Annotated in this window: 108 protein-coding genes (1 of these 108 only partly in view); 23 read left to right on the top strand and 85 right to left on the bottom strand. The window is 32.0% G+C overall.

Annotated features, from left to right (window positions below; all coding sequences use genetic code 11):
- The 6 genes from ACFVR2_RS06870 to azlC all read right to left on the bottom strand — a co-directional run.
- Positions 1-409, bottom strand: the beginning of a protein-coding gene (locus tag ACFVR2_RS06870; RefSeq protein ID WP_387360087.1) for a Ger(x)C family spore germination protein. Its footprint begins 710 nt before the window's first position; the window shows 409 of its 1,119 coding nt (coding positions 1-409); it begins with the start codon at positions 407-409; its stop codon lies off the left edge, out of view.
- Positions 406-1,503 carry a GerAB/ArcD/ProY family transporter gene (locus ACFVR2_RS06865; RefSeq protein WP_387360085.1) on the bottom strand — a complete coding sequence of 366 codons (1,098 nt, stop codon included), beginning with the start codon at positions 1,501-1,503 and terminating at the stop codon, positions 406-408. The genes ACFVR2_RS06870 and ACFVR2_RS06865 overlap by 4 nt, the downstream gene beginning before the upstream one ends.
- A 42-nt stretch (positions 1,504-1,545) precedes the next feature.
- Positions 1,546-2,985, bottom strand: a complete 1,440-nt coding sequence (locus ACFVR2_RS06860; protein WP_387360083.1) for a spore germination protein — start codon at positions 2,983-2,985, stop codon at positions 1,546-1,548.
- Positions 2,986-3,386: 401 nt separating this feature from the next.
- Positions 3,387-5,144 carry an adenine deaminase C-terminal domain-containing protein gene (locus ACFVR2_RS06855; protein ID WP_387360081.1) on the bottom strand — a complete coding sequence of 586 codons (1,758 nt, stop codon included), beginning with the start codon at positions 5,142-5,144 and terminating at the stop codon, positions 3,387-3,389.
- Positions 5,145-5,162: 18 nt separating this feature from the next.
- Positions 5,163-5,495: a branched-chain amino acid transporter permease gene (locus tag ACFVR2_RS06850; protein ID WP_387360079.1), complete on the bottom strand. Its 333-nt coding sequence runs from the start codon at positions 5,493-5,495 to the stop codon at positions 5,163-5,165.
- Positions 5,492-6,211, bottom strand: a complete 720-nt coding sequence (gene azlC, locus ACFVR2_RS06845; RefSeq protein ID WP_387360077.1) for an azaleucine resistance protein AzlC — start codon at positions 6,209-6,211, stop codon at positions 5,492-5,494. The genes ACFVR2_RS06850 and azlC overlap by 4 nt, the downstream gene beginning before the upstream one ends.
- Positions 6,212-6,437: 226 nt before the next feature.
- Between azlC and ACFVR2_RS06840 the strand changes: the two genes are divergently transcribed.
- Positions 6,438-7,835 carry an aminotransferase-like domain-containing protein gene (locus ACFVR2_RS06840; RefSeq protein WP_387360075.1) on the top strand — a complete coding sequence of 466 codons (1,398 nt, stop codon included), beginning with the start codon at positions 6,438-6,440 and terminating at the stop codon, positions 7,833-7,835.
- Between the two features lie 84 nt (positions 7,836-7,919).
- Here the strand turns inward: ACFVR2_RS06840 and ACFVR2_RS06835 are convergent, their stop codons facing one another.
- The 3 genes from ACFVR2_RS06835 to ACFVR2_RS06825 form a co-directional block, all read right to left on the bottom strand.
- The gene (locus tag ACFVR2_RS06835; protein WP_387360073.1) at positions 7,920-8,396 is read right to left on the bottom strand and encodes a GNAT family N-acetyltransferase; all 477 of its coding nucleotides are present in this window, start codon (positions 8,394-8,396) and stop codon (positions 7,920-7,922) included.
- Between the two features lie 261 nt (positions 8,397-8,657).
- Positions 8,658-8,837, bottom strand: a complete 180-nt coding sequence (locus tag ACFVR2_RS06830) for a hypothetical protein (RefSeq protein ID WP_387360071.1) — start codon at positions 8,835-8,837, stop codon at positions 8,658-8,660.
- 363 nt (positions 8,838-9,200) lie between these two features.
- Complete coding sequence (locus ACFVR2_RS06825) at positions 9,201-9,440, bottom strand: ATP-binding protein (protein WP_387360472.1); 240 nt, start codon at positions 9,438-9,440, stop codon at positions 9,201-9,203.
- Between ACFVR2_RS06825 and ACFVR2_RS06820 the strand changes: the two genes are divergently transcribed.
- On the top strand, positions 9,441-9,794 hold the full coding sequence (locus tag ACFVR2_RS06820; protein ID WP_387360469.1) for an IS3 family transposase: 354 nt from the start codon (positions 9,441-9,443) through the stop codon (positions 9,792-9,794).
- A 115-nt stretch (positions 9,795-9,909) separates the two neighbouring features.
- On the opposite strand, the gene ACFVR2_RS06815 is transcribed toward ACFVR2_RS06820, so the two are convergent.
- Complete coding sequence (locus ACFVR2_RS06815; RefSeq protein WP_387360069.1) at positions 9,910-11,130, bottom strand: sugar efflux transporter; 1,221 nt, start codon at positions 11,128-11,130, stop codon at positions 9,910-9,912.
- Positions 11,131-11,271: 141 nt separating this feature from the next.
- Positions 11,272-12,141 carry a Cof-type HAD-IIB family hydrolase gene (locus tag ACFVR2_RS06810; protein WP_387360067.1) on the bottom strand — a complete coding sequence of 290 codons (870 nt, stop codon included), beginning with the start codon at positions 12,139-12,141 and terminating at the stop codon, positions 11,272-11,274.
- A gap of 200 nt (positions 12,142-12,341) precedes the next feature.
- Here ACFVR2_RS06810 and ACFVR2_RS06805 point away from each other — a divergent pair, with 200 nt between their 5' ends.
- Together ACFVR2_RS06805 and ACFVR2_RS06800 are read left to right on the top strand one after the other, a co-directional pair.
- On the top strand, positions 12,342-13,238 hold the full coding sequence (locus ACFVR2_RS06805) for an AraC family transcriptional regulator (protein ID WP_387360065.1): 897 nt from the start codon (positions 12,342-12,344) through the stop codon (positions 13,236-13,238).
- 328 nt (positions 13,239-13,566) lie between these two features.
- Positions 13,567-13,794 carry a hypothetical protein gene (locus tag ACFVR2_RS06800; RefSeq protein ID WP_387360063.1) on the top strand — a complete coding sequence of 76 codons (228 nt, stop codon included), beginning with the start codon at positions 13,567-13,569 and terminating at the stop codon, positions 13,792-13,794.
- Positions 13,795-13,970: 176 nt separating this feature from the next.
- Here the strand turns inward: ACFVR2_RS06800 and ACFVR2_RS06795 are convergent, their stop codons facing one another.
- The 10 genes from ACFVR2_RS06795 to ACFVR2_RS06750 all read right to left on the bottom strand — a co-directional run bounded on the left by ACFVR2_RS06795 (position 13,971) and on the right by ACFVR2_RS06750 (position 26,132).
- Positions 13,971-14,447, bottom strand: coding sequence for a (2Fe-2S)-binding protein (locus tag ACFVR2_RS06795; protein ID WP_097977088.1), 477 nt, complete (start codon positions 14,445-14,447; stop codon positions 13,971-13,973).
- Positions 14,444-15,283, bottom strand: coding sequence for an FAD binding domain-containing protein (locus ACFVR2_RS06790; RefSeq protein WP_387360061.1), 840 nt, complete (start codon positions 15,281-15,283; stop codon positions 14,444-14,446). Before ACFVR2_RS06790 ends, ACFVR2_RS06795 begins: the two co-directional genes overlap by 4 nt.
- Entirely contained in the window at positions 15,283-17,649 is a 2,367-nt protein-coding gene (locus tag ACFVR2_RS06785) for a xanthine dehydrogenase family protein molybdopterin-binding subunit (RefSeq protein WP_387360059.1), read from the bottom strand. The genes ACFVR2_RS06790 and ACFVR2_RS06785 overlap by 1 nt, the downstream gene beginning before the upstream one ends.
- Positions 17,650-17,790: 141 nt before the next feature.
- Entirely contained in the window at positions 17,791-18,939 is a 1,149-nt protein-coding gene (locus ACFVR2_RS06780) for a toxic anion resistance protein (RefSeq protein WP_387360057.1), read from the bottom strand.
- A gap of 19 nt (positions 18,940-18,958) precedes the next feature.
- Positions 18,959-20,641: a vWA domain-containing protein gene (locus ACFVR2_RS06775; protein WP_387360055.1), complete on the bottom strand. Its 1,683-nt coding sequence runs from the start codon at positions 20,639-20,641 to the stop codon at positions 18,959-18,961.
- A gap of 8 nt (positions 20,642-20,649) precedes the next feature.
- Positions 20,650-21,384 (bottom strand): hypothetical protein, encoded by a 735-nt coding sequence (locus tag ACFVR2_RS06770; RefSeq protein ID WP_387360052.1) that lies wholly within the window; start codon positions 21,382-21,384, stop codon positions 20,650-20,652.
- Between the two features lie 177 nt (positions 21,385-21,561).
- Positions 21,562-22,983 (bottom strand): glycosyltransferase family 2 protein, encoded by a 1,422-nt coding sequence (locus ACFVR2_RS06765; RefSeq protein ID WP_387360050.1) that lies wholly within the window; start codon positions 22,981-22,983, stop codon positions 21,562-21,564.
- Positions 22,976-24,049 (bottom strand): hypothetical protein, encoded by a 1,074-nt coding sequence (locus ACFVR2_RS06760; protein ID WP_387360048.1) that lies wholly within the window; start codon positions 24,047-24,049, stop codon positions 22,976-22,978. Before ACFVR2_RS06760 ends, ACFVR2_RS06765 begins: the two co-directional genes overlap by 8 nt.
- The gene (locus tag ACFVR2_RS06755) at positions 24,046-25,326 is read right to left on the bottom strand and encodes a GGDEF domain-containing response regulator (RefSeq protein WP_387360046.1); all 1,281 of its coding nucleotides are present in this window, start codon (positions 25,324-25,326) and stop codon (positions 24,046-24,048) included. The genes ACFVR2_RS06760 and ACFVR2_RS06755 overlap by 4 nt, the downstream gene beginning before the upstream one ends.
- 344 nt (positions 25,327-25,670) lie before the next feature.
- On the bottom strand, positions 25,671-26,132 hold the full coding sequence (locus tag ACFVR2_RS06750) for a hypothetical protein (protein WP_387360044.1): 462 nt from the start codon (positions 26,130-26,132) through the stop codon (positions 25,671-25,673).
- Between the two features lie 260 nt (positions 26,133-26,392).
- On the opposite strand from ACFVR2_RS06750, the gene ACFVR2_RS06745 reads away from it, so the two are divergent.
- Positions 26,393-28,687: a glycoside hydrolase family 113 protein gene (locus ACFVR2_RS06745; RefSeq protein ID WP_387360042.1), complete on the top strand. Its 2,295-nt coding sequence runs from the start codon at positions 26,393-26,395 to the stop codon at positions 28,685-28,687.
- Positions 28,688-28,732: 45 nt separating this feature from the next.
- On the opposite strand, the gene ACFVR2_RS06740 is transcribed toward ACFVR2_RS06745, so the two are convergent.
- The 13 genes from ACFVR2_RS06740 to ACFVR2_RS06680 form a co-directional block, all read right to left on the bottom strand.
- On the bottom strand, positions 28,733-29,209 hold the full coding sequence (locus ACFVR2_RS06740; RefSeq protein ID WP_387360040.1) for a hypothetical protein: 477 nt from the start codon (positions 29,207-29,209) through the stop codon (positions 28,733-28,735).
- 73 nt (positions 29,210-29,282) lie between these two features.
- Complete coding sequence (locus ACFVR2_RS06735) at positions 29,283-31,769, bottom strand: transglycosylase domain-containing protein (protein ID WP_387360038.1); 2,487 nt, start codon at positions 31,767-31,769, stop codon at positions 29,283-29,285.
- A gap of 192 nt (positions 31,770-31,961) precedes the next feature.
- Entirely contained in the window at positions 31,962-32,879 is a 918-nt protein-coding gene (locus tag ACFVR2_RS06730) for an alpha/beta hydrolase (protein ID WP_387360036.1), read from the bottom strand.
- An 805-nt stretch (positions 32,880-33,684) separates the two neighbouring features.
- On the bottom strand, positions 33,685-34,737 hold the full coding sequence (locus ACFVR2_RS06725; RefSeq protein WP_387360034.1) for an ATP-binding protein: 1,053 nt from the start codon (positions 34,735-34,737) through the stop codon (positions 33,685-33,687).
- 451 nt (positions 34,738-35,188) lie between these two features.
- Entirely contained in the window at positions 35,189-35,698 is a 510-nt protein-coding gene (locus ACFVR2_RS06720; RefSeq protein ID WP_387360032.1) for a (2Fe-2S)-binding protein, read from the bottom strand.
- A gap of 4 nt (positions 35,699-35,702) precedes the next feature.
- On the bottom strand, positions 35,703-37,976 hold the full coding sequence (gene pucD, locus ACFVR2_RS06715; RefSeq protein WP_387360029.1) for a xanthine dehydrogenase subunit D: 2,274 nt from the start codon (positions 37,974-37,976) through the stop codon (positions 35,703-35,705).
- Between the two features lie 10 nt (positions 37,977-37,986).
- Entirely contained in the window at positions 37,987-38,871 is an 885-nt protein-coding gene (locus ACFVR2_RS06710; protein WP_387360027.1) for an FAD binding domain-containing protein, read from the bottom strand.
- Positions 38,868-39,512, bottom strand: a complete 645-nt coding sequence (locus ACFVR2_RS06705; RefSeq protein ID WP_387360025.1) for an NTP transferase domain-containing protein — start codon at positions 39,510-39,512, stop codon at positions 38,868-38,870. Before ACFVR2_RS06705 ends, ACFVR2_RS06710 begins: the two co-directional genes overlap by 4 nt.
- Positions 39,502-40,542, bottom strand: a complete 1,041-nt coding sequence (locus ACFVR2_RS06700) for an XdhC family protein (RefSeq protein WP_387360023.1) — start codon at positions 40,540-40,542, stop codon at positions 39,502-39,504. The genes ACFVR2_RS06705 and ACFVR2_RS06700 overlap by 11 nt, the downstream gene beginning before the upstream one ends.
- 217 nt (positions 40,543-40,759) lie before the next feature.
- Positions 40,760-41,512, bottom strand: a complete 753-nt coding sequence (locus tag ACFVR2_RS06695; RefSeq protein WP_387360020.1) for a GDSL-type esterase/lipase family protein — start codon at positions 41,510-41,512, stop codon at positions 40,760-40,762.
- Positions 41,513-42,273: 761 nt separating this feature from the next.
- Positions 42,274-43,011, bottom strand: a complete 738-nt coding sequence (locus tag ACFVR2_RS06690; protein ID WP_387360018.1) for a hypothetical protein — start codon at positions 43,009-43,011, stop codon at positions 42,274-42,276.
- 307 nt (positions 43,012-43,318) lie between these two features.
- Positions 43,319-43,840, bottom strand: coding sequence for a DUF4362 domain-containing protein (locus tag ACFVR2_RS06685; RefSeq protein WP_387360016.1), 522 nt, complete (start codon positions 43,838-43,840; stop codon positions 43,319-43,321).
- Between the two features lie 106 nt (positions 43,841-43,946).
- Positions 43,947-44,561, bottom strand: coding sequence for a hypothetical protein (locus tag ACFVR2_RS06680; RefSeq protein WP_387360014.1), 615 nt, complete (start codon positions 44,559-44,561; stop codon positions 43,947-43,949).
- Between the two features lie 259 nt (positions 44,562-44,820).
- Between ACFVR2_RS06680 and ACFVR2_RS06675 the strand changes: the two genes are divergently transcribed.
- The 4 genes from ACFVR2_RS06675 (at position 44,821) to ACFVR2_RS06660 (ending at position 49,229) form a co-directional block, all read left to right on the top strand.
- Positions 44,821-44,976, top strand: a complete 156-nt coding sequence (locus tag ACFVR2_RS06675; RefSeq protein ID WP_025671048.1) for a XapX domain-containing protein — start codon at positions 44,821-44,823, stop codon at positions 44,974-44,976.
- 100 nt (positions 44,977-45,076) lie between these two features.
- Positions 45,077-46,255, top strand: coding sequence for a NupC/NupG family nucleoside CNT transporter (locus tag ACFVR2_RS06670; protein WP_387360011.1), 1,179 nt, complete (start codon positions 45,077-45,079; stop codon positions 46,253-46,255).
- A 756-nt stretch (positions 46,256-47,011) separates the two neighbouring features.
- Positions 47,012-48,382, top strand: a complete 1,371-nt coding sequence (locus ACFVR2_RS06665; protein WP_387360009.1) for a glycosyltransferase family 2 protein — start codon at positions 47,012-47,014, stop codon at positions 48,380-48,382.
- Complete coding sequence (locus ACFVR2_RS06660) at positions 48,375-49,229, top strand: polysaccharide deacetylase family protein (RefSeq protein WP_387360007.1); 855 nt, start codon at positions 48,375-48,377, stop codon at positions 49,227-49,229. Before ACFVR2_RS06665 ends, ACFVR2_RS06660 begins: the two co-directional genes overlap by 8 nt.
- A 143-nt stretch (positions 49,230-49,372) precedes the next feature.
- Here ACFVR2_RS06660 and ACFVR2_RS06655 read toward each other — a convergent pair whose 3' ends face one another.
- The 12 genes from ACFVR2_RS06655 to ACFVR2_RS06600 all read right to left on the bottom strand — a co-directional run bounded on the left by ACFVR2_RS06655 (position 49,373) and on the right by ACFVR2_RS06600 (position 58,584).
- Positions 49,373-50,275, bottom strand: coding sequence for a COG4705 family protein (locus ACFVR2_RS06655; protein WP_387360005.1), 903 nt, complete (start codon positions 50,273-50,275; stop codon positions 49,373-49,375).
- A gap of 273 nt (positions 50,276-50,548) precedes the next feature.
- Entirely contained in the window at positions 50,549-50,791 is a 243-nt protein-coding gene (locus ACFVR2_RS06650) for a hypothetical protein (protein ID WP_387360003.1), read from the bottom strand.
- 79 nt (positions 50,792-50,870) lie between these two features.
- The gene (locus tag ACFVR2_RS06645; protein ID WP_387360001.1) at positions 50,871-51,377 is read right to left on the bottom strand and encodes a GNAT family N-acetyltransferase; all 507 of its coding nucleotides are present in this window, start codon (positions 51,375-51,377) and stop codon (positions 50,871-50,873) included.
- A gap of 175 nt (positions 51,378-51,552) precedes the next feature.
- Positions 51,553-52,035 carry a heme-degrading domain-containing protein gene (locus tag ACFVR2_RS06640; protein ID WP_387359999.1) on the bottom strand — a complete coding sequence of 161 codons (483 nt, stop codon included), beginning with the start codon at positions 52,033-52,035 and terminating at the stop codon, positions 51,553-51,555.
- A 15-nt stretch (positions 52,036-52,050) separates the two neighbouring features.
- Complete coding sequence (locus ACFVR2_RS06635; RefSeq protein ID WP_387359997.1) at positions 52,051-53,091, bottom strand: oxidoreductase; 1,041 nt, start codon at positions 53,089-53,091, stop codon at positions 52,051-52,053.
- Positions 53,078-53,866, bottom strand: coding sequence for a DeoR/GlpR family DNA-binding transcription regulator (locus tag ACFVR2_RS06630; RefSeq protein WP_387359995.1), 789 nt, complete (start codon positions 53,864-53,866; stop codon positions 53,078-53,080). The genes ACFVR2_RS06635 and ACFVR2_RS06630 overlap by 14 nt, the downstream gene beginning before the upstream one ends.
- Before the next feature lie 191 nt (positions 53,867-54,057).
- Positions 54,058-54,468: a hypothetical protein gene (locus tag ACFVR2_RS06625; RefSeq protein ID WP_387359992.1), complete on the bottom strand. Its 411-nt coding sequence runs from the start codon at positions 54,466-54,468 to the stop codon at positions 54,058-54,060.
- A gap of 181 nt (positions 54,469-54,649) precedes the next feature.
- Positions 54,650-54,859: a hypothetical protein gene (locus ACFVR2_RS06620; protein WP_387359990.1), complete on the bottom strand. Its 210-nt coding sequence runs from the start codon at positions 54,857-54,859 to the stop codon at positions 54,650-54,652.
- 563 nt (positions 54,860-55,422) lie between these two features.
- On the bottom strand, positions 55,423-56,541 hold the full coding sequence (locus tag ACFVR2_RS06615; RefSeq protein ID WP_387359988.1) for an RtcB family protein: 1,119 nt from the start codon (positions 56,539-56,541) through the stop codon (positions 55,423-55,425).
- A gap of 263 nt (positions 56,542-56,804) precedes the next feature.
- The gene (locus ACFVR2_RS06610) at positions 56,805-57,356 is read right to left on the bottom strand and encodes a histidine phosphatase family protein (RefSeq protein ID WP_387360467.1); all 552 of its coding nucleotides are present in this window, start codon (positions 57,354-57,356) and stop codon (positions 56,805-56,807) included.
- A 185-nt stretch (positions 57,357-57,541) separates the two neighbouring features.
- The gene (locus ACFVR2_RS06605) at positions 57,542-57,703 is read right to left on the bottom strand and encodes a hypothetical protein (RefSeq protein ID WP_387359986.1); all 162 of its coding nucleotides are present in this window, start codon (positions 57,701-57,703) and stop codon (positions 57,542-57,544) included.
- Between the two features lie 611 nt (positions 57,704-58,314).
- Positions 58,315-58,584: a hypothetical protein gene (locus ACFVR2_RS06600; protein WP_387359984.1), complete on the bottom strand. Its 270-nt coding sequence runs from the start codon at positions 58,582-58,584 to the stop codon at positions 58,315-58,317.
- A gap of 132 nt (positions 58,585-58,716) precedes the next feature.
- Here ACFVR2_RS06600 and ACFVR2_RS06595 point away from each other — a divergent pair, with 132 nt between their 5' ends.
- A complete protein-coding gene (locus ACFVR2_RS06595; RefSeq protein WP_387359982.1) occupies positions 58,717-59,292 on the top strand; it encodes a hypothetical protein in 576 nt (191 codons plus the stop codon).
- A gap of 104 nt (positions 59,293-59,396) precedes the next feature.
- Here ACFVR2_RS06595 and ACFVR2_RS06590 read toward each other — a convergent pair whose 3' ends face one another.
- Positions 59,397-60,095 carry a Dph6-related ATP pyrophosphatase gene (locus ACFVR2_RS06590; RefSeq protein WP_387359980.1) on the bottom strand — a complete coding sequence of 233 codons (699 nt, stop codon included), beginning with the start codon at positions 60,093-60,095 and terminating at the stop codon, positions 59,397-59,399.
- 290 nt (positions 60,096-60,385) lie between these two features.
- Here ACFVR2_RS06590 and ACFVR2_RS06585 point away from each other — a divergent pair, with 290 nt between their 5' ends.
- Positions 60,386-60,622 carry a hypothetical protein gene (locus ACFVR2_RS06585; RefSeq protein WP_069032177.1) on the top strand — a complete coding sequence of 79 codons (237 nt, stop codon included), beginning with the start codon at positions 60,386-60,388 and terminating at the stop codon, positions 60,620-60,622.
- 122 nt (positions 60,623-60,744) lie between these two features.
- Here the strand turns inward: ACFVR2_RS06585 and ACFVR2_RS06580 are convergent, their stop codons facing one another.
- Together ACFVR2_RS06580 and ACFVR2_RS06575 are read right to left on the bottom strand one after the other, a co-directional pair.
- Positions 60,745-61,071 (bottom strand): hypothetical protein, encoded by a 327-nt coding sequence (locus tag ACFVR2_RS06580; protein WP_387359978.1) that lies wholly within the window; start codon positions 61,069-61,071, stop codon positions 60,745-60,747.
- A gap of 193 nt (positions 61,072-61,264) precedes the next feature.
- Entirely contained in the window at positions 61,265-61,738 is a 474-nt protein-coding gene (locus ACFVR2_RS06575) for an NUDIX hydrolase (protein WP_387359976.1), read from the bottom strand.
- A 166-nt stretch (positions 61,739-61,904) separates the two neighbouring features.
- Between ACFVR2_RS06575 and ACFVR2_RS06570 the strand changes: the two genes are divergently transcribed.
- From ACFVR2_RS06570 to ACFVR2_RS06560, 3 genes are read left to right on the top strand one after another with little or no spacing between them, the layout of a single operon-like run.
- A complete protein-coding gene (locus ACFVR2_RS06570; protein ID WP_387359974.1) occupies positions 61,905-62,033 on the top strand; it encodes a cytochrome c oxidase subunit 2A in 129 nt (42 codons plus the stop codon).
- Positions 62,034-62,047: 14 nt separating this feature from the next.
- Positions 62,048-62,518, top strand: coding sequence for a cytochrome c oxidase subunit II (locus ACFVR2_RS06565; RefSeq protein ID WP_387359972.1), 471 nt, complete (start codon positions 62,048-62,050; stop codon positions 62,516-62,518).
- 8 nt (positions 62,519-62,526) lie between these two features.
- On the top strand, positions 62,527-64,182 hold the full coding sequence (locus ACFVR2_RS06560; RefSeq protein WP_387360465.1) for a b(o/a)3-type cytochrome-c oxidase subunit 1: 1,656 nt from the start codon (positions 62,527-62,529) through the stop codon (positions 64,180-64,182).
- Positions 64,183-64,371: 189 nt separating this feature from the next.
- Here the strand turns inward: ACFVR2_RS06560 and ACFVR2_RS06555 are convergent, their stop codons facing one another.
- The 10 genes from ACFVR2_RS06555 to ACFVR2_RS06510 all read right to left on the bottom strand — a co-directional run bounded on the left by ACFVR2_RS06555 (position 64,372) and on the right by ACFVR2_RS06510 (position 74,681).
- Entirely contained in the window at positions 64,372-64,518 is a 147-nt protein-coding gene (locus ACFVR2_RS06555; protein WP_387359970.1) for a hypothetical protein, read from the bottom strand.
- A 32-nt stretch (positions 64,519-64,550) separates the two neighbouring features.
- Positions 64,551-64,862: a formate/nitrite transporter family protein gene (locus ACFVR2_RS06550; RefSeq protein ID WP_387359968.1), complete on the bottom strand. Its 312-nt coding sequence runs from the start codon at positions 64,860-64,862 to the stop codon at positions 64,551-64,553.
- Positions 64,863-64,878: 16 nt separating this feature from the next.
- On the bottom strand, positions 64,879-65,595 hold the full coding sequence (locus ACFVR2_RS06545) for a sirohydrochlorin chelatase (protein WP_387359967.1): 717 nt from the start codon (positions 65,593-65,595) through the stop codon (positions 64,879-64,881).
- Positions 65,596-65,599: 4 nt separating this feature from the next.
- Positions 65,600-67,024, bottom strand: a complete 1,425-nt coding sequence (cobA, locus tag ACFVR2_RS06540; protein WP_387359966.1) for a uroporphyrinogen-III C-methyltransferase — start codon at positions 67,022-67,024, stop codon at positions 65,600-65,602.
- 3 nt (positions 67,025-67,027) lie between these two features.
- Complete coding sequence (gene nirD / locus ACFVR2_RS06535; RefSeq protein ID WP_387359964.1) at positions 67,028-67,345, bottom strand: nitrite reductase small subunit NirD; 318 nt, start codon at positions 67,343-67,345, stop codon at positions 67,028-67,030.
- Positions 67,346-67,370: 25 nt separating this feature from the next.
- The gene (gene nirB / locus ACFVR2_RS06530) at positions 67,371-69,770 is read right to left on the bottom strand and encodes a nitrite reductase large subunit NirB (RefSeq protein WP_387359962.1); all 2,400 of its coding nucleotides are present in this window, start codon (positions 69,768-69,770) and stop codon (positions 67,371-67,373) included.
- Positions 69,771-69,993: 223 nt separating this feature from the next.
- The gene (locus tag ACFVR2_RS06525; RefSeq protein WP_387359960.1) at positions 69,994-70,383 is read right to left on the bottom strand and encodes an iron chaperone; all 390 of its coding nucleotides are present in this window, start codon (positions 70,381-70,383) and stop codon (positions 69,994-69,996) included.
- An 18-nt stretch (positions 70,384-70,401) separates the two neighbouring features.
- On the bottom strand, positions 70,402-71,640 hold the full coding sequence (locus tag ACFVR2_RS06520) for an MFS transporter (protein WP_387359958.1): 1,239 nt from the start codon (positions 71,638-71,640) through the stop codon (positions 70,402-70,404).
- Positions 71,641-72,053: 413 nt separating this feature from the next.
- Positions 72,054-73,676 carry a flavin-containing monooxygenase gene (locus ACFVR2_RS06515; RefSeq protein ID WP_387359956.1) on the bottom strand — a complete coding sequence of 541 codons (1,623 nt, stop codon included), beginning with the start codon at positions 73,674-73,676 and terminating at the stop codon, positions 72,054-72,056.
- A 54-nt stretch (positions 73,677-73,730) separates the two neighbouring features.
- Positions 73,731-74,681, bottom strand: a complete 951-nt coding sequence (locus ACFVR2_RS06510) for an alpha/beta hydrolase (RefSeq protein ID WP_387359954.1) — start codon at positions 74,679-74,681, stop codon at positions 73,731-73,733.
- 143 nt (positions 74,682-74,824) lie between these two features.
- Here ACFVR2_RS06510 and ACFVR2_RS06505 point away from each other — a divergent pair, with 143 nt between their 5' ends.
- Positions 74,825-75,520: a response regulator transcription factor gene (locus ACFVR2_RS06505; protein WP_387359952.1), complete on the top strand. Its 696-nt coding sequence runs from the start codon at positions 74,825-74,827 to the stop codon at positions 75,518-75,520.
- Between the two features lie 534 nt (positions 75,521-76,054).
- Here the strand turns inward: ACFVR2_RS06505 and ACFVR2_RS06500 are convergent.
- Positions 76,055-76,732, bottom strand: a complete 678-nt coding sequence (locus ACFVR2_RS06500) for a response regulator transcription factor (protein ID WP_387359950.1) — start codon at positions 76,730-76,732, stop codon at positions 76,055-76,057.
- 221 nt (positions 76,733-76,953) lie between these two features.
- Between ACFVR2_RS06500 and ACFVR2_RS06495 the strand changes: the two genes are divergently transcribed.
- Positions 76,954-77,850 (top strand): LysR family transcriptional regulator, encoded by an 897-nt coding sequence (locus ACFVR2_RS06495; protein ID WP_387359948.1) that lies wholly within the window; start codon positions 76,954-76,956, stop codon positions 77,848-77,850.
- A 53-nt stretch (positions 77,851-77,903) separates the two neighbouring features.
- Here the strand turns inward: ACFVR2_RS06495 and ACFVR2_RS06490 are convergent, their stop codons facing one another.
- From ACFVR2_RS06490 to ACFVR2_RS06460, 7 genes are all read right to left on the bottom strand, one after another.
- Entirely contained in the window at positions 77,904-78,332 is a 429-nt protein-coding gene (locus ACFVR2_RS06490) for a protein-tyrosine phosphatase family protein (RefSeq protein ID WP_387359945.1), read from the bottom strand.
- 32 nt (positions 78,333-78,364) lie between these two features.
- Positions 78,365-79,111, bottom strand: coding sequence for an MBL fold metallo-hydrolase (locus ACFVR2_RS06485; protein WP_387359943.1), 747 nt, complete (start codon positions 79,109-79,111; stop codon positions 78,365-78,367).
- 303 nt (positions 79,112-79,414) lie between these two features.
- Positions 79,415-80,965 carry an acyl-CoA carboxylase subunit beta gene (locus tag ACFVR2_RS06480; protein WP_387360462.1) on the bottom strand — a complete coding sequence of 517 codons (1,551 nt, stop codon included), beginning with the start codon at positions 80,963-80,965 and terminating at the stop codon, positions 79,415-79,417.
- 8 nt (positions 80,966-80,973) lie between these two features.
- On the bottom strand, positions 80,974-81,411 hold the full coding sequence (mce, locus tag ACFVR2_RS06475) for a methylmalonyl-CoA epimerase (protein ID WP_387359941.1): 438 nt from the start codon (positions 81,409-81,411) through the stop codon (positions 80,974-80,976).
- Positions 81,411-82,430 (bottom strand): methylmalonyl Co-A mutase-associated GTPase MeaB, encoded by a 1,020-nt coding sequence (meaB, locus tag ACFVR2_RS06470; RefSeq protein ID WP_387359939.1) that lies wholly within the window; start codon positions 82,428-82,430, stop codon positions 81,411-81,413. Before meaB ends, mce begins: the two co-directional genes overlap by 1 nt.
- The gene (gene scpA, locus ACFVR2_RS06465) at positions 82,431-84,596 is read right to left on the bottom strand and encodes a methylmalonyl-CoA mutase (RefSeq protein WP_387359937.1); all 2,166 of its coding nucleotides are present in this window, start codon (positions 84,594-84,596) and stop codon (positions 82,431-82,433) included.
- Positions 84,593-86,692, bottom strand: a complete 2,100-nt coding sequence (locus tag ACFVR2_RS06460; protein ID WP_387359935.1) for a methylmalonyl-CoA mutase family protein — start codon at positions 86,690-86,692, stop codon at positions 84,593-84,595. Before ACFVR2_RS06460 ends, scpA begins: the two co-directional genes overlap by 4 nt.
- Positions 86,693-87,564: 872 nt before the next feature.
- Between ACFVR2_RS06460 and ACFVR2_RS06455 the strand changes: the two genes are divergently transcribed.
- Positions 87,565-88,266 carry a GNAT family N-acetyltransferase gene (locus ACFVR2_RS06455; RefSeq protein WP_387359933.1) on the top strand — a complete coding sequence of 234 codons (702 nt, stop codon included), beginning with the start codon at positions 87,565-87,567 and terminating at the stop codon, positions 88,264-88,266.
- On the opposite strand, the gene ACFVR2_RS06450 is transcribed toward ACFVR2_RS06455, so the two are convergent.
- From ACFVR2_RS06450 to ACFVR2_RS06405, 10 genes are all read right to left on the bottom strand, one after another.
- Positions 88,233-88,460: a hypothetical protein gene (locus ACFVR2_RS06450; protein WP_387359930.1), complete on the bottom strand. Its 228-nt coding sequence runs from the start codon at positions 88,458-88,460 to the stop codon at positions 88,233-88,235. The genes ACFVR2_RS06455 and ACFVR2_RS06450 overlap by 34 nt on opposite strands.
- A gap of 154 nt (positions 88,461-88,614) precedes the next feature.
- The gene (locus tag ACFVR2_RS06445; RefSeq protein ID WP_387359928.1) at positions 88,615-89,583 is read right to left on the bottom strand and encodes a PDR/VanB family oxidoreductase; all 969 of its coding nucleotides are present in this window, start codon (positions 89,581-89,583) and stop codon (positions 88,615-88,617) included.
- A gap of 6 nt (positions 89,584-89,589) precedes the next feature.
- On the bottom strand, positions 89,590-90,078 hold the full coding sequence (locus ACFVR2_RS06440) for a hypothetical protein (protein WP_387359926.1): 489 nt from the start codon (positions 90,076-90,078) through the stop codon (positions 89,590-89,592).
- Positions 90,079-90,084: 6 nt separating this feature from the next.
- Entirely contained in the window at positions 90,085-91,035 is a 951-nt protein-coding gene (locus ACFVR2_RS06435; protein WP_387359924.1) for a heme-dependent oxidative N-demethylase family protein, read from the bottom strand.
- A gap of 727 nt (positions 91,036-91,762) precedes the next feature.
- Positions 91,763-92,059, bottom strand: coding sequence for a rhodanese-like domain-containing protein (locus ACFVR2_RS06430; protein ID WP_098862752.1), 297 nt, complete (start codon positions 92,057-92,059; stop codon positions 91,763-91,765).
- A 16-nt stretch (positions 92,060-92,075) separates the two neighbouring features.
- Positions 92,076-92,435, bottom strand: coding sequence for a rhodanese-like domain-containing protein (locus tag ACFVR2_RS06425; RefSeq protein WP_387359922.1), 360 nt, complete (start codon positions 92,433-92,435; stop codon positions 92,076-92,078).
- A 69-nt stretch (positions 92,436-92,504) separates the two neighbouring features.
- The gene (locus ACFVR2_RS06420) at positions 92,505-92,765 is read right to left on the bottom strand and encodes a metal-sensitive transcriptional regulator (protein ID WP_387359920.1); all 261 of its coding nucleotides are present in this window, start codon (positions 92,763-92,765) and stop codon (positions 92,505-92,507) included.
- Between the two features lie 525 nt (positions 92,766-93,290).
- Positions 93,291-93,827: a signal peptidase I gene (gene lepB, locus ACFVR2_RS06415; RefSeq protein WP_387359918.1), complete on the bottom strand. Its 537-nt coding sequence runs from the start codon at positions 93,825-93,827 to the stop codon at positions 93,291-93,293.
- A 143-nt stretch (positions 93,828-93,970) separates the two neighbouring features.
- On the bottom strand, positions 93,971-95,614 hold the full coding sequence (locus ACFVR2_RS06410; protein WP_387359916.1) for an AMP-binding protein: 1,644 nt from the start codon (positions 95,612-95,614) through the stop codon (positions 93,971-93,973).
- Between the two features lie 213 nt (positions 95,615-95,827).
- Positions 95,828-97,084, bottom strand: coding sequence for a cation:dicarboxylate symporter family transporter (locus ACFVR2_RS06405; RefSeq protein ID WP_387359914.1), 1,257 nt, complete (start codon positions 97,082-97,084; stop codon positions 95,828-95,830).
- Between the two features lie 645 nt (positions 97,085-97,729).
- Here ACFVR2_RS06405 and zwf point away from each other — a divergent pair.
- Positions 97,730-99,229 (top strand): glucose-6-phosphate dehydrogenase, encoded by a 1,500-nt coding sequence (zwf, locus tag ACFVR2_RS06400; protein WP_387359912.1) that lies wholly within the window; start codon positions 97,730-97,732, stop codon positions 99,227-99,229.
- Between the two features lie 76 nt (positions 99,230-99,305).
- Here the strand turns inward: zwf and gndA are convergent, their stop codons facing one another.
- The gene (gndA, locus tag ACFVR2_RS06395) at positions 99,306-100,712 is read right to left on the bottom strand and encodes an NADP-dependent phosphogluconate dehydrogenase (RefSeq protein ID WP_387359910.1); all 1,407 of its coding nucleotides are present in this window, start codon (positions 100,710-100,712) and stop codon (positions 99,306-99,308) included.
- Between the two features lie 247 nt (positions 100,713-100,959).
- On the opposite strand from gndA, the gene ACFVR2_RS06390 reads away from it, so the two are divergent.
- Positions 100,960-102,069, top strand: coding sequence for an AbrB family transcriptional regulator (locus ACFVR2_RS06390; RefSeq protein ID WP_387359908.1), 1,110 nt, complete (start codon positions 100,960-100,962; stop codon positions 102,067-102,069).
- A 33-nt stretch (positions 102,070-102,102) separates the two neighbouring features.
- On the opposite strand, the gene ACFVR2_RS06385 is transcribed toward ACFVR2_RS06390, so the two are convergent.
- From ACFVR2_RS06385 to ACFVR2_RS06370, 4 genes are all read right to left on the bottom strand, one after another.
- Positions 102,103-102,849 (bottom strand): SDR family NAD(P)-dependent oxidoreductase, encoded by a 747-nt coding sequence (locus tag ACFVR2_RS06385; protein ID WP_387359906.1) that lies wholly within the window; start codon positions 102,847-102,849, stop codon positions 102,103-102,105.
- Positions 102,850-102,957: 108 nt separating this feature from the next.
- A complete protein-coding gene (locus ACFVR2_RS06380; protein ID WP_387359904.1) occupies positions 102,958-103,407 on the bottom strand; it encodes a MarR family winged helix-turn-helix transcriptional regulator in 450 nt (149 codons plus the stop codon).
- Positions 103,408-103,896: 489 nt separating this feature from the next.
- Complete coding sequence (locus ACFVR2_RS06375) at positions 103,897-105,297, bottom strand: MFS transporter (protein WP_387359902.1); 1,401 nt, start codon at positions 105,295-105,297, stop codon at positions 103,897-103,899.
- 25 nt (positions 105,298-105,322) lie between these two features.
- Complete coding sequence (locus tag ACFVR2_RS06370; RefSeq protein ID WP_387359900.1) at positions 105,323-106,915, bottom strand: beta-N-acetylhexosaminidase; 1,593 nt, start codon at positions 106,913-106,915, stop codon at positions 105,323-105,325.
- Between the two features lie 165 nt (positions 106,916-107,080).
- Here ACFVR2_RS06370 and ACFVR2_RS06365 point away from each other — a divergent pair, with 165 nt between their 5' ends.
- From ACFVR2_RS06365 to ACFVR2_RS06355, 3 genes are all read left to right on the top strand, one after another.
- Complete coding sequence (locus ACFVR2_RS06365; RefSeq protein WP_387359898.1) at positions 107,081-108,268, top strand: helix-turn-helix transcriptional regulator; 1,188 nt, start codon at positions 107,081-107,083, stop codon at positions 108,266-108,268.
- 290 nt (positions 108,269-108,558) lie between these two features.
- Complete coding sequence (locus tag ACFVR2_RS06360; protein WP_387359896.1) at positions 108,559-110,106, top strand: GNAT family N-acetyltransferase; 1,548 nt, start codon at positions 108,559-108,561, stop codon at positions 110,104-110,106.
- 486 nt (positions 110,107-110,592) lie between these two features.
- Entirely contained in the window at positions 110,593-111,372 is a 780-nt protein-coding gene (locus tag ACFVR2_RS06355) for a nitroreductase family protein (RefSeq protein ID WP_056465933.1), read from the top strand.
- Positions 111,373-111,488: 116 nt separating this feature from the next.
- Here the strand turns inward: ACFVR2_RS06355 and ACFVR2_RS06350 are convergent, their stop codons facing one another.
- On the bottom strand, positions 111,489-112,148 hold the full coding sequence (locus tag ACFVR2_RS06350; RefSeq protein ID WP_387359894.1) for a class I SAM-dependent methyltransferase: 660 nt from the start codon (positions 112,146-112,148) through the stop codon (positions 111,489-111,491).
- A 231-nt stretch (positions 112,149-112,379) separates the two neighbouring features.
- On the opposite strand from ACFVR2_RS06350, the gene ACFVR2_RS06345 reads away from it, so the two are divergent.
- The gene (locus tag ACFVR2_RS06345) at positions 112,380-112,961 is read left to right on the top strand and encodes a TetR/AcrR family transcriptional regulator C-terminal domain-containing protein (protein ID WP_387359892.1); all 582 of its coding nucleotides are present in this window, start codon (positions 112,380-112,382) and stop codon (positions 112,959-112,961) included.
- A 124-nt stretch (positions 112,962-113,085) separates the two neighbouring features.
- Here the strand turns inward: ACFVR2_RS06345 and ACFVR2_RS06335 are convergent, their stop codons facing one another.
- A complete protein-coding gene (locus ACFVR2_RS06335) occupies positions 113,086-113,271 on the bottom strand; it encodes a hypothetical protein (protein ID WP_387360492.1) in 186 nt (61 codons plus the stop codon).
- Between the two features lie 69 nt (positions 113,272-113,340).
- A partial coding sequence (locus ACFVR2_RS06330; RefSeq protein WP_387359888.1) for a toxin Cry1Ac domain D-VI-related protein occupies positions 113,341-115,343 on the bottom strand: 2,003 nt, incomplete at its 5' end.

The following is a 115,343-nucleotide window of genomic DNA, read 5'->3' as shown; positions in this document are numbered from 1 at the left end:
TTACATCTGAAACAGGACCATTAACAAATACGATATCAGCATTAAGACGCATTTTTGGATCACGGTAAAATAAATCTAAAATAGAATACCAGTCTTTATATTCAATTACTTTTCTACTGATTAATACAGTTTGTACTTTTCCACCTGCTGTAATTCCTGTTGCTCTTGAATCTATAAAATCACTAGCTTCTTTTATTGACAAACTTTTTACTTTAAATTGTTCATTTTTTTCTTTCACTTCTTTACTAAAAACAGGGCTTGCCATATAAATATTAACTTCACCTTGCTCATCTATATCGATCCCATATAAAAGTGCCATTGTAATGTCTTCAATATTAATTTTATCTTTACAACCTGTTAATCCAGTTAATAACATAACAATTAATAAACATTGAGCAATCTTTTTCACTTTATCGTCACCCTATACTTATCTTTCTTTACTATTCCACCTAACCATAACAATAGAGGTAAACCTAAAATAACAAAAAGACCAATGTAAAATAAAATTTTCAATTGTATATGAATTAAGTTAAAAGATGGAATGAAAACATAAGAACAAATGAAGATTATGCTAAAAAAAGTTATAACAAAAAGTGGAAGTCTTTTTATTTTATATAACTCAAAAAATCCGTCCAATCCTGCCCAAAAATATGTAACCCATGTTTTTGAAATTACCATACATAGTAATGATAATAGAATCACATCCATTCGCTCTAAAAATTGTAATTCGATAATACTTAACATATCAATAACAGGTGAAAAAACAGATAATATTTCATAAGGTCCATAATTCACAAAACAAATAATAGTTACAAATAAATATGTAAACGTACTCATCAAATTAGCAATAATTACGGCATTAACTGCTTTTTCCTTTTTATCTAAATATGGATAGATAACGAATATTATTTCGAGTCCTAAAAATGACATTGTCGTTGTAGGAATAGATTTTAAAATAGGCATCCAGCCTTCTTTAATAATAGGAAATAGATTTTTAAAGTTCGGCTCTTTTAGTGTTAAAAATAACATAAGTAAGAAAAAAATAACTATCGGAAAGATCGTTTCAACATATTTCGCAATTAAATGAATACCACCTGTGATTAATTGGTATGTCGGGATCAGAAATAAGAACAATATAACATATGCACCAGTATGTTGAAGTAAATATCCTTGAACAAATAATACAGATAACATTAATACTAAATAACCAGCATATAAAAAATAGATTGACAGTAATAATAAACATGCTTTCCCAATAATTTTACCTAAATAAATAGTCAGTAAAGAAGAAAAATTTTCGTGTGGAACTTTTTGGCTTAATTTTATATAAAAAATACTAAGTATTGTAGAGATTAAACCTCCTACTAAGATTGAAATCCAACCGCTAGTACCTGATTTTTCAGCTAAATCATGAGGTAGAGCTACCATTCCAATTCCTATTTGTACTCCAAAAATTGTAAGAACAAATTGGTAGTATGAAATGTTCAATTTGGTGACATTCATTTGCTAATCACATCCAATATTCTCTTATCCTTTTTTATGGCTTTATTTTGTTTTTTTCCAAAGATAGTTTAATGGCATTCGTATAAATGTATCCTTTAATTGATTAAAAATAATTGGTGATAGTGGTGAAGAATACGAGGAATTGAAGCTCTTTAATGATAATCCGTGTACGATTAAGATCATCGTGCTTATAACAAGTCCGAATATACCAAAGAATGATGCCATCACCATTATAGGAAATCTTAAAATACGTAAACTTGATGCCATTTCATATTTTGGGATGATAAAAGATGAAATAGCAGTCAATGCAACTACAATAACCATAATATTACTTACAATTCCTGCTTGAACTGCAGCTTGACCAATTACAATCCCTCCTACAACTCCTACAGTTGTACTAATTGGTGCAGGTAATCTAATAGCAGCTTCTCTCAGCATTTCTAATGTAATTTCCATAATAATTGCTTCAAATAGAGGATCAAAAGGGACCTGCGCACGTGATTCACCAATTGAAAAAAGTAATTTTAATGGTACAACTTCAAAGTTGAACGAAACGATCGCAATATAAATTCCAGGTAAATAGAGTGTAATAAAGAATGCTACAATTCTAAGTAGACGATTAAAGGAGGCTACTAAAGTTCTAGACGAATAATCATCAATACTTGTAAAAAAAGATAGAAACTCCGAAGGTAAAATAATTACTTCAGATGAACGATCTAAAATTAGAACAACTTTTCCTTTTAAGATAGCTGAAGCCGCTTCATCTGGTCTTTCAGTCGTTAATATTTGTGGGAATGGTGAGAATTGATTTCTCTCCATTAATTGAGCCAATTGATTTGCATTTAGTACTGAATCTACTTTTATTTCTGAAATTCTATTTTCTACAGATAAAAGGAGTTTCTCGTCAACTACACCATCTAAATAAGCAATTGACACTATGCTTCTATTATCTTTACCAATTTCTGTTTGCTTTGTTCGAAAATCTCGATTTTGAATAAATCTACGGAGTAATGCAATGTTATCTTTATATGTTTCAACAAAAGAAATTCTTGAACCTTTCAGCGAATTATCGATATTTGGTGGCAAGAATGTCCTATGAGGTGGATTCTCTGTAGAATAAATAAAAGCAGTTGAGACGCCGTCTAAAAATAAAATACTCTTACCATCTAAAATAGATTTTTCAATTTTAGTAATTCGAATAGTACTTTCCGTATTATTATTAAGGAATAGTTCGATATCTTCTTTTTGTGAAGTAATGTTTTGCACAAATGAATCTATTTTCCGTTCATCAATTAGTCCAGTTAGATAAATTAAAAGAGCAGGCTTTTTATCAATAATTAGAATTTTTTTTACAAGGTCAGAAGTTGGAAATATTGATTCTATGATTTCTAAGTTTTCATTAATATTTCCTTCAGGATTAATAGTAAAAGTATGGATATTATATTTCTTATTATTTTCTTTTCTTCCATTTGAATATTCCACTTTTCAAATCCCTTCACTAAATGCTAAGAATTCCCTTACCGAGTCTACTTAATAAAATATCTCAATTAGTATGTGCTTATTTTTTCCATTTATAATTACGACCATAAAAAATAAATAGCAATAAAAAGAGATAAATATTTAATTATTTAAGCCAGTTAGTTTTATTAAACTATTCACTAATATATCCGAAGAGTTCAATAGTTTGGCGCATTGGAAATTAGTATTAGACAATTAACCTCAACAAAAAGGCATGAATCAGATAAATGATCGGATTCATGCCTTTGATGCAGCAAAATATTTATGATTTATTTTTTAGGTTAAGAACTAACAATTTGTTTCCAATTTTTATATTCTTAAATTTTGATATGTATAAGACAATTATCTTTGTGAGAATTTTTGACTTATTTCATTTTGTATGGAGTTTCCCTTTTTGTTGGAGAAACTAGAATTTCTTTATTTTTCACATCATATAATCCACTCGGAGTTAATCGAATAAATGGTAAATGGGTTGCAGAAAAGAATAATAGCGTAAAAGCAGGATCATCGTATTTATATCCTTTTTCTTTTAACAATTCGATCATTTTTTTCTCAATTTGAATTAAACTGTCCATTTCTAATTCAGACATGCTACCTTTTAAAGCTAAAGCTATTTCGTGAACAACTTTGTTCTCTTCTACGAGTACCATTCCACCACCTATTTCTTTCATTCTTTCAAAAGCTTTCAACATATCTGATTTTCTTTTGCCTAAAATTAAAATATCTCCAGTACCAGAATAAGAACTTGCAAATCCACCCATATGCCTAGCAAATCCTTTCACTAGCGAGTTTAATCTCCAAGAACCATCTCTTCCAACCATTAAAAGAAAACATTCATCATGTTCGTATGATAATTCATCACTTTCTACATCAATCGTACTTTCATATGGTTTTGTAATAACATTATTTATCAAGTTTATACCATATGAGTTTGAAAGACTCAGATCCTCTTTTTGTAAAGTCCACTTTAAATCTAGTTTAGAGAATTGATATTTCTCCCAATCGATCGGCAAATATCGATTGTTAGGGTTCCCTTCTTTCTTGATCCATTGACCTTTTGCTAAAACACTTCGAGGTGTTGGGTTTTCTTTACTTTCTAGAAGATTAATATTCGCGATTCTTCCTGTGGCGATTGAACCATGTAAATGTTCCAAATTATAATAACAAGCTACATTATAACTTGCCATATTATATGCATCAATTAATGGTATATCGTGACGGATTGCTATTTTTATTAATTCATCCGTCATTCCTTTTTCATAAAAATAAGGATGTGAACCGTCAGTCGTAAAGAAAAAACGATCAAATTTTTGAATGCCGAGCTCTTTAATTTCCTTTAAAAGCACTTCTAAATCAGGTCGTATCGAAGAATGTCTTAATGAAACCATATAGCCCTGCATTAACCGCGAAATTACTTCTTTTCCTGTCATTGCTTCATGATCGCAATCTGCACCTAGTAACATTAATTTAGCTAAAGTGCGTTCTGAAGCTCCAGGAAAATGCCCTTCGACTTTCTTATTTAATTTTTTAGTTTCCTGTATCCAGGTAAGCATCTGATCGTCACCATTTAGGAGCTTTGGCCACGCAGTTAGTTCTCCACCTTGTAAAACTAATTCATTTTCGAGCCAAGACAAAACATCTTTCGAATTAAATAGCTCATCATTATTCGGTAATTCAGTTTGTGCGTCGAAACGGCACCACCAATACATGCTTGATGGTATATTTTTAAAATCATTCAATAAGTCAAAAGCAGCATGACTAGGCAATTCTAGGAAAAATTTTAAATTATCGTTTATTAATGTTGTTGTACCGAATTGTCCAGCATGTTTTGCTAATGTTAGAGGATTATAGAGTTGATAGGGATGAGCATGAGGTTCAATATATCCTGGTACTAAATATTGCCCTTCACACTCTACCACTTCAACTTCATTTAAATTTTCCGGAAGATTTTCTCCAACATAAACAATCCGATCTTGATAAACCCATATATTCGCATGTAACCATTGGTTCAAATATGAATTTAAATACGTTGCATTTTTTAAGACGATATGCGGATTAATTACTCCATCAAGAACATTTACTTGGTTTCTAATTTGCTCATTACTCCATCTATAATTTTTCATTATTTCACCTCGATTTTATTAAAAAACTAATTGCACAAGAATCATATAAACAATCGTACCACCTGCTATCGAAAGAAGCATCATTCTCTTCCATAAATGGAGAATCGCAACAACAAATACTGAAATAAACTCTGGAATACCGTGTGTACCAGAAAGTATATTTACATTTTTAAAACAATAGATGACCAATAGTCCAATTACTGCAGACGGTAGAACTTTACCTAGATACTGCACATACTTCGGTGTAGCTTTCCCCGGTGGAAAAATGATAAATGGAAGAAATCTTGTAAGCATTGTACCTAAAACAACCATTGATACTGTGATTATTTGCTGTGTTACATTCATCGTCATACTGATACCTCGACTTTCTTAGATGGTTTAGATGGTTTTCTAAGCACGCTAAGTGTAATAAGAATTGAAAGCATCGCAGGAATAATGAAGTTATTTCCACCAAAAATAATAAGACAAATGGTTGAAAGACCAACCCCTGTTATTGCACTTATGTGTTTTGTCTCCTTTTTCCACTGCTCAATGAATATAACAACAAAAAGGGCAGTCATTACGAATTCAAGCCCTTTAGTATTGAATTTTACAAGTGATCCAAAAATCCCTCCTATTGCTGCGCCAATTACCCAATACAAATGATTAAGGAATGTAACAAAAAACATAAACCAATTCTTATCCACGTTATCTGGTATATCAGCGCTATAATTTATCGAAAAAGTCTCATCACATAGTCCGAAAATTAAGTAGATTTTTTTCTTACCAGTTCCTTTATATTTATCTAACATTGAGATTCCGTAAAACAAATGACGCGCGTTCACCATTAAAGTTAGTAATAGTGCGTTAAGTGGATTAAAGCTGATCAGTAATAAGTTTGCTGCAATAAATTCCATGGATCCTGCAAAAATTGTTAGCCCCATCAGGATCGGATAAATGGCACTAAATCCTAATGAATTCATAAAAATCCCATATGCGATACCTAAAAATAAAAATCCTGCAAAAATGGGAATAGTGTGTGGAAAAGCAGAGCGAAATGCCATCCAAAGTTTGTTTCCTTTTTTCATACTTTCACATCCTGTATCGTTAAATTTATTATAATTTAACATACAGAATCCATACAAAAAATGAAATAATTGTATGGATTACAATTTTCTAAAAATTAAATCAAGTACAACTTTAAGAGTGTTTACCAACTATCTGCTCAATTATGAATAAATTTGTATTTTTAGATTTCCATACAAAAATGATATAATTGTATGGAATTAAAGATTAGAGGTGAACTATGCTAGCATGCCAGTAAATTCATTTGATAATTATCCGATGTCTTGGAAACCCGATAAAAAGACTCTAAAACGTCCTTTTTATAATTCCATTGCGCTACAACTTGAACTAGATATTACTAATGGTTTTTTAGCACCCGGTACAAAGTTACCACCGCAGCGAGAATTAGCCGATTTTCTTGACTTAAATTTTACGACAATCACTAGGGCCTACAAAATATGTGAAATAAAAGGTTTAATCTATGCGATTACTGGAAGTGGAACTTTTGTTGCTCCAAATGCAGCTCATTCAATCACCATTTCAACAGATAAAACAGCAAATAGTATTGATCTTGGCTTTGTGGCTTCCTTTGAACAAACGAATAGTATTGTGACTGAAGCAATCCAGAAAGTAGTCAGTAAAAGTTATTTAGATCAATTATTAAATTACAATGATCCAACCGGAATCCCACATCACAAGGCAGCTGCACTAAACTGGATGGAAGCTTTCGGTATTAAAGCTGCTCAAGATAATTTAGCGATTGTATCTGGTACTCAAAACGCTTTGGTCATAGCTTTAGCTAGTTTATTTGAGCCAGGTAACCGTATTGCAACAGACTTTTACACCTTTTCGAATTTTATAGAGTTAGCAAAAACGCTTCACATTCAATTAATCCCTATTCATTCCGACCAATTTGGCATGTTGCCAGACGAACTTGAAAAGCAATGTAGCCAATTAAATATACATGGCATATTCCTAATGCCTTCGTGTAGTAACCCAACCACTATTATGATATCTGACTTTCGAAAAATTGAATTAGCTTCCGTAATAAGGAAGCATCGTTTAATTTTAATCGAAGATGATATACATGCATTTATAACTGCGGGAGTAATTTCTGATTACAAACAACCTATGTATAACCTACTTCCAGAACAAAGCGTATATATTTGTGGCACATCAAAGTCCATCTGTTCTGGATTGAGAGTTGCTTACATCGTTTTTGGGGATACATTACGTGAAAAAATTCTAAAAGCTATTTTTAATCTTAACGTAAAAACATCATCTCTTGATGTTGAAGTAATTACTGAATTGATATTATCAGGAAAAGCGCATGAAATCGTTCAACAAAAGAAACAATTAGCTGAAACTGTAAACAAAATTTATACATCCTATTTCCCTGCAAATAAGTTTGGTCATCCGCTTAGTTTTTACCGTTGGCTTTCTATTCATGGACATAGTAATGGGGTAAACTTAGAAGCGGATTTGAAAAAACTAGGTGTACGTGTGTTTCATTCTGATCGTTTTCTAAGTGGACAATCTTCTTCTGAAAAATTTTTACGTATTGCACTTTCTTCTACTCATTCACTAAATGATTTAGATTCTGGATTGAATGTTCTAGCTCAATATCTCGACAAACAGATAAAATAATTGCGATACAACAAATGTATTTGAAAAAAGGAGCTGAATGATGATCAGCTCCTTTCAGACTATTAATTTATTCTTTTAAATTTATTAAAAACGAGAAGAACTAACCTTTAAGTTATAATCAGTAATCTCAAATCCAAGTTGTTGATAGAGATTCAATGCACCTTGATTATGACCAAAAACGTGTAGGCATACGTCATCTACTCCTAATTCATTAATTTCTTTTATACACATTCTCATCGATTCTTTACCGAATCCCTGACCTCTATATTCTGGATAAATTAGAATTTCATATAAATAAGCATAATTTGGCTCTTGTTTTATGTTAATAGAATACCAGATATAACCAATCTTTTCTTCATTTAAAACGATGTTTTTCAAATAGTTATTTTCAGTATTTATACCTTCTGGCAATAAAGATTGAAAAGCTGCCTTAGATTGTTCTAAAGCTGTTTCTTCTTTCCAACTTCCATTTTTCACTTTATCATTCGCAAAATTCACGGTTGCTATTTCTAGGAACCTCTGAAAATCTTGATTATTCATCAGTGTTAAATTTAAAGTCAAATTAGATCATCCTTTTCATTAATTTTTAAGCTTAAAGTCCCATTTAAATATTCAATTTTATATTCGAAATATCCTTTTATAATAGATAAACTTTGACTGAAAATAGAAAAAAGATGAAAAATAGTTGGGTCTACTCGATATAGATTTAGATAGATTTATTTTGAACAAAATAAAAAGACCCTATATTAGGGACTTTTTATTTAAAATATATATAGAAATCCCCGCTCAAACTATACAGTTTCTAAATAAAGATATTCTTTTTCATTCATAAATAAGAAACTGCTCGATTTCTTTTTCAGTTAGATCTTCGGGTTCCTTATCCTTTTCTTCACAATATTTTAACTTTGCTCTACCATTTAATGCAGGTTCTTTCTTAGCACTTGGGTCCACATAAACTCCATCGGGAAATCCTTTTTCAAACTTACTAACCTTTTTAAGCATAGCATCAATTCGCTTTCTAATTTCATATTAAAATTAGATCATAGAATATGAACTTAGAATGTGAATAAATAGCGACAAAGATTACCTCTAAGACGCTTAAAGTCTGTATTTTTTAAAAGCAATTTTAATTTTTGTTCATATGAATTTCCACTTACTTAATGACCAAATCCAGATTCTTCAATCTAAAAACTGATTTGTTCGTAAAGTTAGAAAAGAATATACCAGCTAGAATATATTCCTACGAAACTTAATGAAATACAATTCAATTTCACTATTATGATATTAAATCCACCTTCATATGGGACTTAACCTCTAATCTAATATATATTGTACCTTAATCTTTACCTAAATTTCACTCTACCTCTAAAACCATTCACATTTCATATATAATCGATTCTCTTTATACTCTGCAGTAATATTTCCATTCATTTTTCCCATTAAACTTTTAGCAATCGGTAAACCAAGGCCAGTACCTTTTCCTGTTCGAGTTTGATCTGCTTTATAAAAACGATCAAACATACGGTGTAAATCAGATTCATTAAACTCGTTAACTGAATTACTAATTGATAATTGAATAGATTTACATAATTTTTCGAGGCGAATATTTATATAGTTTTAAATACAGTAAAAGCCGCCACTAAAAATACAGATGTAAATGGAATCCTTCTTCATAGTGATCAGGGACATCAATATACCTCTCGTGCTTACAACACTTTTTTAAGAAGTAAAAATACCCAACCAAATATATCTAGGAAAGGTAACTGTTTGGATAATGCTTGTATTGAAAACTTCTTTGGACACTTAAAATCTGAACTAATGTATTTAAATAACTTTATAACTAAAAAAGAAGTAATTCAAGCTGTAAACGAATATATGTATTTTTATAATAACGAAAGGTTTCAAGCTAAATTAGAAAACCGCAGTCCGATTGAATATCGAACTACGGTCTGTGCTTAGCTTTTTTTGAGCTCTTTTGAAACTACGGTCTACTTGACAGGGGTATGTTCAAGTAATAGCTCGTTTTTGCAAGCAGTTAATAAACAATTTTTTATTTATTTTGTGAACTCATCAACTACACAGACTGACTATGATTTGTCGATATTTCCATTTCCACATTGTTTTTTGATTTCCATAATATAAAGAGTGAACAAATTACAAACAATATACAAAGTAAATAAACATTTCGAAACCCTGCTAATTGTGCAAACAGACCTCCGCCTAAATTTCCTACTAAACTTCCGATCGTCGAGCAATTCGCATAAATTGACGCAGAAAAGCCGGGTGAATCAGGTAGTAGGTCGTTAAAATAGCTTATCCCATTACCCATAACGATCGCGATGTATGTTGCCTGTAGTAACTGTGCAACGATTAACTCCCATGTATGGGTTGATATGCTTAAGATTAAATAATAGAGCAAACCAATAAAGCAACCGTAAATCATCAATGCATGATTCGAGATTTTTTTAGAAAGTACTCCCAACACAAGCATGATTGGAATTTCCAAGCCTGCACATATACTTACGACTAATCCAACGTCAGTATTAGTACCATGTAACTCATTGACGATAAAAAGAGGTGTGTTGATCCAATTAATCGTACTAACTGCAAATAATAAGATAAAAGCAATGACTGGTAGTCTAAGCTGTTTTCGTTTATCTGATGTGACTTTTGTCTTACTTTTCTTATTTATATTGTTCTGAACTGGCTTTCTCTTTTCTAAAAAGAAGAATACTAGAATTGTAATCATTACATAAATGCTAGATGTTCCCCAAAAAAGTCCATGATAACCTTTTGCTCTTAAAATTAAAGTACCTATTAAAGGTCCAATTAAAAATCCTAAAGAAACAAGCGAACGTAAAGTTGATAAGGCTAAAGTCTTATCCTTAGATAAACTTGCATTTGCTGATTCCTGTGCGGATGCAAAAATTTGTGGCATGGCCGCGGCACCTAATCCATTAAATAAAGCAACGAACACTAATAATAAAAAGTAGTTATGAAATATTAAATAAGATGCATAACCTATTGCCGATGAAATCATCGCAATCATAATAATCCATTTTCTGTCAATCCCGCGATCAGAACGTTCAGCAATAAATGTATTAACTAAAACACCACTTAATGAAATCACTGCCATGAAGATACCAAATGCTCCAGAACTCATCCCTATATATATTGTACTATACAGTGATAAATAAGGAGTTGTAATTGAAAGTCCGATTCCTACAAATAATAAACATATGACAAATAAACTATACCCTTTAATGGCAAATAGATCTTTTATCCTTCTAACCAATATTCACTCCCCCTTACCATTCTATATTTTAATTGATTAGATAAAATAGACAAATAAAAACACCCTTGGATAAATTAAGATGACCACTAATTTAACCAAGGAAAACGTTGCTTATTTAGATGTATTAAGATTTCTTTACTATTATAGTACATTCGACTTATTAAAAATATATTTTTCGAATGCATATGCAACACCATTTTCATCATTACTTAATGTGACAAGATCACATGAGAGCTTTACTTCTTCTTCAGCATTCCCCATGGCTATTGATAATCCGGCTATATTAAACATCGGTAGATCATTTTTTTCATCTCCAATAGCTACTGTATTTTCTAATGGTAAATGAAAGTAGGATGCCATTGCTTTTAACCCATACCCTTTATTTCCATTCATATGTGTAATCTCGAGATTAAAAGGAGAAGAACTAGTAACAAAAGTCTCATCTATGAATCTTAGTTTTTTTTCAAGTCGCTCCATTTGTTTTGGATCAAGGGTTAAAATAAGAAACTTTTGAATCGTATAATCCTCATTATCAATTATTTCTTGAACTTTGTTAAAAAACGAATGCCCATATACATTTGGAGATGTAGTAAACATTTTGAAGTGTCTGTTTCCAAAGTATTCTTTAGGAACTCGCCCAGATGAAACAACCTGTTCAAATCGTTTATCCCAATTACTTGGGGCAAATATTCCCTTATTTGTAGAAATATTGTACGGTAAGTCTTCGTTCTCAACTTCTAAGGCGATTTTTTGTATTTGAGGTAGCCCTATTGAATTTAGTTCAATTAATTTTCCGTTCACATATAATGCCGTACCGTTATGGCCTCCAACTGGACAATTTAAACCATACTTTAAAAGTTCATCATATACTGAACTTGGTGAACGCCCGGATAAAATCATAACGATATGCCCTGCTGCCTGAGCTTTTTTAATCGAGTATAACGTTTCTTCACTTATTATCTTATTTGAGTTGAGTGTAGTACCATCCAAATCTAAAGCAATTAGTTTCATACGAATCTCTCCCTTTATGGGTTTTAAATTTTGATAATATTATAGTTTTGAAGTTATGTTTGTTATACTTAAGTATGCATTAAAATAAGCAGAGTTCGTTAATCTATTCCTCCTAAATAATTGCCTAATCCTCTCACTTTTACATATTCTATGAAAAATTTTTATGTTTCTCTTAATATAAAGAAAGCAAGGAGGACTATATGTCTGAAATTAACGTTTCTTATCTAAGCGAACTAATCCAAATTATTGATCTCAATACTAGTCATGAAGGTGTTAACGAGACCTCCATTAACTCGTTATTTTTCATACGAGAGTCAAATATTACTGATCCAAAATACAGGGTCTATAAGCCATCTTTATGTATTGTTGTTTCTGGTGTAAAGGAATTATTACTAGGAAATGAACGTTTTAAGTATGGCCCTGGAAATTTTTTAGTTGCATCCGTTGATTTACCTGTTACAGGCCAAGTTATTGAAGCTACACCAAACACTCCATATCTAGCTTTAAAACTTGAATTTAATCCAAATCAAATTTTAGAAATTTTAACTGATACTGAAATTTCCACTAATTCAAAGGAAAATGCAAAACGAGCGATTTATGTCAATGAATTAGAGCGTTCGATACTAGATGCAGTGATTAGATTGGTCCGTTTATTAGATTCGCCTGAAGATATTCCAATTCTTGCACCTATTTTTATAAAAGAAATTCTCTACAGAGTATTACGTGGACAGAATGGGAGTATATTGCAACAAATCGCCATCGAAGGTAGCACTACTAATCGAATAAGGGAAGTTATTGAACAAATTAAAGCGAATTTTTACAAGTCTTTACGAATTGAAGAACTTGCAGAAATAGCAAATATGAGTGTTTCTTCCCTACATAGACACTTTAAAGATGTAACTGCAATGAGCCCTCTACAATTTCAGAAACATTTAAGATTGCAGGAAGCACGGCTTTTATTACTGTCCGAGTCTTCAGATGCAGCAGAAGTAGCATTCCGAGTAGGGTACGAAAGTCCATCCCAGTTCAGTAGAGAATACTCTCGTTTATTTGGTTTTCCACCAAAAGAAGATCTTAAACGAATGAGAGCGAAATAATAGCGTGATTCATATTTTTACAATTTAACATAATGAGGCAAGAAGTCTCCTTCCTCAAGCGTGTGAAGGACTTTAGTCCAACGGTAGGTGGGAGATGAATCACTTCAAGCGTTAGCTAAGTGGTGGGAGTGGTTCACTAAAACCAAGATTATTAGAGGGTATATCCCCCCAACTTTAAATAGATTACTAAAGAGGTTAAACGTTTCGTAAATTAATTGTTTATCAAAATTAATTCAATTAAAGATGTACTCCTAACGTGCCCATTCATTAATCCTAAATTTGTATATATTAGGTATACATACGAAAGTTTGAATTTAGGAGTGATAACATGGCTTATAATAAGTTTGATGATTTTTTATTTGGTCGGAATGATAAGAGAAATATTCATAAAAATGAATCAAATAGTGAACATGCAAAAGTAAGTGTTAGCGGTTCTCGTCATAAGAATCGAAAAAGTGTTTATGCCAATCTGCCACCAGTACCAGTCGTTTTAAACCCTATTCCGTACCAAATTACGCCAATTGGTACGATTCCAATTTATTTCAAAAAATGTTAAATACCCAAAGAGTACCTAACTTTCTTTTTTTACTGTAATTCTAAAAAAATGTAAAAGCCTGCGTTTTTAACGTAGGCTTTTTTGATTCACCAAGTATCTTTTATAATATGAAACCTAGTTCATTATTCTTTAAATACCAAATAAAGCAAGCAATATTTTAAGAAAAATGTATTTTACTAGCGTCTATTTCTTGGTCTACCCCGTTGTTCGTTTAAAACCGATAATACGGCTTCTTTTATTTCCTGGTAACTAGTGCAACGACATATATTTGAACTAAGCCATTCTTCGATAACCTCTTCAGTTGCGTCAGGATGCTCGGTTACGAGTGCATGAGCGTTTAGGATAAAACCCGAAGTACAATACCCGCATTGAAAAGCCCATTTTTCTACAAAAGCACGCTGCATTGGATCATCATGTAAGCCTTCAATTGTAGTAAGTTTCTTTCCAACAGCATCAACCGCTAACATCATACATGTTTTTACTGGTAAACCGTCCGCTATAACCGTACAAGCCCCGCAATCACCGTTTTCACAGCCACGTTTTGCTCCTGTTAGATCGAGTTTTTCCCTTAAAACATCTAAAAGCGTATCAGCCATTCTAATCGTCGCCGTTCGTTGTTCTCCGTTTATATCAAGATTCAATTTCTGTATCATGCTCTAACTCCTCCCAAATAAACTAATCCATCTAGAAGTAAGTTCCTTAAGACAAAAATACGATAATCCCTAGAACCTCGTATATCACTTATGACCGGAGCTGGTATTGCAAGAATGGCCTGATTAATCCGCTCCTCAACTGATAAATTCGTGTTATTTAAAGCTTGCTCCATCTCATATGAACGAAATGGATACGCACATAATCCACTAATTGCTAACCGGTATGCGCGATTAACTTTTAATAATTCAAGTGTAATAAGAGGATAATCAACCTTTTCACTTTTCCTTTTTTTATCTATAAAGAAAGGAAACTTTCTATACATTCCATCAGATTTGGTTTGAACTAAAAATTCTCCACGCTTTAAGCGTAATTTTTCATTAAAAACTTCTTCTACAGGGTACTCTTTAACTCCATCACAACCTGCAATCACTAATGTACTATTAGAAAGTAGCAATGGAAGAATTGCTTCACGATAGATGATGTCACTAGCAAGATTACCACCAAAAGTAATTTGATTCCTCGAAGTTCGATCAGCGATTCGTACACACGCCTCACCAAGTAGAGGGAAAATTTTTGATTCAAATACTCTTGTTAATGTATGGGCTGCACCAACGACCACGGAATTCTCCTTAATTTCTAAGGCATTACATTCAGGAATTCCTTTTACATCGATTACTGCCTTCGTATGAATCAAATTTAATCTTCCTAAAGTAGTAACCTCCGTTCCACCGCTAAAATAAATAGGTTTCTTTCCTTTCTTATCGAGTTTAACAAATAAATCTACTGCTTCTTTGATTGAAGAAGGTCGATAATAATCAAAATTGAAGTGGAGCATTAATGCACCTCCCCAGCTTCTAGCCTTGATCTCCATATAAACTCTGGAGTTAGGGGCAACTTTTGTAGTGAAACATTAGCAGCAAGAGATAAACTATTTGCGACAGCTGAAGGCATACCCATTAACCCGTGCTCTCCAAGACCTCGGGCCCCAAATGGAGCACCTTTTACTGGGTTTTCAACGAATCGAACGATATACTCTGGTTGCTCTCCAAAATGCATAACTTTATAAGAACGAAATTGTGTCGTTAAGACTTTCCCTTCGTCATCAAAAATAAATCCTTCTCTCGTCGCAAAGCTAAGTCCCATATTCATCGCGCCTGTTATTTGTGTCTCCGCGCCTTTATAATTTAAAATTTGACCTGCATCTGAAACAGTTACTGCTCTTAATAACTTAAATGTATTATCCCTTTTGTCAAATTCAACCTCTACACCTTGTGCTACCACACCCCACTCAGGTCCTTGAACACCTTTTCCAGTAACCGGATTCATTTCTGTTAATCCTGGTATCATATATGTCCCTCTTCCAACAACTTGATTACCAGCTACTTTACCATTTGGATAAATATATCCAAGCGCAATTTCAGAAAAATCGATTGAAACAGTTGGGTCCGTTCTTTTAAATACTTTTTTATTAGCCACATCTAATTCATCTTTTGGAACTTTAAGTACAGTTGATGCAGTCCTTTTTAATTGTCTAATGGCATCATCACATGCTTTAAGCACAGCATTTCCAGACATGTATGTTGTACGACTGGCAGCAGTTTCCCAATTATCAGGAGAATCCTGGGTCTTTACTTCCATTTGAATAAACACTTCGTCTTCGTCCATATTCATTTTTTCAGCAACCATTTGAGTTAAAACAGTTTTAGTACCTTGCCCAATTTCTACAGCAGCGCTAATTATATTAATACTTCCATCTTTGTTAAAAGTTAAAATTGTCCCCGCTCCAACACCAGGAGGTGGATCCCCATTCTTCCAAGCACAACTAATTCCTTTTGTACGAACAAACCGATCTGAAATTTCAATACGTTGTCCTTTATCCCAATTCATCAGTTCCTTTAACTGCAACAAGCATTCCTTAATATCACCTAGATTACTTCTGTTCAAAAGTACTTGCGTAGGTGATGTATCACCTGGCTGAATCGCATTTAATAGACGAAATTCTAAAGGATCCATCCCGAGTTTTTTTGCCATTATATCCATCGTTCGTTCTACACCAAAAGCAGCTTCTGTACGTCCAAATCCACGAAAATCAGTTACATACGGATGATTTGTATACATACATAATGAATCACACCAAACGTTATCTATTTTATATGGTCCAGTACTGTCAAATGCTGCTGCCTTCGTAATAGGAACAGACCTTTCAGCATAAGCACCACCGTCAAATAAAAAAAAGAGTTTTAGAGCTTGTAATTTACCGTCATTTGTACATCCCATCTTAACCGTTGCATGTAATCCGATATGAACTGGAGATGTAACAATATCTTCCTCACGACTATTACGAAGCCTAACTCTTCTTCCACCAACTGCCTTAGAGGCTACATATGCTAGCGGTTCTAATTGCACACTTGTTTTAGCACCAAACGAACCTCCGACTAACGGGATATTTACAAGTACTTTCCCATCTTCAATATTGAATGTTTCACTAATTAATTCTTTCATTTCAAATGGTTCTTGTGAAGCAGAGTGAATAATAACCTCTCCGGTCTTTTTAATTTCTACATCCGCACATCTCGTTTCGATTGCTGTATGATCAGATTGATTAAATGAAAATTCTTCTTCTACAATAATGTCACAATTAGCAAAGCCCCGATCAATATTCCCTTTTCGGATTCCTTGTATGTTTGCTATATTTGTACCAGGTATAGGCTGAATCCCTCCAGAGGTACCTGTTAATCCAGATGACTCATCAATTAAATATTGTTCAACATTTTCATGTACGAGGGGAGCATCCTTTTCATATGCAGCTTCAGGTGAATTAACGACAGGAAGGGGTTCGTATTGAACACAGATTAGAGTAGATGCTTTAATAGCAATAGCTTCCGTATCTGCTATGACCATAGCAATTGGCTCTCCATAGTAACGTACTTTTTCAAATGCAAGCAATGGTCGATCTTTTATTGTTGTACCTAAAAGCAGCGGATAGTCCTTTCCAGTAATGATCATACGTACTCCTTTGACCTTCCACGCTTCCTTTGTATCAATATCACCTAAAATTGCATGAGCATGGGTACTCGTTACGAGTTTTGCATGTAGTGTACCAACTTCTTGAACATCATCAATATACTTAACTCTCCCAGATACCTTATCCCAGCTTTCTTTTTTAGGAACACTTTTCCCAATAACTCTATAATGCTTCACACTTTCCCCCTCCTTTTTACCACTATAGAATCCTATTAATCGTTGTACATAAATAGAACTAATTACATGTAGTGTGAATGGTAGAGAAAGGCTAATTGAAAAAAGATATGTCACTTACTACATATCTTTTTACAGTATCCTCTATAATCCGATTCGATCCCCTTTTTCAAGTCTTTGAATCTGCCTAGAACCAACTTCGGCTAATTCTTGAAATTGTAGGATTGTTTGACGCATTTTTGGCAAAGCTTCTTGTTTAAATGTACTAATCGATTCAAACGCGGATATGACGTTTGTGAAAGAGGTTTTTAGTGTTTCAACAGATACCGCTGACTGCATTGCTTGCTTTTGGATTGCAACGCCTTGCTCCTTTAATAATCGAGAAGTACCCTCAATAATAGTATTTGTTGTTTGATTTAAAGCAGTGATTTTTTGTAAAACAATTTTTTGATTATATAGAGCACTTGCTACAGTTACTGCTGTATTTAGTGCTGAAATCGTTACCGTTTTTGCACGTTCCACACCTCGAATTAATTCACGATTATTCCGAATCACTACCTCATAAGACATATCTCCTTGGTGATTGACAACTAACATTTGTTGTAGGTCCATGACTCGTTGTCGTAACGGATAAAGTACTTCCTCTGAGATGAATTTAATTTTTTCTTGATCTTCCCCTTCGATTTTTGCTTTTTCAATTTGATTTTCAATTGACTCATCCATTAATGTTCCAAGTTGGATTTCCTTTTCTAGCGTTTTTGAAAGCATACGAAGTGATAGTTGTTCATGCTCTAATGTCGTGTTATCATTTTCAAGAATATTTTTCCCTTTATCAAGAGACTTTACGATATCTGCGATTGCTACATCTGCTTTTTCAAATCTCTGAAAATATGAACGAATAGGATTAAATAACTTACCTAAAAAACCAGACTTTGCAAAATTAATGACACTTGGATCTAAATCCTTTAATTGAACTTGAAGGTCTGCTAAGCCTTTTGCAACTTGCCCACCTTCGTCTCCACTTTTAGCAAGTTGACCAAGTGAAACCTTTAGAAGCGAATTTTTATTTGAAGAAGATTTCATCGTCTGTAGTCCAAATGATTCAATTGATTGAAGAATTTCCTTTCGTTTTTCGTACGTTTCCTTTGAAACAGTGTCTAACTCCATAATCATCGCTACATTTGCATCCGCTGTTGCCTTTAATTTGATTAATTCCTCAGGTACCGGCTTTACTTGCTCTTCTATTACCGCCTTAATTTCCTCTTCATTTACAACTTGCATAGAAAATGACATTCTTAAATCCTCCTACTAATTAAAGTTGAACATTAAAGAGATTACGAATTTTATAGATTACGTCGTCTGAATCTGCATTAATATTTGCAGCTTCGTTAATATTTGAGATACTTTCGAGCGCTTTAATATTAGCGTTATAACCAATCGTATAAATTGGAATTTTATATGCTTTTATGATTCCTTTTACATTCTTCAATGAATTCCCATGATTGGTCTCGCCATCGGTAAGGACAAAAATGAGCGGTCTTACATTTGGATTTTTTTTCATTTCATCTTTCAGCATATTAATTGCAACTAGGATTCCATCATTTGTTGCTGTATCTCCGCTTGCATCGAGGCTAGATACTGAACCAACAAATTTTGACTGTTGATTTGCATCATATTTTGCAATTGGAAGATTGATCGTAACATCCGCAGAGTATGAAATTAAGCCAATACTATTGTCTCTTCCTAAATACTTTTGACCTTTAAGTAATGATTCTTTTAGCTCATTTAATGGTTTACCATCCATACTACCTGAAACATCTGCTACAAAAACCGCAGCAATAGGATTTGAAGTATTTTTCTTTCCTTTCCAAAGTTTCTGTGCAGCACTTAAAGTATTTCCATCAATCGTTTTAAGCTCTGATTTGTAATTGTTCAACCCATTAAACCCATCTTGTTTCGCAAGTGTTTGAAGGTTATTTTGACTAGTAAATTCAGCAAATTTTTTCAAAATATCTATTTTCTCTTTTGGTAAATTCCCTAATGCATAAAGTGGACTGTCGTGACGCACTCCAAATGGAATAAATTCGTAACTATTTTTTAAATCAGGTGAATTAACAAAGGTTTGATATTCTAGGACAAAGGCATCTAGAACGCCCGATTCCGCTGCATCACTCATTTGTAAAGTCGTAGAAGCTGTGAACGGGACATTTGCTTGAAAGCTTTCAAACCCTTTTACAGCAGTATCACTAAGTACATCATTTGAATCGAATGAATGTAAAGTCGTTACTAAAAAATTTAATCCAGTTGAACTCGTAAATGGGTCAGTATATCCCATTGATAGTTCATTTTTAGTCATTGCTTCAATTACGGTTTTCGGATCGACTTTACTATACTTTTTCATTAACTCATTATATTTTGACCGTGAAATGACAATTCCAGGAACATTCCCAACTAATCGCGACGATACCGTTTCTGTTTTAACACCACTTGCTGTAATCATTTGACCCCAAAGTTCATTTGAAGGTGTAAAGGCATCAGGAACATATTTACCAGATTTAATAAAATCTGTTGCAGTACCAGATGCAATGTTTCTAATTTTTACAGATACTTGCTGACCATTTAGATTGAATTTTGCATCATTAAACTCATTTGCAACTTCGTTTAACCAACCATTTTTCCCGTCACTTGATTTTTCAGTAGATGAAAAAATTTCAACAAAACTATCAGTCGTATTGTCTACAGATACAGGAAATTTAGAAATATCAGGGAGTTCACTTGCGACATCAGCTGTACTTAAGTCAATTTGACCTTTAATTGGTTTTGCTTTCGATATATTTATTTTTGAAATCATTTTAGCTAATTGCTGATTTTTATTTTTATCAGTAATTTTCACAACTTTATTCCCTGAAGTCATATTGATTCCAATATAGACAAGAAGAAAAACTACAACGATCACTGCAATAGATGCAAAAAGAAACTTCCTCATTTTCATCATCCTTTCATTCATTGCCTATAATATTTTGTTTGTTGAATTAACGTATCGATTTCTTTCATACATTCCATTTTTTCAATATCATCGATTCCTATTTCATCTAGTCTTGAAATTTCTAAAATTAATTTATCAATATTAACAAGAATCTCTTCATTCATTTCAATTGCTCTTTTTACGAATTTGAAATATTCATTATAAAGATTAGTTTTCTCTTGAATTAATGACTTAGAGTATCGTAATCCGTCTTTCCCCTTTATTTTTTTATAATCAAATTCATCAAAAGTACTGATTTTGTTTATGATGTTTCTTATTCTTAAATAAAATAATGTTTCAACCTCGTCCACAACAGATGCAAACTTGTTGTATGTAATTTCTGTTGGAGAAAATCGCTCTGTTAATAAGTTATAAAATACACCTTTTTTCTTTTTCATTCGTTCGATTTGCTCAATTGAAGTAATAATATCTTCTTTTAGTACTTTACTATTTTTATATCGACTTAAAGCAAGAACGAAATCTTCATTTGTTTTTAGCTGCTTAATTGACTTTTCTTTAACAGGCTTGAAATAAAGTTGAAACAGATTAAATAGAAGTACTAACAAATTCGCTATTATGAACGATACCCCAAATGCAGTTTGAAATGCACTCGCATTAATTAATTGGATTCCAATTAAACCTGGAGAGAATACAATCACATTCAAAATCGTAATGAGAGCGACTAGCCCCATTAACTTTAATCCTTTTGTCATCCTTCACTCCTCCGCTATACTCTATTTATGCTCTATTACTCATTTATATTTATCATTCTGAGTTTTTAGTTTATAAAATTGCAGAAATAATGACCTGGCTTAATATTTTTACTTTTGATAGTTTTCAACAAACAAAAAAAAAGACCGCTAAACGGTCTTTTTGATCGATTAATAAAGTTAAACACCTTTTCTCTTCATTTCTCCCCAACCTTTTTTTTGTCCTAGGAAAATGCTGATTGTTGCTACTACACGCCAATATGTTAGCATTGGGCGGTACCATATCGCTTCTGTTAATGAATAGAAAAATAAACGATTTAATTCACTTACCTTTTTATATTTTTCTAATCTCCATTCTTCTAGTAGTACTGCACTAACTGAGAAAAATGAGCCGTATATAATCATAAGAAATAAAAATGCAAATGAATATAAAATATTTATATTGTGTAAAGTAACGTTTATTATTAAAGACACATAACCAAAAAACTCAATAATCGGGCCTAAAAATTCAACAAAGAAAAAATATGGCATCGCAATAAAACCAATTGAGCGATAATTTTTATTGAAAATCATTTTACGATGAGCCCACAAACTCTCAAATAAACCGCGGTGCCATCTTGTTCTTTGATTTTTTAAATATTTTATACTATCTGGAGCTTCCGTATAACAAACTGGATCAGCTACGTACTCAATTTTTGCTCCCCAATTTTCTTCTATATTTTTCCGGTGAAGACGAACAACGAGTTCCATATCCTCACCAATTGTATCCGTTAAATAGCCTCCTACTTGAATGACCCTTGACTTTTTAAATACGCCAAATGCTCCTGAAATTATTAGTAATAAATTCTTATTACTAAGCCCAATTCTTCCTATAAGAAAAGCACGCATATATTCGATAACCTGCATCACAACAAGTGGATTTTTAGAGAGAAGCATTTCATTTACTTTGCCAAGCGAGGTTTTACTACCATTTGCAATTAATACATTTCCTCCAGTAGCGAGTACTTCGTTATCTGTATTTTCAATAATTGGCTTCATAATTTTAAGGAATGAATCAGAATCAAGGATTGTATCGCCATCAATAGAAGCAAAGTAAGGATATTTACTAAAATTTATTCCGGCATTTAATGCATCAGCTTTTCCACCATTTTCTTTATCAATTAGAAATAGAACAGGATAAATTGCAGATTGATACACATTCTTAATAGGTTTGGTCTCAATACCATAATGTTTATGAAATACCTTGTTTTTTAACAATCTCATCTCAAATCGGTCAATAGTTTTTTGGAGTGTAGAATCTTTTGAACCATCATTTATGACGATTACTTCAAATTCAGGGTAATCTAACCTGCCACTTCCAGTCACTAAAGATAAGATCGTATTAATTACACCTACTTCCTCATTATATGCAGGTACAAGTATTGATAGAGGTGCTGTAAAGGCAGACTCTTTTAATCTTTTATATTGTTCAATTTGATGTAGACCTTTTTCTCTCTTTAATCGAATAAATGCTAATAAAAATAAGATTAAATAAGTTGTACAAAGGACAACCACGTAAATGATAATCACTTTATTGAGAATTAAAAAAAATAAATTAATCATAATCCCCAGTCCTCTCCAACCATTCTTTTGCTATATTTCTTGCATATGCATCGGTATGCTCTTCAATAATTTGATTAAGAATTACACTTCCATTCTTATACTTTTTAATTGATTTTGCAGCTTCCGATCTTACTATATAAGCTTTGTCAGATATAAACTGAATTAGATAAGGCAAAAATAAATCTTGGCGAATGTTTCCCATTAATCGTACAATCATTAGATTTTCCTCATTACTTAGTGGAACTTGAAGTTGTCCACCATTTTCATTAGACTCCACAAGTTGGATAATTATGCTCGGGGTAGATATATACCCAATGGATGCGATTGTTTTTAATGAACGTATTTTTAATTCAATATTTTCTGATGTAATTAATTTCTCAAGAAATAAATGAATTTTCTCAGAACGCAAATTTTTAATTCGGATTAAATCTAAAATCGGGTTTTTATAGTCCTCTGGCAAATCATAAAAGTTTTTTATCAATTCCTGAATATTCTCCTCATTAACATGTTGATACAATATTTCAGTAAGTAAAAATGAGGGTATTTTTTTCTGGCTTATTAACAATTCCATTAATTTCTCATATTTAAAACTCGCCAATATTAAAAAAATATTAAATTTTTCTTCAACAGAGCATTTTTTATTTGATAAATGTTGAATTAAATCGTCTTGCATCATTTTTATTTTAAATTGATTGATAAATAATAAAGAATTAATCCGTTCGCTCCAATTACCATGTTTAAGTTTATATTTATATCTAGGGATAAAATACAAATTTACAATTGGCCTAATTGGATCAAATCCTTCTTCAAATTTGATAATACTCATAAAACTGCTGAATATATTTTCTAACGCTTCAAACTCAATTTCCTTTCTTGGAAGAAACGAAGCAGATAATTTTCCTTTTATTAAATAATTTTCAATAGATAAGATATTTTTATTTAGCCATTCTTCTTTTTGCTTATTTTTTTGTTGTCTAATGATTTTCCTCAAAACTAAATAAATATAAATAAAAAGTATTAATAGAAAAAATATTCCTGTTATATAAAAGATAATGAATATGTTCATTTTGGAGTAATTCCTAACATACGATTTAAACGAAGACGAAGTTCTTTTAAGCTAAACGGTTTTTCCAAGTAATCATTCGCTCCGCTTTGTAAAGCGATTGCAACGTCATTCTCAGAGCTTTTACTACCAATCATTAAGCATAAATATTTTCTACGATCGTAGCTAGTCCGCATTTTTCGTATTATTTCAAAGCCGCCCATTTGAGGTAAAATACGGTCGATTATTAATAGATATCTTTCATTCTGCTTGTGCCAAGGATCATTTAAAAATTCTTCTCCATCTACAAACACTTTTATTTCAACGTCATATAATTTTCCACCTAAATCTGACAATTGATGTTTTAACATCTCACGTATAAGGCGATCTTCATTGATTATCGCTACTTTTAGCCTACGAATCATATTTTCATTCTTACTAGCAGAAGAATCAAATTGATTCATTGAATCCATTTCATTAGAAGTGAGTAGTGTTAAACATTCGTCAGCGCTTATACTTGGATCAGGAAATTCAAACACATTAAAATTAAATGACATATAGTGAATTCGATTATCAAAAGAGATCGGTACCTCCGAAAATGATTGTGATAAACGATTCATTAATTTAATGCCATCTTCTTTAACAGTTTTTGGTAGCAATAATACAAATCCTTTATTCTTATAATGTGCTAGCAAATCGGACGATCTTAAACTTCTTTTTAAAAATTGAATAAAACTTTTTTCGGTTAAATTATTCAAAGAATAGTCTTGTTTTTGGTCAATTTTTACGTATACCATCGAAAATGATTCGTAGCTACGTTTTAAATCCTCTAATTGTTTTTTTACCTCATTTTTTAAAAATCTAAAATTGTAAACACCACTTATTGTGTCAATTAAAACTTGTTCCTGTATTTGATTTCTACGCTGAACGAATTTGTTAATATATTTTTGAAGTTCACTACCAGCAACTGATTCACTAAGAACTGCATCAGGCATTAGTGCACTCATCGTCATTTGATCAGTCGTATTACATATACAAATTGTTGAAATATATCTTCTTTCACAAAAGTCTCTCAATTGATGGAAGCTCTCTATATTAAATGCGTTTATTATTTCTTCGATAAAAATAATTAGTACATCAGGATTAAATAAATCTATTTTTTCAAACAAACCTAAAATATTCTGATTGAGCTTACCTAATTTATATTGATAGTTATTTACATCACAAAAGTTTTGATAATTAAATTTCTCTTCACTTCCTATAAACATTACAATTGGATATTCAGTTTGAATATCAATCACGTCTATCACCCGCTCGCTTAATCTAGTTGGTTTTAATCAGTGAACTTTAAAATACTCTTCTATGAACTTCAAACTAAACGTTAAAAACTAAAATAAACTCCAAAATCAAGTTTACTTTATCTAATATTAACTTTGAATTAACATACAATCAACGGTATCTTTATTGGTAATTTAAGACATCATTTCCAATATCAAATAATGGCCAAATATAAAACAAAAACCGCAATTCGGCTATTTTCGAATTGCGGTTTAATATTTTTAAATTTAACCATAAACAAACCATTCTTAACTCCAACAAAATATTCCTAAATAAATCAAAAAAATCGTCATCTTTAAGTAAATTATTACATCTTTTCAATTAATTTATCTACGATTGTGTTTATTCTCTTATTTTGTTCCTCAATCATTGTTTGTTGTTTATTTAAAGTTTCTCTATTCTCGTCAATTTTCTTTCTATTTTCATCTATTTTTTCTAGTGCATGATTCAAAAGCTCGGTTCTTAGATCTAAAATTTCAAATAAACGATCCAAACTAGTTTTGATATCATGTAGTAATTGTACTTCAACTGGCTGTGATAAAGCGCTACCTTCATTCATTCCTCTGCTTTTTTGGAATTTATAAATCGAAGCAGACACATTTACTTCTTTGTTTACTTCAATTACATTGCTTTCTAACCATTGAAGTTTAATCATGATTACACCATCTTTTAAATAGCGATCTAATACCTTAAATTTACCGCTAGCAGTCTCATGTACAGTACCATTAGCATATTTCCGTGAAGGTTTGATTCCATCATTACTATTCATAATTTTTTCCTCTCATTATTAAAAAGATAACGATTTTTAATTAAGTTACTTTTCTTAACGTTAATTTAACCGCGTTTTACTTTTTTTAACCAGCATTTGCAATAAAATACATAGTTTATTTTTAATAATAATTTTGTTCTTAATTTGAACTATTCAATCATTCTAACGGAGATGAACTTAATTCACTCCTAACGAATATAGGAAATTACCTTACAGCATACTAAAATAAGTAAGTTTTTAATGTTTTGGAGGATCTAATGATGAAGGAAAATAAAAAAATGATAATTTTACTGATGCTTTGTCTAATGATTGGTGTGGCATTTATAATGTTCCATCAGACAAAGACTAGTAAAGTAATTAGGAAAGTTAACACTTACACATATAAAACAAATAACATTACAATTCCCGCTCAAATCGGTAAAAATTATTTTCAACTTTTTGATAAAACAAAAACTCCACACAATCTCCTACTAAAAGGTGTAAATCTTGGAATTGCAAATCCAGGACACTTTCCAGGAGAAACAGCTATAACAAAAGCCGAATATTTAAGGTGGTTTAAAGCGATTGGAAAAATGCACGCAAATGTTATTCGAGTATATACCCTTCATCCTCCTGCATTTTATGATGCACTATTTGAGTACAATCAAAAAACTAAACACCCACTCTATTTAATACACGGTGTTTGGATTAATGAGGAAAAGATGAATTCATTAGGGGATATTTACAACGAGAGCCTTACAAAAGAGTTTCAACATGATATTCGTCAAGCTGTTGATGTAATTCATGGGAAAGCACAAATCCCTCAAAAATTAGGTCACGCTTCGGGTAAATATCATTCAAATATTTCAAAATACGTTATTGGATGGATTTTAGGTATAGAGTGGGATCCAAATATGATGAAAACAACAAATGATAAGCATAAAGCTAATGTTGAATTTAATGGTCATTACTTTCAAACAAACAATGCAACTCCATTTGAAACTTGGCTTGCAGGTATATTAGACAATACCGTGAAATATGAAACAAAAAAATATGCTTGGCAGCGTCCAATTAGCTTTGCAAATTGGGTAACTACTGATCCAATTCACCATCTAAATGAACCGATGGAAAAAGAAGATATGGTTTCATTAGATCCGAATCATGTCAAACCAAAGTCAACATTATATCCAGGGTATTTTGCTTCCTATCATGTATACCCATATTACCCGGAATTTTTAAATTATGAACTAACTTATACGAATTATACTGATTCCCGAGGTAAGAAGAATAGTTATGCTGGATATTTACATGCTCTAAGGAAAGTACATAATATGCCAGTTCTAATTTCAGAATTTGGCGTACCCTCATCTAGAGGTATGACTCATCGGAATCGTTATGGATGGAATCAAGGGTTTCATAATGAAACTGAGCAAGGACAAATTAATGCTAATCTTTTTGAAGACATTCAAATGGAGCAAATGGCAGGAGGAATTGTATTTTCATGGCAAGATGAATGGTTTAAACGAACATGGAATAATATGCAATTAGATGATCCTGAACGCCGACCATTTTGGTCAAATGTACAAACGAGTGAACAGCAATTTGGTTTATTATCATTTGATCCTAATCTTTCAAAAGATGTCATTTCTGTAGATGGGAATCCAAGTGATTGGAAAAAAAATAAAATAAAATCAGTAAATATGAAAAATGCTAATTTTATTAATTCTCTTGATCAAAACGACAACGAACGGAAATTAAAGGATTGGTCAATGTCTAGCGACGAGCGCTCAATTAATTTCCTCTTAAATTTTGAAAAAACTAAACAACCTTTTGATTGGTCTAAAACAGGAGTTATGCTATTATTTGATACTATTCCAGGTCAAGGACAGCATCAACTTCCAAATAACAAGTCGGTTAAAACTGAAAGTGGAATTGATTTTGTAATTGACTTAAATGGACCTAATGATTCTCATGTTCTTGTGGATAGCTATTATGATCCATTTTATTATGAATACGCCAATCTTTTACATTACGCGCCAATTGAACCGAATGTAAATATGAAAGATAATGGCATCTATCATAAAATCATGCTTGGATTAAATCGACCACTTGTTATTCCAAATTTAAACGGGAAATCTTTAAATTTACCTTTGGAGTCTTATGAAACAGGTAAACTAATGTTAGGAGATGGAAATCCATATAATAAAGATTTTAACTCTTTAACTGATGTATCCCTCAACAAGAAAGATCATGTGTTAGAAATCCGTATCCCTTGGCAATTATTAAATGTGAGAGATCCAAGTACACGTGAAATTATGGGGGATATGTGGAAAGGTGGATTAGAAAGCAAGAAAAATATAAAAAAAATTCAAGTAGCTGTTGTTACTTATCGTCCAACTGAATCAAATAAGGAACTATCCTATTCAACTGTTAGACAAAAAAATGGAAAACTTTTAATGGATGATTTTTATTCTTATACTTGGAAAAAATGGGATCAGCCTAGATATCATGAACGTCTAAAAAAATCATACTACATCTTGAAAGATACTTTTCAAAAAGCAGATCCAATTAAATAACCAAATCAAATTAATGCCCCCGATTTTCCGGGGGCTTTAGCATTCTCATTTTTTGTAAATATTTGCATGAAGAATATTCTTACATTTTTTAATCTTTTGTTTGATTTGCAAGTTTTCAAAGAAATATACTTCCGTACCTGACCAAATAAAAACCCAACATACAATGCTTAATATGCCTCCGATATAGGCATGACTTTTTTGAAGCTTTAAGTAGAACAAGCCAATGATAATACCAAACACAAATAAAATAATGGACTTTTTAATATTTCTAGCATAAATTCGTTCATCAGTTTTCACAAGATTTGTAAAAGAGTTCACAGTCGCTGTTTTTAATGAATTTTCATCAAATTCAGTTTGACCATCAAAAAGTAGCTCTATATTTTTTCTTTTAGCACTATGTAATTTAGATAATATAAAATCTTCTAATTCAGCGCTTAAGTGTAAATTGTCATGGCTATAAAAACTTGCAAATGGATTATCCGACTCTTTTAAAAAAATATTAATACTTATTTTATCTTCCATTTTAAAACTCCTTTAACACTATTCACTTGAAAAAACGCATTGATAACATTCTCAATGCGTTTTAAATTTATATTTAATGTGGATTAGTAGGATTAGGGACGATTGGATTTACAGTATTATCTCCATTTTCGTTTCCTGTACCCGGTGTTTGTTCACCAGGCTTCGTACCTTCTCCTGTCCCGTTTCCATTCCCTTGCTCATTTCCAGTTCCCTGTCCATTTCCTCCTGTTCCAGTTCCTTGTCCACCTTCATTTGCTGGTGGTGTAGTTGGTTGCTCAGTTGAAGATAAATCAACGGTAACTGTAACAGGTCCACTCTTACCTTCAGCATTCGTAGCAATAATGGTTATTTTCACAATATCTCCAGGGACAATTCCATTAATACTTGTTGCTGTTCCCTGAATTTTTTGAGTTTGTCCCGCTGCACCATTTACAGTATAACTTACTTCAAAAGACGTTTTTTGAAGCAGATTTGCTGGATACGTCCAATTTAATGAAATATTACTTGTAACCGGGTCATAGTTTGCCTTAACATTTTTTGCTGACTCAATCACAATATCTTTAGGAATATCATCTACTTTTTCTCCTCGAATGTATAATTCATTTCGAATTTCTTCGACTGATGAAGGTTTTCTAAAGATTGCGTTTCGATCTCCATTGGCAGCTAACATATCTCTTGCAATGAATTTTGCAATATTCGTTGAGCCTTTACCAAGAAAATTATTTTTTTCATTTTTTTCATACCCTGTCCAAACGGCCATTGTAACATCAGAAGAATATCCTATAAACCAACTATCACGAGTTGCGTTATTCGGAAATCCGTATTTTTGTTTTACTTCATCAGAGTAGTTTGTCGTACCTGTTTTACCTGCCATATCGAGTCCTGGTACATTTGCTCTTTTACCAGTACCAAGTGGTGTTTTTACTACATCTCGAAGCATATCTGTTATCATATATGCAGTATAATCACTCATTACTTGTTTAGGTTCAGTTGCAAATACTTTTTCAGTATTATCAGGATAAATAATTTTTTTAACGGAGTGAGGCTTATTATAGATTCCACCATTTCCAAAGGCAGCATATGCCCCTGCCATCTCCATTGCTGATACACCCGTGAATCCTCCTATGGAATAAGATTCATAATATGTATTTTTCGAAAAATTAAATCCTAATCCATTCCCAAATTCTCTAGAACGATCTGCGCCTACTGCCTGGAAAGTCTTTAATGCAGGAATATTTCGTGAATCAACTAATGCTAAACGGATTGAAATATCCCCCTTATATTTTCGATCCCAGTTTCTAATAGGTGTACCATTGGAATAAGAATAAGGCTCGTCAAGAATTTGATGATAAGTCGACCATTTTAAATACTGAATAGCTGGACCGTAATCAAGTATAGGTTTAATTGAAGATCCCGGCTGTCTTTTAATATCAGTAGCGAAGTTTAAACCACCAGTACTTGTATTTCTACCAGCGCCTACTGCTCGAATTTCACCCGTTTTCGTATCTAATAATACAAATCCAGTTTGAAATTCATCACTAGGATAGAAGCTTTTTCCTCTACTTAATATTTCATCTGCTGTATCTTGAGCTTTAGGATCCAATGTTGTTTGAATTGTTAGACCATCGGTATAAACATTTGCATCACTGTTTTTTTCAACTTCATTTACGACTACATCGATAAATGAATTGTATTTTGTACCACCAGATTCATGAACTTTTACTAATGATTTCATTGAAATTGCTTTTGCATTTGTATATTGTTCCTCAGTAATATAACCATATTTTTTCATTTGACTTAAAACTGTATTTCTACGGTTTTGTGACTCAACAGGGTGCCTTGCAGGATTATAGTTATTTGGACTTTTCACCATACCTGCTAAAGTTGCTGCTTCTGGTAGTGTAATTTTAGATAAATCTTTACTAAAATAAGTTTCACAAGCTTTGGCTACACCATAAACTCCTCGCCCTTTAAGACCATTCGAAAAGTATACTTTATTTAAATACATTTCTAATATTTGATGTTTTGAGTATCTTTGTTCTAATTTAAAAGCTAAGTACATTTCTTGAACTTTCCGCTTAATCGTTTTTTGAGAAGATAAAAATGAGTTTTTTACTACTTGCTGTGTGATTGTACTTCCGCCTTGTGAACCGAAACCTCCAGTTATATTCGCTAAAACTGCACCGAATACCCGTCGAATGTCTACGCCTTTATGTTTATAAAATCGCACATCTTCAGTAGCAATAAATGCGTCTTCTACAACCTTAGGAATTTCATTATAGGACACTTTTGTTCGTTGTTCTCTTCCTAATTCGGCTACAACTTTACCATCTTTATCAACAATAGTAGAAGATAGCGGTACTTTGAGTTTTGATTCATCTAGTGCGGGTGCTCCACTAACTAAATATGAAAATATTCCAACACCAATCAGTATGAAAACAATTACGATTGATAATAATGTTACAGTAATTTTTTTCCATAAGCCTTCAGACTTATCGGAAATTTTTGAAGGCTTTTCCAGCCGTTTACGTTCCTCTCGCGAACGGTATTCATTTGCCATCTTAGTTCGCCTGCCTTTTTAGTAAAATAGAGCTTTTTAGGGCAAAAATTATACTTTTTATTTAAACCAATTTATAAATAGTAGTATTTTCTACACGCTCTACTTTCATGTACTGAAGAATATCTTTCTCAATAAAAAAACAGATAACCCCTTCCTTAAGGTTCATCTGTTTCACAAAATCTAATTAATTATTCAATTTGCATTAGACGAAAACGTCTTTTCAATAAAATCAATCACTTTCTTAGTATATGGTTCCGGTTCTTCAATAAATGTTGTAATATGTCCATGTTCTGTCAGCCATAATGTTTTTTCGTTTTCATTAGGGATTTGATCATAGATCATTTCACTACTACTGAATGGTACTTTCAAATCATTCTTTCCATGAATTAATAAATAATTTGTTGAATTTCCTTTTTGAACTGATATGACCGGAGACACTTCTTTTGGGTCAATCTTTAATAAATGTTTCATCGAACGTAAAATGATTGAAGTAAAAGGTTTTTTAGGTAATTTTGACCAAACACTTAAATTATCTTCCAAATAAGTTTGTAAATCATGAAATGGACTGTCTGCTATAACTCCTTTAATTTGCGCATGAAGACTACCAACTAGTAAACATGTCGCCCCACCCATACTCCATCCAAACAAAACAATTTCTTGTTGATTTCGTTCGTTAATCACATATTCTACTGCCGACGATAAATCATGCTGCTCATAATAGCCAATTCCAGTTGTTCGTCCACCTGATTTCCCACTATTACGGAAGTCAAACATCAATACATTATACCCACGTTCATGGATTGATTGCACAATTCGAAGACCATTAATCTTTTTTTGACTTCGTTCATCTGTGTACCCGTGTGCAGTAATGACTGTTTTTGCTGTAGAATTTTTTGCTGGAATCCACCATCCTCTTAGCACAACTTGATCATGATTACTCTTAAATTCAACCTCTTCAAATTGCAAATTGTAATCAGTAGGAGTTTGTTCGGTTTTTCGTCTAAATGGATGAGTTAAGATTAAACCGACTAGTATCGGTATTAGAAAGAATAAAACTGGAGACAAAATTACCATCCAAAGTAAAAGCTTATTTATTTTTTTCCGTTCCATCATGCACACTCCTTTTGTCTGTTAGCCAAATAGAAGTTCTTCTATTTAAATTATGAAATATGTTAGACTTTGTTAGTCTTAATGAACTTTTATTTATGTATTAATTGTATCTTTTTAAGTTCCTTCTAATCAATAGATAAGAGGTGCCGAAATTTCAGTTTTACCGAATATTTAGGCACCCATTTTAATGAACTTTTTATTTAAGTTAAAATCAACATATAAAGTTTAGAGTATATTCTCTATATTATGTATCTTTGTGACAAAGTTCACAATTTTACATTTGTGAAACTTTGTTATAAGTAATTAAATCGAGCCTTTCTATTTCTTATTTATCAGATCGGGGATTCAATGCTTTACTAGTCATAATTTTGTTATAAACAACTGGAAAATCTTTCAAATAACCCTAAGCGAAAAATGTCGGAAAATGTTTTAATAGTGATACTACATAACTTGGGCATCGGCTGACCTCCCCTTCTTTGAAAGGTGGTGATGCCTATGACGGAGAATGAAACAATTAGTTTAATGCTAGAAAGTGTAATGGCAACGATCGCGCTAATTAGCTTAATCGTTGCCATCATCAACATTACTTCTAATAAGAAGTAACCGTCCTTCCCCAAGGACATATTTGTCAGCCGTATCACTACGGATGTAGTACTTAAGTTTGGTGTTACCAGCACCATACTCTTTTTTATTATAACCATATTATATCATAATTTATAATCAATTCTAACAACTTATTAAGCAAAAAAATAGCAATGAACTTTATAATGAGACAAAGCTTTAACTAATTTCTAGCAAAAAGTAGTCATCTATTAAATCTAATATAAAAATCCGTACCATTTTCACTAGTTGTAAAATCAATCGTTGCGTTATTTCTCTTAGCAATCGCATAGCAAATTGCTAATCCTAATCCAGTTCCATTTTCTTTTGATGTGACAAATGGAGTTGATATTCTCTCAATTATTTCCGGTGGAATGCCAGATCCTTCATCATTAATTGACATAACAATTTTATCGTCTTCTATATAAGTATGTATCTTTACAATTTTTCTAACATTCAATGCATCTAAAGAATTACTAACCATATTTAAAAGTAACTGACGGATTTCATTTTGATCAATGATTAAATTAGGAATTTCATTTAGCTCTCTTAGAATCAGTTTGTCCTCTTTTAATGCTCTAGTTTCAAGTAATGGATATAAAGTATTTATTATTTGATTTAAATTATGTTCTTCAAGTTTGTTAGGCTTTTTCTTTGCAATATCGAGAAACTCGGTAATAATTGCGTTTACCCGGTTAATTTCATCGATCATAAGTTCAAATATTTGGCTATAGCTTTCAAAATCTTTATTTTGTAACCCTAATTGTAAAAATCCCTTTACTGTAGTGAGTGGATTTCTAATTTCGTGCGCTACACCAGCAGCCATTTCTCCAATTATTTTTAGTTTTTCATAATATCTCTGCTCTTCTTCCTGTATTTTTTTCTCAGAGATATTAATGAAAATTGCTAGTATCCCATTCTGATCAGGTATTACCTTAATTTCATATGTTATAAGTGAGTATTCCGTTATTGATTCAAACGATTGGATTTTTTGTTCATTATAGGCCTTATTGTAATAATGATATACTTCTGAGTTCACATAATTAGGTAATGCATTCCACATACAAACACCGATTAACTCTTCTTTTGGCTTTTCAATCATTGCTTCAGCAGCCTTATTAATAAAAACAAATTCCATTTTCGAATTTAAATAGTAACATCCTTCTGCCATGTTATTAAAAACTTCATGTAGGTCAACATGACTAATTAATTGATTATCTTCATTTAATGGTAAATTACTATTTGAAACCAAAGTCATCATACCCCTTCTTTTTTTAGATGACTAAAAACCTATCTAACCCAGTCTATTTTTAGAATAACATATTTCTGAATTTTCTCAAAACGAACCTTTGTCCTACTTTTCAGTTAAATACAAATAACTAACCAAATTAAATTTATGATTTCATTAATATACTTAAAAGAAATGGATTTAAATCCTTTTTTCAAATTAAATCCGTGTAAAAAACCATCTTTTTGGCGTTCTTTTATTATGATTAAAAGTAAACAAAATAAATTGAACTGAGAGTTAGAATTATTATTTATCACCAGATTGCTTATTATTTTCAAAATACAAAAACAAGCAAATGCACCGTAAAAAAAATTAAAAATATCTTTAAACACAAAAAATCCCTTCATATTACCCTTATGAAGCATAGGATAAATATAGAAGGAAAAGGTTTTAAACTAGTATTATTAATTCCTACATGAATTTATTTATCAATCTTTTTTATCATTGCAATTGCTTTTTGGATCGAGCGTATAATTCCTGTATATCCAGTACATCTACATAGATTACCCGATAAAGCTTCTTTAATTTCATCTTCTGTTGGATTTGAATTTGTATCGAGGAGTGCTTTTGCAGCCATAATCATCCCTGGCGTACAATATCCACACTGATACCCTCCCTCTTCTAAGAAAGCTTTCTGAATAGGATGGAGTTCTACATCTGCTATACCTTCAATTGTACTGATTGAAGTATTATTTACTTGATATGCCAGCATTAAACATGAATTAACTAGTTTATGATCCATATGGACAGCACACGCACCACATCGACCAATTTCACAAGAGATTTTTGTTCCTGTCATTTTTAAATGTTCTCGTAAAATGTCAATTAGACGCGTTGTAGGCGCAACATGTAATTGTTTTTCAATATTATTTATTTTTAAATTAAGTTCAAGCAAATGAATAGGTTGATCTTGATCATATTTCATACCCATTATCTCATCTCCTTGAATTTATTAATTTCAATAAATATTCCGGAGAAATTGGTAATTTATTTATCCAGCAACCTGTTGCATCAAAAATTGCCCTAGCAATTGCAGGAGCAACAGCAACTGTGCCGATTTCTCCAACCCCTCTTGGCCCAAATGAATCTTCGTCCTCAAGACTTTCTATAGGTGCTACATTTAATTGATAAGGAACATCACAAATTGTTGGTATCAGATAGGTATCAAAGTTATCTGAAACGTATAAACCCTTTTCCATTATCGAGTCTTCCATCAATGTATACCCTAATGCCATGGCACCCCCACCCTCTATTTGTCCTTTATAACCTAAAGGATTAACAACTGGACCAGCAGCTACTGATTGATCTAATCGGATTATCTTGGTTTTTCCAGTTAGGAGATCAACCTCAACCTGTGCTAAAACGGATGCAAAGGAATAAAGATAGTGACTACCTCCTACAATAGCATCAGGACTTATCGGAAAATCAAAAGAAGTTTGAACGATTATTTCTTGTTTACGAGGCATTTTTTGAGCAAGTTCTTTATAAGTCATCATCAATTTATCTTCTCTACCATTAACTTTCATCCAAATCCCATTAGGTCCCATTTTAAGAATATTAATGGGTACTCTAGTAACCTTTTGGGCTAGTTCAAGAAGCTGAGTTTTAAACGAAGCTTCCATTCTTTTTAAAGAATGCCACACCATGCTTGTAGCTCTAGATGCTGTTGAAGAACCGCTAATTGGCACTAAATCAGTGTCGCCAATTATAATCTTTATATCTTGTACAGAACAGTTAAATTCATTGATTAATAATGTTTCTATTACGGCAAGTATACCTTGACCACATTCTTCAAATCCAAATGCTGCTTCAATTTTACCCTTTCGTGTAAAAGTTAAGCGACCACCTGATGGGTCTATCCTGTCAACTCCAAGCCCCCCACCATGCATTGTAAGTGCAATACCTTTTCCATAAACTTTCCAATTCTGACTAACTTCTTTATCATTCTGTTTATTTAGTATAGGCGATTTTGATATTTGACTTAAAACATCATAAGCACCATTTGTTGGTACGACTTGTTGACCTAATGGCCCTAAATCATTTGTTTTTCTTAAGTTTTTCAAACGAAATTTAATAGGATCCATTTTTAGTTTCTTAGCAAGTCGGTCAATTTGCCCTTCAAGAGCAAACGTAATTTGGTTTCCACCAAATCCTCTAAATTCACCTGCAACTCCATTATTTGTAAATACTGATAATCCTTCAATTTCAATATTAGGGATAATATATGGTCCTGGAGCATGCTCAATAGCAAAATCTAAAACTGCGGGGCCTAATGTTGCGTATGCACCAGTATCAGCTATAATTTTTACTTTATGTGCCACAATTTCCCCATTTTCGTTGACACCCGTTTTCATTGTAATTTTCATTGGATGACGCTTTAATCCAGACTTAACAGATTCACTTCTACTTTGGTGAATTTTTATTGGACATTTCGTTTTTAATGCTAACAATGCACCATAAGGTTGTATATTAAGTTCATCTTTACCTCCAAATGAACCACCCATAGGGCTAGAGATGACCCGAATGTTTTCTTCAGGTATATTTAGGATCCTAGCCAATTGAAACCGATCTTTAAAACCGTGTTGTGTTCCAACATATACTGTTAGATTCCCGTTCGTTTCAGGGACAATTATTCCTCCTTCTGTTTCCATGTAGGCATGCATTTGCCTAGGTAAATCATAAGTTTCTTCTACAACCGTACTACAATCTCGAAATCCCTGCTCAACATCACCTTTTTGATATTTAGATTGATGTAAAATATTTCCTTGTTCATGTAATTTAGGTGAATCAAGGCGAAGCGCTAATTCAGGGCTATCTATAACAGGTAGTTTTCTATATTCGACTTTAATCAAATGTAATGCCTGTTCAGCGATTTCTTCTGTATCAGCGGCAATAGCAGCAATTGCATCACCGACATATCTTACACGATCTTTACAAAAAACAGGTTGGTCAGGAAATATTAATCCAAAACCATTTAAACCAGGGATATCCTTATAAGTAACAATAGCTCTAACCCCTGAAAGTTTTTCAGCTTCTTCAATCGAAATGGATAAAATCTCAGCATGTGGCTCAGTGCTTCTTAATACTTTTCCATATAACATGTTTGGAAAGGACAGATCTGTTAGATATTTCATTTCACCGCTTACCTTGCTTAGACCATCAGGACGGATTCTTCTTTCGCTTTCTGTAGGAATCAGATTTTTACTCATTGTTCACCTCTTATTTACTAGCTAGTTTAGTAATCTCGGAAACAATAATATTAGTTGTAATCTCCTGTTTATAGTTTGAGGATGAAAAATGGTCAGAAGGAGGTTTGAATTCCTTTTTAATTGTTTGAGCTATGTCCTTTAATTGAATTGATGGCAGGTATAATTTTTTAATAATCTCTTCAGTATTAGCTAACCGCTGAGGTAAAAATGAACTTCCACTAACTGCTAAGTGAACTTGTTCGATCATCTTTTTTTTGCCAATTTTTAAATAACCAGATATACACACAATACTTTGACAAAAACTCTCTCTTAATCCTATTTTTTTATAGAAATAACTTTCACTAGATTTCTTTGTTTGTACAGGTATTTGAACGCTCACGATAATGGAATTTGATAAATATTTCTCTTCTTTTATACATTCTATTAGTTTTTTTTCTCGCATATGATGTCCATCAAATAAAACGAGACTCGCATCCAATACTAATAAAGCAGGAATGACATCACCATTACCATTTGCAATATTTCCCCCGATTGTTGCTCTATTTCTAATTGCTGGAGATGCAATATTTCGAACAGCTTCCACTAGTATTGGGACATTATCAAGGAAGATTGGTTTATTCCTACAACTATCTAATGTGGTTAACGCTCCTATTTGCATTAAAGTTTGCCCATTTTTATTAATTAACTTATATTCCTGCAATTCTTTTATGTTTTCTATACTAATTAAATTTTCAGGACACAGTATTCCCTTTTCCCAATGAGTTTGTAAATGAGTGCCTCCTGCGATAATGCATGAATTATTAAAAAATTGCCGTTTTAACTCGTATGCTTTTTCAATTGTATCTGGAAACCAAACAACAGGATAATATAAGTTTGCACCTCCTGGTTTAATCACAAACTAAGATCAACTCCCTTCGCAATTTCATATGCTTCTTTTGTATCGATATCGAAAAAGTCCCACTTATTCCCAAATTCTACTAATACTCCTTCTAAATTAGTATGTTTCCGAATAATTGCTCTTGCTCCTTCATCTCCATTTAACATGAATAGGTCAGGTATCAAATTAGGCGACAGTATGATTGGTGGTCTAGGAACACCTTGAAAACTTGCTGCTAAAAAAGGAATTGTTGAATTCTCACTTACACGCTTTAAATAATTTTGATGCAATACATTAATTGTTTGAATCGATAAAAAAGGTTGGTCTGCAAGGAGGATCATGATCCCTAAAGGCTTTGTTTTTAGAGCTTGAGTTAAACCACATTTCAAAGAGAATGATTGTCCTTTGTTTGCACTGGTACATGGAACATGTGTCCAAAAATCTTTATAGGGTTTTTGAAAAAGATCTTTGCTAATCCAATTTAGTGAATCATTTTCTTTTGTTACGACAAAAACATGGTCAATATTAGAATTGATAAATTTACGTAAACCAAAACTTCCAATTGTAGAATTGCCTAATGGAAGTGAAATTTTATTCTGACCCATTCTTTTACTACTACCTGCAGCAAGTAAAATTGCAATGATTCTACTATTCTTCATGCTTAATCTTCTTTATTCTTTGTCTTTGAATTATTTCACCAACAATACTGATAGCAATCTCTTCTGGGCCCTCAGCACCAATTTGCAGGCCGGCAGGACTATTTATTTCTGAATCTACTTGTTTACCTTCCAAAAGTCGTTGTATTCGTTTTTTTCCACCAAGAACTCCTAAATACTTAAGATTAATATTTAAAATATGATTTAATATTTCTTTGTCTTTTTGGAATTGATGGGTAATGATTATGGCAGAATCAGATGTAGACAATTGAAGTCTTGGTATAATTTCGCTCGGAAAGCCCACAAGTATTTGTTCTGCGTCTGGAAAGTATTCTTTAGAACATAGATCAGCACGCCAATCGGTTATTGTTACAAAGAATCCAGCTAATGATGCAAGTTTTACTAAAGGAATCGCATCCTTACCAGCTCCAAACACGAAAAGGCGAGGCTTTGGATGAAATGTATGTAAATATACTTTAGTTTCAAGCGGTTTGATTGTTCGAATCCCACTTTTTTGATTAGTATCATGTAATTCATTTAGAACACTTTTCAGCTGATCTGTAATTTGCTCATTACAATTTCCAAAAAAGGTCTTTTCATCCACTAAGTACAAAGTTTCAACGTCATTATTATCATCAGATAAAATTTTCATCATCGACACACTCATACCATTTAATAGGAATGTTTTTAATTTACTTAGTAAATTAAACATACTTTCATCAATTGGCTCTAAAAGCACAGTAATAATCCCATTACATCCTGCCCCGTTTCCCCACGATAAATCATCCTCTGATCTCATATCATAAATAACAGTTTGAGGTGTTTTTCTTACTCTCGTTTCTTGAACTCGATATGACAAATCTGCTTCAAGGCAACCGGCGCTAAGTAAGCCAACCTCTTTCCCATTTCCTTTAAATAACATGGAAGTTCCTTCTTTCCGGTATGCTGAGCCTACTACATGAATAATTGTAGCTAATACATCACCCTCTTTAGATGATGTAATCTCATTTAGTATCTCATGGATACTTTCCATTAGATCCCCCCTAAATTTAAAATCATTTGATACTGGCATTTTTAGTAAATATTAATATATAGTTCTATGATGAAAGTGTTATGTCTAGATTCAAAATTAAATAGCATAAGACATAACTAAAATAAAAAAAGATTAACCACAATTTATGGTTAACCTATATTTTTAAAGCAGTTACATTAAGCTAAAGTGAAAAATAAAAACTTAATACAATATTTTTTTATTTTTTTATACCTAGCGCGTTCATTCCAATCGTAGCTAGTACAGTTTGTCCATCAATAGTTGGATGTATATCTCCCTTTCTAACATAAGTTGCTTGTTTCTCATCAAACGCAGAAAAAGCATCAGCTATTTTTACATTCTTGTATTTACCTGCAATGCTCGAAATCTTTGGATTAATAATGAGCGATAATAATTGATTTGATAAGGAATGCATCGGTTGATTACTTACTTGAAATGGATTATAAAAATTGTACAAAACAATCTGAGCATCGCTAAGTCCACGAATTTCCTTAATTATTTCATTTAAATTTTCTGCTAATTTTGGCATCATCGTAGCAATTTTTCCAGGAAGTTGTTCTATATTATTACTTTTTTTCAATGTATGTAATAAATCATTATTTCCTATATCTAAAGTAATATAGTCTGCATGTTTTACTGATCGTCTGAAATTGGTATCATATTTTATTGCTTGCAAAAGATGATCTGTTGTCCAACCTGGAACGCCTAAATCACGTACTTCAAGGTTTGCGTTTTCACCAATAAGAAAAGGGAACGCATAATTTGATGGTATATTATTAGTAGTACCTAAATTGAAACCAAATGTTATGGAGTCTCCAAGTCCTACGAGTTCAATCTTTTCAAAAGTAGTAACATTATTATCTTTTGCTAGTGCTGCAAGTGCTGTAGTTGAAAATAAAGAACTTGCTAAAGCAAAAGTAAGAAACGTTATACCAATTTTTCTTCTTCTCAACAAATACGCCCCCTAAATAAGTGTATTAAGATACTAAACTTCTTTTTATGATTAGTAAAAAGTAGTAATTCAAGACTTAAATTACCAATTTTCAGGAATAGACTCTTATTAACTTTTTTATAGATAGTATGTTTTATTAAATTATTTGTCTAAAAGAAGAAAATCATGTAAGCATTTACTTAGTTTTGATAATAATAGTAGGATTTGAAAATTAAAAAAAGCTAACTGCATGAGCTAGCTTTTTTACACGCTGTTGAAAACCAATCATGTCTATTAATTAACAAAATTTTCGTAAAAGGGGTTGAGTGTGGTTGATTTCCACTACAGGATGCTCGCTTTCCATGGGGCGAGATTCTTGAGCCTCCTCGTCACGCTCGTTCCTGTGAGGTCTCAGGCTTCCCGCATTTCCCATAGGAGTCGAGCACCCCTTTTGTTCCAATCAACTTTATTCAACAAAAAAGGGTTACACTAAAAACCTAATTTAATATCCTTTTATTTAAAGTAAAGTAATATTGTTTTATCAGTTAATAGGTCAATTAAGATCAATTTATAAACTAATCAAAGGAACTTGTTTTTCTAAAAATTAAAGCATAATATTTTTTAACTTATGAAAAAAACCATAACTGGCGTTTGTTGGAATTATAACTTGCTCAAGTATATTAACATTAAAAACATTCATTGTTCATCCAAAAATGATAATATATGAATTCGCTTAATCTAAATTTAAATTAATTTGAAACTCTTCTATTCTCGGTCTTAATTTAAATCTCAACAACCTTTGAAGGGTTATTTATTTTATATTTAACCTCTTTGTTTAATTTCTTATCAACTACTTTACCATCAAATTGATATAATTTACCTACCTCTAACTCGGCTGCTTTTAAAGTTTTACTTAATGAACACCAAGCATTTCCAATTAATAAATCTTGATCTCCTTTGACAGCCACATTTTCCCAAATAACAATCTCTTCTTCGCTATCATTAAAATGATTATATTTTGTACTAAATTCTTTAACCGCGCCATTAAAATGTGATTTATCAGTTGGTAATGTGATTGAAACTTCCTCTTTCTTTTCTACTTTTTTCTTTGTAGTAGCTTTAGAAGTACTTTCTTTTGACTTTGCCTCAGTCTCTGTTTTCTTCTCTTCACTGATCTTCGTATCACTTTCTCCAACTGTGTAGACTTTCTTAAAGCTTGGAGATTGCATTTCTTTTAAATAAGCAGGATGAATACATGTTAAATTGCCATCTTCAAATTCAATAATAATTGTATGATACTCATCCGTAACCCCATAAGTTTCATAGCCAACTAGCTTTACATTTACTTGAAAATCTTGACCTTTGAATAAAAAATCATGTTTTGGATTTTTATTAAATAAACCCCATGAACGTCCTTTTTCTAAATAATCCTCATCAGACAAAAATTTTGTAAATTCTCCTTTTGGAGGTATGTATTTTATGAACTCAGTCTTCTCATTTTGAACTATATTTTCTGTCATTTTATTTACTCCTTTGGTAAATCTTATTTATTTCCATTTTTTAGTAGTAGTTTTATTCGTTATATGTAGAAATTATAGTTTAGTTTGGAACTTTTTGTCCATCTTATCGTTAAAAGAATTAAATTTTAAGAATATATTACGGTACGTGAAATTCTTAAATTTGAATAGCTGTTTATTAAGAATATTTATTTTTAAAATCTAAAATTATTTTGAATATAAATTACGGTGAGTGAAATTTTTTCAACTGCTCTTCTCACAAGTAACTAAAATACAAAAAACGCCGATTTTGAAACCGACGTTTTTAAAACTAAAATTCCACCTTATCAAAATGATAACAATTTGTTAAATATGACGATTTTGAATTTACGACTAATTTTTGGCAATAATCTTCTAAAACTTTTGGTCCTGTAACAAATTTACTCATTGCAAATGTACCTTTTCGATATCGGTCTGTTCGATCCCTTGAACTATCAAATCGATAATAAATTAATTTTCCATTATATTGATATTCAGTAATCACTGGATCACCTTTTGAAGTAAATTCAACAAATCGAATAAAGTCAGGCTTCTTATTTTTTACATTATGAATAAAAGTTTGAATCCGTTCATTATGAGTGGTCGTTCTTCCTATTATTAATATATCCCCATTTTTTAACGCTTCTTCTTTACTATAGAATGCAGGGATTTTGTTAGTTGCTTTTTCTCCGTAATTCTCGATTTCTTTTTTTAACATTTCTTTCGTAAATACACTAGCCTCTGCTACCATGAAATGATCAAAGGAAAAACCAAGAAATATTAAAAGCATAAACGATATGATTGATTTATACATTTTGCCCTCCAATTTTACAATTAATAATATTGGTTAGTTTTTCCATTCCATTATAACTTATGCAATTGACAAAAAAGTCCACCTTTCGTATAAAGGTGGACTTTTTTTAGGAAGAGTATGAACTATAAGAACTTGAATGTCTACGATGGTGGCGTCTGGATGATGAAGAATGTCTGTAATGATGCCTTGAAGATGAGTGATCATGACGTCTTTTATGTTTTCGATGACGTCGATGGGAACTTCCAAACAATGATTTAAAAAATCCTAACTGGAGAGTTTCTTCTTCAAGTGAAAATCGACCTACGTCAACAATTCGAACTTCGCCATCATTCGATAACATTAAATTATGATTATGCAAGTCGAATGCATTTAAACCTGCATTTTGAGCATCAAAGATCGCTTGATTAATCTCTGTTTCATATTGTTTACGTAAATTTTTACTGTGTCCATCTAATTGATAAAAAGTTTCACCAAATACACGTTCACTTACCATAAAATCATTCGTAAATGCATGAACTTTTGGATAGTATATACTCCGCTTTAGAAGGTGAAGTTTCATTCCGTCATCTCGACTTTTTCCATCTTCCTTAAATACTTTTATAACATAATTGTCTCTAGTGTATACATCTCCATCTTTTCCACTTGCTAAGTATTCAAAATGATCTGTATGCTCACCAAATAAAGTAAAATCATGAATTTCTTGCAGAAGTGATTGTTTCATTCATAAGCTCCTTTCAGCTTGTATATATTCTAAAAGTTATGCCATCGAGATTAGAATTTTCTATACAAATATATTCTTTAAAAACATTCTTTTTACCTACCAACCATTTGATTTACAAAAAAAAGTTTTCTTTATTGCAGTAATTTGTATTAGCTATGAATTTTGGGGATAATACCCTATTAACAGAGAAGATGGCTATAAGTAATTTATGTATCAAACGTAAATACAAAAAAGTGTTCAACAAAAGGAGTTAGTAAATATGCATGAAATAATTATGAGCTTAATCGCAGGTTTAATTGTTGGAGTTGTATTTACACTCATTAAATTACCAATTCCAGCACCACCTGTATTTTCAGCAATTTGTGGAATTATAGGTGTATGGGGTGGGATGAAATTAGTTCAGCTATTTATATAAATAAACCTTTCATTATTTAATGATATTTTTAAACTGATTGGAAACAATAAGATTGCAAATTAGAAATTATTCTACGTTTTTGTAGTTTGGAGGAAAATAAATGTCATATATTATCGCAATCATTGGCATTATCTTGATATTTGCTATTTGTTGGTTAATGTCTAATGATAAAAAGCACATTAATTATAAAGCTGTTGCAATAATGTTAGTAGTTCAATTGATTTTAGCTTGGTTTATGCTAAAAACCTCAATTGGAAGAACAGTTTTACAAAAGATCGTCTCATTCTTTAATAAAGTTTTATCTTTTGGTAACGAAGGTATTTCATTTGTATTCGGCGATTTATCGACAAAGGGTTATTTCTGGATTAACGTCTTAATGATGATCATATTCGTATCTGCATTATTATCAATTTTGACTTACACAAGAATACTACCGTTAGCAATTAAATATATCGGTGGTGCAGTTGCAAAAATTACAGGATTACCAAAGATTGAGTCATTCGTTGCTGTAAATAGTATGGTATTCGGTGATACAACAGCAATTCTTTCTGTTAAAACTGAATTACATAAACTTACACCTAACCGATTATTTGTTGTCGTTACATCTTCGTTAGTAGCGGTATCATGTTCGATCTTAGGTGCATATATGCAAATGATTCCTCCTGAATATGTACTAGTTGCACTACCGATCAACGTGTTCTCTGGTTTAATTCTTTCTTCAATGGCATGTCCTGTTACATCAGAACAAGATGAAGATATTAACGTCAAAGAAATGATTAAAGAAAAGTCATTATTTGAAGCCATTGGTAACGGTGCACTTGATGGCGGTAAAGTAGCCTTAATTGTAGGGGCAATGTTAATTACCTACATTGGTTTACTTGCAATGATTAATTTCGTATTCAATTCGATTATCGGAATGACATTTACTGAAATTTTAGGATATGTTTTTGCACCTGTTGCTTTCATCATGGGCATTCCAACAGATGAATTAGTACGATCAGGATCAATTATGGGTACAAAAGTTGCTGCGAATGAGTTTGTTGCGATGCTTGATTTCCAAAAAATCATTCCTAATTTATCTACAAAAACGGTTGCGATTGTGTCATCATTCTTAGTATCATTTGCTAACTTTTCATCAATTGGAATTATATATGGTGCAATTGCTGCGATTGATAAAAAACAATCAGAGCTTTTTGCTAAAATTGGATTAAAAGTATTATTAGTTGCTACACTAGGTTCAATTTTAACAGGAACGATTGTAGGATTATTTGTTAGATAATACTTTAATTCATTAAAAATTAACCTAAAATAAAACAGCCGAATCTATTTATTAAGTTTTCGGTTGTTTTATTTTATTTCATCTTTTTTAACTTAACGAATTTGGTAATGGAATACATGAAACAACTGTTTTCCAATTGAAATGTTAAAATATACTTTATTCCCTTAAAGATACATCTCTTGGTTAAGCCCATACTATTAATCCGCTTTCAACCATCTGAAATATACCCGTTGTTTTTCTATACTGGATACTGGCAGATTAATTACTGCAAAGATTTATCGGTTATTGTTTCAGATTTTTTTAGCATTTATATAATGACTTCTATCATCCAAGCTTAATAAGCTAGATTTTCTATCCATCTAAATAAAGTGCAATGTTTTTTGTCATTCAACTAAAGGAAATACATTTTTAAATACTACCCCATCTTCAAATAATAAGCCCTCAAGAGAATAGTGTATTTATAGTAATTTCATTTCTAGAGACCTTACCCTTCTTCTTCTTTAAAAATAAATATTTTTTTAAAAATTTCATTATGGTACGTGAAATTTTTACTAGATTTCGAAAACATTTTAATATTTGTATTGTTAGTATTCATTTTGAAATAAATTGTTCAAAAAATAACATATTAAACAAACCAAAATCTCGTTAATATATTCTTATGTTTATTTAGTAAAAATCTATTTTTGTATTGATTGATTATTGTCTTTCATAATTCGATCTAGTACTTAACAATACAAGTTTTAAGGAGCTTTAATTATGCAATTTATTACAATTCTCATCCTCTTCTTATGTACCTTTTTCCCACTTTTACATATGATAAATGCACTTCCAATCTTTTATAATCGTAAGAAACGAAAACAAAACCCAGTACGAACTAATAAAAGCATCAGTGTACTCATACCTTGCTTTAACGAAGAAAGCATTATCGAAACAGCTATAAAAGGCATAAATAGATTAGGTTACTCAGATAAAGAAGTTATTTATATTAACGATGGATCTCAAGATGGAACCATGAAAATTTTACATAAACTCCTTCGTCTTACACCGGAAGATCGAAAAATATCAAATCAGTTAAAGAGTAATAAAATCAAAAACTTTTATAAATCGACTATTTACCCTAATGTTTACGTAATTGACAAAGTTAATGGCGGAAAACATGATGCCTTAAACGCTGGAATCGAATACTCTAAAAATGAATTAGTCGTAACTTTAGATGCAGATAGTATTCTTGCAAACGACGCCTTGCATGTTCTGAATGAAGTTTTCCAAGATCCTGATGTATTAGCAGCAGGAGGAATGGTACACCCCCTTCAAGGTGTCCAATTTAATCAAAAAAATATCGAGCATACTTTATCGGTAAATCATATTATTCGATTTCAAATTTTTGAATTCATAAAAGGATTCTATATTAATAGAGTTTCTCTTGCAAAATTCGATGCACTCTCCGTTATTTCAGGAGCATTCGGGGTTTTTAATAAAGAAATTTTATTTAAAGTTGGTGGATATCGAAAGACTTTAGGAGAAGATATCGACATTACATTAAAATTTCAACAATACATTTTAAAAAATCCTGGCAAGAGAATGGTTTTTGTCCCAAATGCTGTATGTTATACAGAGTGTCCGGAAACCTGGAAGGATTTATTTAAACAAAGAATTCGTTGGCAAAAGGCATTTATTGATTGTATCATTTATTATTTTCCGATGCTTATAAAGACCTTTTTATTTCGCACTGTTTCTTTCTTTATGTTAATCGATTCTTTTATTTTAGGTACAGTTGCTATTTATTTTACGATCTTTAATTTTGGCTATATGTTGTTTACTAATATAGGACATGCTCAAAATCTACTATTATTCTATCTTCTTGGAGTCGTATCTTTAAATTTAATTTATAGTATATTTGCTATGTATTTAGCTAATTATTACGGCGTTAAATTTAAAGGCAAAGAAAAGATAAGATTGACAGTTACAATTATTTTAGACTTATTTGTCTATCGTTTTGTAACATTATTTTTTGTCCTATTTGGAACTGTTTCCTATTTTATAAACCGTAATGATTGGAACAAAGTTTCACGATCTGGGAGAATTTATGAGTTAGAAAAGGATAAAGGAATGAAGAACGTTGGATAAAAAACTTGTTATTGTATATGCTGTTCTAATTTCATCATTTTTGATAGCATATCCGTTTATGAAAAGTAGTGCTTCTTATTTGTCAGCGCCTAAACCACAAAATAATTTGCAGCAAACTATAAATTGTAAAACTTTGCAAAGTAAAGTACACACACCACAAGAAAATCAAAAAAACCAAAATAAAGCTAACATTATTTTTACAATGGATGATGGATGGGAAACGCAATTTACGAAAGGTTTTCAAATCTTAAAAGATAATGATATAAAAGGAAGTATTGCTGTCATTCCTTCAAAAATAGGTACTGAAGGATATATGTCATTACGTCAATTAAATACTTTATATCGTTCTGGTTGGGATTTGATGAATCATACAAATACACATCGACATTTAGCAAGTTTAAATAAACAAGGGCAAAAAAGTGAATTAAACGATGCACGTGAATGGCTAGATCAACACTGTTTTACAAGAGCAAGTAATATCGCTGTTTATCCATATGGGTCTTATAATCAAGAAACAATGAAAATCTTGCAGGAAGAGCATTATCGAAGTGCTCGCACCATTAAGGATGGCATACAAACAAACAATATCAAAAAATATGAAGTTCGTACGATTAATTTACTTCCTAGTACAGACATTTCTTGGGTTAAAGATCAAATTGACTTTGCAATTAAGACGAAACAATCGATTGTATTTACTAACCATCGATTTGATAAAAAAGCTGATCAAGCTCAAATGAATTTTGATCCAGAAAAGTTTAAAACGCTTGTTAGTTATGTCGTAAGTAAAAAAGATGAATTAAACATTTTGACCTATTCTGAATGGCTAGATTTAAAAGAAATCAATTAACTTTATTTCTCTTTTTACTAGAACAAACACTTAAAAAGCTGCTTTGGCAGCTTTTTTCTTATAAATACTAAAAAAATAGGAGAATGGGAAGTTAGTTAACTTATTTTCCTCCCATTCTCCTATTTATATAAACCTGAATGATCTTAACTTACTTGAATTTTAGAATCATTCATTTTCGATTTATTTAATTTTGAATTATTTGCGATATACTCGATGATTATACAGACTATAAGAACTCCTAATAAGATTGCAGATGCGATTTGTGTTCCATTCGCTAATCCTAAACCGCCTTTTTCTTGTGGCTTAATTAGGAAATCTCCAAATGTTGCTCCGAACGGTCGTGTCAGTACGAACGCTAACCAAAATAAAAATACTTTATTTAAATTTGTAAACCAATAAGCTAAAAGAATTAATAATATTAAACCACCTGTTAGCATTGCCCCTTGAGAGATCGTTAATCCTAACCCTTGTTCCAGGTAACTTCCTCCACCTGCTAATGTACCTACTCCTTCAGTTTTATGTGATAAAAAATCACCTGCTGCAGTGCCTAATGTATTAGATACAAGAATGGCAATCCAATATAAAACTTCAACCCTCTTTGTTTCAATAAATTTTACATTTAACGTTGGCTCTGTAAAATACCAAAAAATAAAAATAATAGCAAGTAAACTTATTAGAATTAGTGAGCCTTTCATGTAACCTAATCCTAATGAACGATCCATATAATCTGAAAACGCTGTTCCCGCAAGACTAGTAGATAGAATAACCGTCCAATAGACAGATGGAACATATTTCTTAACAAACAATTGAATTGTTAAAAAGACAGCGAATACACCAACGAAGAAAAGAAAAGGAGTTAAATAATTATCTTCTGTTCCAGGTACAGTAACTAAATCACTACCCGTTTCTCCAAGCGTTGTCGCCGCAATCTTCATAATCCAAAACAATAGTGTCAATTGAGGAATTTTACTAATAGACGACTTTACAATTTTTTTTGCAGATGACATTAAAATATCATTTCCCTTCATATGTAATTTTAAATACATTTTATAATCCCATACAATTATGAAAGGTAAATGAAAATAGTATATTTTTAATAAATTTGATAAGATATTTTTACTGATTTTTCAATAGAAACAAATTCAATCTCCATCCAGCAATACCTCCAACAATTCCCAAGAAAATAATAAGATAACTAGCCAATCGTGACTAGTATATTTCGACCGTTATTCTTATGTGATTCAAAACTTTTTACATTCTGTATGTAAATTAAAGACAATTTTAAATAAGTATGGTATTTTTATAGACTTTATCTTGCTTTATGGATTATTAGAAATATCAAATGATTTAAACCACTTCATGATTTGAGTACCAAATATACAGGATATACCAATTATTAAAGTAATAATTGGAACCCATATTAGCGCTCCATTATATTCTAAAAAATGGTTAGCAATAGGACTAACATTAGATATCGCTTTACATAGATTATCAACAATAGGTAGTAAAAAAAACATAAATAGTGCTACAAGAATATAAATTGCTCCAATTGCCTTTTTCATTTTCTACTCCTCCCCTCTTTCGTATTTTTAGTTCAATATTAATAGTTTACCATTGCAATCTAGATAAATATCTAAACATTCAGTCATTTAGAAGTAATGATAATACCTTAGCCATATAATACTCATCAAAGCCATTACCATCTATTATTAAGGAATTTCTTTTTGTTCCTTCGATTTCATAACCCATCTTATTATATAAACCTACTCCTGCTTCATTCTGCTTTACAACAGGTAGTTCCAATCTGAATATATTATGATTAATTGCCCATTCCTCTAATGCTTGAAATAATTTTGTTCCTATTCCCCTACCTGTATATTCTTCTAAAATTCCAATGACAAGATAGACGCAATGTTTTTTCCTTTTTGCCGAACTCCCAATTGCAAACGCATAACCGACTAACATTCCAGAAGTCTCTTCCGCAACAAATATCGTCGAATTTGGGGATTTTTCAATAACTTCCTGTTTTTCAGTTGCTAAATTCCTTTCCTCTGCTCCATAAAGCATGAAATCTGCTTGGTTTTCAACTTCTATTATTAGTTTTTCAAAACTTTCTGCATCCTCTACTTTGATTTCTCTAATTTTCACTGTTTACCCAACTTATGTATTGATTTTTTCATAATTAAATTGCGTTTGTAGAATTGCTCTTTAATATTCGATGTGAAGTCATTGAATCCCTTTATTTCAAGGAAATGAAACCATACCAAATTGTGTTGATTGTGACTCATTTAAAAAAGGAGCCGAAATTTCGACTCCTTTAAAATTAAATCCTTTTATTTAGGAATTTGCCTAATGCTTCCACAATCAAATTATGATCATCCTCTTGAGCTAAGCCAGAAACAGTAATGACACCAATTACGCCTGATCCTTCAATTTTAATAGGAAATGCCCCACCGTGTGCAGCAAACTCATACGGACTGGCTGAGTAAAATTCATTATATGATCTATTTTTCATCTCGTTGTAAAGTCTCATATAATAAGAGCTGCAATAATGACGGAGAACAATATTAGATTTTCGCTTGATCCATAAATCTTGGTCTGGCGATGTATGATCCATTGCATAATGGAAAATGCTTTGACCATTTTTCATAATATTTATTGCAACTGGTTTATCAAATCTTTTAGCTGCTTCAATAATTAACAATCCAATTTCTAAAGCATCTTTATTTGAAAAACTTTTAAAGATTAGATTTTCTTCTTGATTTCTTACCTCTTCAAGCTTTTGTTGAATAGTTAGCTCTTCCATACAACCTCCAATTAATTATAGATCGATTATTTTCTTTTCTTCACTACTTTTAAGTGCAGCTTCAATGATTTTAATAACAGATAAGCCTTCTACACCTGTAACGGGAGCATTTGAACCATTTAAAATACTTTCAGCAATTTTCTTGTAATAAGTTGTATACGAGCCTGGTATTGTTTCAATCGTTTCTTCCACTTCTTTTTCTCCGTCAATAGAATAGAGCTTTCCATAGAATTGTGGTTCATCTGTTCCCCATGTTTGTTCAGTAGGTTTTTTACCTTCTTTTAGTGCAGCTTCTTGTCCATCTATTCCATACTTAATAAAGCTCCCTTTGTTTCCATGAACTTGAAAACGCGGTCCGTTACTTGGGATGATGGAACCAGAATGTAAGATTACACGTAGTTTGTCATATCCTAAAATAATATGGAAATAATCATCTGTTTCTGCATTTTCTCTTTGTGCAAATACATCCGCAAAAATGGATTGAGGCTGTCCAAAAAGGCTTAAAGCTTGATCAATTAAATGTGAACCTAAATCATATAACATGCCAGAACCAGGACCTTGCTTTTCTCTCCATCGATTTCTTACTTCTGGTCTATAACGGTCAAAATGAACTTGATAAGTATTGATTTCTCCTAATACATCTTCATTTATTAACTTTTTAACTGTTAAAAAGTCGTTATCCCATCTTCTGTTATGATAAACGCTTAGAACTCGATTCTTTTCTTCAGCAATCTTAATTAGCTCTTCTGCTTCCCATGTCTCCACTACCATCGGTTTTTCTAAAATGACATGTTTACCAGCTTCTAAACTTTGTTTTGCCATTTCATAATGCATACCACTTGGCGTAGTAATGACAACTAAGTCAATCAATTCATCTTTTAGAACCTCATCTAAACTACTTACTACCTCTACATCTCCTAAATCTCTTTGGACTTCTTCCTTTTTCGAACTAACAACTTTTATCAATTCAAATTCTTCTAATACACTAATGAATGGTGCGTGGAACGTAGCTCCCGAAAAACCATATCCAACTAAACCAACCTTAATTTTTTTCATCTGGAATCCTCTCTCTTTCCTCTTCTTCTAAACTAATTAAATGAATATTGTATTCGATTATTTTTCTTTTAAATTCTTCATCTGGATCTTTGTCTGTAATAATGATGTCTATCCCCTTAATATCACATACCTTGTGCAGAAAAACTTTTTCAAACTTTGTATGATCTGCCAATAATACAACTTGTTTTGCACAACTGATCATTTTTTTCTTTAAAAACGCTTCCTCTTCATCAGGTGAAGTTATTCCTCTTGCGCTAATTCCACAAGCACCAAGAAATAGCTGATCAACTTTGTAGTCATTAAGTGTTTCAATTGTTCTAGGGCCAACTAAATTTCTATTTTTCCGATTAAATTTTCCTGGTAGCATAAAGGTTTGAATTTCTTCATACTCACCTAATAAATCAACTATATCAATTGAATTTGTAATCACATTCACTTGTTTAGTGGACATAAATTTAGACATGAGTGCACAAGTTGATGAAGTATCAATCAATAGATCACTAGTTTCACGAATAAGTAATGCGGCTCTTTGAGCAATTTTCTCCTTGTCTTCAGTTGTATTTCGTTCTTTATAATCGATTAAATTTGGATTAGAGGTTGGAAGTGTTGCTCCACCCTTTATTCTCATAATTTCCCCGCGTTCTTCAAGTTTGACAAGATCTCTTCTTGCTGTATCCTTTGAAACGCTAAGCATTTCACATATTTCTTCTAAAGTAATCTCACTATTAGAAGCCAAATACTTTATGATCAAAGCTAATCTTTGTTCTTGATACATGGTTTTAAGCCCCTTTATGTATTTCCTTAAGTTTGAATTCTAAAGATATTATATATAATTATTTTAAGTATTTCCATAAAAAAACTTAAAAAACTTAATTTAATTACGATGGATAAGTTTTTTCTAGAAGGATTATATGTACATAAAATAAAAAAAGACGGTATATAAACTTTACCGTCTTTTAAAACTGTTTATAAAAATTTAATTTGGTGGAATATATGATTTTTTCCATTCCATTCAATAATAAATTCTTCAATTCCTAAAACTGCAGTTTCTGGTTTTGACACTTGATGATCAATCCATTTCTTAAGTTTAGGCAATACTTCATTATGAAATTGAGATTTTGCCTTCTCTGGATAAATAGTTTGGGAGATTGGATAGAAATAAATTCTAATATCCTTATCTCTATTACAAGTAACCGATGCTACAACAGTTCCGCTGATTTGTGGCGGTCTTGCACAACGATTATCAAATTCAAACTTTCTTGTTAGGCCAAATATAACACTGGCCTCTTCTTTACTAGGAAGATTCAACTTTATTTGTTTTCTATTTGCGGCATACGTTTCAATTTTATTGAGATTTCTAAAAAAAACGATCTTCAATTTCGCACCTCCTAATAATTGTCCCAACAATATAATTTCTACTTCATTTAATTTATGCCCCTACTAATAATCATATTGACCTACTTTGAAATAATCACAATAAAAAAAATCGACAAAAATGTCGATTATGATAAAAGCTATTAAACTATTTGAGTTATGATTGCATTTAGTCATAAAAAAATTAATTAATATAGTATACTAGGCCACCGATACAAATAAAAAAAATACCAATAACTCCTGACCATATGGAGAATAGATCCTTATTTAAGTGCCCTAACTTAAAAAAATCATCTTTCACAACTCTTTGTTGTTCTGGAGTTTGAAATGCACCTATGAGTATTCCAGAAATGAGTATAAATATTGCACCAATAATAAAACAAATTTTCACCAAATTTATTCCACTCTCCTTTAAGAGTTATATTCTAAGGGGAATTAAAAAATCCCTTTATTATTTGATCCACTTATATAATCGAGTTAACGATTAAACTCCAAAGAAAATTTCCAACTAACAACGATATTCCAAGATATAAAACAAAAATGAGAAGTACTACTAAGAACCTTTTAAACTTATTCAGCATAGTAATCCCCCATTATGTAAAAGAATAGGTGTCAATATAAGACAATTAATATAATTGTATACTCATAATGGGGAGAAAGAACTTAAGTGGAGAATATTTCCTTTTATAATTCTCATGATTCCTTTAGGATATTAAAGAAATTTATCCTTTATTTCATTAACAAACCTTTTTGCTCTTGGTAACGCACAATGAGATGCTTTGTTATTCTTATTCATACTCATCCCTCTGTATTGAAAACGGGTTAGGTTATGACAGTTTAATTAAAAGTACTTGATTATAGCCAAAGTTTAGATTCATTTTTCATTCTTCAATCACTAAAATATAAGTTTTATAGATTGGAATAATCGAGTTTAAAAAACCTCTCTTAATAGAGAGGTCATTTATCAGCTTTTAGATTGTAAACCGGTTTCATAAAGAAATCGATCTCAATCTGTTCAGTAATATTTTCTAATATTAATTTAGGTTTTTTATATACCATTGGTGATTCATCGACTGTATGTTTATTAACAGAAGTTGTATATACACCCTTCATTGCTTTTTGATAAACATCTAAGTCGACTTTATAAGCAGCGTCTGTTCGACTCATAATTCGTCCTGCCCCGTGTGGTGCTGAATAATTGTAGTCTCCTGAACTTTTACCTTTTCCTACAACACAACCATATGCCATATTAAATGGGATGATTATCTCTTCCCCCTCACTAGCTGATATTGCGCCTTTTCTAAGAATATTGTTTTGAAGGTCGATATAATTATGTACCGATTCAATTTTTTTAATTGATTCAAAATCGAGTTTAAAATACTTTTCAATGATGATTTTAGCAATCGTTTCTCTATTTAGCGAAGCGAAATGTTGAGCAATTGATAGATCTCTTAAATATGCATCTTTGTCTTCCTGTTTAGATAAATATTCGTATCCTTTATAATTTTCTCCGAATAATTGTTTCATATTTTCTTTAGCGACATTCATATGATGTTTTGCTATTTCAAATCCAAAATTTCTTGAACCCGTGTGGATTACAAGCCAAAAGTGGTTATTCTCATCTTTATCAATTTCGATAAAATGATTTCCGGAACCTAGCGTTGCAATACTGTTCATCACATACATGTAGTTAAGATTAAGTCTCTCAATCGCTTCAGCAATCTCTACCGGTTCGATCACTGGTTCCTCATGAATATTTGAACCAATTGGGATATTTTTTCGGATGAACTTATCAAGTTTTTCACTCTTAACTGATTTCATTCGCCCTAGATGGTATGCACTAACTCCACATCCAATATCTACACCGACGATCGAAGGAATTATAAAGTCATTCAATGTCATCGTAAAACCTACCATGACGCCTCCACTAGATATATGGCAGTCTGGCATAACAACTATATTTGAATTTGCAAAGCATTCAGTATCCAAGATTGTTTTTAACTGTGTAATGACATTTGTATCAACATAATCAAGTAGTATTTTTCCATTATTGTGTTTTCCATTAAATTCGATCATTTGTGTCCTCACTTGTATTTTTCTAAACAAATCTACTTTTCATTCAGTTATTTCCAATAACCATTAAGTGGAAATAACTTAGAAATATTATACCATCTCTTATTCTATGATTCTGTAAATTCCATCAATAATTAAATAGTCAATTCCTCTCACCTTATTCAAATACAACATGTATTAGAAGATAATAAAAAAGAAATTTCGAAATTGAAATTCCTTTTATTTAGAAAATCCTATTTTTCCATCTTCGCGAATGGACTGTTTCATTAACTCCATATTCTATTTACTTCAATTAACGCTTCACCTTCAAAGGTTAATTTATAAATGTCTGGCATAGCAAGGCCATTCCAAAAATTAAAATCGTATTTTTTATCAAAAAAATTCATAATTAGTACCATCATATTACCATGTGTACCAATAGCAATGTTTTTACCAGAATAATTTTTTAATAGATTATTTATTGCTTCTATTCCTCTTTTTTGAGCAGTATTATTTGACTCTCCACCATTCCATGATTGGTTAAAGTCTTTCCAAACTTCGCTTATTACATTTTCAAAATCCTCTACAGGCTCTAATGATAGAAGTCGCTCTTTAAAATTTTCTTCAATCATAATTTCTAAATTTAATGATTTGGCGACCTCTTCAATTGTTTGAATTGCCCGTTTATATGGACTTGAAACAACGTAATCGATTTCTTCGTTTAATAATAGTTCAGTAACGATCTTTGCGTCAGTTAATCCTTTTTTAGATAACGGTCGGCCCAATTCATCAGAAGTATAGTTTGAATGCGCATGTCTTACTAAGTATAAGTTTGTTATCATTTGATTGCTCCCTTTTTATCTATTATTCTATTTATAATTTTTCGACATTTTTTTATTACTTCCTTGTTAAAAGCCTCATCAATAAATATAAACAATTTACTAACCAACTTATTTGCATTCAAATCTTTTATAAATGTATAAAACCGACAGCATCCATTTAGATCGCTGCCGGTTCTTTGTTTTTATAAACCTAAATCTTTCTTAATATCTTCAATCGTTTTACCTTTATATTTCTTCACAGGCTTTGGAACGTTTTTAACGATCTGATTCTGTATCATGTAGTTACTTTCTACATATGCAAGATCTTTCGCGTCGATAACGCCGTCAAAGTTTCCCAAGTACAATGGTAGATGCTTTTTTGAACGAATTCTTTTTCATATTCTTGTCCATTCTTTTTTTACGTCCTTTCCTTTTCTTAACTTTGAAGTTAATTCTTTTATTTGTAAAAATGTGAAGAACTCTCCCGCTGGCTAAACTTCACAATTAATACACTAATTCTAGATGGTGTAAAATGAAAATAAAAAAATAGTTTGTTAATTTCCCGAAATATCAAACTATTATAATTGTAGTTCCGGATTCTAAACTAGTAAATTGGGGAAATTCTGTCTATTTTTATGATTTCAAAATAAAAATCTACTTGAAAATAAAAAGTTTGAAATTGTACTAATGCTAATTATGATTAAGTAAAATTGTGATTCGATTCAAAAACTTTGAAGAAATTAAGGGGATATCCTCGTTATTTTATTAGGGGGAATCGCGGGATTTATCAAAAAAAATAATTTTGCCTCTTTCAATTTTATTGTTTATTTTTATACTTTTCGGAAAATAAAAAAGGATCGACAAAATATCGATCCTTCTACTTAACTAATCCACTTATTATATTATGATGCTACAAATCTATTATTTTTTACCTATTCATTTTTTATATTACTGGACGAAATCGGACTAATATTGCTCAAATTAGCCAAAGTAATATTGAAAACCCCAACATAATTAGCCCAAATATAAATGAAATTATTTTAGAAATTACGATATGATATCTTTTCGGAAATAATCTACTAGAGATAAATTCTATAGCACCTAAGATTATTTCATAAAATTCGAGTGTACTTACACCCAAAGTATAATCGTCATCATCTTCGTATTTCTTAAAGGTTACGTAAAAAGCATTTGCACTCAATGCGAGTAAAATCACTGTTCCAATTAATTGAACATAAATATTCATAATTTCTCCCAGCAATAAATATAACAATTATCTTTTAAAGTTATATGACTTCGAATATTTTTTAAAGTATAGTTTTGAATAATTCAACTCAAACTAAACGAAAAAAGATTACACAAGGTTTGGGGTAAATAGATGAAAAAAATTTGTATTACTACTATAATGAGCACTTTCATTTTTTTTAGCTCTTCCCAGTTAGCGCTATCAGAAAAGTTGAATGGAGTTTCTGCAACACTTACAGTTCAGGTAGGTCCTACAGCTGACTCCTCAAGTGAAACTGGTCAACCTATTAAAGGCGCTAGGGTTATTGTAATCAATTCATTAGGTAAAGTTTTAGGTACTGAATTAACAAATTCAAAAGGAATTGCAAAATTAAATGTAATTGTAAATAAGAATCCTCTTTTTCAGAAGAAGCAAATGGGAGAGGTTACTATCATTACTGTAGCAAACGGATATAATGAACAGATCGACTTTAGTGTACCAATCAATGAATTCAATGACCATACTGCTAAAGATTCGGTGTCACTGTTGATTGTGGATCCAAAAAGAAGAAATGAACCACGATTTACCAATGGTTCTTATCATCGTTTAACCGTATTTGAAATGTTAAATGATTATGCAAAGCAAGTCGGATTAACGAAACAAAATATTACGATGGATACAGGGGCAGAGCCGCCTTGGGGACCAAATTTGAAAAATCTGCAAGATTGAACATTTCAAATTGATATAAAGTTCGTAATTAAAACCCTAAAATAGACTGTTTCAAATGAACAGTCTATTTCATATATAATTCAACATTCTCAATGTTATAAACTTCATTCAAGAACTAAATCTGTATAACAGAATCTAGTTTCTCCTGTATAAATATCTGCGGTTAACTTCTTTTCTCCAATACCAAACTGAATTGGATGATTAAAAATAGGACCATCAAATACAAATGAATGGTATTCTCCATTCTCACCGCAAGGATCAACCTCTTTTGGAAGTTCGCTGATTAAATGATAATCTATTTCTTTACCAGAAAATTCTTCTGATAATCTAGTTAAATCAACACATGTAATAATCGTTTTATATCCTAAGGAAATAAAGCGTTCTATCACATTTGTCGTACCTTCACCCCATAAAGGAAAAATTGGATTAATTCCTAATGGTTTAAGCATTTCCTCTCGATACTTTCGTACGTCTTCAAGAAATAAATCTCCAAATGCAATATATTCAATCCCTTGTTCCTTTAGCTCTAAATTAACCTTTGTCATAATTTCTTGATATTTTTGATTTGAACAATTTTCTGGAATCCAAATTATCTTTAATGGTAGACCGATTGAAATTGCTTGGGCCTCTAATAATTCAACCCTAACTCCATGAATGCTCGTACGATTAAATCCTTCAGTTACTGATGCGATTAGTACTACTACTTCAAATTCATCTGAATGCAAAAGATCATGCAATGCCAAAGTCGAATCTTTACCACTAAAAGATACGGCTATTTTTTTCTTATTAATTGCGATTACCACCTTTTTTATATACTTTTCTATTAATTAAAATCTTTAAGTCTCCTATTTGACCTATATTCCATCATCTTCCATAAAAAATTATAGCATTTTTCAATTAATTAATATCCATTTAAATAACATAAGGCCGGTAATATGATTAATCTTCAAAAATAGATAATAAATTTTTATAATATCGCTAATAAATAACGAAGAATGATTCACTGAAAAATAAAATTGACATACAACCATAAGGTGTTATAATTTAAATAACACCTTATGGTTGTATAAATTATTTTTAGGAGGCAACAAGAATGGACAAGCAAGGTCAAGAAATGTTTTTAAATTTCATTTTACAAAGAGTTCAAGAAGGTAAAGAAGATGAAGCAAGAGAAATTCTTTTAGAAAACTTCAGAAAACAAGATGAAGGTACTTTTTCATTAGAAGAAGTTCAACAATTTGTTCCTAAGATGATTACTTTATTAAAGCCTGATAAACTTGAAGAAGTTAAAGCAGTTGTAATGCAATTTGCTGGAAATTTTGGTAAATAAAATGAAAAAAACTCTGTCTCTCAGAGTTTTTTATTTTATTTCTAAAAAAACTCCCCACCGAAATTTAACAATCTATACTCATCCAATAGTTCGAATAGCGTTTTCACCTTCGACCAATCATTCTACTTCTCTAAATGTCTTTCAAAAATAAAGAATGAATATAGTCTATACATTATTGCGATCAGCGCTAAAATTGACAAATAGATCATCGAATGGTCATCAATAAAAAATGACACAATACAAATTGCAAATGCTAAAAATGTTAGAAAGTTCCCAGAGAAACCATTAATGGGCTGATTGTTTAAAAAAAGTGTTTTAACACCCTTTAAATCTTTTGCGTAGCAATCTTCATGATAAGGAACGACTTGAAAAAACATCGTAGCAGTAACGAGATCCCCTCTAATCCTTATTTCCTTTAAACACCGATCGCAATAGACAGTTTTAGCCAATTACCCCACCCCCATACTTTTCAATTCAACTTAATCATTAATTCTATTTTTTTTTAATCGATTCCTATTAAACTATGAATATTTCATCAAATAAAAATAGGAACCATCAAGGACCTATTTTAATACTTTATATCTACTAACCGAATATAATTTGAATTCACCGTTCTTGTTTTACTAGCTTTTTGACGTTCGATCATTCATACCCCAATTTCGGGTAAAATTTTGTTAAAAATTCATTTAATATAACCTTGTGACTTTTAACAATATTATTTGGTAGTTCATTTGGATAAAAGTACTCAAATTTAATCGATTCCGAATCATTAACACTTAACTTCCCTTTATATTCTTCTGTATAATAAGCAACTGTAACGACGAAAAATTCATCTCCGTTTTCAGCTTTAACGAAGTTTTGTGGTCCTGAATAGACATTTATTAAATTCAATCGATCTACAATAAGTCCCGTTTCTTCAAAAACTTCTCTCTTGGCTACATCTTCAGTAGATTCCCCTAACTCCATCAGTCCACCTGGTATTCCCCAATATCCATTTGGAAACTTTCTAAGTTGTAATAATAATCTACCAGATTGGTCAATGATGATTGTAACTGAGCCTACAAATATTAAAGGTCTATGTCCAACAATACTCCTTAAATCTTCTATATATCCCATTATAACGCCCCCTTATTGTTACTATATTTTACCAAAAATACTTTAAACTAGATTCCCTAAATGCTTTTTACATATTTTGTTTTCATTTTCCATGAATAGAAATAATTGGAAAAAAGCAAACTAACTTTTAGTTAATACCTTGAATTTTGAAAATGGAGGGATTAAATTGTCTTCAAAAAAAACAGAGAGAGAACAAGATCATAATTTAAACGGAACTTTCATCAGTGTCCTTGTACTTGGAGTTTTCATTTTAATTTTATGGTTTAGCTTCTATGCTTTTTATTTACATCGCTAGTAAGGAGGATGTTCATGCATCTACATAAATTTGAAAAAATATGGTTAACATTTGGAATGATTTCATTAATTGTTTTTCTAGTAATTATCGGTATTACAGCCTTTCGTTCACATCTTCAGCCAGCAGGCGGGATGAACACGGTAAATCCTCAAACCGTTGAAAAAACTGCACCATTTAATCATCCAGGTGTGTATCAAAAAGATGATGGTACATACGAAGTCGTAATACTAGCAAAAACATTTGCATATGCACCGAGCAAATTAAAGGTACCAGTTGGTAAGAAGGTGCGATTTGTTTTGACTAGTACGGATGTGACTCACAGTTTTTCAATCGTTAATACAAATGTCAATATGATGGCTGTTCCAGGTCAAATTAATACGAAAGAGTATTCGTTTAAAAAGCCAGGAAATTATTTGATTTTATGTAATGAATATTGTGGAACAGGTCATTCATTTATGCAAACAACTATCGAGGCGGTGAAATAATGAATGAAATGATAGGAAGACCAGATCGCAAACTAGCTTTAACACATATTGTAGTGGCATATACTGCGTTTTTAATCGGTACATTTACTGGGCTTATGCAGGTTTTTGTGCGAAATAATGCACTTGAACTTCCAAAGTGGCTTGATTACTATCAAATTCTAACTGCTCATGGAGTTCTGCTTGCGCTTGTCTTTACTACATATTTTATATTTGGTTTCTTAATTACAGGAATGAGTAAAACACTAGGTGATTTTGGAGCTAAAGTTCAGACATTTATTTGGTTAGGTTTTATTGTAATGACAATCGGAACAATACTAGCTGTGTTAGAGATTTTATCCGGACAAGCTTCTGTTTTGTATACATTCTATGCCCCTTTACAGGCTAACGCTTGGTTTTATGTTGCCTTAGCACTTTTTGTAGTTGGTACATGGATCAGTGGATTTGCATTAGTTGGACATTATGTAGCTTGGAAAAAGAATAATAAAGGTAAAATCAGTCCTCTAATTTCTTTTATGACTGTAGCAACAATCGTATTATGGGTAATTGCTAGTCTAGGTGTGGCTGCGACTGTTCTATTTCAATTCATTCCGTGGTCATTTGGATGGGTGGACACAATCAATGTGGAATTAAGTCGATCGCTTTTTTGGTTTTTCGGTCACCCACTTGTTTATTTTTGGCTACTCCCTGCTTATATAGGCTGGTATGCAATTATGCCAAAAATAGTTGGTGGAGAAGTATTTAGTGATTCTCTTGCAAGACTCGCTTTTATTTTATTTCTTTTGTTCTCTATACCAGTCGGTTTTCATCATCAACTTCAAGAACCCGGTATTTCAACCTTTTGGAAATTCTTACAGACTGTATTAACTTTTATGGTAATAATACCATCATTAATGACAGCTTTCTCTATGTTTGCTGTGTTTGAGATTTCTGGAAGAAAAAAAGGTGCGAAAGGTTTATTTGGATGGATTTTTAAATTACCTTGGAAGGATGTTCGGTTTACATCACTATTCATTGCCATGTTATTTTTCGCGCCAGGTGGTGCAGGTGGAATCATCAATGCAAGCTATCAATTAGATGAAATCGTTCATAATACACTTTGGATTGTTGGACATTTCCATATTACAGTTGGCACACCTGTTGCAATGACATTTTTCGGATTAACCTTTTGGCTTATTCCTTATTTAACAGGAAAAAAACTTACAAAATCATTCCAAAAATTAGCGTTTATACAGATTTTCACATGGGCTATCGGTATGTTTTTAATGTCGACTACGATGCATATTCTCGGAATATATGGTGCTCCTAGACGAACTTCATATACTGATTATATGGGTCATCCTGCAGCAGCTAAGTGGTTTTCTGGTATATTCACAAATCATGTAACAGTTGCTGTTGGTGGATCAATTTTGTTTTTATCTGCTTTATTATTAATTTTTATTGTCCTACAAGCGTTATTCACTTTACCAACTCCGAATTCGAAAGAAGAAACAGTTGAATTCCCAGTTGCCGAAAGTAATACTGAAAACACACCTCGTATATTGGAAAATTGGTGGCTATGGATTGGCGTTTCCATTGTATTAATTGCAATTGCTTATACAATTCCTTTATCACATATGATGCATCAACATCATCCGACTGGCTCGGAAGGTTTCAAAACTTGGTAGGAGTGAATTAATTTGTTCGTATTTACATTTTCATTAATTCTAGTATGTGTCATAAGTATCGTTATTCTTGTTGATTTAACAACAAAAGAGGAATAAAAAAGAGGATTTCTCTTTATTTATTAAAAAAGAAACAACCTAGTTTATGAGCTCAGGTTGTTTCTTTTTTCTTTTTATTTTTTTCAAAGTAAATTAAGATGCAATTTTATTTTCATTAATTTGAACGTTTGAATGTTTTTTATTTTTTGCTTCCGAACTAGAAACCCAGTAAGCTGCCCCAACAAATAAACTACCGCCAATAATATTTCCAAGTGTAACCGGTACAAGATTTGAAATCATTCCAGTTAGTGTTACTGTTTCTGGGTGTTTAATTAATAAGGAAATCGATAATCCTTTTTATCTAACATACCAATAGACATAATCATATTATTTCCAGTAAATAAATCCGCTCCTGCCATAATGACTAAACTTAAGGCAATTCCAAATGAAACACCCATAATAATTTTCGTACCAGCAAAACCAGTAGGTGCGAGCAATCCACCGATTGTAAAGATTAAAATGATACCCAATCCTACAAAAAATCCTGCCATCATTGTAGGGACCATATATCTTGATTTACTTGCTTTGATTTGGTTTGTCTTCGATATAGCTACATTCCCAATTGAATTTATAACTTCTTTCATATTGATCACCCTATATTTAGATTTTAACCTTTTCTTGAATACGTTCTATAAGAGCTTGACTCATGAGCTCATCAAATTGTAAATTCCCACAAAGATAAAATTTTTCATTTTCTATGGAAATTCGTCTCTTAATCTTTTCAAGAAGTAATCCTGTAAATAATAAATATGGCATTAGATAAATACTTTGAAATCCTTTCCTCATATTATTAATGGTATCTTCTAACCTTGGATTACCCGCAGTTAAAAAAGCTGTGCGAACAGGAACATTAATTCGCGACTCAACAGCATTTCCGATTTGTTTAAGCATTTCGATCGGCTCAGGATCGCTACTTCCACGACCTACTAATATAATTGCAGAATTGCTAGTTCCACATGCAGCCTGTACACGTTTCTGAACAAGTTGAATCATTTTTTCATGAATACCAAATGGCTCAGTTGTCATTATATTTACATGTGGAAAGCGTTTTAAAACAACATTCAATTCGTCTGGAATATCGCGTTTATAGTGACCAGCTGCAAATAATAATACTGGTACAACTAAAATATTTCTCGCACCTTCTACAATAATTTTTTCCAAAGATTGTTGAATTGTTGGAGCAACTAATTCTAAAAATGCATACTCTTGATTTTGAATAGGAATCTCTTTGATTACGGATTGAATAAAGTGTATAAATTGCTCATTACCTTCTTGCTTGCGACTTCCGTGTCCAATATATACTACAGCATCAAACATGATTTCACTTCCAATCACCAAGCATTAATTCCTTTTGTAATTCTTCGTCAATTTTAGTAAATCCGCATTGTATTGCATATTCCTTAACCGTTTCACCAATATATGCAAATGGTAAATTCATTAAATGACTTTCTTTCGTTTTCTTTATCTCTTTTATAAACCAATCAACTGATGATTGATTTGGAAAAATAATTGATTCCCATTTTGTTTCTTCAAGCAATCTTTGATTTATTACATCAAATCGTGAATCTGCAATATTTTCATGTGTCGCTATAAATTGTGAGCTTGATGGTAATTTCGTATATTTGTCTACCGATCCTACAAATACTGTGTTGTTCTTATCGCCACTTTCCTTCTTAGCTAAAATTCCATACTTCTCAAGTTCCTTGCTAGTTTTCGGCGATATATACTCGATTCTATTAGGAAGTTTACGAACATCGAATTTTGATTTAAACATTTTAGTAAAAAATAATTTCACGCTTTCTGGTGAACAAAAGACGATTCTTTCTTGGCTTAGTGCATCCACTACCTGATTATGCTGAATTGGAAGTTGCACTGATTTAAGAGTAGGAAAAGCGTAAACTTCAGCACCGTTTTCTGATAAATAAGTTTCTAATCCGTTCTTTTCTACTGATGCAGTTCCTTTAGCTAATAAAATTTTCCGACCAAAATATTTTTTCTTTTCAAACCAAGATATCTTTGAGCGTAATTTAACAACATCTCCAATAATTGTCATTGCAGGATTTGTAATTTCTTCTTTCTCAATAATTGATACGATTGAATCGATTGTTCCTTCAACAACTCTTTGTTTTCCAATTGTTCCCCACTGAATAACAGCTACTGGAGTATCCTTGGATTTACCATTCTTTATTAGGTGCGTACATATTTTAGGTAGATTACTTACCCCCATATAATAAGCAAGTGTATCTCCTAACTGATCAGAACAATTCGATTCAATAAGATCTTCATTTTCCATACATTTATGCCCTGTTCTTAAGGTAAAACTTGTACTATATTCTCTATGTGTAACTGGGATTCCAGCATATGCTGCTGCAGCAATGCTAGATGTAATTCCTGGAATAATTTCAAAAGATATATCATGTTTTGAAGCTTCTTCTGCTTCTTCACCTACTCGTCCGAAAACGGATGGATCTCCGCCTTTTAATCTAACGACATATTTCCCATCTAGGGCGAATGTTACTAAAGTTTGATTAATCATTTCTTGACGCATAATATGTCTGTTAGGGAGCTTCCCACAATAAATGAATTCACAATTTTCATTCGCTTCACGAAGTAGCCTTGGATTAGCAAGTCGATCATATAAAATGACTTCAGCTTCTCGAATACATTTCAATCCTTTTTCAGTTATTAATCCTAGATCCCCAGGTCCTGCACCTACAAATGAAATAAATCCAGATTTTTTTGTCATACGTCACACCGTAATATAAACATAACCGTCGATTACATCGGTTTTATATGTTTTTACTTTGCCATCATCTGGTTTTTGAACTTCGCCAGATATTAAAGAAATTTTCCAATCTCGTAAAGGACAGAACACATATTCACCTGAAACAATCCCTTCAGCAAGTGGTCCATTTGTCCCTGGACAAATACTTTCGATTGCACGAACGTCTTCATTTGATAAACGGAATAATGCGATTGATTCCCCTTTAATTTCTACTTCCTTTCCAATTTGGATGGGTAAAGAAGCTAGATCAATAATTTTTAACTTCTCCGGTGTCGTGATCATTTTTTTGCTCCTCTCATGTTTGCAATTACTTTCTAATAACCTCATATAGTTCTAATTGATTAGTAAGCGCTTGGCCCCATGCTTCTTCATATGTTAATTTTGCTTGATCAAATTTCTCTACTAAAGCATTTTCTTGTTCCTTGTTTAACAATACTTCTTTAATCTTTTCAACCCCAGTTCGCTCAACCCATGGAGCAGTACGTTCCCCGTAAACACCCGTTTCACGATAGTGTTGAACATAAGCTTTTGCCATGTGAACTACTTCTTCTTCTGTAGTTACAGCAGTTAATAAATCACATTCTCGAACTTCTGTTCCACCATTACCGCCAAAGTAAAGCTGGAAGCCATTTTCCACACAAATTACTCCAAAATCCTTAGTAAGCACCTCGGCGCAATTTCGAGGACATCCCGTAACACCCATTTTCATCTTATGTGGAGTATCAACCATTTCGATTGCTTTTTCTAATTGGATCCCTAGTCCTAATGAATCTTGTGTTCCAAATCTGCAAAATCGATTACCGACGCATGATTTAACATTTCTAAGAGACTTAGAGTAAGCATATCCTGAACGCATTCCTAATTCTTCCCAAACTTTTGGTACATCTTCTTTTTTAACACCATATAAACCAACACGGCTCGCACCGGTAACTTTTACTAAAGGTACATTGAATTTATTTGCTACTTCACCAAGTTTAATTAATTCATCACCAGTCGTTACTCCCCCATACATTCGTGGTACGATTGAGAATGACCCATCTTTTTGAATATTTCCTTCCATTCTTTCATTAACGAAGCGTGATGATTTATCATCCTGATAATCATTTGGATACATCATTCTTAAATAATAATTTAGAGCTGGACGACATTTTGAACATCCTTCTTCATTTTCAAAACCTAATACAATACGAACCTCTCTAGGAGTTTGTAATCCTTTTTCTTTGATTTCATTTATAACTTCATCACGAGATAATGTTGTACATCCACACATACCAGGCTTTGCAGCATTAGGATCAAATGTATCACCTAAAGTAGCTGCTAAAATACTTTCAACCATTCCTTTACATTTTCCACATGATGCTCCAGCCTTTGTGCAACTTTTCACATCCTCAAACGTAGTAAGTTCTTGTTCTAAAATTGATTGAACAATTGTACCTTTCGTGACTCCATTACATCCACAAACTGTATCATTTGCACTCATTGAAAGAACAAAATCTTCACCAGAGTCCTCACCTGATTTATGGAGAATAGAAGCACTTGTGTATTCTCTTATATTTGTTTCATTTTTCAACATGTTGAATAATCGATTTCCATCCGATGCGTCACCATATAAAACTACTCCAACAACTTTTTCATCTTTCACAATTACTTTTTTGTATAGTCCAGCAAATTGGTCATTTACAATGATCGCCTGCATATCTTCTTCTTCATGGATTAATCCACCAGAGAATAAATCACAACCAGATACTTTTAACTGAGTTGATAAAATGCTTCCTTTATATCCGTTCGTTGAATTACCAGTCATATGATCAGCAAGCACAATCCCTTGTTCGTACAGCGGTGCTACTAGTCCATAAGTAGTTCCATTATGCTCGGCACATTCACCTACTGCATAAATTGAAGGTTCAGATGTTTGCATAAAATCGTTAACAACTATTGCACGGTTTGCATCGATCCCTGCTTCTTTTGCTAAAGAAACATTAGGTCTAATTCCTACTGCCATTACGACTAAATCACAATCTAATGAAGTTCCATCCGAAAAACTAATCCCTTCTACACGATTTTTTCCATTTATTGAAATCGTTTGTTTCTCCATTAAGAAATTCATACCTTGTGCTTCTAAATCTTTTTTTAGCATTTTCGCAGCAGTTGCATCTAATTGTTGTTCCATTAATGTAGGAAGTAAATGGACAACATGAACCTCCATTCCTCGATCAATTAAGCCTCTTGCTGCCTCTAAGCCTAATAGGCCTCCCCCAATTACTACAGCTTTTTTATATTTTTTTGCATAATCGATCATTAATTCAGTATCTTGAATTGTACGGAAACCGATTACTCCTTGTAGATCATTTCCCGGTATAGGTAGTATAAAGGCACTAGATCCGGTAGCTAAAATAAGCTCATCATATGAAATCGTATTTCCTTTATCTGTTTCAACTTTTTTTTCTGTAGGAGATATTTTTGACACTTTTTCGTTTGTAAGTAATGTAATTTGATTCTCTCTATACCAATTCCAATCATTAATATTGATTTCATCAATGGTTGTTTTTCCTTGTAATACATTTGATAACATGATTCGGTTATAGTTTGGATAAGGTTCATCACCTATTATTGTAATTTCAAATAAATCTTTATTTCTTTTTAAAATCTCTTCTATACATCGAACTCCTGCCATACCATTACCAATCATCAATAATTTTTTTTTCATCACTATTGTCCCCCAAGTATAATTTGTGAAATTTTTCACAAGTTTTACTAAAAAAAATCAACTTCATTATTTATTAATTGTTTTTCCTACCTAAATACAAGTTTAGTATAACGGATAAAGTAAAGTTTTAACGAAAATTATATGACAAAATTTTGAACAAAAGGTTCAGTCCTTTTTACTAAAAAACCTCCAAAGCTAGAATTAGCCTCAGAGGTCACGAACCTTATTTTTTCTTTTTTAATTTCTCTTCTGCTTTTTTAATATCCTCAACTTCTCTATACTTTACAATCTTTTTTATCAGATCAAATGGAAGTGGATCGTTTATCGGAAATTGTACAGATCCTTTAGCACCTTTATAAACTGATAATTCTTGTTTAAATGCTGCAATACCACTAGCTCCAGGGTAAAATCCAATATGATTTTTAAATGCAGCAAAATGTACTAAATTTTTATTTAACGCAAATGTAGGCATTTGATAACTAATTCTCTCTACAGCATTTGGTACAACTTCTTTTACAGTTTTTCTTAAAGCTTGTAATTTTTCCTGAACATCAGGCTGAAATTGTAAAATATATTCATCAATCGTTTCAAAGGTTTTTTTAGTATTTTCCATAAATTCTCCTTTAGCAAATTATCCTGCTTTTTCTGTTTTGTCTCCAGAAAGTGAATTAATTCTTCTAAGTGAAGGGAATAAATACATCCAAAGTCCAGCAACTACTATCGTTCCAAGTCCACCTACAAATGCAGCTGGTACGGCACCAAGTAATCCAGCCATCGTTCCAGATTCAAATTCCCCGAGCTGATTTGAAGTTCCAATAAATAGCGAATTTACTGCATTTACTCTGCCTCTCATATCATCTGGTGTCTGTAACTGAACAAGCGAAGAACGTATTACTACGCTGACTACATCCGAAGCTCCGATGATAAATAATGCAATTAATGAAATGACTAAGCTTGTTGAAATTGCAAATAGCATTGTTGCCAATCCAAAAATACCTAACGCTCCAAATAATATCGGACCATATGATCTTTTAAGTGGGAAATAAGCTAAAAATAGAGACATTATTAATGCTCCAACAGCTGGTGCAGTACGCATTAGACCTAAGCCCCAGGCTTCTGTATGTAAAATATCTTGCGCATAAATTGGTAAAAGTGCTGTAGCTCCTCCAAGTAAAACGGCAAACAAATCAAGTGATATAGTTCCTAAAATGATTGGGTGTTTATATACAAATTCTAACCCCATAAGCATTGTACGTAAAGTTACTGGCTCTGCTTTACGGATAAATTCACTATCTAATTTTATAAAAATTGTTAAGATTGATGAAAGTAACAAAGCAATTGCTGACGTTGCATATACGTATGCTGGTCCTACTGAAAATAATACACCACCAAGAGATGGCCCAAGTATTTGTGCTGTTTGACCTGCAGATGTACTCCAAGAAATAGCTTGTTGTAAAATAGATTTTGGCACAACTTGAGGTAATAACGCCGAAGAAGCAGGTCCTTCAAACGATCGGCATGCACCGAGTATAAAAGCTGCAATTAATATTTCCTCTCTGCTAAGCCAATTAGCAAAATTACCATATAAAAGAAGTCCTGCAATTAAAGCTTCTATCATTTGACATATGAAAACAATTTTCCGACGATCAACTCTGTCAGCAACTTGACCAACTACTAAAGTAAGTAAGACCATTGGAATAAATTGTGCTAAACCTACTAGACCTAGACTAAACGCGTCATGTGTCAAATCATACATTTGCCATCCAATTGCTACCGATAGCATCTGAAATGAAGTCGAAGTAAGCATTCGAGAGACCCAAAAATTCGTAAATGAAGTCCCTTTAAAGATTGATTTTTTTGATGCAGACAAATTCAAACTCTCCCCTTTTTAACTCTAACAAATAGCAAATTGAATATTTATACTATTAATGAAATTTAAATACATATCATTATACTATTTTTACTCTGAATTTGTGGATTAATTCAACTTACATTAAATGAATTTTAATAATTGGAGAGCTCTATTCTATTAATACTCCAACCAATTATGAGTAAGTTATTTTCATCTTTTTGTTTTTTGACTTACTCATGAACTCTTTGAGTAATTATATTTCATCTTTTTGCTTTTTTACTTCCTCATGAACACCTCATGAGGAAGCATTTTTGTTCTTCTTGTTTTTTACTTACTCATGAACCACCTATGAGTTACTACATTTTATTTATTTCAACACATTGAAAAACACTTCTCCATAGAAAGAAGTGTTTTTTAGCGTTGTATTCTAATTAATGAACTGCGTTTGAAGTTAAAACAAAACCTTCATATCCATTTGTAGCTATTTCATCGCATTTTTTACGATATGCTCCTACACCACCAAGGTAAATTTGAAATCCTCGTGGTTTTCCTTTAATATTTGCCCCGGTGTACCATGAATCTGTTTTTATAAATAGTGTTGCTTCTGCAACTTCCCTACAATGTTGGCTCCATTCATTCTCTGCATCAACATTGGCTTCAATAACATCAATTTCTTTCGTACGTAAGAACTGAATACAATCAGCGATCCATTCTACGTGTTGCTCAATTGAAACTGGCATGTTGCTAAGTACTGAAGGACTTTCAGGCCCAGTAATCATAAACATATTAGGGAAACCAGCATTAGCAATTCCAAGATATGTTCTCGTTTGTGCTCCTCCGTCCCATTTTTCCTTTAAACTAATTCCATCTTTTCCTTTAATATCGATCTTCATTAATGGACCAGTCATTCCATCATACCCAGTAGCAAATACAATCACATCTAATTCATATTCATTGTTAATCGTTTTCAACCCATTAGGTGTAATTGATTCAATTGAATCGTTCTTCACATCAACTAAAGATACGTTTTCACGATTATATGTTTCGTAGTAATTAGTATCAATAATTGGACGTTTTGTGCCATAGTAATAGTATGGCATTAATTTTTTGGCAACTTCTGAATCATGTACAATTTCACTAATTTTTGTTCTAATAAATTCGGCAACTGTCTTATTTGCTCTTTCATCAATCGTAAGATCAGTGAAAGCTCCAAAAAGTCCAAGTCCACCATTTTTCCAATTATCTTCATATATTTTGTTTCTTTCTATTGGATTGACCTCCAAGGCAGATTGTGTAGGTGGTACAACCGGTTGGCCCCCAGTCGATTCTCTCATTTGTTTTTTAATTTCTTTAAAGTTTGCTTTAGTTTTTCGTATATATTCCGGGTCATAAAGATGGTTTCTTGCTGGTGCACTATATTGAGGTGTACGTTGGAATACAGTCAGATGCCCCGCCTGTTCTGCAATAACTGGAATAGCTTGTACACCGCTCGAACCAGTTCCAATAATTCCAACACGTTTACCTTTAAAATCAACTACCTTATTTCTTGGCCAGTGTCCTGTATGGTACCATTCCCCTTTGAATGATTCAATTCCTTTGAAGTTAGGTACATTTGCCGCTGATAAACAACCTACACCAGTAATAAAATATTTAGCTGTTACATTCGTATGATCATCTAAATTTATCGTCCATCTATTATTTTTCTCATCATAATGAGCTGATTGAACCCTTATATTAAATTGAATATCTGAACGCAAATCGAATTTATCTGCCACAAAATTTAAATATCTTAAAATTTCAGGTTGCTCAGGATACCTAGACGTCCAAGTCCATTCCTTATATAACTCTTCTGAAAATGTATAATTATAGTAAACACTTTCTGAATCACATCTTGCGCCTGGATAACGATTCCAAAACCATGTTCCTCCTACACCTTTACCTGCTTCAAATACACGAACTGAGAGTCCATCCTCTCGTAAGCGGTGAAGCATATATAGCCCCGAAAAACCAGCACCAATTACAATTGCATCAAAGTGTTGAATCTTAGTTTTCATTTTATTTCCTCCTTCTACAAATAGATTTATTTTCATTTTTTTAAAGACTAAAATTTACCTTTTATTTAAAACTGTTTGATCCACTTTATTTAAAAACTCATCAATTCGATAAATTGACTCTTCAATTCGCTCAGGAAACACTGCCATATTTGTAAAGTATCCATGAACAAGTCCTTGTTCACAATGCATCTCTACATTTACTCCAGCATCTTTTAAACGTTTACCATATTCAATTCCCTCATCTCGAAGTACATCATTTTCCGCAGTAATTATAAGTGCAGGAGGTAAGTTAGTTAAATCTTCAGCTGTAAGTGGTGAAACATATTTATTCCTAGCATCTTCTTTGGAATTTATATAATGATTTCCAAACCAAATCATTAAATCTCGATCAAGTCCATAGCCTTCTTGGAAATCTAAATAAGATTTTGAATCATAAGTTAAAGCGGTAACTGGATAAACAAGCACTTGTGCCACAACTTTTGGTCCGTTTTGATCTTTGGCAGCTTGTGAAATTACCGCAGCAAGATTCCCTCCTGCACTATCACCGCCTACAACGATATTGGAAGCGTTTCCATTAAATTCTTTAGCATGCTCACTCACCCAATTTAATGCAGCAAGCGAATCTTCAAATGGGATTGGAAACTTGTATTCTGGAGCAAGTCGGTAATCTACTGAAACAACGATTCTTTTCGTACGGTTAGCAAGCATTCTACAACTCGCATCTGATGTTTCTAAATCACCAATAACCCAACCGCCACCATGGTAATACACAAATACTGGTAAAGGACCTTCACCTTCAGGAGTGTAAATTCTGATTTTAATTGATTCATCTTGTCCGACTTGAATTAATTTATCTTCAACTTTCGCTAATGGAGCAAGTTCTACTTCAACCGGTGGAGCATTTGCAAACATTTCTCTTACAGATTCCGGTTCCATTTTGTGAATTGCTGGCATTTGATTAAACATCTCCACATATGCTTTTGCTTTTGGATCTAAATTAGCCAATTTACATCTTCCTTTCAGATTGGATTTTAATTTACTTTCGAGATCCTATCTCTCAAAAAGCCTATCTAAAGGATATAACTTTTAGTATAATTAGAATATTCCTAATTTTGCATATATAATACCCCTAAAAAGGAGGTGATAAAGTGGTTTCTGACTATACCATTCAAGAACATATTCGAAAGCTTGAAGTTAGTACAAGTCATGAAGAACATATGTACAATATTCTTGATATTTATATGAATCTTTTTCCCGTTCGAAATGCTTATTTATTTAGATATTCTCCTTTTGGATTTTTAGGTGAAGGCATTATTTTGATTACAAATGATGGATTATCACATATACGAGAGATAAGAGATGATATTCGTTCGCTCCCAATCATTTTTTCAGCAATTTGTGAGAGAAAAGCAAAGTTTTGTTCAGGTATTGAATGCTTAAAACAAACGAGTAGTAAGTATATCTTCCCTTCTAGTGTTAACTCTATGATTGCTGTGCCAATCTGTTTCGGTTCAGTAGTTGTTGGTTATATTTGTTCAACGGAATTTAAAGATGATCTTAAAATGGATGATAAAGTACTCTCTTCATTTACATACTATGGTAAGTTAATTGGTAAATTTTTAGAAAATACAACTGGGGCTTATCATTCAATCATTTTAAGTAAAAGAGAATTAGAGGTAATGAAACGCATTGCTTGGGGCGAAAGCACAAAAGAGATGGCAGATTCCATGAATATTAGTGAACTTACAGTAAAACAATATGTGAAATCCGCTATTAAAAAACTTGGTGCTAACAATCGCTCTCATGCTGTTGGTGAATTAATTCGAAAAGGAATTATCTCCTAACTATTGAAAGCGCTTTAAAAAATTCAAAAAAACACTAATCTTTTTTACTTAAAAGCTTAGTGTGAGAGTGTTGAATTAAATGGGTGTGAATACTGAAAAGCGCGAGCACTATGTGGTTTTTATTTATTAAACTGATAGATGCTGTTAATCTATTAGTAATTTATATTGATATTTCTGGGGTTTTTATTTAGGGATTTATGTTGATGAAATTATTTAGTTCATCTTTCAAATACACAACAAACTAAATGTAATCATTACATTTAGTTTTTAGAAGTTCAATATGTATATTTAATAATTATCCTAATTTTTTTAAAGATTATATTTTTTCAATTGGCAATTCATTGGAACGGAAGGGTGCTCGACTCCTATGGGATATGCGGGAAGGCTGAGACTCCGCAGGCGGCGCCGAGGAGGCTCAGGTCTCGCCCCATGGAAAGCGAGTACCCTGTAGTGGAAATCAATATCACACTACTTCCTTAATAATAATAAATACAAACACTAATCCTTTTAAGTAAAGATTAGTGTTATTTTTACTTAATCAAGTGAAATCCAATTATTTTTCATTGCAAAAATAACAGCATTTAATCTGTCAGATACTTGTAGTTTTTGGATTATATTTGAAACATGATTTTTAACTGTTTTACTCGAAATAAATAATTCAGATCCTATTTGAATATTGGAATATCCTTGAGCTAGAAGTTGCAAAATTTCAATTTCTCTTTTCGTCAAAAGATTATTCATAGCTTCATAATCTAGTTCTTTCTTTTTCTTTCCATTCTCAAGAAGTCGTTTATTTTCTTGAATAATTAGATTTGTTAATCGAGAATCTAAGAAGAATTGGCCATTTTGAACTTGTCTTACAATATAAAGTAAATATTGTTCATCAATGTCAGTTAAGCAAATTCCATTTACCCCAATTTCGATCAAACACTCTATTTCTTTATAATCTATGTTATTTTTTATGATTACGATATTAATGTTCTTATCACGTAACTTTAAAAGCTGAGATTTTATTTCCATCTCTTCATTTTTCACATGACAAATAAAAAATGTTTCATTTAAATCGCTTGTATTAATTTCATGGAAATCTATTTTTCTAGCGTCCAGATTATGATGTATTAAAATTGTACTTATTCCAGATACGAAAAGAGTATTTTCAACAAAAATAAATGTTTTATTTTCGTGGTGATTAAACTCATTGTTAGTAAACATTTTTATTCCCAACTTTCAACAGTAACTAGATTTTACTGATATTTCATTGCCTAATCCTAATTAATCCTATAAAATTATATGGAATTAAGTAGTATTTTACATTGTTTACGAAAGAATTTATATTTCATATATGTTAAGCTATTGTTAAGTAATACTTAACAATGTAATGCACTTAAATATATTAAACTATGGATAGGATGTTTTTATATTAGGAGGTTAATATGAACTTTGAACAACTAGAATATGTTGTAAGTATCGCGAATGAGAAGTCGATTTCAAAGGCAGCGAAAAAATTGCATATTTCTCCTTCTGGGGTTAGTCAAGCCATTAGTCAACTTGAAAGAGAATTAGAAATAAATATATTTAATCGTTCTAGAGGTGGAATTACTTTAACTTTTGAGGGAGAGTTAGTATTATCTAGGTCGAATGAAATTTTAAATAATTTAAAAGAATTAAAAGAACAGCTTTCCGATTTTAAGGAAACTAGAGTAAAACATATGAAAATTGCATGTGCACCTACTTTTACTTATACAATTCACGATGTTTTAAAAAAATACTCTGGGAATAACAACGGCGCTACGATTGAATTAATTGAACAAGGGTCACCTCAGATTATTAACAATTTAACAAAAGAGGACTTTGACTTAGCGTTAGTTGTCTCTTCAAAAGCGGAATTAGAAAAGGAAAATAATATTAATTACGAATTTTTAAGTAAAGGAAATATTTGTATTATTGTAGGCAAAAATTCTCCTTTATATGAATTAGATCATGTGACTGCTGAAAATTTACTTCATCAAAAAGTGATAATGTATAATTTTTCCAATAAAGGTTTTCTACAATTAGCTAAAAAATTTAAAAATGAGATCGTTATAAAATCAAATCGCACAATGACACTTATTGAATTAATAAAGGAAGGACGCGTTTTTACATTTGTGCATAATACAACTTTAAAATATTTCCCAGAAGTATTAAGCGGCGAACTAAAAATAATCCCAATTAAAGAAACAGATTATATTTATCAGGACTTTTGGGTAATATCTCCAAATACCAAAGAAAATACAAGTGACAAAAATGAATTTATAAAGTATGTAAGAGATCATTTAAATGGTATTTCTTAATAAAAAACGCTAAATGATACAAAACAAATTTGTATAATTAGCGTTTTTTTTATTTAAGCATTAGGAAAAATCTTTTTTAAAGATTCCTTCATATCAGGATTCGATTTAATTGTTGGACGTATTGATCTAGCCATTTTTTCGGCTTCTTCAATTGTTTCAGCTTTGTTTAGTGCAATTAATGCTCCAATTGCTACAGTACCTGCACGAGTATTACCACCACCACAATGGAAATACACTTTTTGATCATTTTGATAAGCTTCTACTACTTGATCAATCGCTTTTTTAAGTGTTTCTGCTTGTTCTACTTTATCATCAACAATCGGACTATGTACACGGTTAATTTGAGGGTCAACCTCATAATTTTTTACTCTTAGATCAAAAACAATATCTGCATTTTCGTTTTCCATCATGTCTTTCACGTCATCTGCCCCACCGAAAAAGACACGATCTTTTATTAATTCTTGATAATTCCTGTTACTCATATTTTTGCCTCCAAAAACGATTTTTCAATATTTTATTGAATGATTTCACTTAATCTTTCTTTTACATTCCCTTCAAATAATCCACCATGATAACAAATCACTTTTTCAATATCGAATGATAATAAAGCCTCAAGTGATTTTATCGATTGATCAATATCATATGTGTACCCCGGGTTTGAAGGATTTAATTGACCATTTTCAATCATTAGTGCATCTCCTGCGACTAATGTTTTCGACTCTTTATGATAAAAGCTTATATGTCCTGGTGTATGTCCAGCAGTGTCAATTACAGTAATACCACCACAAATTGCCAAATCATTTCCTGGTGTAACAATATGGTTAACTTTACCTTTTGGCGGGTTTTCTAATCTGTTTTTAAATGCTTTTCGAAATGCATCTGTTGTATCTGCTGGCAATGACGCTACAGCATTCGCAATTTTTTCCGGTGTAATTTTAATAAGTAACTTTTCACCTTGAATATAAGGTTTTTCTATTTCACTCGCATAGACTTCAATTTTATAAGTAAATTCTTCTACGATCACAGAAAGACTGCCAATATGATCTATATCTTGATGAGTAATCAGTATTTTATTAAGTTTTTCAAAAGGTACTCCAACCGTTTCAAAGCAATTTTGAAATTCGTTTAATTGTCCTGGATAACCTGTATCAATTAATACAACATCTTCGTCATCCCAAATTAGTGTTGGATGAATAGTATTTGTCATACCATTTGAATTCATCGTAATGCTTAACATTTGAATCTTACTACTACCAAGCATAAAATCACTCCCGAACTATATTGTGAATCATTTCCAAGTACTATCGTACCGATTATAGCCCACCCAGTCAACATAAAAATATATAATTATAACACAAATATTTTTATTTGTCAATATATTAATCAATTTATTAAAATGTAATTTTTAACATTTTCTCACAAAAAAACTAGATATACTAATCTTTAAGTATATCTAGTCACTCTGTTTTAATAAGGACTTGTTAACTCGACCAAAATTTTCACAGTAGAGGAAGTTTAGTACCGGTTATTTCCATAACTAATATACTCCTCAATTCCCTAATTTTTAAAGCGGTATATTTCCATGTTTCTTGTTAGGTCTTGTTTCACTTTTTGTTCTTAACATTTCTAAGGATTGTTTTAAGACTTTACGTGTTTCTCTTGGATCAATAACATCATCGACCATACCGTGAGAAGCTGCAACATATGGGTTTGCAAACATTTCTCTATATTCTGAAATTTTTTCAGCACGAGTTGCAATTGGATCGATACTTTGATTGATTTCTTTTGCAAAGATAATATTCGCTGCTCCTTCTGGTCCCATCACGGCGATTTCTGCATTTGGCCAAGCGTATACTACATCTGCACCAATTGCTTTAGAATTCATTGCTACATATGCCCCACCGTATGCTTTCCTTAAGATTACAGTAATTTTTGGAACTGTAGCTTCTGAATATGCATATAAAATTTTAGCTCCGTGACGAATAATTCCACCATGCTCCTGGTTTACACCTGGGAAGAAACCTGTTACATCTTCAAATGTAATTAAAGGAATATTAAATGAATCGCAGAAACGGATAAATCTTGAAAGTTTATCAGAAGAATTAATGTCAAGACCACCAGCCATTACTTTTGGCTGATTTGCTATGATTCCAACGCTATGTCCATCAATTCGACCAAACCCAATAACGATGTTCTTTGCAAAGTTTGGTTGTACTTCCATGAAGTCACCATTATCAAGAATTTGCTCAATCACTTTTCTTACATCGTAAACTTTCGTAGATTCGATCGGAACTAAGTCAATTAGATCTTCTCTCCAATCATCTTTTTCGAAAAATGGAACGCCTTCTGGTTTTTCATTATTATTTTGAGGTAAAAAGCTAATAAGTCTACGCACCTGCTCTAAAATCTCAGGTTCTGATTCTTCAGTGAAATGTGCTACACCGCTAATCGAAGAATGAACTTTTGCTCCTCCTAGATTTTCAGATGTAATTTGTTCACCAGTTATTGTCTCGATTACTTTTGGACCAGTAATAAACATTTGGCTCGTCTTTTCAACCATAAAAACAAAATCAGTAATTGCAGGTGAATAGACTGCTCCTCCTGCACACGGTCCCATTATGACAGAAATTTGTGGTATAACGCCAGAATAAATCGAATTGCGATAAAATACATGTCCGTAACCGTCTAAAGAAACTACTCCTTCTTGTATTCTAGCACCACCAGAATCATTTAACCCTATAATCGGAGCACCAACTTTTGCTGCTAAGTCCATAACTTTCGCAATTTTTAAAGCGTGCATTTCACCTAATGCTCCACCAAAAACTGTAAAGTCTTGCGCAAATACATAAATTAGACGTCCATGTACTTTACCGTAACCTGTAACAACACCTTCACCCGGACTATCTATTTTATCCATTCCAAAATTCGTAGCGCGATGTTTAATAAAGGGATTTAATTCGACAAAAGTATCTTCATCTAATAAAAGATTAATACGTTCTCTAGCAGTTAATTTCCCTCTATTATGCTGTGAATCTATTCGTTCGTCTCCACCGCCTAATTCAATTACTCTCTTACGATCCATTAATTCATTTATTTTCTCATATGCTGTTGTCATGACTTTATTCAACTTCCTTTCTCAGAAACACTTGATGATGGTTGGCATAGCTCAAACAATACTTTATTCGTTGAATTTGGATGAAGGAATGCAACTAGGCTGTCGTGCGCACCCTTTTTTGGAACTTCATTAATTAGTTTAATTCCGTGTTCTTTCACAACTTCAAGCTGTTTCTCACAGTTTTCTGTTTCTAATGCAATATGATGAATTCCTTCGCCTTTTTTCTCAATAAACTTTGCAATTGGGCTTTCTGGACTAGTTGCTTCTAAAAGCTCAATTTTCACTTCACCGATTTCGATAAATGCTACTCGTACTTTTTCACTTTCAACTGTTTCAATTCCTTTCAGTTTTAAGCCAAGTACATTCGTATACAATTGAATAGAAGTCTCTAAATCTCTTACTGCAATTCCAATATGGTTAATTTTTTTAGGACTAGTCTCATGCATTACAATGTCTCCCTCCTATTGCCTTCAAAAATGGATAATAAATAGTTTGCAGCTGAAGTTGCTGTTAATTCTCCATTTACAATTGAGCTTTCAATCGTTTTTAAATTTAGTTTCACACTTTCATGATTCATAAAACTTAGTTTCAACTGTTCAAAAACCATGTTGTACATCCAATCAATCATTTGTTTTTGTCGGCGCAAAGAAAAATAGCCTGACTCAGTTGTTAGATCTTTAAAAGCATTAATTTCATTCCATATTTCTTCAATTCCTTCACCTAGTAACGCTGAAACTGTATATGCTTTGCTTGACCAACCAGGAGTTGAAGGCTGTAATAAGTGAAGTATTCGATTAAATTCAGCCTTAGCCGCATTGGCTTTTAATTTGTTTTGTCCATCGGCTTTATTGATGACAATTGAATCTGCAAGTTCCATGATGCCTTTTTTAATTCCTTGTAGCTCATCTCCGGCCCCGGTTAGCATGACTAAAAGAAAAAAATCTACCATTGAACGAACCTGTACTTCACTTTGTCCAACACCGACAGTTTCGATTAATATCACGTCATAGCCTGCTGCTTCGCATACTAGCATAGATTCTCGTGTTTTACGTGCAATTCCACCAAGAGAACCACCCGATGCAGAAGGTCTTATAAATGCATTAGGATTCTTTGAAAGAGAATCCATTCTTGTTTTGTCTCCTAAAATACTACCTTTTGTAATTGTGCTACTTGGATCGATTGTTAAAACGGCTACTTTATGTCCTTGTTCACACAAATATGTTCCAAAGCTTTCTATTAAACTACTTTTACCGGCTCCTGGAACCCCAGTTATTCCAATCCGGATCGAACGACCTGAATGAGGAAGCAACCTCGTCAACACATTTTGTGCAGAATTCATATGAGCTGACGAATTACTTTCTATAAGGGTAATTGTTTGGGCTAAAATAGTTCGATTGCCTTCAAGTACTCCATTTACATAGTCGTCTTCAGAAAGCTTTTTCTTTCTTTTGTTTTCTTGATCCATTTAAATCGAATCCTCAAGTCGGCGATTAATTTCTTCAATAACCTTTTGTGCCGCAACTGGGATAACAGTACCTGGTCCGAAGATTGCTGCTGCTCCGTTTTTCAATAAAAATTCATAGTCCCCTGCTGGTATTACCCCTCCAGCAACAAGAACAATGTCTTGTCGTCCTAGTTTTTTTAATTCTTCCATCAATTGTGGAAGTAGTGTTTTATGCCCTCCTGCTAAAGAACTCATTCCGATAACATGAACATCATTTTCAACTGCTTGAAGTGCCGTTTCCGCTGGTGTTTGGAATAAAGGGCCGATATCTACGTCAAAGCCTAAATCAGCAAATGCTGTTGCGATTACTTTCGCTCCACGATCATGACCGTCTTGTCCCAGTTTAGCAATCATAATTCGAGGACGACGACCTTCGTTCTCTTCAAAATCATCAGCCATTTTACGTACAATCTCTATTTCATCTTTTTCACCGTATTCCGCACTGTAAACGCCCATAATTGAACGAATAACGGCTTTATGTCTACCTACTACTTTTTCGTAAGCATCCGAAATTTCACCTAATGTTGCGCGAGCTCTAGCAGCCTCAATTGCAAGCGCTAACAAATTACCTTCCCCAGACACCGCAGCCTCAGTAATTGTGGTTAATGCTGCCTGAACTTTTGCTTCATCTCTAGATGCTCGAAGCTCTTGTAATCGCATAATTTGTGCTTCACGAACTGCAGTATTGTCGACTTCTAAAACATCTAATGGATCTTCTTTTTCAAGGCGATATTTATTAACGCCAATAATTGTTTCTTTACTTGAATCGATGTGAGCTTGACGTCTTGCCGCAGCTTCTTCAATTCTCATCTTTGGTAAACCAGTTTCAATCGCTTTTGCCATACCACCTAATGATTCAACCTCTTGAATATGTGCCCATGCTTTTTGAACTAATTCATTTGTTAACGATTCAACGTAATATGAGCCTCCCCAAGGGTCCACTACATTACAAATTCCAGTTTCTTCTTGTAAATAAAGCTGCGTATTACGGGCAATGCGAGCAGAGAAATCCGTTGGTAATGCAATTGCTTCATCTAAAGCATTCGTATGAAGTGATTGAGTATGTCCTAACACTGCAGCCATGGCTTCAATACAAGTACGAGTCACATTATTAAATGGATCTTGTTCTGTTAAACTCCAACCAGATGTTTGTGAATGCGTTCGTAACGCCATAGATTTTTCTTTCTTTGGATCAAATGATTTTATCAATTTAGCCCAAAGCATGCGTCCTGCTCTCATTTTTGCGATTTCCATGAAATAGTTCATTCCGATTCCCCAGAAAAATGATAAACGAGGCGCAAACGAATCAATATCGATTCCCGCTTTTAAACCCGTTCGAACATATTCCAATCCATTTGCTAAAGTATAGCCTAATTCGATATCTGCAGTTGCCCCTGCTTCTTGCATATGGTAACCAGATATACTGATGCTGTTAAATTTAGGCATATTTTGTGAAGTATAAGAAAAAATATCAGCGATAATACGCATTGATGCTTCTGGTGGGTAAATATAAGTATTTCTCACCATATATTCTTTCAAAATATCGTTTTGAATCGTTCCTGTAAGCTGTGATTGATGAACTCCTTGTTCTTCAGCAGCAACAATATAAAATGCTAAAACGGGAAGTACAGCTCCATTCATTGTCATTGAAACTGACATTTTATCTAACGGAATACCATCAAATAAAATTTTCATATCAAGGATTGAATCAATTGCAACCCCTGCTTTTCCAACATCCCCTTCAACACGAGGATGATCTGAATCATATCCACGGTGAGTAGCTAAATCAAAAGCAATCGATAAACCTTTTTGTCCAGCAGCTAAATTTCTTCGATAAAATGCATTACTCTCTTCTGCTGTTGAAAATCCTGCGTATTGGCGAATTGTCCAAGGTTTGTTAATATACATCGCAGGGTACGGTCCACGTAAAAACGGAGCAATTCCAGAAACATATCCTAAGTGCTCCATCTGATTAAGATCAGTCGAATCATATAATGGTTTTACATCTATTTGTTCTAAAGTTTTCCAATCATCTTGATTAACTTGCATCTGTTTAGGAGGTGCTATATTTGGCGCAGAAAATGTTGTATTAAATGGCATCTTTGTAAAGTCTGTTAGTTTGTTCATTTCAAAATCCCTCCATCCTTTTGAAGATTTTGTAACTTTTCGAAATTATTTACATTAATATGAATGAAATCATCAATTCCAACTTGTTTGTATAAATTCATATCATCTATTGACGGCTTTCCTGCTAAAAGTACTTTTGCATTCGGATTAATTGTTTTAATCTGATTTGTTATAGTAGGTACAACTTCTGAATATTGATCATCAGTTGAACAAATGACAACAATTGTCGATTCTGATTTTTTAAATGATTCGATTACTTCATCAATGGATGTAAAGCCTTTATTTTGTAGCACCTTAAATCCTCCAACTTCAAAGAAATCAGTAACAAAGTCCGTTCGAGGTTTATATGCTGCAACTTGTCCGAAATTTGCTACAAATACAGTTGGAAATTCACCTGTACTATTTTTATAGCTTTGAGAATTTTGGCGTAATGATTCATATGGTTGTGCACCACGATGTATGTTTAATTGATTAACACTAAGAAGTTCTGAGTCTACTAAATTCATTGCATTTATAATGTTCGTTATTGATGCACCATTATTTGCTGCATCAATTATATCTTCAATTGAACAACTACTTTGTAATACGAAATGTTCGGAACCGCCTTCGAAGTTTTCTTTAGTCACTTCAACATCTGCACGATCCAATTCTTTTTTCTCTAACCCGGTTTCATTCAGATTTGGATAAATATTAGTCCCAATAAATTTAACTTTTCTATTTTTTATGTTGCTCGATTTTTCTTCTGCAACCTGTCTAACTAATGCTTGAGGGAAACCTTCTTGTATTGCCTTAACCATTCCGCCTTTTTCTTCAATCTTTTGGAATAGTTCCCATGCCTTTTCAGCCAAAGAGTAAGTAAGTGATTCAATATACCAAGAACCACCAGCTGGATCAGAGACTTTTGATAAATTTGATTCTTTTTCAAGAATTAAATGTGTATTTCTCGCAATACGTCTAGAAAACTCATCAGATGATTTTATCGATTCATCGAATGGCGAAACATGAAGTGAGTCAGAACCTCCAATTACGCCTGCAAAAGCTTCAACAGTCCCCCTAAGTATATTTACATAAGGATCATAAATCGTTTTTGTCCATGCAGATGTACGTGAATGAATGTTCATTTTTTGTGAAGCTTCATTGCCACCTAATTCTTTTATAATTCTTGCCCAAATCATTCTAGCTGCTCTTAATTTTGCTATTTCCATAAAGAAGTTCGATCCGACAGAAAACGAGAAAAGTATTTTAGTTGCTGCATCATCAAGTGAAATTTGTTGGTTATCCATTTCACGTAGGTACTCTAATCCAGTTGAAATAGCAAATGCTAATTCTTGCACTGCATTTCCTCCTGCATCGTGATAAGGATGTGACTGAACTAAAATATTTCTTAAATTTGCTGTATGATTAATTGACCATTTTGTGATCTCAGCCATCATTTTGTAAGCATTTTCAAGAGAATACGGAAGTGTCCCTTCTTTCACTAAATTACTGATCGGATCCATTCCAATAAAGCCATTTATTTTATTAAAATCGTAATTTTGTTGTTGCAAATATGCGATAAATGAACCAAAAAATGCTTGCCCGCCGTTAACTGTTTCAATATATAAAGGAACTTCCTCTAAATTTATATTTTGAAAGGCTATTCTAAAATCATTAATAGATGTTAAGATTAACCCTTTATTTGAATTATTATTTTTACTAGTTGTTTCTAAAGATTCGTTTAGTTGAATCTTTAACATCGTTTGACCTTTGTCTAAATCATGTTTTGCAACACAGTTGAACTCCATTGGCGAAGAACAATCTAATTCTTGACTAATTTCCCATGGCTTTTCTAGATAGCCTTGTTCACTAGTTCCTCTAACGAAAGGAAATTCCCCTGGTTGTGCGTTTAAATAAGGATAGTTAGCGATATCTTCTTCCACATACATCGGCTTCAAAATTATTTCTTCATATGTTTTTGTTACAAGCTTTTCCTCAATAGTGGCTCCTTTTAAGGATTTTTCAACAACATCTCTCCACTCTTGTACAGTAGGCTTTGGAAATTCAGCAAATAAAGTCTCTTCCAAGTTATGGTTCGAAGTTTTTGTATTTTCTGACATGTATAAAGCCACTCCTTTCTTTATCTCTTAATTTAATAAGATGTAAAAATAAATTAGATCATCGAATTTACCTATGTAATAAACTCGATTTTTCTTTTCATTAAGAATATAAATGCAAAGAATAATTAAAATTTCGACAAACACTTTCAAAAATCCTCTAAAATTATGAAAATTACGTATTTTTTAAATGCTCTTATTTATAAATATATTTTGAAATTAGTTTTTTCTACAAGCCTCTGTTAAATTTGAACTAAAAAAGGCTGTCTAATTTAGACAGCCTTTTTTAACCCGTATATAACGAACGCATGTACATTATTTAAACAAGAAAACGAGTCATAATTTAGAAGAAATCACACTTTTTTTATTTAAAATGGTCCAATGCTCTTTCTTTTAATTATGAAACTGTTATCTGATTTTGCAAAACCAATACGAGGATCGAATTCCAGGGCTAACGTCGATGATAATAAATTTAAGGCAGACTTCCTATTTTTTCATGCACCAGTTGAATTAGCTTCTTTCCAATTCCAATATTTTAGTATGTATTATCAACGGCAAGATCAATAAAATAACAACAAAAATGCGATCTCCTATTGAATTATTGCAGGTTTGTTGAATTAGAATCTAAAAACCAATTGTCTTTCTTAAATCTATAGGTTTTTCATTTTTACATTCCAAAACAGTTGTTATTTCAATCATATTTCCACTCCCACTTTAATGCTGGTACCATTAAAATTGTCGCATCTGGTACTTTTGATTTTACTAGATTGTGTTTGAATAAAGGTAAATGAGATGAATAAAATGGTTAAAACACTTAAATTCGGCACGCCTTCCATCTATACTGTAGTAAAAAATAACTAAAATGTGGTGATTAAATGAATCAGAGAATAAACAAATACAACCAGCCAATTGGTGAGGACTTGTCCAATTGGGAGAAAAGAAAATTCCCTTCTGATCTGTATTATGTTGGAAAACATACTATTGTCACTAGATTATCTCGTATACATACTAAAGATCTCTATAATGCCTATAAAATTTCTAATCCTAGTAATTGGACTTATTTAACCGACGAACCACCTCTCAACTATGAAAATTTTGAACAAACATTACTAGAAAAAATAGAAAGTAGCACACAGATCTATTATGCTGTGATAAATAAAGAGACTAATAAACCACTTGGAATATTTAGTTTAATGAGGATAGATCAGACAAATGGGGTAGTCGAAGTAGGAAGTATTAATTTTTCGGATGCTTTAAGAAGGACAAGAATCTCGACCGAAGCACACCATTTATTAGCCAAGTATGTTTTCGAAGAACTCCAATACCGACGCTATGAATGGAAATGTGATTCTCTTAATGCTCCCTCCATTAAATCAGCAAAACGTTTAGGATTTAAGTATGAAGGTACCTTTAGAAATAACGTTATCTATAAAAACCGATCACGAAGCACCACCTGGTTTTCAATGCTAATAGAAGAATGGCCTCTACATAATCAGGCATTAACTCAATGGTTGGCAGAAGAGAACTTTGATGACGAAGGAATTCAAATACAAAGATTAGAATCATTTAAGCAATAAGAACAAAAAAAATGGTTCATTTTACAAGGTGCAATGACGTTGTTTCTGTTCGTGTTACGCGAACGAAAAACAACTCTCTCATCGATAACACCTTTTTCAGTAAGAACATTCGTATGTGCGATTGTTGTTTCATTTACAAAGACTATGATTAAACTCTCTCTTTCTACCTCAGGTATTCCACTCTGATTACTCAAACAAAGTACCCCTCATAACTTTAGGATTTTGCGAAATTTCTGCAAAGTCCTGAAAATCAACATTACACTTTAACAGAGCCTTACAAAAAAGCAAAAAAATAAAACAGCTAGTCTACCAATTAAATGGGTAGTCTAGCTGTATTAAAATTGAACTCTATATTTCAAGAATTATTTGATTTGATTTTGCCCTAGAGACACAAGTTAAAATCATTTTATTGCTTTTTCTTTGATCCTCGTCCAATAAGAAGTCGTGATGCTCAATTTGGCCATCGATTACGTTTACTTCACATGTTCCACATCTTCCAACTTTACAGGAATATGGTACTTTTATACCCTCATCAAGTAAAACATCTAATAAAGTTTTATCAACGGGAACTTGTTTTGTAGTTCCATTCGCCAGTCTAACCTCAAATGGTCTAGAGTTAGCCAATAATTGTGGTGTAAAAACTTCAATATGGACACTTGATTTTGGATAGCCAAATGCATATGCAGATTCATTAAATTGAGAAATAAACCGATTAGGACCACAAAAATATACATGAGTTCCGATTGAATGGTCTAAAAGAGTTTCAACTTTTATTCGACTAGAATTATGCTCTTTCGTAAAGTAAAAAGTAGTCTCTTCTTTATAAGATTCATTTAAAAAGTCATAATATGCACTACTTGATTTAGTTGCCGAAGTATAGTGAAGTTCAAAAGATTTATTTTTACTTTTTAATTCCTTCATCATCGATAAAAAAGGCGTTATGCCAATACCCGCTGCATAAAACACATGATGTTTTGCTCTTGAACTTAGCGGAAAATGATTTTTTGGATAGCTAATCCGTAGTCGATCACCTACTTTAATTCGTTCATGCCAATATTTTGAACCGCCCTTTGATTCCGAACTTAAATGAATGGCAATTTTATAAGTGTTATCAATAAGTGAATGATGAACTAAAGAATAAGGTCTGCAAATAATCTCATTTTCTGCAGCAACATATGTATTAATATGAGAACCTCCACTAAAAGTTGGAAGATTAAATTCATCAATTGGAATAAAACTAAATTCTTTAACCTGTTGTGTTATTTGCATTATTTCATTAACACGAACTAGTATCGTATTCTCAATCAATACATTCACTCCCATCTACAATTTAGCGATGTTTCCTAAATATGCGTCATAATGGACCGAATAATGGTCAGAAACTGAAAGTAATAAATGACAGTTTTGACACTGAATTTCTTTACCAATTTCTAAATTTTTTAATTCAGTTAAACTATGACAACGACAACAAAAAACCTTCGAGTTCAGTTCACCATACCCAACATATTGTACTTCATCTTCAAAAAATCCTACATCTTCTATAATTGGCCGTAAATTTTTAAGCTCTTCTTTACTAAGTGCTATATATAAATAGCTACCCATTTTCTGACTTTGCAACCAAGTTTTAATATTGTTTTGAAATTGTTCTGGACTTGAATCAAATCCAATGAATACAAAATCAAAAGAATAATTTTTCTCAAGTAACTTTTCTAAGATTGGCTGAATTAACGGCCTCCCTCTATGATTCGAACAGATTAAATATTTTCTTTTTCCATCTATAAAACTAGCTTCTTCAACTATTAAATTATTCATCGCATTCTACCCAACTTCATCAAGTTTATTTTTTAAATATGTTATTACTTCTTTTTTATATGAAGAGATTCCTTTATAATCTGAAATGAAATCCGGCAATTCACATAGAATTTTATAAAATTGCTCTAACCATTCCTTTTTTAAGGTTAATTGCTCTAGTGGTAATAAGTGAGTATGAATCGTAAATAGGAGCCCATTACTAGCAGCCAACCTAAATAACTTTTGAACTTCAACGCGTAAGTGAACAAATTTCCCGACATTATCAGTAGAAACTTTTTTTCTATCTTTTCCCCATTGATCAAATGTTTCTAATGAAGTATCTAGTCTTTTTCCTGCCATTAGTGACCAATTTTTACGAGCCCACGGTGCTCCTTGTTCAATATTTTTTAAGAAACGAAGAATTCGATCATCCAATGATTTTTCACTAAACATAGGGATCGGCTGATGAATCTCTTTAAATCTCATTCCTAGTTTAAAAGTAAGTGACCAATTGGAAGGAAAACAGAGATGTCCAGCATCTAAAAATAAATCGCCATCTCGTTGACTCATATAAATTAAATCCTCTTGTACATGTCTACCTATGAAATTCAATGGCTTTCCTAAAACAGAAGTTAGATCACCAAAGCTAAATTGTTCCTCCTCCTTCAGCAGCTTATTATATATAGTCCAATATTCATGACCCTTATGAACTTCAAAAAAGTTTGGATAATACTTTATTAAATGATCTAAAACTAATTCTACAATTTCCCATTGACCTTCAAAACTAGTAGGAAGTGCTTGATAACAATGGCTTGGTGAATTGTGTAACAAGCTTCTTTTTAATTTTATTTCATTCTCATATTTAGGCGTAATCTCGATGCTTGCAGGTGGATCTAATAGAATAGAATTATTTGAGTAACGATAAATCTCATCTTTAAAAGGATACGGAAACCATTCTAATTCATTAACTTGATTCATCTGAACACCCTTTATAGTAGATTAAAAGTAAATCGTTCAAATTAGTTAAACTAGACAAAGGTAAACATACTATTAATTTCTGTTTATTTGTTACATTAGATTTTAATTAATTATAAGAATATTCTGTTTTTTATGTCAATAGTTAGTCCGATTTATTGTGCATTTTAATAGAAAGTTTACGAAAGGATCGTTTATGAGTGGGGTATTTCATTTTTTGGCTTTTTTAAATACTCATGAACCTTTTATGAGGTACTATATCTCGGCTTTTTTCATCTTTACTTCCTCATGAACTTTTTATGAGGTATTATATCTCGGCTTTTTGACTCTTTACTTCCTCATGAACCCTTTATGAGGTACTATATTTCGGCTTTTTTCATCTTTACTTCCTCATGAAGCCTTTATGAGGTACTATATTTCGGCTTTTTTCATCTTTACTTCCTCATGAAGCCTTTATGAGGTACTATATCTCAGCTTCTCGCCTTTTTACTTACTCATGAACCACTTATGAGTTACCATATTTTAGCTTTTTCCCTTTTTACTTACTCATGAACACCTTTTGAGGTACTAAATCTCATTTTCTTGCTTTTTTATCTACTCATGAAGCCTAATGTGTATGTCCTTTCATCTTTTTGTGTTTTCTCTTCTAATGAACCTGAGTATGTTGTGATCTTTCAATACATATAAAAAAATTGCTTATATTCTTTTATAAGCAATTTTGGTATTTTGTTTATTCAATTTCGCCTGTCCAAGCAAGCATACCGCCAGTCATATTCACAACATTAAATCCATGACTTTCTAAAAACTGTACTGCTCGACTACTTCTGCCACCAGCATGACATACAACGATGTATTCATTATTTTTATCTAGATCAGCCATGCGAAATTCGATTAATCCAAGTGGAATATGCGTCGCACCGGGGATTATTCCGTTTGCTACTTCATCAGCCTCGCGAACATCAATAATATTAACAGTATTTCCATTTTTTAGTAGATCTTCAAGTTTTTCTGCTGTAATTTCTCTCATTAATTATTCTCCTTTATTAAGACCAAGTACTCATTCCGCCTTTTACATTTGTAATATTGGTATAACCCAATTTTTTAAGAACTTTACATGCTTTTTTACTTCTCATTCCACTCTGGCAAATAATAATTGTTTCTTGATCTTTTGATAGATGATTTAAATTTTGCTTTAACACATGCAATGGAATATTTTTGAATTCTTTAATATGTCTTCCTTTATATTCTGCAGAGGTTCTAACATCAATGAATTGTTTTTCCTTACTTTTCAATTCATTTTTTAATTCATTTGTTGAAATTTGCCTAACCCCTTTGATTGGAAGAAAAGTTTGTACTAGAAAATAAGCAATTAATACGATGATTAGAATATTTAACAGTTCCATTTAAGTCCTACTTTCAAGAAGTTGATGTTCAGAAATATTTTGGCCGGTGATCAGTTTTATGAATGTTTTTTATCTACTTTTTACTAATAAGCTTACTGCTTCTTTTACAAGCTCTTCTGCACTTTCTCCATTTTCGTCAGCTAGTCTAACACATTCAATTAGATTCGTACTTACGATGACTCCAATTGTACGATCCATTGCCGATCTTACTGCTGATAATTGAGTTATAACATCTTTACATCCTTTATCCTCATCCATCATTTTTAAAATGCCTCTAAGTTGTCCTTCAATTCTTTTTACTCTATTTTTTATTTGATCATCATAAGACATAGAAATCTTTCCTTTCTAAGTAAAATTTTTACATTAGTTAAAATGAACTATATACCCAGATAGGTATGAAGTCAAATATATTGTCGTCCTTTGTAGATTAATAGAAAAAGTAGAGCTAATGGCATAGACGATTTGAAAACAACACGAAACTACTTATATAATAGACAATTTATTTTTAAACAGCATAAAAGCCTGGTAACTAACTATTCCAGGCTTTACTACTTTACATATTTATTACTAAGAAAGGTATCGTGATGATGGCTATGATCATTAATAACCAATTGTTCTTCTTAATTTGAGTAATTTCTTCCTCCAATAAGAGCTCTTCACTTTTTTTCATTATATATTCCTACTTTCAGTTTTGATAAATTTATTCTTATATTTAAGATTTATTTCCTTAAATAAAGCTTAAAATACCTGTAAGTCTCAATTTTATTACTTTTTAACTTTATATAATGAAAATGAAATTTTAATGAAAAACCTTTTCTAATTTTTTTTACCATTTAATCCATTTTACTTTTCCTTTTAGTGTATTATTCTTACTCGATCAAACGGAAAAAAAACTCCTTCAACTTTGCCGACTATTTCAGACTGCTTTATATACCCTAAACCATTTCTACTATCTTTACTATTCAATCGATTATCTCCCATTACTAAATACGACCCGTTAGGTACTTTCACTTGATTAAATTGGAGATATTCTCTATAGACATTTTTCAAATGGTCATTTAAATAGTTTTCAGATAGATGTTTTCCATTAATGTATAGGCGTCCATTCGTTAAATTAACATTGTCACTTGGCAAACCAATTATTCTTTTGACATAATACTTAGGGTCATTTTCTTTTTTTATAATGACAACTTCACCTCTATTTATAGATGAAATATGAAATGAGGCTTTGTTAACAAACAAATAATCATGATTATGTAGGGTCGGTTGCATCGAGGCACCTTGAACAATAAAGGGTGAAAAAATAAAAATCTTAACAATTAATGCGATCGTAAAAGAATAGACTATTATTTTAAAAGTTTGCCTTGTAGATTCCTTTTTTCGTATTTTCAACTTTTTATCCCCTTTAAGTTTTTCGTGTCCACATTTTAACATAATATGATTAAATGTTTAAATATTCTTACAAATATTTAATTAAAAAATAGCAAAGCTTTCTGTTTCACTTTGCTATTTCTTTAATGATTAAACCAGGTCAATTAAACTTGTTTTTGAGCAGTTTCTACTGCTTGCTCTCTAAGTCGGAATTTCTGTATTTTTCCCGAGGCAGTCATCGGGTACGCTTCTACAAATTCTATATATCGAGGAATTTTATGTTTTGAGATTTTTCCTTTACAGTACATTCGAATATCCTCTGGTGTAATTTTTATTCCTTCTTTAAGTATAATCCAAGCCATTACTTCTTCCCCATACACATGATCAGGTACTCCAACAACTTGAACATCTAACACATCAGGGTGAGTATATAAAAATTCTTCTATTTCACGAGGATAAATATTTTCCCCACCACGGATAATCATGTCTTTTAGCCTACCTGTAACTTTGCAATAGCCATTCTCATCCATGATCGCTAAATCCCCAGTATGTAACCATCTATCTTCGTCAATTGCACTACGAGTAGCTTCTTCATTTTTGTAGTAGCCCTTCATTACATGATAGCCTCTAGTACAAAGTTCACCTTGTACTCCACGTGGCACTTCAATAGATGTACCTGGTTCTACTATTTTCACTTCAACATTTGGTAATGCCTTACCAACCGTTTCAACTCGTACCTCAATTGGGTCATTCGTTCTAGTTTGTGTGATAACTGGAGAAGACTCCGTTTGACCATATGCAATTGTGATCTCTGTAATTCCCATTTTTTCGATTACTGCCTTCATAACCTCAATTGGACAGTTTGAACCTGCCATAATTCCAGTTCGTAATGTTGATAAATCATATTTAGAAAATTCAGGTTCATTTAATTCGGCGATAAACATTGTAGGAACTCCATGTAATCCAGTACATTTTTCATCTTGTACTGTTTGAAGTACTCTTTTTGGACTAAAGTCTTGAACAGGTACCATCGTTGCTCCAACAGTAACACAAGCCATGGTTCCTAATACACATCCAAAGCAATGGAAAAATGGAACGGGAATACATAAACGATCAACCTTTGTTAATTCCATACAATTCGCAATATTAAATCCATTATTGACGATATTAGAGTGTGTAAGCATTACACCTTTTGGGAAACCAGTCGTTCCAGATGTATATTGCATGTTTATAACATCATACGGACTCATTGATGCAATTCGCTTATCCAACTCTAAGTCTGATGTATTTTTTGCCATGGAAATAAGCTCATCCCATGAGAATGTTCCAGGGTATTTTTTCTCACCAAGAACAATTACGTTACGTAAAAATGGCAGTCGACTGCTATGAAGTTCTCCAGGAACAGCATCCTTTAATTCTGGTATAATTTCATAAAGCATTTCAATATATGAAGAATCTTTATACTGATCCATTAAAATAATCGTTGTTGAATCAGATTGCTTTAACAAATATTCTAGCTCAGCTGTACGATAATTTGTGTTTACTGTAACAAGAACCCCACCCATTTTGCCCGTTGCAAATTGTGACGTAAGCCATTCAGGTGTATTTGAAGACCATATTGCAATATGATCACCTTTTTGAATTCTAAGACTCATCAAACCTTTTGCTACTTCTCTACAGTGGTTTTCAAATTGTTCGTAATTCATCCTTAAACCTCTATCCGCATAGACAACAGCCTCATGAGTAGGATGTAATTTCGCTTTTTCTTCTAATAGTTTCCCTATCGTAATATCTAGTAAATTTGTCATCTTATCCTCCTTAATTGGTTCCCTTCCAAAAGGACGCGTTATTAAAAATTAAACCAAACATAATTAAGAATATTCTATGTTTTTAGACTTTTCCCTTTAAAAAAACTTCTATAAAAAAAGAAAAGCCACAAGGAAATTCTTTTTCCTTGTGGCTGGTGTTTTTAGATCATTCATTTGAGAGTCAAAATTAAAATATTTATACTATAGTATACGTTACATAGCAACGTTATTATCATTCTTTACCACTTCTGGTTTAAATACTCGTTCCCATTTAGCAATTACAACTGCTGCTAAAGAGTTACCTACTACGTTTACTGCTGTTCTAGCCATATCTAGAATACGGTCAATACCAGCAATAAATGCTAAACCTTCAACTGGAATTCCTGCTGTACCTAATGTTGCTAATAATACAACAAACGATACGCCTGGTACACCTGCGATACCTTTTGAAGTGACCATTAGAACTAACATTAGTGAAATTTGAGCAGTGATTGATAAATGAATACCATACATTTGAGCGATGAAAATTGCTGCTAATGCTTGATATAAAGTTGATCCATCAAGATTGAATGAGTAACCAGTCGGAATAACGAATGAAGAAATTGATCTTGGTACTCCGAATTTTTCTACTTTTTCCATAATTCTTGGTAAAACTGTTTCAGAACTCGCAGTAGAATATGCCAAGATAAGTTCATCTTTAATTAATTTAATAAACTTAAAGATATTAACTCCTACCATTTTAGCTACTAAACCTAATACTACAACGATAAAGAATGCCATCGTTAAATAAACAGTTATGATTAATTTTCCTAATGGAATTAAAGATTCTAATCCAAACTTTGAAACTGTCACACCAATTAATGCAAAAACACCAAATGGAGCAAATTTCATAATTTGATTTGTAATGTAAAACATTGTATCAGCTGTTCCTTGGAAAAATGCTAATACTGGTTTTCCTCTTTCTCCTACTGCTGTAATACCAAGACCAAACAACACTGAGAAAAAGATAATGGCTAACATATTTCCTTCAACAAAAGCTGAAAAAATATTTGGCGGTACGATATTTACAAATGTATCTGCAAAACCATGACTTTTCACTTCTTTAGCTGTTTCAACATAAGTATTTATATCAGTTTTGTGAAGAATACTCATATCTACACCAGCGCCTGGTTTAACGATATTCGCTACTAGTAAACCGATTAAAATCGCAACTGTTGTAATAATCTCAAAGTAAAGAATCGTTTTTCCGCCTAAACGGCCAAGTTTTTTCGTGTCACCAACACTAGCAACACCTACTATGATACTTGAAACAACAATAGGTATTACAATCATTTTAATCAGTCGTAAAAAGATGTCTCCAATTGGTTGTAAATAATCTGCAACCTTTGGATTACCATAAAAAATTGCGCCTACAATGATCCCGATAACAAGACCAATTAATATTTGCCAAGCTAAGCCAATTTTTTTCATAATAAAAGTCCCCCTTGTAGTTGAATTTTGCCAAGTTTTTTAATTTACTAAAAATAACAAAACCATTTAAATTTTTATTAAATGGTTTTAAGCACTACTTGGCTTATTAAGATATCGATGGAACTCTCATAAATTACCCATCATTTCCATAATTTACTTTTTGATTATATTCAGAATTTACAATCAAAAAAGTTATAAAAAACAGTATAACAGAAATCATTACGATTTCAATTTTACTATATTTTCCAAATTTAGATAAAGGTACATTACAATTCTACTAAAAAACTGAGATTTTTACAAATTCTCCTTGCTTTTTTTTAATTATTTTTTAATTTTTAACCAAATAATTACATATTTCTATTTAAAATATGAAAATGTTGCACTATCTATTTCATTTAAAACCTCTTTGTTTACAAGGAATAAGAAGAAAAAAGTTAAATATTATCAAGACACTTATTTACGAATCTGTTCGTTTTGTTTATGATATAAGATGAATAATTTGGAAATTTAATTTATTTTTTAATAATTAATGAAAATGCTTTCAATTTTTTTTTTTTGAAAGTGATTTTACATATTTTGTATAATCAGCCTTGATTATTACTAAAATAAGTTAGTAATTTATGTTTAAGAAGTGAGGTAAATTAATTGAAAACTAAAGTAAACCCAAAAGCAGTTATTGTCATTTTTGGAGCAACAGGAGACCTAGCAAAAAGAAAGCTTTTTATTTCAATATATAGATTATTTTTAAGTCAAAAAATTGATGATGGTTTTGCGGTTGTAGGTGTAGGTAGAAGACCTTGGTCAAACGATGAGTTTCGTGAAACTGTAAAAAAATCAATTCAATCGATTGCTTCATCTGAGACTGAAATTGAAAGCTTTTTATCTCATTTTTATTACCATCAATTTGAAGTATTAGAACCGTCTTCATATATAGAGTTAGGAAATTTACTAACAAACTTGGATAACCATTATTTAATCCCTGGTAACCGTGTTTTCTTCCTTGCAATGGCACCAGAATTTTTCGGAACAATTGCTAAACAGTTAAAACAAAATGGTTTGGCTGATACAGAAGGTTGGAGCCGAATAGTGATCGAAAAACCATTTGGACATGATTTACCGAGTGCAATTGAATTAAATGATGAAATTCGTGAAGCATTTTCTGAAGATCAAATCTACCGTATCGATCATTACTTAGGGAAAGAAATGGTTCAAAATATTGAAGTGATCCGTTTTGCGAATGCAATGTTTGAACCACTTTGGAATAATCGATTTATTTCGAATATCCAAATTACATCTAGTGAAATTCTTGGCGTTGAAGACCGAGGTAAATACTATGAGAATTCTGGAGCATTAAAGGATATGGTTCAGAATCATATGCTTCAAGTGGCGGCACTACTTGCTATGGAGCCTCCGATTAAATTAACAACTGAAGAAATTCGTAGTGAAAAAGTTAAAGTATTTAAAGCTCTTCGTAAAATTGATGAAAACGAAGTAAAAGATTACTTTGTTCGCGGGCAATATGATGCTGGTGTAATGAACGGTGAAGAAGTTCCATCATATAGAACTGAGAACAATGTTGACCCTGAGTCTCAAACTGAAACATTTGTTGCGGGCAAACTTTTTATCGATAATTTTAGATGGGCTGGTGTTCCATTCTATATTCGAACTGGAAAAAGAATGGCTACAAAATCTACTAAGATTATTGTTCAGTTCTCAGATATACCAATGAACCTTTATTACAATACAAAAGAGACAATGTCTCCAAATTTATTAATTATACATATCCAACCAGATGAAGGAATTACATTACAATTAAATGCAAAAAGATCTGGCTCAGACGATGGCTACACAAAGCCAATTCAATTAACATTTAATAATAATTGTGTTGATTGTATTAATACACCAGAAGCATACGAGCGATTAATTTATGATTGTATGTTAGGTGATGGAACAAACTTTACGCATTGGGATGAAGTAAAATATTCTTGGAGTTTTGTAGATGTCATTTCCAAAGCATGGGATCAAAAATTAGCACCACTTACAAATTATGATTCTGGTTCGATGGGACCAAGTGAAGCTGATACTTTATTGACAGTTGATGGTCATAAATGGTGGCCTGTTTCTGATCGATTAAATGAAAATTAAGTACCATTTATATATAAAAAAAAGTTACCCCCACTTCAAATCGAGGGGGTAACTTTTTTATTTTTCGAAAATAAAATTATGTCCACTGAGTATGGAACTTACCTTCTTTATCAATTCTTTCATAAGTATGTGCACCAAAATAATCTCTTTGTGCTTGAATTAAATTAGCAGGAAGTGTTTCAGTACGGTAGCTATCATAATAAGCTAACGCTGCAGAGAAACATGGAATTGGTACACCAGCTTCAATTGCAACAACGCTAATTTTTCTTAATGCACCTTGATAACTTTCTACGATTTCTTTGAAATATGGATCAAGTAATAAGTTAGAAAGATTAGCATCTAGATCATAAGCTTCTTTAATTTTTTGTAAGAAAGCCGCACGAATAATACATCCGCCCCTAAAAATCATTGCAATATCACCATATTGTAAATCCCAGTTATACTCATCAGATGCAGCTCTTAATTGAGCAAATCCTTGAGCATATGAACAAATTTTGCTCATATAAAGGGCTTTACGCACATCTTCAATTAGTTGCTCTTTATCACCATTATATGTATTTGTTGACGGACCAGATAATAATTTACTTGCTTTTACTCTTTCATCCTTCATTGCCGAAATGAAACGTGCAAATACAGACTCAGTAATAATAGAAGTTGGCACACCTAAATCTAGTGTGCTTTGACTAGTCCATTTACCAGTACCTTTTTGTCCTGCTTTATCTAAAATAACATCTACAAGTGGTTTACCTGTTTCTTCGTCTGTTTTAGTAAAGATATCAGCTGTTATTTCAATTAAATAACTATCAAGCTCTCCCTTATTCCAATCACTAAATACATGGTGCAATTCATCAGCACTTAAGCCAAGTACATTTTTTAATAAAAAGTATGCTTCTGAGATTAATTGCATATCACCATATTCAATTCCATTATGAACCATTTTTACGTAATGACCAGCACCATCTGGGCCAATATATGTTGTACAAGGCTCATTATTTACTTTTGCAGCAATCGCTTCAAAAATAGGTTTTACTAGTTCAAATGCTTCTTTTTGTCCACCAGGCATAATTGAAGGTCCTTTTAAAGCCCCCTCTTCTCCACCTGAAACACCTGTTCCAATAAAATGGATTCCGCTATCAGATAGCATTTTGTTTCGTCTTTGAGTGTCTTTATAGTATGTATTTCCACCATCAATTAGAATATCACCCTTATCAAGATGAGGTAATAACATTTCAATTGTTGAATCAGTTGGGGCACCTGCTTTTACCATTATTAAAATTTTTCTAGGTGTTTCAAGAGAATTTACAAATTCTTCAATTGAAAATGTTCCAACTACATTTTTACCTTCTGCTTCTTTTAAAAATTCTTCTGTTTTTTCAACTGATCGGTTATATACAGAAATTGAGAAACCTCTACTTTCAATATTTAAAGCTAGGTTTTTTCCCATTACTGCTAAACCAATTACGCCTATTTGTTGTTTAGCCAATTCAATTAGTCCTTTCTAATTAAAATTTGCAAGGGTTTTCAAAATAAAAATTGTAAAATATTTACTATCTTTAATATATCCTCCGATTAGTTTTGCTATCCTGTTAAATATTCTAAAGACTAACCGAGCATAATCCTTGCATACCATAAACTTAAGGTCAATAATGATATTAACATAACAAGCGCGATGAATAAATGTAAACATGATCTATCTATTAAAATTTTATAATTTGAAAAGAAGTGAAACTATGGTAATAAATTACAACGATAATAAGTGGACTCAGCTTTTATTTACTTTAATTATTGCAATTATTGGTGGATTTTTATTTCAATTGATTAAACTACCAATACCTTGGCTCCTTGGACCAATGTTTTTTGTCCTTATACTTTCTAAAATTAAAGGGATAAAATTGTATTGGCCAAGTAAAATTCGAGATACAGCCATGATCATAATCGGCTACACAATTGGGCTATCATTTACATCTTCTACGTTTATTCAAATCGGACATCAATTAACTTCAATGATTTTGATGACCTTCCTACTCATCCTTTTTACAATTACAATTTCAATCATAATTTCTAAAGTATTTAAAATACATTATCCAACTGTATTATTAGGTAGTATTCCCGGTGGACTAAGTCAAATGATTGCTCTTGCAGAAGAAATTAAAGATATTGACTTTACAATCGTCACTTTCTTACAAATTTCCAGGCTTATGATGATTATTTTTATGGTCCCATTATTAATTTTCAGTCCATTCTTTCATGTACATAAAAGTTCGATTTCAGAAGCTATTCACCATTCTTCGGCAAGCTGGCATGGCTTATTTCCAAACATCATTATTTTTGCTATTTTCTGTACAGTACTTGGAATTTTAGGGAAGAAAATAAATTTTCCTACAGCATTACTATTAGGTCCAATGATCGCTACCATCATCCTTAATTTATCAGGACTACATGGACCTGCCTTACCGTCTGTTATATTAGACTGTTCCCAGCTAATGATGGGAAGTTATATTGGCTTATTATTAAAACCAGAAAACTTAAATAACAAATTAAAAATAGTTTTAGTTTCAGTCTTAAGTGGAGCTGTTTTATTAACGTTTTCGCTTTTATCAAGTATATTTTTAACACATATTAACACCATTGATCATATCAGTGCCTTACTAAGTTTAGCCCCTGGTGGAATGGATCAAATGGCCCTAATTGCAAAAGAAGTAGATGCAGATATAACTGTCATTATGTGTTACCAACTATTTAGAACACTATTTATCTTTATTGTTGTACCATATTTATTAAGATATATTTTTAGAGCAAGGATACAAGAAAGTAAGGTTAAACGAATAAGTAATCAATAGAAAAAGCAAGGAAAATTAACTTTCCTTGCTTTTCTACTCTTCATAAATCATTTTTCTAGTCATGCCACCATCAATTATGATATTTTGACCATTCATAAAGTTGTTTTCTGGATCCGCTAAATAAATACAAGCTTTAGCGATATCTTCAGGCTTGCCTACTCGATTTGACCAATGCTGAAGATGATCAGTTTCTTTTAATTCTTCATTCTGATCAACATGAATCCATCCAGGACTAATACAGTTTACTGTTATACCATTTGGCTGAAGCGATGCAGCTAAAGAATGGGTAATTGATACAATTCCACCCTTTGATGCTGCATAAGCTTCTGAATTTGGCTCCGACATAATCGCTCTTGTTGATGCCATATTTATTATTCTTCCATTATTATTCATTACTTTAGCAGCTTCTCTTGATGAAATAAAAACGCTTCTCAAATTAGTATTTATTACTTGATCCCATTCATCTGTTGATAAACTTAAAAGTGGCTTAAAAGCGGAAATTCCAGCATTATTAATTAGAATATCAAGTTTACCAATTTTGTCAATGACAGTGCGAATAAGATTTATAATGTCTTCTTCTATACTAACATCAGTCTTATAGAATATTGCTCTTCCACCATTTCCCTCAATTTTCTTTACAACTCTATTACCTTTTTGTTCATTAACATCAGCTATAAAAACAATTGCTCCTAATTTTCCAAATGCAATTGCAATACCCTCTCCAATTCCATTCGCTCCTCCTGTAATAATAATTGATTTCCCTTTAAACTTTTCTTCCATATTTTTATACCTCTTCTTACAATTAGTCTATTATTATTATTTCCAGCCTTAACAAAAAAAGCCGTCAAATGACAGCTTTTAATTTGATTTAGTTCGAATTAAGTTATCTCAAACTTGAGGTTGATTTTTGCTTAATCCAATCTTTTTTAATAAATAGATTAACATATCTTTTTCAGCTGAATTTAGTTGAGAAAATAAGTTATGAATCATTTCGCTATGAGCTGGAAAGATGCAACTAATGACCCTTCTACCCTCTTCAGTCAAAGCGGCATAGATAACTCGTCGATCTTTTGGACAATGAACTCGTTTAATATATCGCCTTGCCTCTAATTTATCTAATACATACGTCATATTTCCGCTTGAGATTAATATCCTTTTTCCAATTTGTTGGATTGGCTGATCTCCTTTATGATAAAGCAATTCTAAGACTGCAAATTCAGTTAAATTCAAACCAAAACATTTCATATTATTAATAGAAGCATCATTCAAAAATCGATTTGCTTTACAAATTTCAGAATATAATTGGAGCGAATTAGTTGAAATTTCATTTTGATTCATTTCATTTCAACTCCTTTCAACTATCTTGAATTAAAGATAATTTTAATGTATTTCTTGAAAGTAGTCAATGTCCTAATATGGATTCATTTATTATATGATAATGTAGTTTACATAATAATATTATAGGTATATGATACTGCAAGATTATTAACGTTCCGTATTGTTCATAATGTTTAAAGAATATAAAAATGGATCAAATAAAATCTTCCAGCTTTTTTACTTACTCATGAATAACTTATGAGTAACTACATTTCACTTTTTTGCTGTTTTACTTCCACATGACCTTTTTATGAGTAACTATATTTCAGATTTTCGCTGTTTTACTTCCTCATGAACCTCTTATGAGGAACTATATTCCAAATTCTTGTTTATTTACTTACTTATGCGTTTACCACTACTTAAATAAGGAGAAAATAAAAAGGACATTTTAATTAAAAAATGTCCTTTTTACCAATTACTACATATTTAGATTGTTTAACTATCAAACTCTCAGTTTTTACTTTGATTAGCAAGTGCCATTTCTTTAACTTGTTCTTCTGATAAATCATAGAACTTAAGGAAGATGAATAATGCAATTATACATCCTATTGCTCCACCTAGATTAAATGTTGCCCATAAGGATTTTAGAGTAGTAGCAGTTTGAGTTACAGTATGTCCATTTGTTACGGCTTTATAGCCTGCAATACCTATGATCCACATACCAAGTCCTCCGGAAATTGCTCCAATAATTTTAGAACTGAATGTTTGTGTTGCAAATATAACTGCTTCAAAACGAGTACCATTTTTATAGCAATCATATTCAACTGAATCAGCAAAGAACATTGGATAAATAACAAGCTGCGGTGCGATTAACATTGCTTTCAGAACTGAAACGCCTAAAAATAATCCGAAATTTTCGTATGCGACAAAGTATGTGACAATTGATAGTAATGCATTTGCCCCTAAAGCAAAAGACATCAGTTTAATTTTTCCATATTTGTTTACTAACTTTGGAACAAAAGGAGCAACAAGAACTACTGGTAGTATACCAACTCCAAGAATTAGTGAAACTTTAGTAGCGTCTTTATAAATATCAGTAGCCACGAAAGGTGCTAAAGTGTTTGTAAAGTTAACTCCGTTTGCAATGATATTTACGATTACGATTGTTTTTAAATATTTATTATTTAATAGTGAGTGTAAGATTTCTTTAATTGCTGGTTCCTTTTTATTTGATTTAACTCGTTCTTTTACAAATCTTGTCATTGACATGACTAGAAATGCTATGATTGAAAAGATTAATACAGAAATCATGTAATTATTATTAGTAGCCTTTAAAACGCTTGGGAATGCAGCTACTGCTACAAGTATACCGACAATTCCTGTAATTTGATTGTTTGCAAGTAGAACTGTTCGTTCTTCAGGATTAGGAGTGATAACCGTCGAAAATGCGAAAGCAGGTGCATCTGCTGCTGCATAAAGTGTACCCCATATTAAATAAGTGACAGCTGCATATCCAATACGTACACCTTCAGAAGATGCAAGTAATTGATCACTAAATCCGAAACAAAGAAAAGTCATAATAGGTACAGTAATTGAAGCTAGATTTACCCATGGTTTAAATTTACCACTCTTTAAATTTAATCGTTCTATAATTGTAGCGAGCGTTGGATCAACAAATGCATCCCATATTCTCGCTAGTAAAAGTATACTTCCTACAGTTGTTGCACTAATTCCTAAAACACTTGTATAATAAACAGCTAAAAATGATGATACTATGAAGAAAATAATATTTTGACCAAAGAAATATGAGCTGTACATGAAACGCTCTGATTTTTTTGTAACAAATGCATTTTTCGGTTTCGCATTTTTTTCTACAATTATTCGTTCATTTAAAACTGAATTTTTCCCCATATTCCCACTCCCCAAGTCCTAATGATTACATTGTTTGTTTTAAAAGTTCCGCTGCTGTTTTTTCGTCAAAAATATTATTTAAAAACTTAGAAACCATAACTTGTTTTTCTTTTTCATCTAACCCCATGTCCGTATCGCTATTTTGAAGAAATTGAAACATCATCATTAAGAACTGCTTCGCTTCTTCCTGAGCTGCCTGTCCATTAATTGTTGCTGCTTCAAATGGTGCATGATTTAAAGTTATTAAGTTTAACTTTTCCATATATGCTTTTAAACGGATTAGGAAATCTTCATAGTTTCTCTCGATCGTCCATGCTGATTCTGCAAGTGCATTTATTCTAGGAGAAATCATAAATTCCATTATTTCTGGTGTAGTTACTCTTTCAGTCCAAATTGCCCCTTCAACTCCTAACACATTTGAAGCATTTAACGCAGGATTCGGTTGATATTCATAAGTTTTCTGTAATGTTACAATTGAATACGGATAATCAAAATAACAATTAAACATTTCAGAGAAAATGACTTCATGTCCATTTTCAAAATGTGGCTTGCAATAGCTTTCCTCAGTAAATTCAACCCAATATTGTGTTGTTAGTTTGTTTTCAACCTCATTAGATCGTAATGTTTCATTCCAACAAACGACTTGTTTACCATGTTGAATTAAATGAGCTGCTATTCGTTTAGTAAATTCATATTGCAGATCATCAAAATTATCGATGTTATTTTTTTTCATAAGTGCTAAACAATGAGGACAGATTTTCCAATTTGTTTTTGGAACTTCATCTCCACCAATGTGGAATTTAGATGAAGGGAAAAGCTGAAAGATTTCATCTAATAGAGAAAAAATCCAAGTATATGTTGATTCTTTTCCAGGACAAAGAACTGTCTTATACACACCAGCACTACTTGCTAATTCTACATTTTCCTCAAAGCAGCTAAGACTTGGATTTGCAATTAACATGGCAGTAACATGTCCAGGCATATCTATTTCCGGTATAACTTCAATCCCTCTAGCTTCGGCATACTTGATAACGTCACTTATCTCATCTTGCGTATAATACTTCTGATTTTCTGTTAATTTAGGATATACTTTTGATTCAATTCTCCAGCCTTGGTCATCGGATAAATGCCAGTGAAGCACATTTAATTTATTTAACGACATTTCTTCGATAATTTTTTTCATTACATCCACATCGAAGAAATTTCTACTAACATCTACTAGTAATCCTCTGTGCTTATATTTCGGGTAATCTGAAAAAATAACGCCGTCTAGTTTACGATTAGAAGTTTTAACTGCTTCGACAATCAATATATATAGAGTCGTTAGAGCATTTTTTATGCCAGCTTCATCATTTGAGAATATTTTTATTTGTTCTTGAGAAATATCAAACTTATATCCACTTTTATCAACAGTTGGATCTTTTATTAACTCAATTTCGGCATTTTTAAAATCTGTTTGCGTAACAGTAAGGTCACAGTTTAATTTTATTCTGTCTGAAAATACGTCAAACCCGGAACCACTAAAGTCTGTATTTCGTATGAAAAGTGTATCTTTTATATCGAAATAAACGTTTTCTTTCTTTTCGATTTTACCGTTGATTTTTGGTATTAATTTCATAAAGACACCCTGCTTCCATCGTTTTTTTCTGAATTTCAGGAACTTTCAACAAAATGAAACCCCTTTCAATTCCTTGTGATTAAAATATATAATAATAGAAAAACATCATTTGATATTTTTTTGTTCATTTTGATAAAATATTGCTCAAAATTGCGAGGTAATTCTTTGAAAAATTATAAACACATAAACATATCTGAACTAAAAATAAAGGCGAACAGTTTCTATATTGTGTCTGGATTAGACATTGTTGGAATTGATCTTGATTTCAATATCGTTTTTTCTTTTTCTTCACCTAATTATAAAAATGACCATCATAATATCCTCATGGATACACTTGAAATAATTAAGGTGAAATTTGATTCGATTTTAGAATCTAAAAAGAATCATTTTACACTTTATTGGCAAGAAACTCTCTTGTATCATGTTTTTTTTATCAAAAACGAAAATGAATGCTTGCTAATTATTGTTGGCTCAAATATAGGATTAAATCGTTTAGATGCACAATCGGATCTCGATAGTAAATCGGAGCATTTATTGAAATTATTTCATTGGATCATCGAGCCATATTCTAAAGTTGCATTCACTGAACCAGAACAGTATCAACTTGAAGGAATAGAACATCAATCTCCTTTTGTGCCCGACGTTTCTTTAATTGAGCTTTATTATGAAAATGAAACATTACATGCAACCTCTAAGGAATTTGAAGAGTTTAAAATGATTTTGGTAGAAGGAAAATTTGGGGAATTTGAAAAAAAATTCGATTTAACTAAGGTCCTTCAATCATTCGATCAAATCGAGTTGGCAAAAGGGGATTCTTTAAGATCAATGAAAAATCACTTCATAGCTGCCTGTGGAATAATCTCTCAATATGCAATTGATTCTGGTACAGATAATGAATATGCAAGAACTTTAGCAGATAAATATATTATTCAAGTAGAAAGTTTAACGACGAAACTTGATATTTATAAATTGATGAAAGAGATGGTCGTAAAATTTTCAGAATGTATAGTCCATTTTTCGAATCCTAAATATTCTAATCTAATTAAAAAAATTATCCTTTATATGAACACAAACTTTTATGAAAGTATTACGTTACAAGTTGTAGCAGAAGAATTTAATTTAAGTCCTTCTCATCTTTCAAAAAGATTAAATAAAGAAACTGGGATGTCATTTAATGATAATTTAAATAAAATTAGAATAAACGAAAGTAAAAAATTATTACTTCATACCGATAAGTCTATATTAGAAGTAGCAATCTCAGTAGGATTTAACTATCAAAATCATTTTGGTAAAGTTTTTAAGCAAATGGTAGGTGTTACACCGAATGCATTTCGGAATAATCGTATTAAGTAAAACCTTTCTTTTAGTTTAACAAATATAAAAGGAGCCTATCTTGGCTCCTTTTTTGTATCAATTTAATACTAGTTATAAATTCTAAGTTCGTTTATTTCAAAAAATATCATCCCTACTAATTCATCCAAAATAGTTAAAAACGGTATTTAACTATTTTAGTTGCTAATTAAAATATTAATATAAAACCTGCAGTTATTCCATGTTGAAAAGGTAATTTATGGGTAACCTAACTAAGTGAATCTTTATGAATTATTAATAAAATGAGACATTTATATTTAGGACGTGAGATTATGTCAGAGACAGATATGTCAAAATACGAGAAGAAAATTGAAGTTCGAAATTTACGTATGGAAGATATTAGTGAAATTATGAGGTTATCAAACCGTTGTTTTCCTGGCATGGAAGGATGGAAACGGGAACAATTAGAAAGTCATATTCGCATTTTTCCTGAAGGTCAGTTTTGTGTAGAGTATGAAGATAAAATTATTGGTTCTTGTTCAAGTTTAATGGTTGACTTTGACGAATATGATGACCAGCACACTTGGAATGTCATAACTGATAATGGTTATATTACAAATCATGATCCGAATGGGTTTAATTTATATGGAATTGAAGTGATGGTTGATCCTGAATATCGTCGTATGAAGATTGGCCATCGTCTTTACGAAGCACGAAAAGAATTGGCTCGACAATTAAATCTTCAAAGTATTATCATTGGCGGTCGAATCCCGAATTATCATAAACATAGAGATGAAATGTCACCACGTGAATATGTATCAGCAGTAGAAAAACACAGTATTTATGACCCGGTTTTATCATTCCAATTAATGGAAGGTTTTACAATTAAACGAATTAATACTCGTTACCTTCCAGATGATAAAGCGTCAGATTCCTTTGCCACTTTGATGGAATGGAGTAATATTGACTATCTTCCAAAATCTAAACGTGTTTATCGAGCTTCATTCCCAGTTCGAATATGCGCAATACAATACATGATGAAAAAAATTGATTCATTCTCTGATTTTACGAAGCAAATTGAGTATTATGTTGACGTCGCCGCTGACTTCGGTTCGGATTTTGCTGTTTTCCCAGAGTTGTTTACGACACAATTGATGTCTTTTCTAGAAGAAAAACGCCCCGATCAGGCTGTTCGTAGGCTTGCAACTTATACCGAGCAATACATCGAACTTTTTACGGAACTAGCTGTACGTTACAATGTCAATATTATCGGGGGATCTCACTTCGTTGAGGAAGATGGTAATATCTACAATGTTGCTTATTTATTTAGACGCGATGGTACGATTGAAAAGCAATTAAAAATTCACGCCACTCCTAATGAGCGAAAATGGTGGGGAATTTCAGAAGGTAACGAAATTCATGTATTTGATACAGATTGTGGAAAAATCGCTATTCAAATATGCTACGATATCGAGTTTCCTGAACTTGCTCGTATTGCCGTTGATCAAGGGGCAAATATCATTTTCGTTCCATTTTGTACGGATGATCGCCAAGGTTATCTCCGTGTTCGCTATTGCGCTCAAGCAAGAGCGATTGAGAACCAAGTATATACTTGTATCGCAGGAACAGTTGGAAACTTAACACATGTAGAGAACATGGACATTCAATATGCACAATCTGGTATATTCTCCCCTTCTGATTTTGGATTTGCAAGAGATGGAATTGTTGGTGAATGTGATGCAAATGTTGATACTGTCGTAGTCGGAGATGTTGATCTTGAAAAATTAAGACGTTCCCGAAATACGGGATCAGTTCGTCAATTACGCGATCGACGTCGTGATTTGTATCGAATTGAATTTAAAAATTTAAAGTTAGAATAATGAACTTGATTGATAAGTAAACATTAAAAACTTAAATATAAAAGAAAATTAAGCTCAGTCTAAAATCGGATGCTGAGCTTAATTTATTTTTTATTCCATTTATAGCTTAGCTTCCTGTTTTTTTCTGGCTCATCTATTACTTTATTTTACTAATTTTCATAGACTCATATAGTTTTATTTTTTGTTTAATAAATTTACTCATTAATTAAATAAATCAATCTATGACCATAAGCTACTAAGCAGTAATATTTTGACATTTTTAGACAACGACACAAACCTATACTATTCTGAAAAAATATTAAACTGAGTAATTTTTCCTAAAAATTTTTGTAAAGCACAAATTTGTGTACGGTAATGTTTTTTTATGATATGTTTACTTTATAATTTGATTATTCAGAAATAATTACAAATTTAAATTATATGTCGAATTTTTGTATATTTCTTATTATTTCTATTGAAATCTTTTTGATATGAGGAGTGAAAGTTTTGGAATTTAACGATGTTTTACATGGGCACAGATCAATTCGAGAATATGAGGATAAGGAAGTAAGCCAAGAACTGTTAGATCAAATATTAGATGCAGGTATTCGTGCTTCATCAAGTGGCAATATGCAATCTTATTCGATTATTGTCACAAAAGACAAGGAAATTAGAAAGAAATTATATTCTGCTCATATGGAGCAATCAATGGTTATTGATGCCCCTATTCTTTTAACTTTTTGTGTGGATTTTAATCGAATGAGAAAATGGCTTACGCTTAATGATGCACCTGTACATTTTGATAATTTCATGAGTTTTATGATTGGTGCCATTGATGCTACATTGGCATCTCAAAACTGTGCATTAGCAGCTGAGAATGCTGGTCTTGGTCTATGTTATATGGGCTCTACTCTTGCAAATTGTAATCAAATTGGAGAAATTCTTAACTTACCACCAAATGTCGTTCCTATTGTAGGTTATTCGTTAGGCTATCCTAAAGAAAACCCTGCATTACGTGACCGACTTCCAAGAAACGGTCTAGTTCATTATGAACAATATAATGATTATTCAGATGAGGATATTCTTGAAATCTATAAAGAAAGAAATGAAAAAGGTTGGCAACGTTACATGGACGTTCCAAAGCTTAAAGAAATGACTGAAAAACTAGGATTAAAGAATTTAGCTCAAATTTATACAATTGCTAAGTATACACAAGAATCTCATCATGAATATTCTCAAACAGTTCTAGAATATTTAGAGAAACAAAACTTTATGAATAATAAATGATTATTAACAATAAAAAAGTCGATTTCCATTGAGGAATCGACTTTTTATATTTTTCTCTATTAAAAACGTAATTGTTTTAAATTATAAAATTCTTTCTTAAACTTAAAATAACCTTATCATTTATAAAGATAAACAAATAAGCTGATATCCTCTTGCTTAATGTTATAATTCTTAAATTCAGTTTCATTTATTAACATCTCAAAATTTTCTTTTGTATACGCACCTTTTTTCAAGAAAGTTTTAAAAGCAAATTTTACAAAATACTTATCAAAACCCTTCATTTCAGTTTTTCTTATTTCACCTTCAATATCTTCAGCGGTTGCATTATAATTCATATCGATAATAAGCGACGTTCCACCTGGTTTTAAAACCCTATACATTTCTGATAGTGCTTTTACTGGATCCATAAAGTTCTTAAATGCCGCACTGCAAACAATAAAATCATAAGTGTTATCTTCACAAGGTAGATTTGATGCATTGCCTTCTTTAAAATCTACTAATACATTTGCTTCCTTCGCGTTATTTTTTTCGATGTTAACAAAATCTGGACTTAACTCTACTCCTGTAACATCAAAACCCATTTTTGCTAGTTCAATAGACAAATATCCTGGTCCGGGTGCTACTTCTAAAATTTTTGCTCCATCATCGACTAAAGATTTAATTTCGTAGGCATATTCTTGCATTTGTGTTAGTCGACTTTTACGTGAATTTTTGTCATACCATTTTGCTGTTAATCCGTAAATACCAATATCTTTTTTCTTGCGCATATTTTTCATCATCGTATCCACCCTATCTCTTTTAATGTTATCAATCATTGTTCACATGTCTTATTATTTAAATTTATTTGATTTAACTAGTAGGTAATTTGTTTGAGCTTTAAAGTAATTTATATTTTTAGTACAATAAGAGAACAAAAACGTCTAACAACGTTAGTTATCTAACATCGTTAGATTATCATCTAACACTGTTAGAGTCAATGGTAATTATTAAATTTTTGGAGAGATTTTATGGCTATAACGAAAGAAGCAATAGTAAAAGCATCCCTCGATATTTTAAATCGTGACGGAATCAGTAATTTATCGATGCGCACATTGGCAAAGGAGCTTGAGATCAAAGCCGCATCCTTATATTGGCATATTAAAGATAAACAGGCTTTGTATGATTTAATTGCCGAGCACCTAAATAATGAAATTGTCCTACCTGAAGAATTAGATGATGCCAAGGAAGCTTTAACAGCTCTAGCATTTGAAGTACGAAGAGTTTTATTAAAGACAAGAGATGCAGTAGAAGTTTTTGCGCAGTCAATGCCAACTACACCGAGTAGATTAAAAGCAGTCAAATTCACTTTAGAAAATTTGACTAAATACGGGGTATCTGATCAAAACTGTCTAGTTGCGGGAAACCTTTTTAACAATTATGTATTATCATTTGTAGCAGATGAACATCGTGCAAAACAGTTCACATATACTCCAGAAGAAGTAACTGCATTTACTTCGTTTTTTGGTGAACAGTATCATTATAGTTTTGATTTTGAAGAACAATTTCGATATGGATTAAGAGTATTATTTGCTGGATTACATACTGAATAAATAAAAAAGTCACATCAAACTTTAAAATGTACCCTTTGTAAAGGACATTGAAAAAGTCTATGAAGTAATAAGAAGATGATTTCTGTATTTAACAGGTGGCATTTTCTTTAATTTCCACTTATATCTATAATGATAGTAATACTTCATATAATGTTTTTATTTCTTTATTGAGCTCGTCAAAATTTTGAATGACATAATAGAGGTTCATCTTTAAAATGGCCAATGTCGATCGGGTATCACGAATATCAAGTTCACCGTTCTCTTTAAAGGCCGTACACCATCCATTACTAGCAGATATAACGTGCTTCATTCTTACTGCCATAACAAAAGAGAAGTCATATTATATGACCTCTCTTTTAATATAGTTAAATATTTATTATTATTTAATGTCTATAATTACAGGTAAACTTTCGCGGCCTTTATCGTTAATGGTAACAACCTTAATTTGATCACCTGATTTTAATTTCAAGTCTCCGACATACGCCGAAAATGTTTGATTTTCTTGGTCAATTGCACCTCGATTTATTACTTGACTTAAATTTGTTCCATAATAGAACCTAACTTTGGTAGCTCCTTGTGGTATTGTTCCACTAATATTAGTCATACCTCCGTAAAATTCATTTACTGTAGGTGCTACTTGCGATTCTGGTGCTCCAACGATTACGATGTCCTGAGCTAGTATTACCCCTTTATCAGTTCGAGACACAATTTTTATTTCGTCTCCTTCTTTAGGTAAAATACCATCTCTCAACATACTTGCAAAGAATTCGCCTGTTGTTTTATCTACAATTCTTGTACGAAGGAATTGTCCATTCACATAAATATCTACCTTATCAGCAGTCGCTGTCGTTTTACCATAAAGTGTCGAATCACCAGCTAAATAATCTGTTGTTTCAATAGGAGGAGCTACTACAGTTATGGTAGTTGCTTTACCTGCTTCGTTTTTGTTATTGTACGGTACAACCTTAATGACATCGCCTACTTTAGCACCTGCGTCACCTAAATAAGAAATAAGGTCAACACCATTTACTTCTACGTTACGTTTACGGATTAATATATCATTTACATAAACATTTACATAAGAAGTACCATCGGCAACTTTCCCCGATAAAGTTGCATCTCCTTCATAGTACTTATTTAAAGTTGGCGCGCCTAACGTATTATTTTCTTGAACAAAGACTTCAATTGCTTTACCTTGATTTCCTTTAGCATCAGTAGGAACTAACCGTACTACATCTCCTGCTTTTAAATTATTAGAAACATGTCCATAGAATGTGCCGTCAATCACATTACGGTAACGAACTAATTCACCATTTAAATAGATATAAACTCGGTATACATCAGATAGTACTGATGTACCATAAACAGTAGTTTGTCCCACAAATAACTCATCTGCTTTAATCGTTAATTTTAATGACAATAACTCTTTTGCCTTATCAATTAATTGTTGTAAACGATCTTTTTCTTCACCTGTAGGTAAATTAGCTAGAGATTTTTGCGCATCATCAATAGTTGATTGGTTAACTGAATTATTTAACGTGTTAAAGTTGTTGTCTGTGAATAGACTCTCTACTTTATTTTTCGCATCAGCTCTTTCTTGTGCTGCTTTTGTCTTTGCATCGAATAAATCTTGTGCATCTTTAATTAAGTTTTCTAAACGTGTTTTTTCTGCACCAGTTGGTAACTTAGCGACTGCTGTTTTTGCTTCGTCGATTGCAGCTTGTTTTGTCTCGCCATTTAATGCATTAAATTTGTCATCTGTAAATAGACCTTCTGTTTTTGCCTTTGCATCAGATAATTCTTGTGCTGCTTTTGTTTTTGCATCGAATAAATCTTGTGCATCTTTGATTAAGTTTTCTAACCGTGTCTTTTCTTCGCCTGCTGGTAATTTATCTACTGCTGCTTTTGCATCGTCAATTGTAGCTTGGTTAGTCTCGCCATTTAATGCATTAAATTTATCATCTGTAAATAGACTTTCTGTTTTTGCCTTTGCATCAGATAATTCTTGTGTTGCTTTTGTTTTTGCATCGAATAGATCTTGTGCATCGTTGATTAAGTTTTCTAAACGTGTCTTTTCTTCGCCTGCTGGTAATTTATCTACTGCTGCTTTTGCATCGTCAATTGTAGCTTGGTTTGTCTCGCCATTTAATGCATTAAATTTATCATCTGAAAATAGACCTTCTGTTTTTGCCTTTGCATCAGATAATTCTTGTGCTGCTTTTGTTTTTGCATCAAATAGATCTTGTGCATCGCTGATTAAGTTTTCTAAACGTGTCTTTTCTTCTCCTGCTGGTAATTTATCTACTGCTGCTTTTGCATCGTCAATTGTAGCTTGGTTTGTCTCGCCATTTAATGCATTAAATTTGTCATCTGTAAATAGGC

Source organism: Gottfriedia sp. NPDC057991, from assembly GCF_042886615.1.
Classification (GTDB): Bacteria; Bacillota; Bacilli; order Bacillales; family Bacillaceae_G; genus Gottfriedia.
The sequence above is the reverse complement of the archived record's forward strand: the minus strand, read 5'-3'. Positions and strand labels throughout refer to the sequence as shown.

Bases quoted from the DNA above. Each gene is read 5' to 3' on its own strand.
- ACFVR2_RS06745 (WP_387360042.1), top strand. From the start codon at position 26,393: ATGAAGGAAAATAAAAAAATGATAATTTTACTGATGCTTTGTCTAATG.
- ACFVR2_RS06840 (WP_387360075.1), top strand. From the start codon at position 6,438: ATGCCAGTAAATTCATTTGATAATTATCCGATGTCTTGGAAACCCGAT.
- ACFVR2_RS06865 (WP_387360085.1), bottom strand. From the start codon at position 1,503: ATGAATGTCACCAAATTGAACATTTCATACTACCAATTTGTTCTTACA.
- ACFVR2_RS06390 (WP_387359908.1), top strand. From the start codon at position 100,960: ATGGTAATAAATTACAACGATAATAAGTGGACTCAGCTTTTATTTACT.
- ACFVR2_RS06740 (WP_387360040.1), bottom strand. From the start codon at position 29,209: ATGGAAGATAAAATAAGTATTAATATTTTTTTAAAAGAGTCGGATAAT.
- ACFVR2_RS06545 (WP_387359967.1), bottom strand. From the start codon at position 65,595: ATGTTTGATGCTGTAGTATATATTGGACACGGAAGTCGCAAGCAAGAA.
- ACFVR2_RS06420 (WP_387359920.1), bottom strand. From the start codon at position 92,765: ATGTCTTATGATGATCAAATAAAAAATAGAGTAAAAAGAATTGAAGGA.
- ACFVR2_RS06485 (WP_387359943.1), bottom strand. From the start codon at position 79,111: ATGCTTGGTAGTAGTAAGATTCAAATGTTAAGCATTACGATGAATTCA.
- ACFVR2_RS06700 (WP_387360023.1), bottom strand. From the start codon at position 40,542: ATGGAAAGTATCCATGAGATACTAAATGAGATTACATCATCTAAAGAG.
- ACFVR2_RS06615 (WP_387359988.1), bottom strand. From the start codon at position 56,541: ATGATCGAATTTAATGGAAAACACAATAATGGAAAAATACTACTTGAT.
- ACFVR2_RS06650 (WP_387360003.1), bottom strand. From the start codon at position 50,791: ATGAAAAAGGCAATTGGAGCAATTTATATTCTTGTAGCACTATTTATG.
- ACFVR2_RS06850 (WP_387360079.1), bottom strand. From the start codon at position 5,495: ATGACGATGAATGTAACACAGCAAATAATCACAGTATCAATGGTTGTT.
- ACFVR2_RS06655 (WP_387360005.1), bottom strand. From the start codon at position 50,275: ATGTATTTAAAATTACATATGAAGGGAAATGATATTTTAATGTCATCT.
- ACFVR2_RS06460 (WP_387359935.1), bottom strand. From the start codon at position 86,692: ATGTCAGAAAATACAAAAACTTCGAACCATAACTTGGAAGAGACTTTA.
- ACFVR2_RS06525 (WP_387359960.1), bottom strand. From the start codon at position 70,383: ATGGAAAATACTAAAAAAACCTTTGAAACGATTGATGAATATATTTTA.
- ACFVR2_RS06735 (WP_387360038.1), bottom strand. From the start codon at position 31,769: ATGGCAAATGAATACCGTTCGCGAGAGGAACGTAAACGGCTGGAAAAG.
- ACFVR2_RS06685 (WP_387360016.1), bottom strand. From the start codon at position 43,840: ATGTATAAATCAATCATATCGTTTATGCTTTTAATATTTCTTGGTTTT.
- cobA (WP_387359966.1), bottom strand. From the start codon at position 67,024: ATGACAAAAAAATCTGGATTTATTTCATTTGTAGGTGCAGGACCTGGG.
- ACFVR2_RS06765 (WP_387360050.1), bottom strand. From the start codon at position 22,983: ATGATTAATTTATTTTTTTTAATTCTCAATAAAGTGATTATCATTTAC.
- azlC (WP_387360077.1), bottom strand. From the start codon at position 6,211: ATGAAAAAAGGAAACAAACTTTGGATGGCATTTCGCTCTGCTTTTCCA.
- pucD (WP_387360029.1), bottom strand. From the start codon at position 37,976: ATGAGTAAAAATCTGATTCCTACAGAAAGCGAAAGAAGAATCCGTCCT.
- ACFVR2_RS06515 (WP_387359956.1), bottom strand. From the start codon at position 73,676: ATGAAAACTAAGATTCAACACTTTGATGCAATTGTAATTGGTGCTGGT.
- ACFVR2_RS06790 (WP_387360061.1), bottom strand. From the start codon at position 15,283: ATGCTCCACTTCAATTTTGATTATTATCGACCTTCTTCAATCAAAGAA.
- ACFVR2_RS06595 (WP_387359982.1), top strand. From the start codon at position 58,717: ATGAAAAAAATTTGTATTACTACTATAATGAGCACTTTCATTTTTTTT.
- ACFVR2_RS06800 (WP_387360063.1), top strand. From the start codon at position 13,567: ATGGCTTATAATAAGTTTGATGATTTTTTATTTGGTCGGAATGATAAG.
- ACFVR2_RS06780 (WP_387360057.1), bottom strand. From the start codon at position 18,939: ATGTCATTTTCTATGCAAGTTGTAAATGAAGAGGAAATTAAGGCGGTA.
- ACFVR2_RS06560 (WP_387360465.1), top strand. From the start codon at position 62,527: ATGATAGGAAGACCAGATCGCAAACTAGCTTTAACACATATTGTAGTG.
- ACFVR2_RS06585 (WP_069032177.1), top strand. From the start codon at position 60,386: ATGGACAAGCAAGGTCAAGAAATGTTTTTAAATTTCATTTTACAAAGA.
- ACFVR2_RS06375 (WP_387359902.1), bottom strand. From the start codon at position 105,297: ATGGGGAAAAATTCAGTTTTAAATGAACGAATAATTGTAGAAAAAAAT.
- ACFVR2_RS06665 (WP_387360009.1), top strand. From the start codon at position 47,012: ATGCAATTTATTACAATTCTCATCCTCTTCTTATGTACCTTTTTCCCA.
- ACFVR2_RS06335 (WP_387360492.1), bottom strand. From the start codon at position 113,271: ATGAAGCACGTTATATCTGCTAGTAATGGATGGTGTACGGCCTTTAAA.
- ACFVR2_RS06480 (WP_387360462.1), bottom strand. From the start codon at position 80,965: ATGACAACAGCATATGAGAAAATAAATGAATTAATGGATCGTAAGAGA.
- nirD (WP_387359964.1), bottom strand. From the start codon at position 67,345: ATGATCACGACACCGGAGAAGTTAAAAATTATTGATCTAGCTTCTTTA.
- ACFVR2_RS06855 (WP_387360081.1), bottom strand. From the start codon at position 5,144: ATGAAAAATTATAGATGGAGTAATGAGCAAATTAGAAACCAAGTAAAT.
- ACFVR2_RS06555 (WP_387359970.1), bottom strand. From the start codon at position 64,518: ATGATTTCAAATCTTGTACCGGTTACACTTGGAAATATTATTGGCGGT.
- ACFVR2_RS06360 (WP_387359896.1), top strand. From the start codon at position 108,559: ATGTCAGAGACAGATATGTCAAAATACGAGAAGAAAATTGAAGTTCGA.
- ACFVR2_RS06495 (WP_387359948.1), top strand. From the start codon at position 76,954: ATGAACTTTGAACAACTAGAATATGTTGTAAGTATCGCGAATGAGAAG.
- ACFVR2_RS06630 (WP_387359995.1), bottom strand. From the start codon at position 53,866: ATGTATCAAGAACAAAGATTAGCTTTGATCATAAAGTATTTGGCTTCT.
- ACFVR2_RS06810 (WP_387360067.1), bottom strand. From the start codon at position 12,141: ATGAAACTAATTGCTTTAGATTTGGATGGTACTACACTCAACTCAAAT.
- ACFVR2_RS06345 (WP_387359892.1), top strand. From the start codon at position 112,380: ATGGCTATAACGAAAGAAGCAATAGTAAAAGCATCCCTCGATATTTTA.
- ACFVR2_RS06550 (WP_387359968.1), bottom strand. From the start codon at position 64,862: ATGAAAGAAGTTATAAATTCAATTGGGAATGTAGCTATATCGAAGACA.
- ACFVR2_RS06350 (WP_387359894.1), bottom strand. From the start codon at position 112,148: ATGAAAAATATGCGCAAGAAAAAAGATATTGGTATTTACGGATTAACA.
- ACFVR2_RS06775 (WP_387360055.1), bottom strand. From the start codon at position 20,641: ATGATGAAAATGAGGAAGTTTCTTTTTGCATCTATTGCAGTGATCGTT.
- ACFVR2_RS06500 (WP_387359950.1), bottom strand. From the start codon at position 76,732: ATGTTTACTAACAATGAGTTTAATCACCACGAAAATAAAACATTTATT.
- ACFVR2_RS06490 (WP_387359945.1), bottom strand. From the start codon at position 78,332: ATGAGTAACAGGAATTATCAAGAATTAATAAAAGATCGTGTCTTTTTC.
- ACFVR2_RS06600 (WP_387359984.1), bottom strand. From the start codon at position 58,584: ATGAATATTTATGTTCAATTAATTGGAACAGTGATTTTACTCGCATTG.
- ACFVR2_RS06405 (WP_387359914.1), bottom strand. From the start codon at position 97,084: ATGAAAAAAATTGGCTTAGCTTGGCAAATATTAATTGGTCTTGTTATC.
- ACFVR2_RS06440 (WP_387359926.1), bottom strand. From the start codon at position 90,078: ATGAATAATTTAATAGTTGAAGAAGCTAGTTTTATAGATGGAAAAAGA.
- ACFVR2_RS06680 (WP_387360014.1), bottom strand. From the start codon at position 44,561: ATGAAACAATCACTTCTGCAAGAAATTCATGATTTTACTTTATTTGGT.
- ACFVR2_RS06795 (WP_097977088.1), bottom strand. From the start codon at position 14,447: ATGATACAGAAATTGAATCTTGATATAAACGGAGAACAACGAACGGCG.
- nirB (WP_387359962.1), bottom strand. From the start codon at position 69,770: ATGAAAAAAAAATTATTGATGATTGGTAATGGTATGGCAGGAGTTCGA.
- ACFVR2_RS06565 (WP_387359972.1), top strand. From the start codon at position 62,048: ATGCATCTACATAAATTTGAAAAAATATGGTTAACATTTGGAATGATT.
- ACFVR2_RS06370 (WP_387359900.1), bottom strand. From the start codon at position 106,915: ATGAAATTAATACCAAAAATCAACGGTAAAATCGAAAAGAAAGAAAAC.
- ACFVR2_RS06750 (WP_387360044.1), bottom strand. From the start codon at position 26,132: ATGAATAGTAATGATGGAATCAAACCTTCACGGAAATATGCTAATGGT.
- ACFVR2_RS06640 (WP_387359999.1), bottom strand. From the start codon at position 52,035: ATGGAAGAGCTAACTATTCAACAAAAGCTTGAAGAGGTAAGAAATCAA.
- meaB (WP_387359939.1), bottom strand. From the start codon at position 82,430: ATGGATCAAGAAAACAAAAGAAAGAAAAAGCTTTCTGAAGACGACTAT.
- ACFVR2_RS06720 (WP_387360032.1), bottom strand. From the start codon at position 35,698: ATGGGTATGAAATATGATCAAGATCAACCTATTCATTTGCTTGAACTT.
- ACFVR2_RS06805 (WP_387360065.1), top strand. From the start codon at position 12,342: ATGTCTGAAATTAACGTTTCTTATCTAAGCGAACTAATCCAAATTATT.
- ACFVR2_RS06830 (WP_387360071.1), bottom strand. From the start codon at position 8,837: ATGCTTAAAAAGGTTAGTAAGTTTGAAAAAGGATTTCCCGATGGAGTT.
- ACFVR2_RS06435 (WP_387359924.1), bottom strand. From the start codon at position 91,035: ATGAATCAAGTTAATGAATTAGAATGGTTTCCGTATCCTTTTAAAGAT.
- mce (WP_387359941.1), bottom strand. From the start codon at position 81,411: ATGCATGAGACTAGTCCTAAAAAAATTAACCATATTGGAATTGCAGTA.
- ACFVR2_RS06675 (WP_025671048.1), top strand. From the start codon at position 44,821: ATGCATGAAATAATTATGAGCTTAATCGCAGGTTTAATTGTTGGAGTT.
- scpA (WP_387359937.1), bottom strand. From the start codon at position 84,596: ATGAACAAACTAACAGACTTTACAAAGATGCCATTTAATACAACATTT.
- ACFVR2_RS06380 (WP_387359904.1), bottom strand. From the start codon at position 103,407: ATGAATCAAAATGAAATTTCAACTAATTCGCTCCAATTATATTCTGAA.
- ACFVR2_RS06455 (WP_387359933.1), top strand. From the start codon at position 87,565: ATGAATCAGAGAATAAACAAATACAACCAGCCAATTGGTGAGGACTTG.
- ACFVR2_RS06760 (WP_387360048.1), bottom strand. From the start codon at position 24,049: ATGAACATATTCATTATCTTTTATATAACAGGAATATTTTTTCTATTA.
- ACFVR2_RS06730 (WP_387360036.1), bottom strand. From the start codon at position 32,879: ATGGAACGGAAAAAAATAAATAAGCTTTTACTTTGGATGGTAATTTTG.
- ACFVR2_RS06575 (WP_387359976.1), bottom strand. From the start codon at position 61,738: ATGGGATATATAGAAGATTTAAGGAGTATTGTTGGACATAGACCTTTA.
- ACFVR2_RS06430 (WP_098862752.1), bottom strand. From the start codon at position 92,059: ATGAGAGAAATTACAGCAGAAAAACTTGAAGATCTACTAAAAAATGGA.
- ACFVR2_RS06770 (WP_387360052.1), bottom strand. From the start codon at position 21,384: ATGACAAAAGGATTAAAGTTAATGGGGCTAGTCGCTCTCATTACGATT.
- ACFVR2_RS06635 (WP_387359997.1), bottom strand. From the start codon at position 53,091: ATGAAAAAAATTAAGGTTGGTTTAGTTGGATATGGTTTTTCGGGAGCT.
- ACFVR2_RS06385 (WP_387359906.1), bottom strand. From the start codon at position 102,849: ATGGAAGAAAAGTTTAAAGGGAAATCAATTATTATTACAGGAGGAGCG.
- ACFVR2_RS06690 (WP_387360018.1), bottom strand. From the start codon at position 43,011: ATGACAGAAAATATAGTTCAAAATGAGAAGACTGAGTTCATAAAATAC.
- ACFVR2_RS06670 (WP_387360011.1), top strand. From the start codon at position 45,077: ATGTCATATATTATCGCAATCATTGGCATTATCTTGATATTTGCTATT.
- ACFVR2_RS06705 (WP_387360025.1), bottom strand. From the start codon at position 39,512: ATGAAGAATAGTAGAATCATTGCAATTTTACTTGCTGCAGGTAGTAGT.
- ACFVR2_RS06725 (WP_387360034.1), bottom strand. From the start codon at position 34,737: ATGACTTTGGTTTCAAATAGTAATTTACCATTAAATGAAGATAATCAA.
- ACFVR2_RS06410 (WP_387359916.1), bottom strand. From the start codon at position 95,614: ATGACAAATTTACTAGATATTACGATAGGGAAACTATTAGAAGAAAAA.
- ACFVR2_RS06425 (WP_387359922.1), bottom strand. From the start codon at position 92,435: ATGGAACTGTTAAATATTCTAATCATCGTATTAATTGCTTATTTTCTA.